A 115,343-nucleotide genomic window follows, 5' to 3' on the forward strand; every position below is an offset into this window, starting at 1 on the left:
GGCTTTGGATTTGGTATTACGTAAATTTTGTAAGTCCTGAGTCGCCATTTGCAACGCACGGCGCTGCTCTTCCAGAGTTTCCAACGTTTTAACGTCCAACTGAAAACCACGGTCCGCCAAACGTTGAGCGGTTTGAGCCAATTCGGCCCGTAAAAATTTTGCATCTAACATAGTGATTACTTCATTGAGCCCAGTTTTAAACCCAACCAGGCGAGTGTTAAACAAATCAGCACGTTCAGTACAACATTCAGGCCGGCTTTCACCAATTCGCCTTGTTGCAGCAATAAAACAGTGTCGAGTGAAAACGTCGAAAAGGTAGTAAAGGCACCTAAAAAACCTACGCCGATCAAAGTCTTCCACGGGTTGACCGTCAGATGTTCGGCTAAAAACAGGCCATACAGCAGGCCTAATACAAAAGACCCGAGAATATTAACCAGCAACGTAGCAAAAGGGAATGATTTACCACAAAGATGCAGGATTAATTCGCCTAAACCGAAACGACAACAAGCTCCTATAGCACCACCTATAGCCACTGCCAGATAAGCCTGCATTAATCCTGTCCTTTTGCTTGTTGGTCCAGCATGGCTAAATAGGCCATTTTATCCTGCAGTTGTTTCTCTAAACCGCGATCGGATGGCTGATAAAACCTCAATCCTGCCATTTGTGCAGGTAAATAGGTCTCACCCGCCGCATAAGCACCGGGTTCATTGTGAGCGTAACGATAGGCCTGGCCAAAACCCTGTTGTTTGGCCAAAGCCGTTGGCGCATTACGCAAATGATCCGGCACTTCATAGGACGGATTTTGCTGCACATACTGGCGCATTGAATTAAAAGCGCTATACACCGCATTGGATTTTGGCGCTAAGGCCATATACACCGCTGCCTGAGCTATAGCGCGTTCTCCTTCGGCAGGCCCTACCCGGGCAAAGGTATCCCAGGCATCCAAACCTATAGTTAAGGCCCGTGGATCGGCATTGCCTATATCTTCACTGGCAATCGCCAGTAGCCTGCGCGCCACATACAAAGGATCACCACCGCCTTCTAAAATGCGGCAATACCAATACAAAGCGGCATCCGGGTTGGAACCCCGCACCGATTTATGAAAAGCAGAAATTAAATCGTAAAAAATATCACCCTGCTGATCAAAACCCGGTAATTGCCGTGGGACCAACTGCCGGAATAAATCAGCGGTTAATAAAATCACTGCAGCGCCCTGCTGCGCCGTTTCGACCGCTTGCTCAAACAGGTTGAGTAAACGTCTGGCATCACCATCAGCCAGTTGCAGCAATAAAGCCCGGGCTTCAGCGGCAATTTGTATCTGCTGGCCCTGCTGCTGATAATGCACCACAGCACGCTCTATCACTAAATTCAGATCATCTGTCGTCAGTTTTTTTAAAATGCAGACCCGGGCGCGGGATAACATAGCGTTATTCAGCGCAAAGGCTGGGTTTTCAGTGGTAGCGCCAATAAAAATAATGGTGCCATCTTCAATATGGGGTAAAAAGGCATCCTGCTGCGCTTTGTTAAAGCGGTGCACTTCATCGACAAACAACAAAGTACGCTGATTTTGCACTAAACGTTGTTTCGCCGCCTGAATTTCTTCGCGTATTTCTTTGACACCAGCAGTGACAGCAGATAAACGGGCTATGGCCGCTTTGGCATAAATGGCGATTAACTCCGCCAAGGTAGTTTTGCCAGTGCCTGGCGGGCCCCATAAAATCAACGAGGAAATGCGCCCTGCTTCTATTGCTTTACGCAGCGGTGTGCCTGGCCCCAGCAGGTGCTGCTGTCCAACATAGTCCGATAACTGTGTTGGCCTCAGCAGCGCTGCCAGAGGCCTGATATCGTCGTGAAATTCAAAGCCGAGGTTGTTCACTTGACGCGTTGATCATCCACTTCCGCTGTGGCCGGAATAGTAAATTGAAATAGTTCTGAAGCAAGAGGCGTATTGTATTGCACCAGATTAAAATCAAAAGTGCTGTTCTGACCGTTACTGTCGATGACAATCATTTTTGATAAAGCTAAACCCGAGAATTTCAGACTGAGCTTTTTTACCGCGTTGCTTGGATCTTTGGGTGTGATATCAAACTGATCATCAGCACCAGTTACACTGTACTGAGCCCAGAGTTTGGGGTCGTGTGAGGTCAACAGCACAAAAGGCGTCTTCTGCACTTGTTCTTTAGCATCATAAATACTGACCTGATCCAACAATTCAGCATAAAACCACAAGGTTTTGCCATCGCCAATAAACAGGTTGGGCTCAGGCGTCTGGGTTTCAAAACGGAATAAAGACGGCTGTTTCAGCGACAACATGCCTTCGCCCTGCTGAATAAGCTTATTGCTGGCATCCACCACGGTTTGATCAAAACTGGCCTGAAAGCTGGTTAAACGCGCTAACTTTTTCTGCAAGGCCTCAGCCTGATCAGCCACAGCCATAAAGGCAGGCACCACCAGAGACAACACCAGAGCCACAGCTTTTTTTCCGAAGTTTTTCTTCATATACACCTTAGTTAAAATACTTTAGGAGGAGGAGGCGCCAAGACTTCACGATTGCCGTTATGGCCAGCACCACTGACGATACCGCTCATTTCCATTTGTTCGACTAAACGGGCGGCGCGATTATAGCCAATACGGAAGCGTCTTTGTACACCTGAAACCGACGCTTTGCGGCTTTCTGTGACAAAAGCCACGGCTTGATCAAACAGTGGATCGGACTCCCCGTCATCACCTTCCATCGTCTCGCCGGGTAACAGACTATCCTCTGAAGGCTCACCGTTTAGGATCTCAGCGATATAATTCGGTTTACCGCGCCGTTTCCAGTCCGATACCACAGCATGCACTTCGTGGTCATCGACAAAAGCACCATGCACCCGGGTAGGCACACCTGAACCCGGCGGTAAATACAACATATCGCCCTGACCTAATAAGCTTTCAGCGCCCTGCTGATCCAAAATGGTTCTGGAGTCGATTTTTGACGACACCTGAAAGGCCATCCGGGTTGGGATATTGGCTTTAATCAAGCCGGTGATCACATCCACTGACGGACGCTGAGTGGCTAAGATCAGATGAATACCGGCTGCACGGGCTTTTTGGGCGATACGGGCAATCAGCTCTTCAACTTTTTTACCCACTATCATCATCATGTCAGCGAATTCGTCGATCACTACGACAATAGAAGGCAACTTCTCAAGCTCTGGTGGCATCGTCATCATGTTGTCACTAGGCTTCCAGATCGGATCACGAATAGGAGTGCCTGCTGCAATAGCTTCCTGAATTTTCTGGTTATAACCTTTTAAGTTACGCACCCCAAGGGCCGACATCAGCTTATAACGACGTTCCATTTCACCCACACACCAGCGCAGGCCATTGGCTGCTTCTTTCATGTCTGTGACGACTTCGGTTAACAAATGTGGAATGCCTTCATACACAGATAATTCCAGCATCTTCGGGTCAATCATTAAAAAGCGCACATCTTCAGGCGTAGATTTATACAACAAACTACAAATCATCACGTTGACGCCCACTGACTTACCTGAACCCGTAGTACCGGCCACCAGTAAATGTGGCATACGGCCTAAATCTGCCACTACGGATTTACCGGCGATGTCTTTGCCCAGCACCATAGTTAAAGGTGACTTCGACTGCATAAAGACTTCATCACCTATCACTTCAGATAAACGCACTATTTCCCTGAACTGATTAGGCAATTCCAGACCAATGTAAGATTTACCCGGTATCACTTCCACCACCCGCACGCTGATGGCAGATAAAGAACGGGCTAAGTCTTTCGACAAGCCGGTAATTTTGCTGACCTTCACACCTGGGGCTAAATCCAGCTCAAAACGGGTTACGACAGGGCCTGGCAATACAGCAACCACTTTGGCTTCGACACCAAAATCCAGCAACTTAGTTTCCACTAACCGTGACACCCGCTCTAAATCGGCCGGGTCTATAGGATTCGTAGCTTTGTCTGGTCGGTCTAATAACGCAAGCGAAGGTAAATCGTCCGGGCTGAACGATGCAGACACCGGCGAATCATCTTCGTCTTCTTCCTCAATCACCACAGGCGCGACCACAGCCTGACGTTCAACTTCGGCAAAACTTTGTTCCAGATGCTGTAGCTGCTCAGGAGAATAGCCATCATCCACCGCCGAGAAACTTAAATCATCGTCGGCCAGTGTATCAACACTGACAAAAGCCACAGCTTCGGTTTTTTCATCCAAAGGCGCAAAAGGTAGAGGCTCCACCCGCTCATTGGCTGCAAAGTACGAGCGACTTGGTTGAGTTTGAACCTCTTCAATCTCGGGTAACGGAATTTGTTCTTCTTCAGGCGCAATAAAGGCAGACTGTACAGCATCATCGCGACCAGGGGTTAACCGGATCACTTCCGGTGCAACCGCAGGCTCTGCCGCAGCCATCTTTGTCATAGCCCCAGTTGTATCTACTGCAATTTCTGGTTCACGGCGTAACACAGGCGCTGTGGATTCAGTCTGGAAAGATAAGGGAGAGCTGACTTTAGTCTCTGAGCGTTCTGCCAGGTATTGGCCTAATCGGGTTGGCGCCTGATACAGCGCAATCAATACCCGCACAGTGAACGCTCCCAGCTCGTCCGCAACAGTGACCCAGGAAATGCCTGTGGCCAGCGTCAGCCCCGTCGATAACCCGCACAGCAACAATAAAATAGTACCGATAAAATTAAAATTCGGCATCAGCATAGCGGCCACGACATCGCCCACTACACCGCCTGATGAAAAATAGAAAATGTCATTAAAATTAATGCTGCTAATAGCACTGGCGCAAAGGATGGTTAAGACTAAACCAATCAGACGCAACCCAAGAATAAGGTAATCCATCTCCAGCAGTGTTTTGGCACGCCGCGTTAACAAATAACCACCAAAAGCCACCAGCGGCGGCACCAGATAGGCAATCCAGCCAAAGCTGAATAACAAGATATCAGCAATCCAGGCGCCTTTTGGCCCGGCATAGTTATGAACTGTGGTTTGGTAACCAGCCTGAGACCAACTCGGATCCGCCGGGTCGAATGACATCAAAGCCAATAACATAAAGGCAGCACAACCAAAGCTAAGGATTAATCCCACTTCAGATAAACGCTGCATTCCGTTTAACGAAAACAATAGTTTGGCTCGCAACCTTCTGGCTTCACTCAACACAACAAGTCCCATTTATTCTAAGAATTCTACCTACTTAAGATATCAGAGAGACAACTCTGATGCACCCCTTTATGGCCGCTTCTGCTAAAGCCTGCGTCTTCATGCGCATAAACTCAGCGACAAAAGCTTATATAAACTTCAACGTCTGAACACTGGCTGTACAAAACCCCGTCGTCTTTAATGCTATCACTCTGTTGAATACAGCTACATCAATTGACCGCCACAAAGGTAGTTTGTTTCACCTCTTCCATCACCACATAAGTCCGGCTTTCCCTTACGCTGGGTAAACGCAATAAAGTTTCGCCTAACAGTTCGCGATAAGCCGCCATATTGGCCACCCGGGTTTTTAATAAAAAGTCGAAACTGCCGGAGACCAAATGACATTCCTGGATTTCATGTAGCTTCTGCACTGCTTTACTGAATTCATCAAAATCTTCAGGTGAGGTTTTGCTTAAGGTAATTTCAACAAAAACCAGTAACGCGGAACCTACCTTATTCGGGTCAACCTGAGCTGTGTAGCCTAAGATATAGCCCTCAGCTTCCAGTTTACGCACCCGCTCCAGACAGGGGGTAGCACTCAACCCTACCCTTTTGGCCAATTCGACATTGGCAATACGGCCGTCATGCTGCAATTCAGTCAGAATTTTACGGTCAATCCGGTCGAGTTTTTTGACACTTTTACTGGTTTCGTACATGGCAGATAAAAATTTCACTTTTTAGTTTATAGCAGGATTTATAACTGCAATTCAGCCAAAAAACAACAGGTAAAACTACCAATCCATAACTATACTAGGCAAAAATTTTTCTTAACCCTACACAGGCGGAATATCATGATTATTGGCGTACCTAAAGAGATAAAAAACCACGAATACCGCGTCGGTATGACCCCTGCCAGCGTGCGTGAGCTGACTGCACTTGGTCACACCGTTTATGTTGAACACAATGCAGGTAGCGGCATTGGCTTTGGTGACGATGCCTATCAGGCGGCTGGTGCCACAGTATTAACTACTGCTGCAGAAGTTTTCGCCAAAGCAGAAATGATTGTCAAAGTGAAAGAGCCTCAGGCTGTTGAACGTGCCATGTTGCGTGAAGGCCAAATCCTGTTCACTTACCTGCACTTAGCGCCGGACTTGCCACAAACTGAAGATCTGATCAAATCCAAAGCTATTTGTATCGCTTATGAGACAGTCACAGACAACCGTGGCGGCTTGCCTTTATTAGCCCCTATGTCTGAAGTGGCGGGTCGTATGTCTATTCAGGCTGGTGCCCGTGCTTTAGAGAAATCCTGTGCTGGTCGCGGTATGTTATTAGGTGGCGTACCAGGTGTAGAACCTGCCAAAGTGGTGATTATCGGCGGCGGTATGGTCGGTACCAACGCAGCTCAGATGGCTGTAGGTATGGGTGCTGACGTAGTGGTGCTGGACCGTAGTGTCGACGTATTACGTCGTATTGATGCTCAGTTCAATGGCGCAGTAAAAACTGTGTACTCTACTGTAGATGCGTTGGAAAAACATGTGTTAGCGGCTGATTTAGTCATAGGTGGCGTGTTAATTCCGGGTGCAGCAGCACCTAAGCTGGTGACAGCCGATCACATCAAACGGATGAAGCCAGGTTCTGCCATTGTCGACGTCGCTATCGACCAGGGCGGTTGTGTAGAAACCTCAAGAGCCACGACTCATGCTGAACCTACTTACATTGTAGACGACGTGGTGCACTACTGTGTGGCTAATATGCCAGGCGCAGTGCCACTGACCTCTACTTTTGCACTGAACAACGCCACTCTGCCGTTTATTATCCGTTTAGCCAATAAAGGCTACAAACAGGCATTGCTGGACGATGCCCATCTGTTAAACGGCTTAAACGTGATCAATGGTCATGTGGTGAACAAACACGTCGCAGACGCGTTAAACCTGCCGTTTGTTGAACCTAAACAGGCGTTAGCTCCACTCTAATTACAGAATACGCCTTCAGAGGGCGGCCTTAGGGTCGCCCTTTTTTTTTCCGGCAATCTCCGTTAGTCTTTAGCCCTTGGGTCTAAAAGGTGTCTTGCCATGAACTATTTGGTAACTGCTTTATTTGCGTTGAGTTGTTCTGTTGCTGCCGTTGAAGATATCCGCTTCGACAAAGAATGGATCAAAGTGGGCCATCTTGATTTAGAAGTGGAACTTGCACTCACCACAGAGCAACGCGCCCGTGGCCTGATGTATCGCGACAACGTAGAAAATGGCATGTTGTTTGTGTACGACCAAGCCCGTGTGTTGTCGTTCTGGATGCGTAACACCAAGGTGCCGCTGGACATCGCCTATATCAAAGCCGACTGGACTATAGAACCAGTTCAGTTCCTCTATCCCTATGACGAGAAAGGTAAAAAATCTCAAGGCCCAGCCATAGGTGCTTTGGAAATGCCCCAGGGCTGGTTTAAAGCCCAAGGGTTGGCTGCGGGCACGAAGATTATTCGCTGTGGCAGTAAGAAGTGTGGTTAATCCACTGAACAAGTGCAATAGCATGCGCTATTGCACTCTGAAGCAGTACAGCTTAAAGATTAAAAGGTTCCTGATCATCCCGCAGTAGCAGAATTTCGCTAAAGCCCATCTGGACAAAAGCATTTTTGCGATAGTCTTTCAGTGCGCCTTTGCCCTTGGCGGTCATCGCTACTTGCTGCTCCATTTTACGAAAGGCCGTTAAGTCTATGCCCTCAGCGGCAGCGACAGCTTCGAAGCTGTCGGCGTATTTATCGTAGCTAAATGGGATCTTTTTCCACTGCCCTTTGTATTTATAGCTGATGTGCCGTGCCATCTTCCGGCTCCTTCTGTGAAGTCGCCAGCAGTTCTTGCTGGGCTATAGTCTGCTGTTGTTTCAGTGCCGGTGCTGCGTACATTTGCTGCACATAAGGTTTAAGCTTTGCTGGCAAAGACGCCATTTTGGTTTGGTACCATACACTTTCTTCGCCGGGGTCCAGCTCGACATCCATTTCTGCCGCTAAATAGTTCACCGGATATAACCGATACCCTGACCAGATTTGTCGATCGATTTCTGCCGCCAAAGCAGCCGGATCCTGACAGCAGTCCGTAATGGCCTGACCAAAATGCACATGCACCCGGCCTTTTTGGCCCACTATACCTTGTACTATGCTTTGAATATCTTCCATCTCCGACTTCTTGTATTCGCCGGTGCTGGCCAATTGATACAGCTCATTGGCTTTGGCTTGATCCAGCGGGTCAAATTCGTAAGACAAACACACGGGCACTATATGCAACGACTGCATATAAGTCGCAAAATCCAGACCGCGTTTTTTACCTTCGATATAAAACATTTTGAGGATAGCTTCGTCAGTTTGATCCAGACCATCTTTGGCCCGCCCCTCTTTTTGTGCTATCCAAATGGAGTGACCGGTTTCCAGTGAATCTTTGATATAAGCCGATAAATGCCCCAATGCTTTGAGCATCTCGCGTGGCGCTTTGATCGAACGTTTGACGATAAAACTTTTATTTAGCTTCATCAGCTCGGTAGCACAAGGCATTTTCAACAAATTATCGCCGATAGCGATCCGTACTGTGTCCATGCCTTTTTGATGTAAACACCAATTCACCAGCGCCGGATCCATGGCGATATCTCTGTGGTTTGACACAAATAAATAGGATTGTCGCGGATCCAGATGCTCAAGACCACTAACGCTGACACCGGCAGAGCTGTTATGCAGACTTTGTTGTAAAAAACCAGCCACCATCTGCTGCACATCAGACACAGTGCGCAAGCCTTTGGCTTTGCGTGCCAGTAACCAGCGCAGTACAGGTGTAAACAAATAGCGGATAGTTTTAGGCCAACTGGCCAACCGATAATTTAAAATGGCATGCAAAAAATCAGCATCGTCCAATAAACGACGGATCGCGTCCGGTACTTCATGGTCAAAATATGGGCGAATATCCTGAAAAGGATCCGTTTGATTTGGCACAGCTTTTACACCCCAGCTTGAAAATGTGCCCTATTCTACCTGTTGCGTCCCGGATCACCAGACTAATCTGGACCGATCTCTTGGCGGTTGTTTATTTATTAAACGTTTTCATAGTGCTCAGGCGGTCAGGGCATAAAGCGGAGCAAATTGCAGCGGCATCAGGCGATTTTGTTGCACCCGTACCAATTGTCCTGCCGATAAGTGCTTGCCGTTCAGAAGCTCCATTGGCTCCAGCAGCAAACAATCGACCATAGGGTCAGCTTTGGCCACCAGCACCACTTTAGCGCGGCTTAAGCCTTCAAGTTTGGCGATACTCATCAGATCGGCGCGGCATTCTATGCTGGAAAAGTTGAACAGATGGCTTTTTTGCACCGGAGCTTTAACAAAACACAAAGCCGCCACAGCCCAGGCTGCAACTGTTAATAAATCACTGTCAGGCACTTTACCTTCCAAAGCTTCGGCAAAGTCCATCAGCAGTTGAGCCTGCTCCATACATAAGCTGTGTTGCTCAGGTTTGGTGGTCAGCTCTTTTGCAGTAAAAGCGGTTTGAATATGATGGCTGGCGGACAACTGTAACAGCAAAAGGTCTTGCTGTTCGCAGTACTGCCAGCACCAGTCAGGGCATAAAGACAACATACTCAATCCTTGTGAATTCAAGATGTTGCCTTTCTACACCTGTTTTTATACGCTGTTAAAGATTATTTTGGACTAATAAGTGAAGATCCAAAATTGATCGGCATATGGCTTATTTCAGGCTCTCGACGATCTGTTTGATCAAGGCTGGGCCTTGATAAATAAAGTTGGAATAAAGCTGTACCAAATTAGCACCGGCATCCATTTTATCCTGTGCCGCTTTTGCTGAATCTATGCCACCGACGCCAATAATAGGCATTTTTGGCCCTAAAGCTGCACGGAACTGCCGGATTATTTCAGTGCTTTTTTGTTGCACTGGCAAACCGCTTAACCCACCCATTTCATTGCCATATTTGAGGTGTTGCACCGCACTTTTATCCAGCGTGGTGTTGGTGGCAATCACACCATCCATTTTGCTGCGAAGCAAGGTCTCAGCCACTTGCTGCACGGCCACTTCATCCATATCAGGCGCAATTTTGACAAAAACCGGCACATATTTGTCTTGCTGCGCTTGCAGATCCAACTGCTCGTTTTTCACCGCCTGCAGCAAATCAAATAACGCGTCGCCAAACTGCAGATCGCGCAAACCCGGCGTATTGGGTGAGGAAATATTTACGGTAATGTAACTGGCGTGCGCATACACCTTACGCATACATTCGATGTAGTCGTCTTTGCCCTGCTCGTTCGGTGTATCTTTATTTTTACCAATATTAATACCAAGCACACCTTTATAGCTGGACTTTTTGACGTTCTCCACCAGGTAATCCACACCTTTATTATTAAACCCCATGCGATTAATAATAGCGTTCGCTGCAGGTAGGCGGAACAAACGGGGTTTATCATTGCCCGCCTGAGGCCGGGGCGTGACAGTTCCTACTTCGATAAAACCAAAACCCATCTGACCAAAAGCGTCAATGCAGTCCGCATTTTTGTCTAAACCTGCCGCCAAGCCCACAGGATTATCAAAATGAATACCCGCTACTGTCACTGGTTTCTTCGGTAAATCCTGACGCCATAACAAGGATGCAGGGGTATTTTTTAGATGCTTTAAGCTGCCAAGAGCCAGGTGATGTGAAAACTCAGCATCGGTACAAAACATCAAAGAACGCGCCAGTGAATAAAACATAACAACCTGCTTTTAATAATTAATAGTTAGAAACTCTCTGCCAAAAATCATCTGGAACGATTTTTAACAGCTTTAGCTGGCCCGAAGGGGGCTCTGCAGGATAGCAGAGCATAAAAAGCACCGGCTCTGAAAAGAGCCGGTGTATTCTAGCTGGACGCTGAATTATTTCACAGGGTCACAGTGATGACTGAGTAACATCAGCTCACGTAATGCCACTGAGAACTTGGCAAATTCATGGCTCTTGGTAGTTTTGAACTCAGCCAGCATTTGACGCCAGCGTGCCAGCACCGGCTCATGCTCGGTGATCCAGCTACCGATCACAGCTTCTGCATCACAAGCACCGGCACAACCCCGAACAACCACAGCCGACAAGGCACGTTGTTGCCAATCCAACTCTTCGCGGTACGACGCCCGGGCCAGCGCCTGCCAGTGGTTCGCTACAGGTTGCTGCGTAATTTGCTCCAGGAACCAGTGCAGATCCAAACGATCGCCCAGCTTGAAGTAAATTTCCGCTGTTAACAACAGTGAGTTTTTCTCCGCATCGGCCACCTGAGCAATATCCATCACAGAGAAACAGGTACTGAGCTGCGCTAAATAACGGGCCACATCTGCAGGTACGCCTTGTTCAATGAAGGCTTGCTCGTTGGCGGCCAGTTGTTCAGCTTCGGCCGGCGCCAATAATTTCTGCAGATTATTGCTGATTTCAACAAAAGCGGGTTTGAAGAAATCAATAGTCTGCTGAATGTCCAGTGCCTTATTACGATGACGCAAGAACCAGCGGGTGGTACGGCGCATAGTGCGGCGCAACTGGTGGAACAACTTAATTTGCAGTGCAGCAGGGATCTGGTTATCCAGCTCTTCCAGTTTGTTCCAGACTGTTTCTACGTCAAATAAGTCCCGGGCTATGGTGTAACAAACAGCAACTTCAGCAATAGAAGAACCGGTTTCTTCCATCATCCGCTGAGCAAAGTTAGCACCCATATCGTTGACAATCAGGTTCGCCAGTTTAGTGGCGATAATCTCTGCTTTTAACGGGTGAGTTTCCATCTCTTTGGCATAACTTTGTTGCAGCACTTTCGGGAAAGCGGTAAACAGATGACGTTTAAAGTAACTGTTCTCATAAATTTCCGGCAGCACCAGCCACTCTTTCATCACCATCTTGCCGTACGCGGTTAGGATCGCCAGCTCAGGACGGGTTAAACCCTGCCCTTTGACAGTGCGTTCAGCCAGTGCATCATCTGAAGGTAAAAACTCCAGCTCGCGGTTTAATTTGCCGTCTTTTTCCAGCGCGTGAATAAAGCGGGTGTATTCTTTCATCTGCTCAGCACCCAGTACTGAAGAGACGGAGATACTCTGAGTCTGACGGTAACAGTCGTTGATGACGATGTCTGCTACATCATTGGTCATAGCCGCTAACAGCTCATTGCGCTGTTTTAGTGTCATATCGCCACTGGCCACCAAAGCATTGAGCAGGATCTTAATGTTCACTTCATTGTCTGAACAATCCACACCGCCGACGTTGTCGATAAAGTCGGTGTTGATACGGCCACCATGAGTTGCGTATTCGATACGGCCACGCTGGGTTGTCCCTAAGTTACCGCCCTCGCCTATGATTTTGGCTTTGACATCTTTACCGTTCACACGCACCGCTTCAGAACCCCGGTCACCGACTTCGGCATGACTCTCGTCTGTCGCCTTGACATAAGTGCCGATACCACCGTTCCAAATCAGATCGACTTCCATCATCAGCGCTGCACGGATAAATTCCGTTGGCGTCAGGCTGGTTGCAGTGGTGCCTAACATCTGTTGCATCTGAGGCGTCAGTTTGATCGACTTAGCGCTACGCAGGAAAATACCGCCGCCTTCTGAGATCAGTGACTTATCAAAGTCTTCCCAGGTTGAGGTAGGTAAATTAAACAGACGTTCACGTTCGATGAAAGTCTTGGCTGCATCCGGATTCGGGTCAACAAAAATATGCATATGGTTAAATGCAACCTGCAGACGAATATGTTTGGACAACAGCATACCGTTACCAAACACGTCACCGGCCATATCACCTATACCCACACAGGTAAAATCTGTGGTCTGACAGTCAATGCCAATCTCACGGAAGTGACGTTTGACAGACTCCCAGCCGCCACGGGCGGTGATCCCCATCCCTTTATGGTCATAGCCGTTTGAACCACCTGAAGCAAAGGCATCGCCTAACCAGTGGTTGTATTCCAATGAAATGCTGTTGGCGATATCAGAGAAAGTTGCTGTGCCTTTGTCGGCAGCAACCACCAGATACGGATCATCTTCATCCAGACGTACCACTTGTTTTGGTGGCACAATCTGACCTTGCAGAATGTTATCGGTGACATCCAGTAAACCGCGGATAAAAGTACGGTAGCAGGCTTTACCTTCGTTTAACCAGGCTTCGCGTCCACCGGTTTCAGGCAGTTTCTTACAGACAAAACCACCTTTGGCGCCCACAGGCACAATCACAGTGTTTTTCACTTGCTGTGCTTTTACCAGACCCAGAACTTCAGTGCGGAAGTCTTCACGACGATCCGACCAACGCAGGCCACCCCGTGCGACTTTACCGAAACGTAAATGCACCCCTTCCACTTTAGGTGAGTACACAAAGATTTCGAAGAATGGTAACGGCAGTGGCATATCCGGGATCATCGCCGGACGTACTTTAAAGGAAATATAAGGCTTGTCGCTGCCATCTTCCGCCTGCTGGAAGTAGTTGGTACGCACAATAGCCTGAATAATAGCCAGGAAACGACGGATAATGCGGTCATCATCCAGGTTCGCCACGTTTTCCAGTTGCGCCAGGATCTCAGCCTGTAATTTCTCCGCCTCTGCCTGATCATGGCTGTCTAATGCAAATTTAGCATTAAAGAGTTTCACCAGCAGATTGGCCAATAGCGGATAACGACCAAACGTCGATTCAACATAGGCCTGACTAAAGGTACCGCCTATTTGACGTTTATATTTAGCAAAAGCACGTAATAACGAGGCTTCCCGGCCTGTTAAACCAGCGCCCAGAATTAAACGGTTAAAGCCGTCATCTTCCAACTCTCCTTTCCACACTTTGGCAAAAGAGTCCTGGAACGACTGCTGAGCTTGCTCAAAATCAGCCGGCATAGTGCCGTTGACTTCCATCGCAAAGTTTAAGATCCAACTGACCGAACCATCAGGGCAACGCACTGCATAAGGAGTTTCACCTATCACACGTAAACCAAAGTTTTCCAGGATAGGCAACACATCAGATAAATAAATTGGATGATCTTTATGGAACAGGTTTAGGCGCACTGCTTTGCTGTCGTTACGGTCTTCCTGCGGACGATAAAACAGCATATCAAGCCGGTGCTCGTCGTTCAGTGACTCAATTTTTTCAATGTCGACCAGCGCATCGTTAGGTAACATTTCATCTTTGTACGATGAAGGGAAAGCCGTTAAATACTTACGGGCCAGCTCACGGCCACGGGCTTCACCATAATGGCCAACCAGCGCAGCTTCCAGCTTGTCTTCCCAGGTACGGGCCGCTTCTACTAAATTACGTTCAATTTCTTTCACATTAAACTCGATATTGTTATCGTTGATCCGAACGAAATAATGGGTACGCGCCAGCACAGACTCAGAGAAGTAGGTGGTAAATTCCACAGCTTCGGTGCTGCCCAACGACTGGGCTAAAATCTGTTGCGTGTCTTTGCGTAGCTGAGTGTTGTAACGCTCACGTGGTACATAGACCATAGCGGAGACAAAACGGCCAAACGCGTCTTTACGCACAAAAAGGCGCGTCATATCGCGTTCCTGCATCTGCAACACGCCAGTTGACACATCCAACAGTTCATCGGAAGTAGCCTGGATCAACTCATCCCGTGGGTAAGTTTCAAGAATGTTTAACAGTGCTTTGTAAGCATGTGTCCCCGGAGCAAAACCAGACTTGGCCATCACTTTGGCCAGCTTGTTTTTCAACAATGGAATATCTGCTGCACTGTTGTTGTACAACGAAGAGGAGTACAAACCAATAAAACGGTCTTCGCCAATGACATGGCCTTTGTCGTCAAAACGTTTAATACCGACATAATCGATATAAGCCGGGCGATGGACTCGGGACTTATTATTGGTTTTGGTCAGGATTAATAAGGACGAACTTAATGCCTGCTTACGGGCCTGCTCAGGCAAATCAGATAACATTAAATCGCGCGAGGTTGAACGGCGCATTAAGCCTAAAGCGCTGTCGTTCACGCCTTCGATTTTATGGTCGCCTTCGACCGCTTTGATACGGTATTCACGATAACCTAACAAAGTGAAGTTATCTTTGGCCATCCAGTTTAAAAACTCAGTCGCCTGCTCTAACTCGGTTGGATTGATAGAGCCTGCCTGCTTTGGTAGATCCGCAATAACCTGCAGCAGTTTGGCTTTTGTCGGCTTCCAATCCTGAACCGCTAACGACACATCTTCCATCACAGACTGCAGCTCAGAGGTTAACGCCTCTATGGCAACTTTGTCTGTCATGCGATCAATTTCGATATGGAATACTGTCTGTTCCGTGCTGGCTTGCTCCACAGTCCCCAGTTTAAAAAAGTCCGTGATGTCGTTTTTATCGTTACGGAGCGTTTGTAATGGGTAATGCAATAACAAGTGAGCCGTAATAGATTGACGGCTTAATGCCATCCGGACTGAGTCGACTAAAAACGGACTGTCTTTGACCACGATTTCAACAATAGTGTGTTTAGACTCCCAGCCGTGTTTGGCGATTTCCGGGTTAAAAACGCGGATTAATGCCTTGGCATCCGTATGGCCATTAAAGCTTTGCCATAAGCTCAGGGCAGCGCCATATAAGTCGCTGTCGTTGCGGCCAAACAAATCTTCATGCGACATATTGCCGTACAGAGTGTAGGCAAATTTTTCGACCAGTCCGACCTGATCTTTGACTTTAGAACGAATAAGCTTACTTACATTTTGTAGTAGTACAGAAGGTTGACCGTCTATCAGTGCCATTTTTGTATCCTTTTTTGAAACCTCAGTCTACAAAGACCGGGTTTGCTTACATACAGAGCGTGTCAGGTGCGAAGTTTATTGAGTATTGACGGGCTTTTCGAGCTTTATTTATGTCTTTGTGACTGGTTGTACCAGAGCAAAAATCGCTGATTTGACAAGTTATTCACCCGCCGTAAATAGAAAATGGCCTAACGGCCATTTTCTTGTTTAAACATGCAGTTTTCAGACAAACAAAAACTAGTTATTTTTTCGCCAGAAAAAAGCCGCCAGTGCAGGTAACACCAGAACAGCACCAAGCATATTCACTAAAAACATAAAGGTCAGCAGTATGCCCATATCAACCTGGAATTTCAGTGCTGAAAAGACCCAGGTGCTGACACCAATAGCCAACGTGATGCCGGTAAATAACACGGCACTGCCTGTCTCTTTTAATGCGGTGAAATAGGCTTGACGCAGCGGCGTGCCATCGCGCAGCAACTGGGTCATATTCGACAGAATGTAAATACCGTAATCGACCCCAATACCTACACCCAGGGCTATTACAGGTAAGGTAGAGACGGTCAAGCCAATTTCCAGCTTCGTCATCAGTGCAGTCGCCAAAACGGACACTACGTACAGCGGTACTATCACGGCCACAGTGGCTTTTACCGAACGGAAGCTGATTAAACACAACAGGATCACGGCCCCGTAGACGTACCACATCATCGGGGTTTGGGCTGCATCCACAGCTTCATTAGTCGCCGCCATAACACCGACAGGACCTGAAGCTAATTTAAACTTCACTTCATCCGTGCTGAGTTCTGCACCCGCCTTTTTCGCAGCAGCCACCACGGTTTCAATTGTCTCAGCTTTATGGTCGTTTAAGAACAGGATCACCGGCATCACAGAGCAGTCACTGTTGAGTAAACCTGTACTGGTTTCTACTCTGCTTGACGCTTGCACCAAACTCTCTGTGGTACGTGGCAACACTTTCCACTTCATGTTGCCTTCGTTAAAGGCGGCATTAATAGATTTAGACACAGAGGCCAGCGATACCGCAGACTGCACGCCGGGTACGTTTTCCATTTGCCACTGGAACTGGTCAATCCGATTCATCACATCATGGAAGGTACAGCCGTTGGCCGGGGTTTCCACCATCACATTGATGTAATCGACAGAAATGGCATAGCGGTCTGTGATCAGGAAAGTATCCTGGTTATAAACCGAATCTTCATGCAAAGCCGGCGCGCCTGGGTGTAAATCGCCGATTTTCAGATAAGCGCTTTGTTGCCAGCCCAGCGCAAACAACAGCGCTGTGGCAGCTAAAATGACTACCGCATACTTAGGTGTCGCGAAGGCGGACAAGCTATACCAGAACTTCTCAATACGCGGATGCGGCGTCTGGACTTTCTGCTTGTACTTGTCACTGAACTTAACGTAGGACATCAGCACAGGTAATAAAACCAGGTTGGTCAGGATAATAATACCTACACCTAAACTGGCGGTAATAGCCAGCTCACGAATCACACCGATCTCGATAATCAATAAGGTAATAAAACCCACAGTGTCGGATAAAAGTGCAATACCACCAGGGATCAACAGCTTACGGAAGCTGGCCTGGGCCGCAGTTTTAGCATCCATGCCCAAAGCGACGTTTTTACCTGTCGCATTGATCATTTGAACACCATGACTGACGCCTATGGCGAATACCAGAAATGGCACCAGAATAGACATAGGGTCGATACCAAAACCCAATACGGTCAGCATGCCCATTTGCCAGATCACCGCGACTAAAGAGCAAAGGATCGGCAACAAGGTCAGCATCACGGAACCACTGAACAGATACACCATGATGGCGGTGATAACGATAGCCACAGCAAAAAACGCCAATACGCCTTTCGCACCGTCGGCCACATCACCGACCATCTTGGCAAAACCAATAATATGGACGGTCAGGTTTTCGTTCTGATACTGGCCTCGAACCTGTTGTTCTAACTCAGCAGCAAATTTAATGGTATCAAGCTTTTGCTGAGTATCAGGGTCAACCTCTAACAGTTGAGCTGTCACCATGGCACAACTAAAATCGTCCGCCACCATACGACCCACAATACCGGCTTTTTCGACGTTGGCCTTCACCACGGCCAAACCTTCAGCAGTAGGCGCAAAGTCAGCCGGGATCACCGGACCACCGGCAAAACCATCTTCCACCACTTCAACAAAACGGGTGCTGGGGCTATACAGCGATTTCACCAGACTACGGTCTACCCCCGGCAGGTAATAAATCTGATCATGAATTTTTTTGAAAGACGCAAAAAAATCTGGATTAAAAATATCGCCTTTGGCATCACAAACCGACACCAGAATATTATTGGCCCCACCAAAATCTTTGGCGTGTTTCATATAGGTCTGCATGTATTCATGCTGCAACGGGATATTTTTAGTAAAAGCCGCGTCCAGTTTAATTTGGCTGGCTTTGAACAATAAAAACAAAGTAGCGAGTACAAAAAGTACGATGACAGCGATACGGTGACGGAACAATACCGTCTCACAACTGGTGACTATTCGGTTCAGACTCATGTTATTCCGGCTTCTTGATTGCTAAGGTTCGAATTCCAGCTTCGGTCACTAATACCAGCTGATCCTTGACTGCGACGGCATTCAAAATGGCTTTACTGTCTTGTGTTGGCACAGAGGTGAAACTGACACCATCATCCTGACTGACCAGCAAAGTGCCAGCGTTGCCGGTTAAATACAGATTGCCGGCAGCATCCGTCAGCACACTGTTCAGCGTCGCGGTTTGATTCAGTTTGATCTCCTGCCAGCTTTGCCCCAGGTCGGTGCTTCGAAACACATGTCCACGTAACCCCACCGCAATCAGACTATTTTTTGCTGTCATGGTCAGGCCAAACAATGAACCATTATAAAATTCAGGATGACGGGTCCAGCTTTTGCCAAAATCTGCACTGGTGGCAAAAAAACCTGCTTCACCAATCAGATACAGCACGTTGTTGTGCTGATAAATACGGTTAAAATGGGGAAGAACTGAGGCGCGCTCTTCCAGATAAGCCTCTGGATCTGACTCTTGCAGCTCTTTTAAATACGCCTGATCCTCGCTGCCCACCAACTCCAGATGGAACTCGTCCAGCCAGGTTTTACCACCGTCTGTGGTGCGGTAAAACATACCATAGGCACCCAAGGCTATACCGTTGTTGGCATCAGCAAACAAAATATCAAACAGCGGCTTATCGGTTTCAGGTTTAAATTGCTGCAACTGCCAGCTTTGTCCGCCGTCTTGGGTGGCAATAATAGTGGCGTCATGTCCGACAGCCCAGCCATGTGTTTCATCAGAAAAATACACTGAAGTAAACAGGCTTTGTACCGGGGTTTGCACCTGAGTCCAGTTTGTGCTGTCTTTGCTTACTAACACATGGCCCCGATCCCCCACTGCCACATAGAGCTGATCGTTCACCCGGATTAAATCAGTCAGTACAGCTTTATCGGCCAAAGGCATCAGATACGATGGGGTTGGCGTAACTGCAGACTGTGCTTGAATGTGAGTTGTCAGCAGCAGCGCTGCGACAGAGGATAAAAGTTTAACCATCATTAGAGTTTTCACTCAGCATCAATTTAAAAACAAAAACGGTTGGCATCGAGCCAACCGTTTATTCGACATTTACAGCTTAACGGGTACCTTCACGGCGCAGAGCCGCTGGAGTGAAGTCGTTATCTGTTAACTGCACAGAGAAGTCATACATCTTGTCTTCGTTGTCCAGACCAATCGCAATGTAGCGACGAGTGTTCAGATCGTGGAACACTTCCAGCGTACTCCAGTGTGTTGGCACCTCGTAGTAGTTCAGACCATGAGCGACAGCAACACGGTATAACTCGCCTCTGTTGTCATACAGATCTGCGACATGAATTTGCCAGCTATCCTCGTCAATAAAGAACACCCGTTTGCCATAGACATGGCTGGTACCGCTTTTCAGGTTGGCTTCCACCACCCAAACACGGTGTTTTTCCCAGCGCACATAGTCAGGGTTGATATGACCTGGTTTGATCAGATCCGCATATTTCACGTCTTTACTATGCAGTTTGTAACTGTTGTAAGGAATAAACAGCTCTTGTTTACCCACTAACTTCCAGTCGTAACGGTTAGGAGAACCGTTAAACATATCAAAGTCATCGGTAGTACGCAGGCCATCAGAAGCCGTACCCGGAGCATCATAGGCTACGTTAGGCGCGCGACGTACACGGCGTTGACCTGTGTTGTAAGTCCAGGCCTGACGTGGAGTTTTTACCTGATCCATCGTCTCATGCACTAAAAGCGCAGTACCTGCCAAGCGAGCCGGAGTGGTAACAGCCTGCTTGAAACGGAACAGAATATTTTCTTTTTGTAACGCATCGACCGTGGCGTCCGGCGCTGAATATTTGAACATGATTTGCTCATCAAAGCCGATAGTCACGTAATCCCCTGCGGCTGTAGGCGCAACCTGACCGCCGTTACGACTGGCCGCTACACCACGGAAGCGTAAGGTGTGGTTCCAAATCGCTTCCAAACCATTGGCTGGGATCGGGAACGGAATACCAATGGCAGCATTGACAATACCATTACCGCCTTCGACCAACTCGGCAGTGCCTGCAATTTTCTTAGTTGCATCATAGACATACTGTGGGTAAGACGCAGTACGACGAGTTTGATACACATTCATTTTGTAGCTGTCAGGATAAGCTTCAAACAGCTTGATCTGACCCGGACTCAACAAACTTTTGTATTGAGCCAGGTTCGACTTGTCGATAGTAAACAGTACTTTATCGCCAGCAAACGGATCCGGGTGGTGATCACCTGGTTTATAACCAGCCGGAGCGGATTGAATACCACCTTCCCAGGCCGGAATACTGCCGTCGGCATTACCGGCTTTTTCAGCGCCTAACGGCGTCAGATCAGCACCCAAACGGGCCACTTGATCCGGAGTTAACTTCGCAATAGCTCCACAGCTCACAACAAGCGCAATAGTGGATGCAATCAGGGTGAGTTTTTTCATAATGGTTCTCGCCTCGTCCCTTAAATAGAGTATTTAATGTTAAAAGATACAAAATCACGGTCAGCTGTATTGTTGGTTGTGCCTACACCACCCCAGAAGGCATTGTAAGATAACTCAGAAGACCAGCGGTTCAGATAGTCAAAGGCCACAGTGTAACCCACAGATTTTTTGTCTTTGGAGAACATAAACAGCGGATCTGGTGTTATGCCATTGACGTCGTGTGAAAACACCACACGGTGCGACATGTTGACGCCCGCAAACACGTCATTAAAGTCGGCTTTCGCTAATAACCGGTAACCCCAGGCTGAAGCCGTTGGGAATGGGTTCGTTTCAGCACCGTTAGACAAGGCTGTATGCACACCGTCCTTATTCACCAGAGGACCACCATTGATGGTACCCAACAAAGGACCACCGCTACGGTCTGTATTTGGACCATTTAAACGTAACACCGATGGATCTGGCATATCGTTGATTTTGATACCGCCCACTTCAGCTAACATAGAGAAGTTATCAGCGATCCACATAGGACCAAACAGGTGAGTGACTGTAACTTGTGCTTGCGTGGTATCAGATAAAATATAACCCTGAGCAAATTCGCCCGGCCCTATTTTCAGACCATCGTAACGACCAATCTGACTGATGCCTTCCAATTCAGGACGTAACCCTGCATTCGCTAACTGTTCTGGCATACCGGCATACAGAATTTCTACGTCATCAATTTGCAGAGGTTCATCCTGACGGTAGGCTAATTCACCGGCGACTGAGGTGCCATCAACCGTGGTATTAAAACTGAAGCCATAGAGCTTAATATCTTCCGGATACTGAATTAAACCTTTAGAGAATACATCCAGCTCATTGATATTGTCTTTTGTGATATTGCCCTGATTCGCCGCCAGATAGGCCAAAGACTGGATCACACCCAAAGGCTGACCAGTGGCATCAGCACCGACACGGAAATCGGACGCAATACCCGAAATCAGCGGCGTGCGGCTATGGTAATTCATATGGTAGAACGCAAATTCAGTGTCGTTCAGCTCCGGAGCGAAATACTCCAGCTTAATACCATATTGACCACCATCTTCAGGTTCAATTTCACCTGCAGCACCCGCTGGTCTTAAGGTTACTTTGGTCGAATACGCCAGCATGGCATTCACAGCCGCTGCACGTTGTGCCGCTGTTGCGCCTGGTGTTGTCAACGCCGCTAGCAGCGCAGGCGCATTTTGTGAGATCAAATTCATTTCAGAAACTAAGAAATCCAGATCGATATCCGGGTTACCGGCAAAACCTAACTGAATATTCTGCGCATAACCGCCTTTACCGGCGAAGTCGTTGGTGGAGAAATAAGAACCCGGTACTGGCAGATAGCTGTTTTCCCACTCGTACTGATAAAACACCTCTGCAGTTAAATTCTCAGTCAGGCCTAATGAAGCCCAGGCCATACCCACAGGAATATAAGCTTCTTTTAACTCAGCGCCAGGACTACGGGCGACCCCAACGTCAATCGGCGTAATATTGATACCGTGCTGAATAAAGGTGCTTTCACCCCAGCTCAACACCTGCTGACCAACCCGAATGGACAATGGATTGGCACCGTCATTTAACGCAAAATTGCCATAGACGTAGGCGTCCAGCAAACGAATGTCACGACAGGCCAGATCTCTGGCTTCATCGTCCGCACAAGGGTCTACTTTATTACCAGACAGCGGATTGGTATAAGCGCCTTCATCGTCCATTAAGGCTGAATCATAGAAGTAGGTGAAGCGGCCAAAAAAGCCGATGTCGTCCTTGGCAATAGACAATTCGTGTGTGCCACGGAACACTTCGGAGAACATATCGCCGCGGTCATAATTCAGGTTGCCTGCATCACCATTGCTGGAGTAGGCGCCCGGCTGAGACCAGATTTGTGAGCTGGTGTAAATTGGATTGGTAAAAGCGCTATAACCTGTCCAGTCAAAACGCGGGTGGTTGACCTTACTGATAGTGTCCCAGTCACGGTCTTCTGCACGCCAACTGGCGCCGTAGGAGAACGTAGAGTCAAATACCACTTCTACATCATCAAAGTTAAACGTAGCGGCCTGCGCACTGGCGGCCGACAAGGCCAATAGTGCAGAAGCAACACCCAGAGCTAAAGTACTTCTGACGAAGGCACCCGGCTTAGTATTCATTCGTTATCTCCCCCCCTGTCCCTGCAGGTATTTTGTTATTTTTTATTTTGAGCTAACCAACTGCTCGGAGGTCAGCTTGTATCGAAGAAATCATTACATCATTTTGATCGGGGCGCAAGGCTTGCGATCAGTCAAATCTGTTGATTTTTATTCAGTTTTTTCCCTTTCCCCCTGCCAAACCCTGCTACTTCTGTCTGATCCGGTTTGACCAGTTGCAGGAAGATCATCTAACTAAATGAAAATAATAGCTAAAGTCGCAGATTTTGCCTGTTTTGTTTTAAGTTGGCGTTTTAAGTATTAACTCTAATTTATTTTCTCTAAAGTCTGGAACTTGCCCTGATCGGTCAAGGTTAATACAAAGCGGGCATTGACCCCGGAATGACTGATATAGGGTCTGAAATGGCGCAGAGGCAGTTGGACTGTCTGGCCATTATCTGCCTGCACCACCACATCGGTATACAAGCCCTGATAAAAGGCCAGACATTGCTCGACGTCAAGGATCAGTCTGAATTTATACTGACGCATCTGAGCTTAGACTCTTACTCACTTTTTCATACAAATCGTTACTCAAGTCTTTACTCAGCATAGTCTGCAAAACAGCTTTTAATTGCTGCTGACGTGCAGGTTGATAACGTTTCCATGAGAGCAAAGGGGTCACTAAACGCGACGCGACCTGCGGATTAATGGCATCCATTTTCAGTACCACATCAGCCAGTACCTGATAGCCTCTGCCGTCTTCTGCATGAAACATAGCTGGATTTTGCTGATAAAAGGCACCAAACACCGCCCTGACCCGGTTCGGATTTTGCCAACTGAATTGCGGATGTGCAGTCAATTGCTGCAAGGTACTAAACACAGTAGGATGCGGATAAGAGGCCGATAAGTTAAACCATTTATCCAGTACCAACACATCATGCTGCCAACGCTGTTCAAAATCACTCATCAGGCTGGCAAATAACGGATGTGCTGAGTTACGACAGGCTCTTAGCACAGCGAGCTGATCAGTCATATTATCGCTGCTCTGATACTGCTGTTGTAATAACAGCCCTTGGTCCTTTACAAAACAAAGGTACTGCAAACACACTGAACGCAAAGCCCGCTGGGCAACCTGCTGCTGTTCATACTGGTAAGCTTCAGAGCGCAACGACTGATAACAAAACAGCCACTGCTCTGCCAGCTTCTCTGCCAGTTGTTGCCTAAAACCCTGCAGTGCCTGCACTATTTCCTGTACGGGGATCTGCTCAAACTGCTCGGCCACCATGTCATAACAAGGCACAGTGAGTAATTCAGCAGTAAAAGCCAAATCATCCAAAGGCTGGAGTAGTAACTGTCGGTAGAACTCGAGTAAGGCTGCCGGTAGCTGATAGTCTGTCCCTGAGTGTTGTGCTGCAATGGCGGCCTTCACCTGAAGTTGCCACAGTTGCTGTATCGCATCCCAACGTGCTACTCCATCTTTTGCCTCACGGGCTATTTGTAACAGTTCAGCCAGACTGTAGTGATACTGTAGTTTTACTGGCGCCGAAAAGTCGGCCAGAAGCACTGGCACAGGTTGTTGACTGACGGCAAAACTAAATTCCTGCGAAGCTTCGGTCATTTCCAGCAGATAAGACTGACTACGCCCTTCTGACAATAGCTCAATTCGCACAGGCAGCAGCAAAGGCTGTTTTTCGGCCTGGTCTGCGGTCGCTGGCGTATGCTGTTGCATCAGTAATTTAAATTCGCGTTTTTTTGCATCAAATTGGCTATACACCTTCAACTCTGGTGTACCGGACTGCTGATACCAACGTCTGAACAAGCTCAGATCCCGGCCATTGGCATCCTGCATAGCATTGACAAAGTCATCACAGGTCACCGCCTGACCGTCGTGGCGTTTAAAGTACAAATCCATGCCTTTGCGAAAACCATCCTGTCCTAATAAGGTATGCAGCATACGAATCACTTCTGCACCCTTGTCATAGACAGTGACCGTATAAAAGTTATTCATCTCCAGCACTTGCTGCGGCCGGATCGGATGCGCCATAGGGCCAGCATCCTCAGCAAATTGCGCGGTACGGATAGTTTTCACCGCATCAATACGGTTGAGTGTCCTCGAGCCCATATCCGCGCTGAATTGCTGGTCGCGAAATACCGTTAACCCTTCTTTTAAACTTAACTGGAACCAGTCGCGGCAAGTGACTCTGTTGCCTGTCCAGTTGTGGAAGTACTCGTGGCCAACAATAGATTCGATATTAAAAAAGTCGGTGTCCGTGGCAGAGGCCTGATCGGCCAGTACATATTTACTGTTAAAGACATTTAAGCCTTTGTTTTCCATCGCCCCCATATTAAAAAAGTCAACCGCAACCACCATATAGATATCCAGGTCGTACTCCAGACCAAAAGTTTGCTCGTCCCACAACATGGCTCGTTTTAGCGATTCCAATGCAAATTGAGCCCGGTGTTTGTTGCCTTTATCGACGTAAAACTCCAGCGCGACTTCGCGGCCAGATCCCGTGGTGTAGCTGCCTTTTAAGCAATCAAAGTCGCCGGCCACTAACGCAAATAAGTAACTGGGTTTAGGAAAGGGGTCGACCCAGGTCACATGGCGACGGCCATCAGCCAACAGGCTTGAATGAACCAGATTGCCGTTACTCAATAGCGCCGGATAAGCCTTGGCATCGGCAATAATATGAGTGGTAAAACGGGCTAATACATCCGGTCTGTCAAGGTAATAAGCTATGCGGCGAAAGCCCTCCGCTTCACATTGCGTACAATAAGCGCCATTGGATAAGTACAAGCCCTCCAGTGCGGTATTGGCTTTTGGGTTCAGCTCAATCTTCAGTTCAAGCTGTGCCTTGGCTGGCAGACCGGGCAGGATCAATTGCTCCGACGTCACCTGATAGGCGTCAGCGCTCAGTCGTTGCCCATCGACAGACACAGACAATAACTTCAGCTCCTGCCCATCCAGAGTCAGGGTACCGGCACAGCCACTGGCAGAGTGCAATTGATAGGTAGCTGTCAGTAGCGTTGCCTCCGGGTTTAACTCAAAACTCAGCTCCACGTCGCTGATGGTAAATTCCGGGGCTTTGTAGTCACTTAGCTTTTTTGCCTGACGGTTCGATATCTGACTCATCACAAAATTCTCTTTTACGATCGGAAAACAACAAGGCCAGTTATCAACTGGCCTTTTTAATTATTTACCCTGAACGGCCGCTGTGATTGGCGTATCCGGTGGTGTTAGCTTTAACACCTTAATGCCCATATACGCATAGATCACCGCAAGCACCGGGTTTATCAGGTTAAAAAAGGCGTACATGGCGTAATCCAGTGGATTCACATTCAGCACACCATGCATATAAGCACCACAGGTATTCCATGGGATCAACGGACTGGTGATAGTGCCACCATCCTCTAAAGTACGGGATAAATTCACCGGCGCTAAACCACGGCGCTCATACTCTTCTTTAAACATCCGACCTGGCATGACAATCGACATATACTGATCGGCCGTTAAAATGTTAGTCGCAATACAAGTGGCTATTGTGCTGGTAATTAACGAACCTGTGCTATGGGCTTTATGCAAAATAGCTTCGACAAACTTACGCAACAAGCCTATATGCTCCAGCACAGCACCAAACATCATGGCAGAGAAAATCAGCCAGCAAGTATTCAGCATCTTCACCATACCGCCGCCGTTTAATAGTTTATCCAGCTCTGCATTTTGAGTTTCAATCACAAAGCCACCATGCAAGGTAGTCCAGACGACTTTTAATGTCGCAAGCATGCCATTTAGTTCCGGATCGGCCATTTTTGCCACCAACTGGGGCTGGAACAGCACTGCCCAGACCCCACCCAACAGCGCACCGATAAATACCGTAGGAAAAGCCGGTACTTTTTTAACAGCCATCGCCATCAATACCAGTAACGGCACTAACATCAACGGACTAATGGCAAAATGCTGTTGTAAAGCTTCACTGATCGCACGAATTTGCGAGTCATCAGCCACCGCATTGGCATTAAATCCCAGTACAGAAAAAATAATCAGCGCCAGAATCAGACTCGGAATAGTAGTCCAGGTCATATGACGGATATGGTCAAACAAATTTGAGCCAGCTACCGCTGGCGCAAGGTTGGTGGTTTCACTGACAGGTGAAATTTTATCGCCAAAATAAGCACCAGAAACAATAGCACCGGCAGTAATAGCTGGCGACATCCCCAAGCCGGCGGCCACACCAATTAACGCTACCCCTATAGTGGCGGCTGTAGTCCAGCTACTCCCTATGCTTAGGGCGACCACAGCACAAAGTAAGCAACTAGCGGCGTAAAACCAGGACGGGTCCAACAACTGTAAACCATAATAAATCAGCGAAGGTACGGTACCGGCCAGTAACCAGGTACCGATCAAAGCTCCGACAGAGAATAAAATTAACAACGCGCCCAAAGATAATGAAATACCTTTGACCATCGCCTGTTCTATCTCATTCCAGCCGTAACCATTTTTTAAACCAATAATTACAGCTACACCTGAAGCGACAAATAATGCGATCTGGTTAGCACCGTAAGAGGAATCACTGCCGTACAAGTAAACCGCTAAAGCGAGTAATACAATCAGAACCAGTAAAGGAATGCTGGCATCTAAAAAACTCGGGGTTTTGTGTGGGCGTGGTGTAGTCTGTAGTTCCATGGAGTTGTTCTCATCACGATTGGTTATCACCAATTCTGTTGTTATAGAAAGGGGTCAGAGTCAATGAACTCTATGCCAGCTCATTGACTCTGACCCCTTAGCTTGCTTTAATCCGCCCGTTTTGCCAGATGACCCAGGCTTAACAGGTCAGCCGTGATCTGTGCTGTTTCCTCCAGCAGAGGATCCAGTTTTTCCAGCACTTCAGGTAAATCGTCTAAATTTTTTACGGCTGGCAGTTTTAATCGTGCTAAACGCTCGTTGACGCGTTTTAAGTCACGCGCTGTGTTTTCTTCTTTTTTCTTCAAACGTTCCTGCTCGTTCAATGAGATCGTCTTTTCGTCTTTCTCTTTGTTGTACAGAGCAATGTCTTCCATCAGATAAGTATATTCAACTTCTTTACTGAAACGCTCCTGATGTTTTTTCTGTAGAACTGGCAATGCCTTTTTAATTTCATCAGACGCAGTGTACTGTGCTGGCGGAATACTATCCCAAGGCAAGGCGTTTTCTTCTTTACTTTCGCCCCACTCCCCAGGTTCTATCGGCGATGGAAACAAAATATCCGGGATCACGCCTTTATGCTGAGTACTGCCACCATCGATGCGGTAAAACTTGGCGATAGTAAACTGCACTGAACCTAAAGATTCTTCAAACATGTCGTATACCCGGCCCAGCCCGCGGTGTTGCTGCACTGTGCCTTTACCAAAGGTATGTTCGCCTACGATCAGAGCGCGACCATAATCCTGCATGGCGGCAGCAAAAATCTCAGAAGCCGAAGCACTGTAACGGTCTACCATCACAGTCAGCGGCCCCTCATAAAATACGCTGCCGTCCTGATCCTGACTAATGCCAATCCGGTTACCGGCTTCACGAATTTGCACTACCGGGCCTTTGTCGATAAACAAACCTGTTAACGCGACCGCTTCCGGCAATGAACCCCCGCCGTTGCCACGTAAGTCAACGATAATACCGTCCACCTTTTGCTGCTTTAAGCTGGCGATCTCTTTTTTCACATCTTCCGTCAGGTTGTTGTAAAAACTTGGGATATTGATCACGCCAATTTTTTTACCCAAGGGACTCAGTTTAGGCTCCAGCACCTCGGCTTTGGCGGCTCTGTCCTCCAGACGGATTTTATCACGCACTATCGATATCTGAGTCGGTACACCTTTGGAAGCATCGCCCCCCACTAACACCTGCAAACGTACCGTAGAGCCTTTTGGACCTTTGATCAGGTCAACGACATCATCCAGACGCCAACCCACTACATCAACAAATTCCTCATCCCCTTGTGCCACACCAATGATCTTGTCTTTGGGTTTGATCTTTTTGGTCATGTCGGCCGGACCACCGGGGACCAAACTCATAATAACGGTGAAGTCATCATCACTTTGCAGCACGGCACCAATGCCTTCCAGAGACAAATTCATTTCCTGCTGGAAACGTTCGGCATTGCGCGGCGACAAATATGATGTATGAGCTTCAATGCTACGGGCATAGGAGTTCATCACGATCTGGAAAACATCTTCGCTTTCTGTCTGTAACAAGCGTTTCTTCGCATTTTCATAACGCTTTTTCAACAGCTTAGTGGTCTCCTCCGCTGTTTTACCTGCCAGTTTCAGATTCAGTGCATCGAACTTTACTTTTTGCCGCCACAGCTCATTGAGCTGTGCTACATCCGTTGCCCATGGCGCATCTTCACGCTCAAACTCATAGCTATCTTTTTGAGTAAAATCAAAGGGTTTATCTAGTAAACTGATAGCGTAATCATAACGTTCCAAACGGCGCGTCATACTCAGATTAAACATCTGATAGGCAAAATCGAACTGGCCTTTCGCCAAACCGTTATCAAACTCGTTACGGTATTGTTCAAAACTGTCGACGTCCGATTTCAATAACACGTTACGGAAAAAATCCAGACTTTTTAAATAGCGGTCAAAAACTTTTGACGACAACTCGTCGTCAATACGCAAGCCTAAGTAATGCTCCCGGGTAAAGTAATTGGTAATGCGTTTACTGGCCGTTGCATGTTGTGGTTCCTGCGCCAGATTGGGCACAGGAGAAATCAGCGGAGCAGCAACTACACCACTGCCGACAACCAGAAAAAACGCCGCTAAGCTGGAAATTTTTTTCATTGAACACTCGTCTCTGTTAAGCCTGGAACAGCTTATCCCCTTGGGTTTTAATCACCATACCTGAGGCAAGCTGCACCACAACATCATTTTTAACTACTTCAAGTACAGTGGCAGGCACAGGTTTTAAGCCTACTTTTAACTGCACTGCACTGCCTACTTTTAATGTGGCTGTATTTAATGCAATAAGTTCAACCGCTTGCTCTTGGACCACTTTTTCTGTGATCTGAGGCTTAGAGTTCAGTCTGGCTGCTTTTGCAGCGACTGCAGACTTGTTGGGCTGCGATTTTTTGTAAGCAGGTTTGTCAGAAGGTGCAGTTTTGGACTGCTCTTTTGGCTGCTCTTTATGTTTGGCTCGTTCTGCCGCAGCTTTGGCTTTGCGCAGCTCTGCAGCCTTGGCTTTGCTTTGCTCCAAGGTTTGTGCAGCGTGGGCAGCTTGCTGCTCATCAATCAGCTCGCCAGCCTGACCATCTAAATCAACGCGGGCCACTCCCACTTTGACACCGGCCAGATAGCGCCAGCTCGAAGTGTACAGACGCAATGCGTGACGAATTTGGGTTTTGCTGATGCCATCCTCGTCAGACAAGCGCTGGGCTAAGTCCTGAAAAATTCCAATTTTCAGAGGTTTAGCTTCTCCACTTTGGCTAAAACATAAAGGAAACTTCTCGCTAAGTTCGGCGAGGATTTGTTTCACATCTTTGCCTGCAGGTTGAGCTTGAATTTGTTCAGTTGGGGTTGTCATGCAAAATTACTCTTCTTCATCCGCGGCATCGTCTAAGGTAATGCCTTCTTCTAATTGATTATTAACGTAACAGATAGCCCAGTCGACCAGTTCATCTTCATCGGCTTCCAACAGCACTAAACTACCTCGTAGCTCGTTCCAGATGGCAATAAGCAGATGATCTATCTCATCGACTGAGATATCCTCGGGCAGACGCTGCCAGACTGCGTGATAAATGGCATTGATGCGATCGGCGACTATCTCTTCTTCACCTTCCCAGTCACCCACATCGGCCACCTGGAATAAATAGTCCTGAATATTGACTAAGTCTTTCATAACGTCCGTGCCAGATGCCGCTCGAATAGCTGAACTAATTCCGCCAGGCCTTGTTGATCATCCAGATCAAAACGGGCCAAACTTGGGCTATCAATATCCAGCACCGCAATAATTTTGCCGTTATGACGCACAGGCAATACGATTTCTGAGTTACTGGCGGCATCGCAGGCGATATGGCCTGGGAACTCATGGACGTCTTTGACCAACTGAATTTCGCCAGTAGCCACTGCGGTACCACAGACGCCCTTGCCGACCGGAATACGCACACAAGCCACTTTGCCCTGGAACGGTCCCAATACTAAAACGTCATCTCTTAAAATATAAAAGCCTGACCAGTTCAGATCAGGCATTTCGTGAAAGAGCAACGCACTCAGGTTTGCCATGTTGGCAATCAGGTCTGTTTCGTCTTCGATCAGAGACTGAGCTTGCTGTTGCAGCAGCTGATAAAATTCTGATTTTTGCTCACGCATGAAATATAGGTTCTACCATAACTACGAAGGTCCCTACATTACTTGTTTTGTTACGAAATTTAAACCTCTGCCAGAAAAAGATTTAACCACTTTTGTCTAATAAACAATCAATGACTGTTCATTTCAAACTCAACTGACACTTCGGCTCTGATATCGGTCTGACCAAAGCTGACTTCAGCGCCATCTGCCATGGCTCTGGCCATCTTCATCACCGGAGCTGGCGCATAGCCTTGTTCATTGATTTTTTGTGCTGAGCCCAGGGTTAAACCGTTGGCTTTTGCCAGCAATTCCGCCTTGGTTTTGGCATGAGCAAAGGCCTGTTGCAGCGCCTTTTGGTACAACTGGTCGGACTGGCTGACTAAAAATTCAGCCTGATTCATCTGAGTCACACCCAAATCGGCGGCTTGTTGCAATACAGTGCCGTACAGAGATAAATCATTTAATGACACAGTGATATCGCGACTGACCAGATAACGCTGTGGTAATTTACGTTCCGGATCATGCTGATAGTCTGGTTGAATACGCAAAGGCGCATTGTTCAGTTGGTCGTCTTTCACTCCGAGCTTCCTTAAGGCTTGACTGAAAGCCGCCACCTGCTCATCGACTTTTTGTTTCGCATCACTGACCTTTTCAGAGGTCTGCTGAATTTGCATAGTCAGCCGTACTGCATCCGGTTTAGCCTGCATTACAGCGCTACCAGAGACGGTAACGGTTTTCAGCGCTGGCGTATCGGCTAAAGCGACAAAACTCAGGCTACAGACCAACAAGGTAACTAATTTTGCGTTCATTTTTTAATCCTGTTAAACACTAGGGTTCAGGCACAGACTACTTTGTCTGGCTGAACCTTGACTTAAAAATTAAAGCTTCAGTAGTTTATCAACAGCCGACTGAGTCAAAGGGTGATAACCAGCCCGTGCTCGCTGATACACGGCTTTCGCCCACTCTAAATGTTGTGGGTTTTGACTGAGTTGTTGATACAAAGGCACCACAAACTTACGCCGTCCTACTCTGATTAAAAACTGCTCCAATGCAGGCAGCGCTTGACTGTAGTTTTTTGCCAGCGCCACTTTAAACCAGGCTGTTGCCACTTCCGCATTTTGACTCTGGCTTAAACCAAAGCCCTGGTCCAACTGTTGTAGCTGGGCAGTGTCGACAGTAGCAGCCAATTGGCCGATAAAATGTAACCAATGGTGAATACTCCAGCTATTTGTCTGTAAATCCGTCAAAGTGCCGCTTTGTTGCCACAAAACACGCTGTTGATCGACCTGTTTAAAGGCGTCTGACTGTGGCGCAACAAAAGTACTGGCCAGCCCCGGCTGATACAGCCATTCCAATATTTCCCCCATGGAGACAATATCCGGGTCAGTCAGCAAGGTTTTACGCAGGTAACGCAAGAATTTTTCGGTATCCATACTTTGAAACGCAAAGGTCTGGAAATAGTTTTTTAAGAATGGGTCAAACACAGCACGCCCCACTCGTTGCTCTAAAAACTGCAGGAATAACATGCCTTTGACATAAGGTACCTGAGTAAAGGCCTCATCCGGATCCCGTCCTGTGTAATCGGTCACCAGTAACGTATCTTTTGCATCGAGCTGGTCCAAATCGTTTTCTAAGTCTTGTACTGACAACTGGCGCTCCAGCAATGCGCGCTCAGGCCCGAATACCTGCTCCATAATGCGGTTTTCCACATAGTTGGTGAACCCTTCGTTCAACCACAACTCGTGCCAGCTACCGTTGGTGACTAAATTGCCAGACCAGGAATGCGCCAGCTCGTGCGCTATTAAGCTGACCAGACTTTTGTCTCCGGCTATCACAGTAGGTGTAATAAAAGATAACCTTGGGTTTTCCATACCACCAAAAGGGAAACTGGCCGGTAAAATCAGTAGATCATAGCGGCCCCATGGGTAATCGCCATACATAGCACTTGCCACTTGCATCATCTGCTCTGTATCAGAGAACTCAGCCACAGCTTTATCCAGCCAGACTTTTTCGGCGTATACACCAGTACGCTCTGACATAGCCTTAAATTCCAAATCCCCTATTGCCAGCGCTATCAGATAGGATGGAATAGCCTGTGGCATCCGGAAGAAATAATCACCGTCTTTATCCACATTGGCACTGTTATCCGCGCCCATCACAGCCAGTAACTGTTTGGGAGTCTGAATACGGGCCTGAAAATTCAACCGCACCGCAGGTGTGTCTTGCAGCGGGATCCAACTGCGGGCATGAATAGACTGTGATTGGCTATACATAAAGGGGTGTTGTTTTTCGCTGGTCTGTTCTTTGGTCAGCCACTGCAAGCCGGACGCTTGTGGGCTGGTGTGGTAATACACCCGCACTTTAGGCAACTGAGATGGAAATTCAATGCGTAGCGCCTGACCATGAGTGGGCGACTTTTCGCCGAAACTGTAACTAAGCTGCAGCCATTTGCCAGCAGCAGACTGACCCATGACTTTTTTAATACTCAGATCGCGGCTATCCAGAATCAGCTCACGCACATCCGGATGATGCCAGTCCAGCTCTAACTCAACAAAACCATGGAGTTGCTGCTTATCAAAATCAGCGGTTAAATCCAGCGCCAGTGTCGGGTGACTGACCAGAGCAAAGTTGCTGAAACTATGGGGATCGGCCGCCTGCACTTTGGCAGCAAGGATAAGCAGCACCAGCAAAACAACACGCATTTTTTTCTCCGAAATCAGGACTTCATAAAATTCATAGGATTGGCAGGATAATAACAAAGTTCCTGCTGGCTCTGATGGCTAAAATGCCGGGTGTCTTTGTGTGGCAATTTCATAAAACCACCGACCCCTTCCCCGCTGATTAATGGCACTTTGGCCAGAATACTTTGCAGCAACGCAGCAAACTGCGCTTCAGCAGCAGGGTCAAGTAAACGGTAATAGTTATGTATTTTCATATACAAAGGTGTGACTTCAAAAATAATACAGCCGGTGTGACGAATTAAATTCAACGCGGCCAAATCGTCCATAATGCCGTCCGGTAAAACCAGTTGCTCGTCCGGATCTTTGCCATCTTCAAAGTAACTGTGCTGCGCACTGCGATCGTCCAGTTGGCTCTGGCCTAATTCGTATTTAAGCACAGTACCCGGCGGCACCACAAAAGGCTCAGCTATACTGTCCCGCGCTATGTGGATGGTCTGACGGGCATCAAATAAACAGGCTTTAAAAATACCGACTTTGGCGATAGAGCGAGCCAGTTGCACCACATTATTGACAGCCACAGCAAAAGCTTTTTGTAAGCTTGCGTCAAACAAATTCAGACTGGAGTCGATATAAACCCCAGTGCTTTGCCAGTGGATCGCTATCCCCCCCACCACAGGGTAACGGCCTAAACGACTCACCGCAGCCACAAAAGCTTTTTCCGTTTCGCCCATGCCTTCCAGGTAGTTTTTGTAATAACGCTCGAGCTGCACGTCGTCGATGTACTGAATACCTTCTTCATCACTGTGTTCACGCAAAAAGGATTTACGCGATGAATACACTACGGTGTCCAACTCCTGAGTTTTATCACTAAGCCAGACAGGTAAGACAGCATCAGTGCTGAGCAGCGGTAAATCAGGTGTCACCAGATGCTGTAATCGTGGCATGGCTTTTAAGAAATAATCACCAGCTTGCTGACGTAGCAGTAAATCGTCAGACAGCATACTGTCGAGCATAGTAGCAAATTCCATCGGCAAGCCCAGACTGCGTGCTGGTATCGCCTTGCGACCAAAACGACAGGACTGGCCGGACGCTAAGGCATACAAGGTACTGGCCACCCCCTGCTCATCAAAACGTGGGCTGGATAAAGCACCGGAGCGCTGCTCAGGGCCAATAAAATACACATCCCCTAAACGGGCATTGGAGGTCTGTAAATCCGACGACATCAGCTGCATCACATTGCTACCTATGTAATGGCCTTCGCTGTCGAGTTGAGCAAACACCGATGATCCCCAATCCACCAGACTGATTTGATTGGTGTTTTCGTCATAGACAATATTCGACGGTTTAATATCACCATGCACTATAGGCGCGCTTTCGCCATCTTTTTTATGCTGCCGAAGTGCCAGCAGTAAACTGGCTAACTGAGTAGCAATATCCAGCAGTAAGCGTACCGACAATCGGCCATGTGTCAGGCTGTACTGTTCCAGATCGACGCCTTTGGCGCGGCCCATCATTAAAATGCCCTGTTTTTTCACCAACTGATACGTAAAAAACGGCGGTACATTCGGATGCGCGGCCTGTGACAACATATAGCCTTCGTCGGCTAATCGTTCCTGAATATGCGGCGGTAAATTAATGCGGGAGAATTTAAACACCACGTCCTGCTGCTTTTGATCCAGGCCAGCAAAAACAAAACCATAAGCGCCTTTTCCCACCAGCTCAATCTGGCGATAGCCCAGTTTCTCCAGCTCAGAGATACAAAGCGCGACCCAGTCTTTGAGCTTTTTCGCATCATTGGCGTTAAGCAGGTACACCGACTGCTCTTCGGGGATATAGAAGTTACGAAGCTGATGTTTATCCATGCACTACCCGTCGTAATGGCCTTAAAACGAAAAACCCGGATGAGTTTCGATCATCCGGGTTTTGTAGCAAAGAACTAAGCCAATGACCAGCTATTTATCAATGGGTTAGACCATAGACAGCAGCATAGAAGATGGCTGTTCCAGATAGCTTTTCCACAAGTTAGTGAAACGGGCAATAGTGCCACCGTCTATCACACGGTGATCACCTGACCAACTGATTTGCATCAAAGAGCGGGCTTCCACTTCACCTTTGGCGTTAAAACGTGGCAACAATTGGGTTTTGCCCAAAGCGACGATCGCCACTTCCGGCTTATTGATAATAGGAGTGGCCACAGTGCCACCAATAGCGCCAATGTTAGAAATAGTGATAGTGCCACCTTTGAGTTCAGCCGGGCTGACACGACCTTCACGGGCGGCGTCAGTCAGTCTGGTCAGCTCCTGAGCAATTTGCACAATGGACTTGTTCTGACAACCTTTGATATTTGGCACCAGCAAACCTACTTTCGAGTCGACCGCTATACCAATATTGTGGTCATCAAAATAGGTCAGCTCGGTGCAGTCGCTGTTGACCTGACTATTCATAATAGGGAACTGCTTAATGGCCAGTGACATGGCTTTCATAAAAAACGGCATCAAGGTGAGTTTAATACCCTGTTTGGCGTATTGATCTTTCAACTGGCCGCGAAGTGCAATCAGCTCTGTTAAATCAATTTCTTCACAGTAAGTAAAATGCGGAATAGTCGAGACTGAATCTTGCATTTGACGCGCCATCGCCGCTTTAATGCCTTTAATCGGCTCCACCCGGCTACCGCCTGAGCTACTCACTACAGGAGCAACAACTGCATTGACTGGTGCTTTGGCTGGGGCTGTTACAGCTTTAGCATCACCATGGGCATACGCTTTGACATCCTCTTTATAGACCCGGCCTTTGTCGCCAGAACCCGGCACTAAGGACAAATCGACATTCAGCTCACGCGCCAAACGACGCACGGCCGGGCTGGCTAAGGCTTTGCCATTGCCAGCAGAAGCTGAAGTCGCGGCTCTCTGAGCACAAACCGGAGCTGCAACCTGTGTTGCAACTGCAGTCGGAGCAGTCGCTGTACTCCCCGCAATTTCCTGCTGAAACAGTGGGCTATGCACTTTAGCAATTTCACCTTTGGCGTAATGCAGCTTCACCACTTTACCTGCGTATTTAGCCGGTATTTGCACTAAAGCTTTGTCGGTCATTACATCACAAACCGGCTGGTCTTCGGCCAATACATCACCTTCTTTGATCAGCCATTCGACAATTTCACATTCAACAATACCTTCGCCTATATCAGGCAGGATAAAGTCTTCCAGTTGCTTGCCAGAGGTTACAGCGGCTTGAGTTTGAGCCGGAGCAGATGGAGTTGCAACAACAGGCGCAGCGCCCTCTGTGTCCATTTCAAACAAAGGCGCATGCACTTTGGCGATATCGCCTTTGGCGTAATACAGCTTAGTCACCACACCATCGTAGACAGCGGGAATTTGCACTAAAGCTTTGTCGGTCATCACATCACAAACCGGCTGGTCTTCAGTGATCCGATCACCTTCTTTCACCAGCCATTCGACAATTTCACACTCGACTATGCCTTCGCCAATATCCGGCAGAATAAAATCTTTTTTCATCTGGCTTTCCTTAGAAGTTCACCGAGCGTTTTATCGCTTCGTAAGTTTTCAGATGATCGGGCACATATTCTTTTTCCAGTGCCAGTGGGTACGGAATATCTAAACCACAAACCCGTTCAATTGGGCTTTCCAGATGCAGGAAGCATTTTTTCTGAATAGTGGATGCAATTTCAGCGGCAAAACCACCTGTTAATGGTGCTTCATGGTTAATCACCAAACGGCCGGTTTTCATCACCGACTCTGCCACAGTGTCGACATCCCAAGGCTGAATGCTGCGAAGGTCAATCACCTCACAGGAAATGCCATCTGCAGCGGCCATCTCAGCCGCCTTCTGGATAATTTCCATCTGCGCGCCCCAGGCTAACACAGTCACGTCTTTGCCCTGCTGCAACACTTCGGCTTTGCCCAGTGGAATTTCGTAATAGTCTTCTGACACTTCACCGACTGAGGCGCGGTATAACTTCTTCGGTTCAAAGAAAATCACCGGATCCGGGCAATTAATGGACGCCAATAACAACCCTTTAGCCTGAGCCGGGTCGCGTGGCACCACAATTTTTAAACCTGGGGTATGAGCAAAATAAGCTTCAGGTGACTGGCTGTGGTAATGACCACCGGCAATACCGCCACCATAAGGCGTGCGGAACACTAAACCACCGACGTTAAACTCATTGCCTGAACGGTAACGGAACTTGGCCGTTTCATTCACAATCTGGTCAAAGGCTGGGAAGATATAATCGGCAAACTGAATTTCAGCCACAGGTTTCATGCCCTGAGCCGCCATACCGTTGGCAAAACCAGCGATGCCTTGCTCCGTTAAAGGGGTGTTGAAACAACGAGATTTACCGTATTTTTCCTGCAGCTTGCTGGTGGCGCGGAATACACCACCAAAGTGGCCAACGTCTTCACCAAAACACACCACACCGTCATCTTTGGCCATGGCTAAATCTAAGGCGTTGTTGATCGCCTGTAACATATTCATCTTAGCCATTATTCAAATCTCCCCGCCGTCACCGGATAGGCATCCGGGTATTTTCTAATATGTGCTTTGAGTTCTTCTAATTGTTCGTTCAACAGTGGAATCGGTGTTTCGTATACATCACTCATCAGATGTTCGATACCAGGCTTGGCGACTTTTTCCGCCACTTTTAACGCATCCAGAATTTCCTGACGCAGCGCGTCCAATTTGACTTTATCCGCTTCTTCGTCCAGCCAGCCTTGTTTGACCAGCCATAAACGGAAACGGGAAATCGGATCGTTTTTACGCCATAACTCTTCTTCTTCTTTCGAGCGATAGCCTGTTGGGTCGTCTGATGAGGAGTGCGCACCTAAACGATAGGCAATAGATTCAATCAGAATTGGCTCTTCATGTTCCAGCGCATACTCACGCGCCATTTGGGTGGCTTTGTATACCGCCAGAATATCAGCCCCATCAACACGAATGGCTTTGATACCATAGCCGACACCACGACAGGCAATACCGTCGCCTTTAAACTGCTCATTGGCTGGTGTTGAAATGGCATAACCGTTATTGCGGCAGAAGAAGATCACCGGCGCTTTATGCACAGCGGCCATATTTAAACCGGCGTGGAAGTCACCTTCGGACGCTGCACCTTCACCAAAATAACAAATGGTAGTGTTTTTCAGTCCGCGTAACTTTTGCGCATACGCATAACCACTGGCCTGAGGAATTTGTGTACCCAGCGGTGATGAAATCGTCATGTAGTAAATGTCTTTGCTGCCGTAATGCACCGGCATCTGGCGACCTTTACCTAAGTCTTTTTCGTTGGAGAACAGCTGATTCATAAACTGTTCCAGACTAAAACCACGATAACGCAAAGCGCCTTGTTCACGGTACTGCGCCATAATCATGTCTTTATCGTCCAGTGCAGCAGCACTGCCGACAGTGGCCGCTTCTTCGCCTAAACACTGCATATAAAAACTGATCCGGCCCTGACGCTGAGCGGCCAGCATACGTTCGTCCAGGATGCGGATAAACTGCATGCTGTCGTACATCTTCAGGGCTGTGGTTTTATCAAGTTGAGGCGCTTCGGCACCTGGGTACAAAGAGCCGTCATCCTGCAGGATACGCAGCGTAGGAATTTGTAACGCGTGACCGCTGGTAAACTCAGCTGTGTGCACTGTAGAGATAGTTGCGTTATTGGGGTTAGTCATAGGTGTCTCTTTTGGTTGTATCCGTCAGACTGTGGCAACGATATGAACGCTTGGTGGCTTGCTGACCACTCTTTATTCGTAACTTGCGTTTCCCCGTTTGCCCTGACCATTATTTTTGTTTTACGTGCTTTATAAGTTTAGCTGTTTTCTTATTATTTTCGGCCGCAACTTTACCTTTACGTAAACTGCATTGCAACCTGATGCATAAATAAAAACAGCTGGTCTATCTTGTGAACAGAGACCAGCTGTCAGAGTTTTTGTACTGTGGAAACGAAAAAAGCAGTGGCTTAACTCACTTTGCCGGCCACAGAAACAGGTTTTACCATCAGCATAGCGCGTTGCCCTATGGCTACTTTAGGATTAGGGAAAATAATAGCTTCACCTTCCACTTCAACTTTGTACTCCACGCCTTCATCGCTGGCCAGCACAGTGCCGACCTCAAAGGTGGTAAAGTTTTCAATGTTATCAGCAAAATGCAGTTTAAAACTTTCGGTGTTTTTGTTGATAGAGCGGCGTACTTCATAAAGGTTAAAATCTGCTTCGTTAAATTCGGTTGTCTGAAGCTCGCCGCCAGAAATTAAGGCTCTGAGTGCAGATGCAGCTTCAGCAAAACGGCTCATATCGTTTTGGCCAAAAGGCCGCGCTTTACCCAGTTCAATAGTAAATCCATGCGCCTTACAGCTTTGAGCCGCAAAATAACTAAAGGTACTGGCCGGGGTTTGCATTAACAGCACTGTATTGGCACCACAGGCTTTTAAAAACTCAAACTGCTGTTTACTCCAGTCTGCGCCATGTAAAAACGGATAGACCACAAACTTCTCAAAACGTGAACCCCGAATGGCTGTATGCAAGTCATATAGTTTACGCTCACGTAAACCTTCCGGCGCCGCCTGAAAAAACTGCAGCACATAAGCTTCTAACTTTTTTGCCCGTTCCCGCTCTGCGCTGGTTACACCAGGTTCTTTGCTGTGATAGCCGGAAAACAGGCGGTTTAAGTTATCCTGAATTTCCCGCACACCAGCATTGATGGCTGGCGGATTACCAAATAAAAACAGCACCCGCTCAGTCAGCAGCAAGGTGCCGGTCAATACGTCGTTTAACAGCTCTGAACACAACTCAACTGGAGCTGTTTCGTTACCATGGACCCCGCTGCTCAGCACTATATCCTGCTCGCCACACTGCTGAGGTTGGCAATAAATCACTCCTGTATCCCAGATTTCGATCTCTGTGCCGTTTGGAAGTGAGTAGCTGGCGAAAGGTAAAAAATCGGGGTTGGCTAAGCTGAGTTTTAAAAAATCAGGGGTCTGCTGCAATTGCTGCAACAACTCTTCAGGCTTCATAGATGCTCCATAGCTAGCGCTTTAACGCTTTTTTAAGTTGGCCCATTCTAGCTCGCCCTCGGACACACACCAAGCTGCTTTTGCTCGCAAATGCAGCTTGGTGCTGCTCTACCCGTTACAACCCGTTACAGACCACAACTGGCGCCATAAATCGACTGGGCCCACTGTGGGTTATCAATAAAGGGATTGCGGTTTTGTTGCCATTCATAAATGCGATTATTGCGACGACTTTCAAAACTATCCACCGGGTCCTGGATATGCCATTGCAGCAGCACACAAAGTTTACCCATTTCAGGCGCTGTGCTGCCGGTCGGCGCAACATTGCGTAAAATCAGGTTCGGCGTGCCGGTTTCATCGCCACCTTCGTAGCGTACATCCATATAAAACATCATCCGGGCCACGTCACCTTTGACCGCATTACGAGGCTCAAAGCTGTCGCTGTCGGTTTTATTTTCAGGCGCTTCAGCCAGCGGCGTGCCACCTAAATCAAAGTCTTTATTGCCCCGGCTGGAGTTAATCGACACATCAGCCGGCCGCAGATGATGAATATCTGTATAAGCATATTGGCTTTCACTGGGAAAGCCATGGCTTTTCGCCCAGACGTGCTCACGGTTCCAGGCATCCAGCGAATTGGTTTGGCCTGCACGAAAGGTCTTGGCTTCGGAGCGGCCTGCATACAGCAAAATCACGTTGTTGCTATTCGCTGGGTCTTCATCAGTGTATGACAGGGCATCCCACACCTGACTGTAAGTTAAACGCACATGGCCGCGTAAAATACTGTTCAGTGCGGATTTAAGCTCGCTACCGGATTTCCCTACTGCAGCAGCGTAATAAGTGGGCAGATTCACAACTGGGGTAGTACCACCGCCAGTATCGCCACCACCGCTGCAGCTTGCAGTAAAGACACCAGTACCCGGATTGCCAGAATTGCCAGACACCACCCAGTCAGACACCAGATTGCTGTCGGTGGTTTTGTTGCGGCTAATGGATTTATCGACAGCATTGATGGACCAACCCGACAAGCCATTTTCCCAACCGACAGCATCGACTTCTGTGCTGCCGTTTTTCAGTTTAACGTAATCGCCACTGTTGCCAAACGCCAGAGTTAAACCAGCAAGTTGTGCGGTTTTGCCATACAAACTTTGCAGAGCTGCGCTGTTTTTTGCCACCAGAAAATAACTGCGTGGCGCTACAGTACCAGACAAATTAAAACTGCCGCCGTTGTCCTGCAGGCTATAGCCTTGCAGATTAACAGCAGTACAGCCGTTGTTGTACAGTTCAACGAACTCTTCGGTGTTGTCATTGTTTGGTGCATCGTACAGCACTTCGGTGATCAGCAAATCAGCAAAAACTGAACTACTGCATAATGCGGCCGCGAAGAGCGATATAGTTGTGATGTGTTTCATTATAAATCCTGTAAGTTCTTGTTATGGTATAAGGATTTGCGTCCTGCGCCCCCATTGAACCCCTGGTTCTCCACCAGAGAAAAACAAGACTAGCTCAGATTTATGACAAACCGCTTAAACAATAAACATTTTATTTACTTTTATTGGACTCACGCTATGCCCACATCACCAGTACCGCTGCAACAGCAATTAAAGTCAGCCCCAATAAATCCTGACGTTTGAGTTTCTCTTTGAGTACCAGCACGGAGATCAGTAAGGTAAATAACACTTCCACCTGCCCCAGCGTTTTGACATAGGCCACAGCCTGCAAGCTCATTGCAGTAAACCAACCTAAAGATCCGAGGCAACTGGTCAAACTGGTGGCGAAGGTCAACTGTGGCCTTTGCCATAAAGCCACTAAGGTTGTTTTATCCTTCAGCGCCAGATAAACCAGTAAAACAACAGTTTGAGTCGTAATCACAAAAAACAATACCCAGGCAGCCGCTGGTAAAAATGGCAAGCCTAAAGTAAGACTAGCCTCACGCACCCACAAAGATGTCAACGCAAAAGCCAAACCACTGCCCAAACCTAACGCCAGAGTTTTAGCCGACAAAGACTGAACACTGGTTGCTCCTGTTAATAAAAATACAGCGACAGCTCCGATAAAAACCCCAATCCAGCCTAAGGGGCTGATATAAGTACCAAAAAATAACACTCCGACAACCGCCGCCAGAATAGCCTCACTTTTGGCAAGCCCTACCCCTATCGCATAGTTTTTAAGCCTGAACAGCAGCACCATCAATGCAGTGGCCAGAATTTGCATGGCTGATGCGGCAAGCACATAACAGATAAACCAGAAACTGAACTCTGGTATTGCATAGTCGTGCCACTGATACAGCGCCAGTAAATACAACAGAGCAAGAGGTCCGGCATAGATAAATCGCGCCAGCGTAACCCCCATCACCGGGACATCTGTACTTAATTTTTTTTGTAATGCATTACGAATAGCCTGCATAGATGCAGCCAACAAGGTAAAAGGGATCCATAAAGACATGCAGACATCCATCAATAATCAGAAGATTGCATCATGCAGCGGCGTGTAAAACCACGCAATCAGAAAATGCATTTTCACCGCTTGCTTAATCAAAGGTATCAGCGCCACTGCAGACCCTGTGTTACAAACCCGGCCTGTCGCTCATTCGGTTAGTTTTGGTCGAAGGTTACCATAGAAACTGTAACCAACTCAGGCAGCGATTCAGTCGGATTGTTAATCCACAGAGGGAAAAAACTGCAGCGGAAGCTGCTGTATGTCGTCAACCACCCACTGTGCCTCGATACAATCTGTCAAGTGCTCAGCGATAAACTGGATCAGTCGCCGGGCCGGAGCACTTAACCTTTTATCTTTACGCGCGACCAGATACCAGTGGCTGGTTAAAGGAAATCCTTTGACTTTCAACACACTAAATTGCTCAGACTGTTGATCTAAAGTGTAGGTTGACAACACCGCCAAGCCTAGCCCACTGGCCACGCTCAAACGAATAGCTTCATTGCTTTCGATTTGCATCGTCTTTGACAGTTCGACGCCCTGACTGCTCAGCCAGGATTCGAACTGCATCCGTGTAGCAGAGCCTGGCTCGCGCATTAAAAAACGCTCATTTTTTAAGGCAGCAAAATCAAGCTCGCCCCCCTCTGCACAATAGCGGGAGGCCCAGTGCCCGGCTGGCGCTATCAGTTGTAACGGGTTTCTGATAATGCGACAAGCCTGCACCAGTTCACCGCTCGGTGGCTGACTAAACAGATACAAATCATCATCCTGATGGCCGAAGCGGTTCAGAATATGAGCTCTGTTGCCGACATTTAAGGTCACGGCAATTTTTGGATTCGCTTTGTCAAAGGCTCCAAGAATGGTTGGCATCACATACTTGGCAGTGGTCACTATACCTAAACTCAAGGTACCACTGCGTCCGCCTTTGGCCTCTTCTAACAACACAGAAAAGTCATCAAACCGACTGAGCACATCAGACGCCGCCTGAAACAATGCATCGCCTATATAGGTGGTATGCACTTTCCCCTCACGGTATTCAAGCAAAGGTTGCCCTACCTCATCGGCTAATTTTTTTAACTGCAAAGACACTGTAGGTTGGGTTAAATGCAGCAGCCTCGCCGCCGCAGAGACGGAAGCCAGCCGCACCACCTGTACGTATACCTGTAATAATCTGAAACTTAAATGCCGAACATCCATAGATAATCATCAATATCAAATTGGCAAACAATTAATTATCCAATATACCCAAAGACAGGCACAATCGCCAGCCAATAACAGCTACGGAGTGAAGTGATGCCTGATATTGTGATTGCGTTTTTTGCCTTTGGCCTGCTGGCAGGTTTATTGAAGTCAGATCTGAAGGTTCCTCAGTCTATCTATGAAACCTTGTCTATCCTACTGATGCTGGTATTGGGCCTCAAAGGTGGATTGGCTTTGCATGGTCAGGCTCACAGCGGTATGGTGCCGGATCTTTTGGCTGTAGCCGCTTTAGGTTTGATCATTCCGCTGCTGGCTTATCCTGCGCTGCGTTACCTGGTGAAACTAACCAACTCCGATTCCGTCAGTATCGCCGCTCATTATGGCTCAGTCAGTGCCGGTACTTTTGCGGTCGTGTTGGCTTATGCAGAAAAATCAGGCCTGCCCCTGCTGCCGGAAACCACCCTCTATCTGGTGATGCTGGAACTGCCCGCCATCGTCATTATGCTGGGGTTGTACGGTGCGCTTAAAGGTCAGGGCAACCAGGCACATATCTGGCGGGAGGCATTAACCAGCCGGGGCGTACTGTTGCTGGGTGGTGGTGTTCTGATCGGTTATCTCTATGGACCTGAAGGGCTGGAACCATTGGCTCCCGCTCTGATTGGTGGTTTTAAAACCATGCTGGCACTGTTTTTGTTAGAAATGGGGCTATGTACAGCGAAAGTTTGTAACCCGCTGCCCTTGCAACACTGGCGTTTAATGCTGTTTGCCGCCTTAGCTCCTTTTGCTTTGGGTGCGTTAGGTTTAGCTTTTGGACTAATGCTGGATTTACCGCAGGGTTCATTACTGGTCCTGACCACCTTAGCCGCCAGTGCGTCTTATATCGCAGCCCCAGCGGCAGTGAGGGCCAGTATTCCGGATGCTAATATAGGTCTGGCCATGTTGGCCTCTTTAGGTATCACTTTCCCGGTGAACGTCCTGTTGGCTATTCCCGTCTATCAACATTGGGTAGAGCTTACGCTTGGAAACTAAGCAGAAAACAGGCAAAGCGAACAAAAAAAACGCAGTCAAACCCAGAAGCATTGCATTTATAACGCAAAGCAGTAGTATAAGGCCCAACGTCGGTACGTAGCGCAGCTTGGTAGCGCACTGTCATGGGGTGTCAGGGGTCGGAGGTTCAAATCCTCTCGTACCGACCATTTAAAAACCTGTTTTATAACAGGTTTTTTTATTTCTAAAACTGCACAAATTTTTTGCGCCCCAAATCCGCCCCAATTGCGCCCCAATATACAGTTATCCAAGATCAACTCTGATCCTGCTCGTTATAGTAACAATACTGATTTTGCACCGGGCTCCATTCATACGTCATACCAGCTTCAGCTATCCGCTTAGGTATATCCTTTTCGTAGTAGGTAAACGGCAAAGGTCTTAAACTATCGTGACTTGTTGCCGACCAGGCTAAAAAGCACATGCGTGGGTTAGATCTTGATCGCTGAAATACCACACACTGAACTTCCCTGTTATCTTTGATCAGTACTAGCTTTCGGGTTTGAACTGAAATATACCAAGGCATAAATTAACACCACTGTATTTAAATACAGTTATTATTGGATTAAGTTAGGGTTTTGACAAGCTGGGTAGGTGTACAAGTGTGTGGAAGATTGAACGTCATTGATTGTCCAGAGGTGATCGACCTATGTGGCCAGCTTGGTATTAATCTGCAGGACCAGGCAATGCCACTCCGCACCAGTCGTTTTATCCGGGCAACAAACAAAATCAGTATCGTAATTGAGCAAAAAGGAGAGCGGCGTTTACAGGATGCGATCTGGTGGCTGCTACTTGAACAAGCTGAACACGGATTCAAACCCAGCCAGTACACTTCATTTAACACCAGGTACGACAAGCTCAATGTGAAAGGCAGCGCTGGTTATGCGGCATATCGGACTCAGCGCTGCATTATTCCAGTGGCTGGTTTTGGTGAAACTGAAGTTGTTGATGGCAAGAACCAATACACAGATTTTGTTGGTCAGCAAGCTTTAGGCCTCGGGGGCCTCTACCGGACCTGGTTAAACAAAGAGACAGGAGAACTGACCTACTCTTGCTCTGTGATCACACTTCCGCCCCACCCTAAACTTATAACTTACCACAGTAAGGCGAGTCCCTTGATCTTAGAACCTGCAGTGTTCAATTCATGGCTATCTGACGATCAAAATGTAAGTCAGTTTGAGTGTTTGATGCGACCTAACATACCAGTGAACTTAAAAGCAATTGCTATTGATAAACCGAGCAGTTTTAATGTTTTGAGCGATATTAAACAAATAATTGCTGATTAAGGCGCTGGATGCTCAGGCCATACAACTTGTTCAGGAAATCCAGCTTGCTCCGGAATATCCGCTAAAGCCGTAGCGTACTGATCAATTTGTTCTATCGATAATGTGTGTGGCAACCCGAGCCTGGTTTCACGCTCATAACGTTGGTACCAGTTCACAACATCAAGCATTTTACGGTCACGCTCAGTCCGGCATTGAGCACATAAGCTATCTAATCGCTCTTGCTCTTTTTGTTCAGCAGTTTTCAGCGCATGCCACTTAATTCCCATCTTCTGAAACCTCCGGAACTGACTTAAAAACTATAGGGTTTGGACAATTGCCCTGGGCGACAATAAAGGTGTAGTCCTCAATATTCTGTGATTGCGCTGGTTCAGCCAAAATTGAGTTGTATTTGAACTCTATGCTGACCTCGACCTGATTGTTTTCACGTTTAATTGAACCGACAAATGGCGATTCTGCCTCAACTTCAGCACCTTCAGGCAGTTGACTTAAATCGTAAGTTTGTCCTCTGTAATTCAAAATGTCGCCATCTACTGTTGGCGGTGTGTCAGCTTGTTCGTTTGGTAAAGCTGCAATTGGGTTTAGTATAATTTTCATGATAATTCCTTAATACCAGCGGCCAATAGCGATTGCTGTCCAAAAAGCGTCCGTTGTTACTGCATTTGCTGACCAAATTAGTGGATAAAAAGACGACGGGCTAATCACATTTGAAGCCATCATTAAATGGTTTGTCGTAAGGCTGGTAATATGCACCGTTGGAGCTGAAACAAATGAGGATGGATATGTCCATGTGCCCGCTGTATTGCCACTATTCCTGAAACCACCAGCCGAGCTCACGTTTAGAACAACTCCTGTTCTAGTGACTGAACCAATCCAACATATTTGTGTACCATCAGCAAACCTTACAAATTCCCCGTTAGCGTTGCTACCACGTTCTACAATGGCACCTGTTGGAACGCCAGCAGACTGCGACACTGCACCTAAGATAGTGGCTTGAGTGAATACTAAGCGCCAAGGTTGCGCTGCACCATTAAAGATAAAACGCTGGTGAACAACGCCTGATCCTCGAGCAGTATAAACTTGTCTCGCATACCCTGAATTCTCGGAAATTACCTCCAAATAACCGTTTTCTGCTGCCGGGCGATTTGTACAGTTAACACAATAATAAAAGCCATTAGCGACTATTGTATTTAAATCAACGCTATTTAAAGCAACAGACTTACCTAAACCAAAATCACCAACCTGCAAAAGTCTGCCAGCTGTTGTGTCAGTTCGACTCTCTGTTACATTTTTCGACGCCGCATTCCCCAGTCCTTCATAGAAGGACCTCCACTGACTTAAATACTGGTCATAGTAGATAAGCTCTCCAACTGCATAAGCTCTACTCTCTATGGTCCCTGCGACACTAATTCGATAGATATGACTCCCTAACCCGCTACCTGGTGCCTCCGGGAAATTGCCTGTTGCTGCGCTGTGGTCTCCCATATAGCTGATATTTCCGCTAAGTGCTGCTTCACTTGCCTGCACCACTTCACGCGCCCGCCGAATAGCTTCTGCCAACCCTTCAATCGTATTAAAGGCTATTAATTTGGCTGTAGTTGTAGGATCGGCCCAATTGTCACGTAGGGTAATAGTACTGTTGCCGCTGCCATCCGGCTTAGTGCCGCTGACAGCCTCTACTACCTGCCTGGTACCTAACGCAATCGCGGTGCCGCTGTAAATGTAGGAGCAATCAATATTGCCAGTTACGGTTATGGTTTTTGATCCATTGGTCGCGGTAGCGCTTGGGCTGACCAAGAACTTAATTGGCTGAATGGCCATGGATTACCTCAGTTAACTTGGAAGTTTGTTTTCGAATGTTTTGATGGATGCGTAACGAGTGAATAAGGTGAATGGCGATGCCGTGCCTACCATGCTCACTTCAACTGAATAGTTTCTGGTGCCAGCTGTGGCCAGTGTGTCGATGAAGGTTGCACCTGCATTGCCGCTCCAATAAGTCTCTGCGTCGAGCGACTCATAGGAGCCTGATAATGTAGTGTCAAAAGTTGCTATTGCAGTGCCGTTACGCTTTAACACCAACCTGACGATAAATGACTTATTTGTCAGGTTTCCTGACGCTTTAGCAGAGACGTAGGCGTTTGCTGAAATCTCTACAGGGAAACCATCAGAACTATGAGCACCAGCAAAAACAGTGAGTATTGCCCCAGAAGTACTGGATCCTGAACCACTCTTAGATTCTATGATTTTCCCAGCAAAGAACTCACTTTTTATAAAACCGGTACCATTAGCCTTTATAAAAAATAATGCGTTTACATCCGTTTTTGCTCCAGATCCAGCCCAAATCAAATAGGTACCATCATTCCAAACCTCTATCCTTGTCCCTGTACCTTCACTTGTCACTAACTTGCCTTGTATAGAGACATTTCTGATAGTTACATTACCTAACGAATCGACTGCAAAAAGTGCATTGGCTAAATTTTTAGTACCGGTGCCATACCAAAAAGGAAAAGCACCATTTCCCATTTCAGCACGGTAACCACTTGTGGCCGTTTGAAAGTTATTACCTACCAAATCACCAACAAATACCCACTTTTGGCGACCGCTATCCCAGTAAAGCTGTACAGCACCTGCAGAATTCGATAACCGGAATGTGTTGGCTCTAAATTCCAACGTATTAGTGGCGCCGTCCACGACTAAGCCGGTGACTGTTGATACACCGCCTACCGTGGTTGTAACACCTAAGTATGCCCTGCCGCTGATATTACCCAGCTCGTCTATGGTGGCCTGCAGACTTAATGACGCAAGAGCCAGCTCGCCATCTAAATTATTTACTTGAGCAGATAACTGGGTAGTAGCTGATACCGCACCATCAGCCGTGGTTTTGGCCTGCTGTGCCAGCTGGTTCGTTGCACTGAGCCCGGTTGTTGAGTTGTTAACTGTGGCCGTCAAGCTGTTTATAGCGCTTGTCGCACCATCAGCCGTTGTTTTAGCTTGCTGGGCCAGCTGGTTCGTAGCGCTGAGACCACTTGTTGGGTTGTTAACTGTTGCCGTCAAGCTGTTTATAGAGCTTGTCGCACCATCAGCAGTTGTTTTAGCTTGCTGCGCCAACTGGTTCGTAGCGCTGAGACCACTTGTTGGGTTGTTAACTGTTGCCGTCAAGCTGTTTATAGAGCTTGTCGCACCATCAGCAGTTGTTTTAGCTTGCTGCGCCAACTGGTTCGTAGCACTGAGGCCGGTTGTTGGGTTTGTAACTGTTGCCGACAGGCTATTTAAAGCTGTCGTTGCACCATCAGCCGTTGTTTTGGCTTGCTGGGCAAGTGTAAAAGTTGCGCTCAGCCCTGTTGTAGCGTTATCTACTTTCCCTTGCACTATGCTTAGAGTTTCTGCTGTACCATCTGCTTGAGATTCAACCTGGTCCAACCGGACGAGCTGTGCATTAGCACCAGCCTGTAACTGCAGCACCTGCGATGCTCTGGTAATCGTTTCTGTTTGAAGAAGAATGCTGACTTGTTTGATCTCAGCACGGCGGTCACCATCATCAAAAATACTGTTTATCTGTTCAATAATGGATACCCGGGCGTCCTCCCCTTCGGCTTGCTCTACTATGGCCAGCGCATCATCAATTATTTGCTGCACTTCAGCCACAGTTGGAACTTCACCCACTGCAGCATCTATTTGCTCTTGCAAACCCGCCTGAACCTGAGCCAGTACATCATCAAATATCGAAGCACCAACATCTTCACCAATCAGGTCTACGATATTTGAGGCGTTTGCCGTCGTGGTAGCAATTCGACTTACCCAGGCCGAGCTGCCTGTATAGTTTACTGTTCTGGCAAAAATGGTGTATTCAGTACCGTATTGAAGGCCAGCGAACACCATTGATATGCCGCGGCCCCGGACCACATCTGTCGTATCTATTGCAAATTCAAATTCGGTACCCAGGCCAGCGCCAGAGAGAACCGGCCTGGCCTCAATTTCAAAGTTCCCCACAGTGAACTGAATATCAGTGGGCGCCAATGGCACTGTTACATTGAACGAGATATTTGCAGGTGGTGACCAGGTACCGAGTGTGCCGACTGCATAAACCTTAATTGTGTAGGACCCAACCGCTAAACGCGGCAAGTCTATGTTTCTAACAAAACTTTCTCGCTCGAAAATAGTATTCCCAGACTGCTCTATTTTTACGACATAACGGCGTATAAAGGCGTTACTCTCAGAGGACCACAAAAGCCGGCCACCAGAGTTGAACGTAGGGTCAACGACAATATTAAGCGCTGTCGGTGCCGGGATGTTGGTCGGATCACCCAGGTTAGTACCACCTACACGGTCAGAGTAGGCCACACCAGACCATGGATAGATCGCGTTCTGGTGCTCAATAAACTCGAAGTCGACGTCACCATCTTCACGTAGTTTGCACTGCTCTACCCTGAATGGCTTTTCATCCCAGCCGCGGGTATCGTCGCTAATACCAACGATGTCGCCTGGCTCTACTACGATGGCAGGTGGTGATGCGGTAAAGCTAACTTCCATCCGGTTGCGGCTGCGCTTCGCCACAATCTCAGCCATTTGATAGGCTTCTGCTTTATTGGTGATAGTGTCGAACTCAAAGCTCTGCTCTAACAATACGCCGTTATCTTCGGCTAACCATTCTGCAAACAGCGGGTCGTTGGCATCCGGATAATGTACTTCGTCACGCTCGTAGTTCGTCAGCTTGTTAGGAAAGCGAATAATAACCCGGTTGTAACGATCGTTTTTACGGCCGGCTTTGCTCTTTATTGGGCCTGTGATTAGGGCGTAGTTTTGTCTTACGCTGTGTCCATGACCAAAAAAGAAAACTGGATCCCCTTCCTTTTCACACACCAGGCGCAACTGGCCACTGCCAATAGGCATCATGCCGCGCATACCAGAAAGCATTTGCTTTACATTACTGAATACTGACTTACCAGTATCAATGACCAGGTTGCCGGTGATCCGGGCATGTGTAACGGCTGATGTTACCCCATTGATAGTTACATCACTGGTGATCTGTTCGTCAGCCCAGTGTGCGGACTCGATAAATGACTGCTGAAGTAGCCTGCTTAAACTCAGGCCTTTGCCGTAAGTGGTATTTGTAAGATAGTCCAGCAACTGCAGCGGTAGGTTTTCACTGTAGGCAGTCTGGCCATTGCGCGGGTCGTAAATTTTTCGGCCGGCTATCCGGGCTGTGACCTCAGGTTCTCCCCTCCAAACGCTTTGGCTTTCGTCCATCTGCAGACGTAAGTGTATATAGGCTAAACCTTGTAGCCGATGATCAGCAGTCCAGTTCGGAATGCCTGTAGTCAAGGGGGCTTGGTCATAAGCACCATTGCAGCGTTGTACCGTAAACCATTTGCCACCGCCCTGCTTATTCCAGCGCGGATCCACTTCTGACACGCCATCAAAGTAAAGTTCTGAAATAGCCTCAATTGGCCCCTCACAGAACACGATGATCAAATGTAAGAACTCGTTTTTAGCACCACCATCGGCATCAGTTACATACTTGTGAACTTTAATGCCGCCGATCCGCCTGGTTCCGTATACAACCGGTATTGGATGATCACTCCCCTGCTTCTCTACGGTAACGGCCTGAGCAGCCGGCATATCTGGAGTTGGCACCAGCCAGGAGAGTATTTTTTTAAATGGCTTGGTTACAGCTTTCCAAATACCGCTAAAAAAACCCATTATTCACCGCCCCATTTCAGATCTTTTTTCACTTGGGCAGCGAACTCGAGGCCTTTATCATTTGGGTAAAACCTGCGCTGGCTTGCATCGGTAGAACGTCTACCTCGGGGGGCTTCAAAGTCGGCCCACTCGCTGGTTAAAGGCGTGGTGATTTGAGACTCTCCTTTGGAATCTGAAACGTCAGGGGCATTTAGTAACCAGGTATGTAACAAAACAGGATTAGGTATTACTTCGCCCTGGTCAGTCAGGTAGGCGCGGAAAATGTAGGCGTAACGGTTGATCTGATTAACACCCAACATCAGTGCAACCATGCTTTGGTCGGCCGCTGTAAATGCCAGGCCAATTTCGCCTATGCGTAGCTCAGCGTTGAAGGTTGGAGCATCCATCCCCAACAAAAGGCCATTAGCTTCAAAGATTTCGCCCTGCCAGTTCACCGGATAACCACAGTCGGTCATCCGTAACGTAACGTTGTTGGCCAGCTCCAACCGGATCAAATGGCAATAGTCGTGCTCGCCGGCAATAGCTGCAGCGACCTGTGGTGTTACTTGAAGCATGAGTTTATAAAACCTCGATTACATCCAGTTCGAAGGTTGAGAAGCCAGCACCTGAGACGGCTGACTCGAATTCTTGTGCGTCACGTACCAAACGAACAGTAAATGGAACGTCTTTTACAATTGCTGCGGTACCGATTGGCAGATCCGCACACAGTTGAGGGAATATTTGTATTGTCAGCTGCCCTGATACATTGCTATTTGCATCAGCGGTAACCTGGTACACCTTTGTGTGGTTGGAGAAACGAATAAAATCACCTGTTAACAGCTGCCCGGTAACAGGGCCGGAGAATCCTTGCATTTGCACTTGGGTCGAACCCGCTGTTGCTAATGAGCGCACAGTTGGGCTTCCACTCGATACTCCACGTGGTTTGCTGTACACAGGCAGTGTTGTATCAAACACCCCATAACGACCGTTTTGACTAAACACCCAGGCCATTAACTGCCGTATCTCAGCTTTATTAAGCGGCACTGTTGTTAAAGTGAACTCCCAGCGCTGAGCTGGTATTTTGCGAACATGCTGGATCAAGGCCTTACTTTCGGTTGCAGTCGTTGGGCTATTGGAAACTAACCTTGATTTATTGAACCTCACAAATGCCGGTAAGTTTGCCATTAGTATATTTTCACTCCCTGATCTTCCAGAGATTGCACAAGCATCCCGGATATTGCACCGCGATTGCTCATAAGAAGATCAATCAGGCCCTCGTTGTTCAATGCCGACAGATTGAAATGCACATCTAACTTTTTAGCGCCAGGCTCTATTGTTGGGCGATTACTGGCCTGTGGGGTGCCACGCAGGAAATTGGTTAAATCTTGGTTTTGCCGAGGGCTTAAAACACGCTCGCCTTTATCCAACAACCAAGTACCCTCTTTTGGTATGTAATCAAGGCCGCTGTGAGCCATACCTGCTATTGTTGAACCTGCAGCTGCTATTGCGCCCGCAGCTAATGGACTTGTTGCTGCGGTTGCCGCCGCCATCGCTGCTGGCGCTAGTCCGGGGCCAACAATAGGAATTGCGGCAGTAGAAGCAAAGGCATTGATACCGGCTAACATGACACCCGCCGTCGATTGCCCTGTTACTTGGGCTATATAGCCAGCGGCTGCAGCAGTACCCATTGTTTTTTCGAGGGCAAAGTTGATAAGCTTCTGAGCGCCGACCCTGATCAGCATCCGAATAGTTTCTTCTGCCATATTTCTCAGCATGTCAGACAGGCTAAAATTACCGGTGGTTACGAAGTCGTAAAGAGCATCTTCAAGGCCACCAAATGCAGAGGTAAACATATCCTCCATCTGGCCAGCAATATCACTGACCTGATCGCTCCAGTTCGCCCAAGCTTCGTCCCAGCCGTTGGTCCAATCGCCACGCATTTCGTCTTCACGGGCGTAATAATCTTCCATCATTTGCAGCCGGGTACTTAACTGCTCGTCCAGCATTTCTATTTGGCTGTCGTACTCTTCTTTAGAAATAGAACCGGTGGCAAAGTCGGAGGTAGAGCGGTCGCGGCTGCGCTGAACATCACGCTCAATTGAATTGCGTTCGCCCTGGCGTTCACGCGCACGATCGCCCATACCAAAGTTGGCCAGAGCATCGCCGTATTGCTGTTGCTGGGCCTGAATTTCACTCTGAAGGTTTTGCTGATAGGCGGTTAAGCGGTTGATCTGCTCACGGCTCTTAATCTCCCGTTCCAGCTCGACATTACGCTGTAACTGAGTGCGGATAGCGCTTTCTTCGGCCAACAGGCTTTTTTGCTGAGCGGTAAGGGTTTTCTTTTCTTTGATATCAGCGAGCTGCTGCTCGAACTTGATCAACTGCTTTTGTGCTTCACCCAGCTTTTGGTTTGAGTCCAACTGCTCACGAAGTGTTGCTTCCTGTTGGGCCAACTGCATCATGTACACTTTGGCTGAGTCGTCAGAGACTTTTTTAGTAGTTTCTTTAAACTTTTCTTCGATAGCCGCTAAGCCTTTGGCAACCGAAGCTGGCGATAAAAGCGCACTGTTTGGATCGGCCGCTCTTATTTTGTCGAGGTTGGCGTTGTACTCTTTTATGGCCGCGGCTTTTTGTTCTTCTTTGGATTTACCTTCATCCAACAGCTTGTTTATTTTCTGCTGTGCAGCAATGGATTCTTTATCTAATTGTGCTTGAAGCCTTTCACCGTCAGCCTGCATTTCAGACATCCACAACTGAGTTTCCAGCAGTCTGACAACTTCTTTTTGCTGCTCAATTCTTGAATTATCAGCCCGGACAAATTGCTGATTTGGCGTTGTCATTCCCGCTGTTGGGCTAGTCTCCAGCTCAGTTAGTTTCTTTCTGGCTTCTTCCAGCTGGCTTTGCAGTGTGTCTGAACGTCCGAGATTTAATATGGAGTCCCAAGCCTCTGTACTGCCATTTTTGATCGCTTTCCACGCTTGTTCGATATAACCAAGGTTATCAACAATAACCTGAGTGCGTTGTTCAGTCGCCTCAGCGTATGCATTCATGGCTAACGTGGCAGCGTCCTGGGTCTTACCTTGCTTTTCAAGCGCAACGATCTGCTCATAAATATCAGCAGTGAGGAAGTTATACTTTTCGTTTAGCTCAGCAACTGATTTAGCCGGGTCCTTGGCCAGTGATTCGAATTCTTTTACTGTGTCGGAAACGGCCTTACCAACAGTGTTTTCCATGAGAACTGCTGAACGGCTGACCATTTCTAGCTGTTCAGAGGTGAACTTGCCAGTAGTAGCAGCTTCAGCAATAGCTGCTGATGCCTGGCGCTGGGTGCCGGAAATATCGTCGATACGCTTTGCCATTTCAGCCAGACTATCGGTTGTTACGCCTGTACTGTTGCCAGTGAAGACAATGGCCTGACGGAATTTATCGGCCTCAATGCTTCCCTGGTAATAAGCCAAAGCCATTACACCTAATCCAGCAGCCGCAACTGTGAGGGGGTTGATAAGCCCTAGGATGTATCCAGTTAACGCCCGGGCGGCTGGGCCTGCTCCACCGAACATATCTTTAAGTTGTCCACCTTGCTGCAGAAAAACCAAGAGCGGATCTTGCCCGCCCGCCAGTGACGTAAAAATATCCGTGAACTGCGCTGGTACATTTCGTAAAGCTGCGTTCATTGCCCGGCCAGACATCGCATTTTTGCCCATCTGAACATCAATGCCACTGAGCGCTGCCCTGGATTGATTAATGGTGTTATTTAACCGGTTGAATTCCGCCTCATCTATGAGGCCAGAGCTAAATCCCTGCTGTAATTGCTCTTGCATCTTGTCCAGCTCTGCCATTTTTCCAATGGTTGGATCAATCTGCCGAACCAGTTTAGAGAATTCCCGCTGCTGTGCGCTAAACGCGCTGTTGGTTTCCATTACCTCGCGGCGCATATCGCCGATTGCAGCGGAATAACGGGTGTAAGCTGCTTCATCTATCAAGCCAACACTTTTATGTTTTTCTAACTGCTGCTGCATTTTTTCCAGTCGGTTAAACTCGGCTACAACCGGGTCTATTTGCCCGATAAGGCTCTGCAATTCGTCTTTTTGGCGCTTCACAGCTTTATTCATTTTGTCTAACGCACGTTCAGTTCTGGTTGCTCCTTCTTCAAAACTGCCGGTATTGGCAATGACGTTTAACGTCAGGTTACCTATGCTGCGTGTTGACATATTTTTCCCATAAAAAAACCCGCCGAAGCGGGTTGTTGTTTATAAATTCAACTAACTCTTAAGAGTAATGGTTACTTCTACATCTTGGCCGTACAGTTTCTTAATGTTCTCTTGCATAGACTTTAAATCAGTTGTCGGACTGAGTTCAGGAAAATCAACTACATCGAATACATTAGGGTCGTAATTTTGATTAAAAGTACATGCCCCAGAAATACCATTACTAATTTGAGGATTAATAACTAAATCTTTAACAACCCCACCTGAAACTTTATGTTTGTAATATTTGGAAAAATGAACAAGCACTTTTAAATCGTCAGTCTTTGGCTCTATTTCGAAGAACTTGACCTCAAAAGCCCCTTGAAAAGAACTCGCCGATAATATTACATGAGTTACATTCATAAGGTCTGAAAAGCTACTTAGGTTTAAAACGAATTTTCTCTTTTTCCAAATATCAGCTGCATCAAAACCAGAATCATGAACAAATAACAGACAATCTTTTTGAACCATAGAAGTACTCCTAAATTAAGAATACCCATTATGGTTACATACTATTATAAAATCTAGCCCCAGTCCTTCATTGCATTCTCAAGAGTTAATTCTTCCTCAACTTTCGGTGTTGCAACCATGAAATGTTCAAGCGGCTTTTCACTGCCGCCAGCACTGTGGTGTACTAGAGCCATGTGATGTGCTGCTATTAACTCCATGCGGTGCTGCATAGCTAAGCAGCCGTACTTTTCCTTATACGATGCCCAGATAATGGTTTCTTCGTAACTCAGGTTGTTCTGAGCTTCTTCTATTGTTTTGCCGCCGACTCCTGCGAGGACGAGTTCGCACCAGAATTCGTCTTCTTCAGTGAGCGCTTTGGGTCAGGCTTTTTAGATAGGCCATTTACCTCCCAAATTGCAGCCAACAAAGCCATCCCCAGGCTTTCGCATATTGGGCCGTGCTCTACTTCATCATCTGCCAGTTCTCGACCAGAATTACCCATCAGGTCTTCCGGGGTGAACAGTGGCTGTCCTTGCTCATTCACAATGCTGGCACAAATGCGCGCCACCATTACACCGTCATTTGCCTGAAACTTTGCTTCTGTATTCACGGTGGCAAATGATTTTTTACGGACATAAACGGTGGCTGAAAGCTCAGTTTCATTGCCTTCGTCGTCTGTCACATACCATTTAATTTCACGCTGAACAGGCGCAGCAGCTGTGAAGCTGCGGCTACTGGCCAGTAAATCTTTAGTTAAAAGCGACATACATTGATTACCTTATTAAGCTGGAGTGTATTCGTCTGCAGGTCGGCCTTTCCTTTTCCATTGGCCCTTACCGGAGCGCTGGATAGATAAAGCAGTTTGAACAACTGCATTGATCGCAAAATCAAACGGGAAGTCGGCCACGTAGCCTTCAAATATGTACCAGGTACGGGTGTTCGGTAATTTCAGGGCACCAGATGTAACGACAGGTGCGATGTTTTTACCATCGGCCCAGCCAACAATAAACTGAATATTCCTTTCGGTTTCCTCATCAGCCAGCTCAGCCAAACGGATATGAGCATCTATAGAGGGATCAGCCTTAACAGAGCCAGACGCTTGACCAGGTGTCGGCATGCCTTTTTTGTAGCGCATAGCTTCATCTTCTAAATCAGTATCGTCAACCTGGCCCGCAGGGGAACCACCCGGGTTAAACTGAGTAAGGCCTGGTATTTTTACAACTTCTTGACCGACTTCTGCATCAGGATCAATGAAATAGACCTGAGTGCCCTTGGTTAATTGAGACATGGTGGTAACTCCTTTATTGCTTTAACGCTTTATCAAGTTCTTTATTGAGCTCAATGCTGAAACGGTTAATTACTTGGTTAGTATTTGCGCTGAAAACTGGGCGCATGTATGGCTGTTCACGAACGAACTTTGTCCCGAACTCAATGAAGTGCCAATGAGGGGTGTTCCCCTTTGGCCCAGTGTCCGGGTTCCCTGATGGAATATTTTTAAAGTTCGTCGCAACGCCGATCCGATATAGGTGCTTGCCTGTTTGGCGATAAACTTTGGTACCAAATTGAAGGCGAATATTGTCTGCTATTCTGCGACCAGTTTTTGGGTCATCTAGAGCTAACGCCTTTTGCTTTGCGGCACGCACCAGAATGCCAGACGCTCTGCGCAAGGCAGATCTGGTGGCTTTACCTCTTACCTCAGCTTTTACCAGGGCGAGCTTTCGCCTTACTTCATTAAAACCAATGAGCGAGAATGTAATTTTGTTAGCCATGATCAACTCATGTACTTAAAGGTAATTTCGCTAACCAGGTCTGACGAAACCCACAACTGTTCCGGGTCCCCTTCCTGATCAACCTCCTCCACGTCGATATTAATGAAGGCGTAATGGTCGTTAGCATCGGTGCAATCCTCGAGCGCTGTGGTGACTTCTTTTACCAGTAGCTTTAACTGAACAAAGTTTTCAGCAACCAGTTTGAATGTCATAACAAAGTCACCAATGTCCGACTTTTCACCGTCTAAATCGCGCTGCCGCTTTGGCTTGCTCGCCTGGTAAATGATGTATGGAAATTCGGCATCTTCATCCGGATAGACAGGTGTAATCCGGTCGACCACCAGAGCCTGTATTTCTGGCTGCGCCAGTAGGTAATCCCGTATTGTGAACTCAATAGGCGCTGCATCAGACACGAGGAAGCTCCAGTACGATAATCAGCTCACGGTTTAAATTTTTCGTGTTATCTACCTTGGTTATTTTGTACATCAGCCCCTGATAGCTGGCTGATAAGTTAGCCTTAATTTGCGGGTAGTAACGGGTTCTCAGCATAATTTGCCCGGCAACAGCTATCCCAGCAGCTATTTTCTTTGCTGATTCAGTTGCCGATAGTGGCTCGCACTTTAATTCACCAATTTTCGTGGCCACTTTCGTTTTCTGGCCGCTGGCGTCACGGGCGCCAGCTTCGCTGAAAATTTCGAGCTTGTGTCGTAAACCGCCGCCACGCATTAGCCGATCCTTGGTATGTAGTAATGGTTTAACAGCATGAAGACCCCCATTGGCAACTCACCAACATTAACGGCTGTGCTCGCCTCTCTGTTTTCATACAAATGACCGATAATCAATAAAGCTGCGCTACGGACAGTAGCCGGCAATATGTCGAAGCCAACTTCAGCGGTTATAGTTACAGATTCAGGCTCCGCAATAGTTCGCGGCCAGCTCTGACCAAAAGGCGGCAGTAATACTGGGTAAACTCTTTTCCGTGCGTCTAACCTGAGTGTTGCAACGTCCAGTTCCTGGCTGATGCCCTGTGCATCGGTATACTCAACTAAGGTTATGTTTTGAACTGGCGTCCACTCCAGCTCAATTAGAGTTGAGCCTGCTGGAAAACCGTCAAGGACTAATGTTTCTTCCCGTGCAATAAAACAAGTCCCCGTTATTTGCTCTGCAAGTTTAAGAGCTGCTTCGGCCAGACTCAGTAAAAAATCATCTTCACTGCCATCATCAAAGCTCGAATCAAGACGCAGGTGTTTTTTAATCAGCGCCAGATCAATCATTGGTAGTTCCTAATGTCAGTGAGCATGTTTTTCAAATAAAAAGCCGGAGCGTTTGCCCCGGCTTAGGTTTGTACTTTTTCTATGTTATTCAGAGGCTTCTTTTAACTCAGTGCCTGAGACGGCGACCTTAATTCCCTCTACAAGCTTAGTTGCCTGTTTCTGCGGGAAACCAGCCACATCGCCACGGCTGTAACGTCCCCAAGGCTTAGTAAAAGTGACAGTTACGTTTTTGTTTTCAGCTTTTTCAGCTGGTTTATCTTCATTTTTTGTAGCGGCCATGATGACTACCTATATTTTTGTGAATGAAAAAGGCGGCCTCTAAGCCGCCCATTCGATATTGATTACCAGGTAACAGCGGTACCCAGGGCTAAGCCTTCTACATGGCGGAAGCCCACGTCATGCTCTGCTACTACACGTACCAATGACTGGTTGCGAGCAAACGCTGATACCAGGTTGCCGCTGCCATCTTTGTAAGTTGCTTCCTTACTAAAATCGATGGTCATATTGTCCATTTCGCCGATGATCACATCGTTCCAGTCGGCAAAGTAGATTTCAGACTCATTGCTGCCCGTGCCCAGGTTCACCGGAATGGTTGTGCTGTGGACGATTGGATACCCCTTCAGCATGCCCTGAGCCATCTCAGGATAAGCCTTATTGCCATTGCCATCACGCAAACCCTGCAGCTTGATAAAGCTACGTGGAGAAAGTGACCAGCCAGGGCGTATCAGCAGGCTGTCAGACTGCAATAACATAAGGATCAGTTGGTCAAGCCAGGCATCAATAGTGGTCAGGTCGGCGGTACCAGCCCAAGCCAGCGTGCGGCTGGCATCGGTCGCTGTTTTCTTAAAGCCTTTGGGTGTATTGGATGTACCATCATCACGCAGGAAAGCTTTATCTTCACGTACTGACATGGCGCCTAAAATGTCATTCAATACCAAGTTTTCGACCTGAAACCCGGCGCGGCCGATCAACTGGTTGCTAATTGGTACCAGAGTAATCATGGTTTTAGCGTTCAGTTTGACATCGTCGAAATCAGATTCAGTACCGTTCACATCCGTTCCTTCGCCTACATAGCCCGAAGTAGCGCCGGACGCCAGGCGCGGTAAAGACATATTACCGTTTGGCAGCGGCACCGTTTGCGCACCAAGGCGGCGGACCACGGTACGGGCACGCAACAGCTCAATCACTTCGTCATGGATGTTCTGTGGCACCAGCGCTCCGCCACTACCGGCTGAGGTTTCAATAGCCATAGCCACGTCATTATCGCCAATTTCATCCCGGGCAAATTTAGCGGCATCCGGCAGATCTCCTTTTGACGCGGCAATAGACATCACCATGCGAGACACTTTTGCCCCCAGGTACTGCTTAGGCTCTTGCTTCACATGAGCTGCAGGGGCTTTATTGCCAAATGCCGCGACAGGTGCCGCTGTGGCTGCAGCCATCTGCTCTGCCTGCTCCAAACGGCCTAACTGATCACCCAGTTGTTTAAACTCGGCTGACAGCTGATCAAACTCTGCTAGTTGTTCGGCATTTAACTGGCCGTCAGCTTGTTCAATGGCCGCAATAGCCTGAATTTTTGCGTTGATTTCAGCGCGCTTGCGGCGGAGTTCTAATACTTTAGACATGGTATTTCACCTTTTTTAGTTACAAAAAAAGCGCCGTTAGGCGCTTGGTTATGCTGCTCCGCCGCGTGGCTAGAGCGTCAAACTTGAGTTAATAGCAGAAGCCTGGGCACGAATACTGCGGCCACCATTTTTTGGTAAATAGGCCATTGCTATGGCATTAATTGCATCCTGTGCAGGCGCAATTTCATCAATAAGTTTCAGCTGTAACGCTTCTTCAGCACTGAATAGTCGGGCCTCAGTAGCAATTACATCGTCTGCTTTCAGGTTCCGGTGTTTGGCCACTGAATTTACAAAAAGGCTGTAGGCTTGATCTAACCGCTTTTCGATTTCTAACACGGCCTGATCTGTAATTTCTTCATGGGGAGAAAAGTCGTTTTTGTGGCTACCACGATAGAAGGTATTGTATTTGATACCCACTTCCGCTTCCCACTTACTGACTTCATAGGTTTCGATGATTACACCGATTGAACCAACGCCAGCAGTAGGACTGGCAATGATTTTGCTGCAGGCCGCGGCCAACATATAACCGGCGCTGTAAGCTGCAAAGTTAACCAGCGCCGTAATTGGCTTTATTTTAGTGCAGGCTCGGATAAAATCGGCAAGCTCTGCGCAACCAATAGCCTGACCGCCACCAGTGTGAAAGTCCAAAACAACTTCTTTGACCAGCTCATGGTTTACCGAGGCGGCAATTTGCTCTCTTAAACGCTCATACGACAGCAGTTCTTCACAGGTAGCGGTAATAGAGCCCCGGCGAGCAACTAAAATACCGTGCACCGGGATAACGGCAATATTTCCAGCAATGGTCACCCCTTGCAACTGACGTTCTTCGTCCCGGCCCATCGCAATGCCGACAATTTCTTCGGCCAGTTCTACATCAGTCGTAGTTCGGCCCAATAAGCGCGGTTCTAAAACTGCTTTTACAGCGTTAACCAGTTCTGAGGTTGCGTACAGTGGCGCACCAAAAACCATGGCCGCTATATGCGGAAAGTTGATCATACGCGACATAATATTCCCTCGATTTCTTTCATTTGCTCAGGCGTAGCGTTCATTGAATTTTGAAGATTTGCTGAATCCACCATATTGAGCGGAGTTAAGTAACGATCACCACCAGGTATTGGTGGCATATTTTCCAGGCGGCGAATGTCGTTTACTGACAACCAGCCCCAGTTCCGGCCGATGGCGTAAGCTTCATAGCGTGATTTCTGATCACCACGCAGCAATCCGGAAATGTTGAATTCGATGTAATAGTTGTTGCGTTCGTCGGGCAACAGTAGGTCGCGCATCATTGCCGCTTCATGGCGCTTTACCCATGGCAGCAGAGTGTAGATAACGTACTGCAACCCTTGATGCTCAATATTGTTGAAAGAGGCTTTTTCCAGATGCTGCACCATGTGCGGAGGGATCTTGTACAACCGGCACACTTCAATTACACCAAAGTTTCGGCTTTCTATGAGCTGGGCTTTTTCGTTGTCCATTGCCAACTGTTTGTACTGCATGCCCTCTTGCAATAATGCAACACTAAATGCGTTGCGCAGGCCACCGCCATGGCGCTCTGTAAACTTGTTTAGTAGGGCGTCTACCTTTGTTTGATCGCTAATTGCTGCAGACGTAGCTGGCCGTTCAATAACGCCAGACATCGTGGCGCCCCGCTGAAAGACTGCTGCTGCGTGTTGTTCTGTAGCTATGGTCAAGCCAATTGTGTCTGTGTTGGTTTGCAGCGGTGATAAACCAACATAACCATCCAAACTGAAGTACTTGATGTGGTGGATCATATGCATAGGCACAGTTTCATTTAGATCCAGCAGCCGGTAATACGGCATACCATCAGAACCTTTAAGTACCTTCACTTTGTTGTAGTTAATCGGGATCAGCTCTTTTGGATAGCCGTAACTATCGCGGTCGATTAACGCAACATGATTGCCTTCAATACCCAGCGAACCCTGTGCCTGCTCGTAATACTCAAAGCTGGTGTCTTTGCGGTTAGGGCTACTGTGGATCAGGTTATAAACTGGATGATCTGTTGCGCGTTCCCGGCCACCGTCAGCAGTTCGGCGGTATAGCTCACAAGGCAGTTGGGCAATACTTTCAGCAAGAAGAGTCACACACGCTCGAAAAGCTGCTACCCCCATTGCAGATTCAGTGTTAACCATGACGCCAGCACTACTTTGGCGACTTCCCATAGAGCTGATCCAGCTTGTGAAGTTCTGCCGGGCTGTAACACCCTTATCTGTGCCGAACAAGTTAGGTAAAAACATTATTCCGCCTTAGGTTGCGACTTCTTATTTTGCTGGTAGGCCCACTGCCTGGTGTACAGGTAACTGGCAATCATGCAAAAAATACCAATACAGATGTAGCCGGCCGGATTGTTAAGCAACCAAACGCCAAAGCTAATTAAGCCGGCGCCCACAAGGCCCAGCACAAACAAAAAAATGGGTATCAGCATGTTACGTCCGAGGTGTCGTAAATTGATTCTTTTGGCATTTCGACAGCTCTGGTCAGGATCCGCCCTATAGCCATCAATGTGGCCACAATGCCGTCTATTTTGTACTCGTTCCGCTCTTTACGCGGGTATATGTTTTCTTTGGCATCAGCTTTCGCTGTCACGTTACTGGCCATCCATGTAAGCAGTGGATCTGCATCATGGACGAACCGTTTACCAGTAATGGCTGCTTCCATTTCCCGCATTGGTGGACTCATGGTTTGTACTGTGTTGCGGTACTCAACAATCTCAGCGCCGTCTTTCATCAACTGATGCGCCAGTTGGGTAGCACGCCATGGGTCGTAGGCAACTTCCGTGATATCAAAAATTTCGCTGAGGTCTTTTATTTCTTCCCTGATCAGGTCGAAATCAATTTCTTCACCGTCAGTTAGTGTCAACCTGCCCTCATTTACCCACTTCTCGTATGCCGAGCGATTATTACCAGCTCGCTCCAACGCACCTTCAGGCAGGTAGTTGCGGGTAAACGTGGTGTATTTGATTCGGCCAGACTCAAGCACTTCATCAAACACCAGGGACAAACTTGCTATATCGGTTTTACTGGCCAAGTCGACCCCCAAGGTGCAGCGCTTGCCTGCAAAATCCTGCAGAGTGAGGCTGGTGTCACCACAAGCATGCCAATCCGCCATGTTTAACCAGGCCGAACGGGCTGAAACCCAAATATTCAGGTGCTTGGTTAAAAAGCTATTGGTTCTGCTTGGGTAGCGAATAGCGTCCCGCAGTTGCTTGATCAGGTAGTCCTGGCTGACTGATATCCCAATGTTTGGATTTGCTTTTCGCAGATTAGCCGGGTCTTTCCAGTCATCACCAGCATCAAGCGTCCAGATAATCCCAAACAGTTCATCGTTTGGCATAACACCGTCAAGCATTTGCTGAACTTGACGACGCTTTTCATAACAAGGTCCAGCCAGATTAAAGCCGGCTGTTGTGATGATGAATGCAAGGGCCTGTTCTCTTGAGCCCATGCCAGTGATCATCGTTTCGTAGAGCTCGGGACCGTCATGCTCATGAAATTCATCAATTAGTGCGCAGCTTGGAGAACTACCGTCACCCGGGTTGCCGATCAGTGGTTCAAATCGTGAACCATCGCCAGGAATGCTGATGTTTTTCGCCCAGATCTCTATACCTAACAAGCCGGTAAGTTGTGGAGATTTCTCCAGCATGATTTTCGCTGGCCGGAAAACCTCCCATGCTTGCTTTTCAGTAGCTGCACCACAGTAAACTTCGGCGCCATACTCACCGTCTGCACATAGCATGTAATTGCCAACGCCAGCAGCAATAACAGACTTACCATTTTTACGCGGTATCTCACAGTACGCTTCAGAGAATCGTCGTAAGCCGTCTTTCTTTTTCAGCCACCCAAAGACAGCGCAGAATATGAACTTCTGCCACGGCTCCAGCTTAATGAGTTGCCGTTCTCTGGCCCACTTACCTTTTGTGTGTGGTAGCAGTTGGACGAAATCGCAGACATGTTCTGCTGCGTCTCTGTCAAATTTATAAGGGAAAGCCCGCTTCTCAGAGGCTTTTAGATCATCAATATGCCTTTGACAGGCCTGTCGAACCTCTTTGCACGCAGAGATCTTCCCCGTTATCACATCCCGGGCATACTTGTTCGCCGCATTGACGTTTGGATAACTGGCCATTCATTCTCTACTTAGCGCCTCTTTTTTTAAGCAGTGCTGCAAACGGATTATCTTCAGGCTGCTTAGAACCGGCACCGAAGCGGCCCCTACTGGCCGGATCTAACCCTAATGCGGCGCCATAAGTTGCCATCTGCTTGAGACATTCGTTAATAACTGTGGCTGAAGGGTTTTTAATGGGGCCGCCAGTTGCGCCTGGTACCACAGGGCCGTGCTTAGCGTAATGTTCTTCGGCTTCACGCCACCTTTTGTACGCACTGCAGAAAGCCTCAAGGTTGTGAATATCCGTCCCCGTCAGGATCTTGGATTTCACCAACCATTCGGCCAAGGCATTCCACATATCAACAGCAATACCTGATAGCCATATCGGACATTCCGGCACCGATGCTAAAGGTTCCCCCTCAGGTGCATCTGTGTTCAGTGGCCGCTTACCTGCATTACCCTGAATAACTTTCAGGCTAACGGGTTTTGGCTTTCGGCCGCTGCGGCCGGGTACTCCCGCCATGCTCAGCGCCCTCCAGTTTTAATTTCATTTTTCGCGAAAATAAAAATCTGATGGCGGGATCGGTGTCCGGACGAAAAAGCCCCAGAGATTTGATCCCCCCTACCCATCCCACGCAACGCTGGGGCTGGCACTGAGTTAGCGCTGCCGCCCACGCTCAGCCTCCTGCCTGGTCTTAGCGTCATGGCATGGCTTGCAGATCGCCTGCAGGTTTGCGTCGGTGTCGGTGCCACCATCAGACAACGGCTGGATGTGGTCGACCTGAGTTGCAGGCGTTAACCGATCGGCTAAAAGACATGGTTGGCACAGGCCATTGTCACGTCTTAGAATTCTTTCCCGGGTTGCTTGCCACTTGCGGCCCCGGGTGCGCTTTTCACTGTGGCGGTTGTTCTGCCAGTGAACAGCCTTATCTTTGTGCTGTTCGCAGTAACCGTGCGCTTCAACCGTCTTGTTTGGGCAAAATGGCTGGCGGCATGGTCTTGGCGGCTTAGCTGGCATAAATTTAAGTCTTGTTCTTCTCAAGCTGGGCCATGCGGGCCTGATGCTCGCGCTCTGCCATCCTCAGGTTGCGTGTTTGAACCCAGTAGTTCAGACCGAAGGTGGCAAGTGTCGCGAAAATACCAATCACTATTGCCCACTCAGACAAACTCATGAAGCCAAGGCCTGCAGTCGTACCGGCTGTAGCATATGAACTTACGGCTGTTGCTTTGTCTGACATAACTTTGAATCCTGGTTGCATACTTGAGCCTCCCGCCACTTGCGGTATCGCTGCACATCCGTATCGCATAACTTGATATCGGTGATCAGTTGCAGCGTGTACTGCAGGTGATCGTGATTGGTTGTACCGTTAAAGGGCCGCAGTGCGCAGCCCGATTGTAGAAAGTTTGCTGGTGGTAGTACCGTCACTGTTTTTGTTACTGTGATAGTGCGAACTTCCACTGGCTTGCTGGAGCAACTGACCAGCAGCATCAGGCAAAGCAGTATTAGCCCACGCTCGAGTAGGATCATGTTCAGATACCTTCAGTTCGTTACTGTTAATCATCACAGCTAAGTGCTGTTCGTTGATCTGGGTTTCTGATTGCTGGTGCTCTGTATTTAATTGAGCAACCAACAACTGTTCATCTACTAACGCTTGAGCCTGCTCGTTCAGGTTTTTAACTTCAGCGGCCAAGGCGTCTACTTCCAGTTGTTTGTTAACTAACTGTCCAGCCTGTTTAGTCACCAAACTGGTTTGAGTAGTAAGCTCTGAATTGAGCGACCAGACTGTCAGACCTAAGCCAGCCATAGCTATGCCGGCAACAATCAATAACGCCCCCGTTAAACTAATTTTCATTGCTGTAAATCCTTGAGGCACATCTTTCGCTCAGCAGCACGGCGTGTGCGTAATCCGTTGGATTCTTTGCCTTTGATGTAGATCCAGCGCATGAGCTGGTTACATGCAGATACACGAAACCCCTCGTTGAGGTTCGCAAGTAGCGTCGATTTGCGGAACTGTCCTATGCCAACGTTGTAGACAAACGACAGATATGCAGCGTGTTCGCCTTCAGATAGCGGCACTTTGACGACTGATAATAGCTGCTTGTTGTGCTCTACCAAGTCGCTGGCTAATTGCTGGAGACACTGGTCATCACTGAACTTCATGCCTGGCTTTAATTCTTTACCTGTGTGTCCGTAACAACTGGTCAGGATATTAGCCGGGTCCAAATAGACCTCGTTTACCTTCCCTTCGTATGGAGCGATAAGCACAGCACCTGACAGAGCAACAGCACCACTGATACCAGCGGCTAACAATGCAGCTTTCAGGTTCTTCATAAACCACCAATAAAAAAGCCCCAAACAATAAGTATGGGGCGAATGGGACAGGCTACGTATGGGCAACAAAAAACCCGCCTTGTGAGCGGGTTCCTGCTGATTCATTTCCGACCAGCTTAGATAAAATTACACGATTTTAACGGGCAAAAACAGGTAAAAAATTACTGGTATTAGATTATTTTGCTAATAGCTTCAGATCTTCAATTAACTGCTTCCTCTCTGCACCTGACTCAACAGATGCAACAATACCTGCGGCTTCAGCATAAGATATCTTTTCATCCTCTAAAGCGATAGCTAATCGTCCCGAAAGTTCAGGATTAGTCTTTACCACTTCAAGAAGTCGCTCCAACTGTACGTTTGTTGCAGGAAATTCCAACTTATTCGCCTCATTGTAAATGTTAACAAGAAAAGAAATTGAGCCGGACACTACTACTGTGACTATCAGATTCTGAAAAATATCTTTCATATTTCACCTACAATATACCTAATAAAGCTGATTCAGGTTTTGCTAACAGCAAAAAGCCTGACCTGTTAATTTGTTTATTTTTTATAAACATAGCATTTATAACAGCTTTTTGGTTTGGATTTAAAGAGGAAACAGATCTTTTATAACACTTAAATACCGCTGTCTGGCTATTGAGACCAAAAAAAACCACAATATAACCAACAGGAAATAGCCGTGAGTAACGAAGTTATAAATACACTTGGAAATTGGTTCAATAGCTTAAGCATTACCCAATTAAAAACCCGCCTTATGAGCGGGTTCCTGCTAAATAATGTCTGACCAGTTTAGATAAAATCACACGATTTTAGTGGGGAAAAACAGGGAACAAAATTACTTGTCCTTATTTTCATGTAAACTTTGTAAGTTTAACGACAATAACAATAAGGCCGGATGTGATTGCAAGATGCAGTGGAAATTCAATGTTTGAATATGCAGGCTCTCTAAAAATGTAATGTAGACTGCTTCTCACTACATAGTTAGCTTTTGCTTTCCAACCAATAATCGGTATTTCTGAGTAGTTTCCTATAGCGTCGACCATTGTGTATTTGTTAGCTTTATAGGCACCTTTCGCCGTGTCAAGGATTATGCCCCTCCTATCACTCTTGTATATTTGGTGGTACCTAATTAGGCAATAAGAGTAAAAAACAACCAAAGAAAACTCTATAACCCATGGGTTCTCTATAGAGACCTTATTACCTAAGAGAGAAAGCTCTGTTACCTTAAGTCCTACTAGTTCAAAAAATAATATGGTTAAACTCAAAAATATAATATTTCTTCTCAATCTCAGAAAACCAACGTCATCAGTATCATCAATACTCATTCAACAATCATCCCTAACAGTGCTATCTCAGCATAGCTCAATGTTCTCAACAAGACTCCTTTCGCAGCAAAGCCTCGAACGTATACAGAGTTTATAACGGATATATAATTTGGTGGCAATTTGTCAATTTTAGAACTCAGTGAATTAATCCACTCTGGCGGCAATATACTGTCACTCTGGTGGCTGAATAAGTGCTTATCTGAACTGATCCAGACGCCCGTTCGCATCACTTCGCAGCAACGTTCAGTAACTGATGTGCTGGCATAGCCCTGCAGTTCTTCTTTAGATGCCCAGTAGCGACCCCAGGCTCTTAGTTCGGCTCTTAGCTGCTTAATGTTCATGCTGCCTCCTGCTTTTGTTTTTCTAATTCGTCGAAGGCCATGGTAATGGCGTCAATTAATTCAACTTTAAGTATGTCTTCACAGATAGCCTGCACGTGGCCGAAGTGCGGATCGTTTCGTTCCCGCTCCCAGTTGCTTAGCGTCTTTTCGCTGATACCGTATAAAAAGCAAACCTCTTGCTGGCTCATGGCCCGGTACTTCCGCACAGTGCGAATGATAAACCCACCATGCAAGTTGGCCCGTTCCTTAACCATAGCGCTTGCCCCTCGCCTGGTACCAACGATAAAACAGGATGCTGGAAACAATACCTAATGAACCACCCCAACCGCTGACGAACATCGCCAGATCAGCGTCTACTGTAGTTGCTGATATCCGGGCGAACGAGAACTGGCACCAGGTAATCCCCCAGCTCACGGTAAAGGCCAGTGCAATTTTCTGGTCACGCACAATCTGGCTGCTAAACCCCAGAAGGAACACATTGCCAAATGTAGCTATAAATAGCAGGGCCAACTGCTGAAAATCATTTGCCAGTAAAAATGCCACTGATCCCCCCTTTCGGCTGTCCATACAGCGCTATCATGGCGGCATCCCGATTGTCAGCATTGCTCTTACCATTCCAACCAGTTAGCCGGTTAAACGCATCTGACTTATAACGCTTGCCGCTTCTGGCACCTTGTAATGGCAATACCATTTCGACAGAGAAACCTGCCGATGCAAGCTCATGCACTAAAAGTTCGGCTGCATATTTCACAGCGCCGATGTTCTGTGCAATCTTCATCATCTGATTCCGGCTCTGGCCCGAGCGATGGATCACAGGTTTAAACGCATTGATGTCCTCCATCTTGATCCGTAGCTGGTGCTGACGAGCTAGATCAGTCAGAAGTTCGATCAGCGACTTGTTGCCCAACGTGTAAAGCTGCTGAATGATGCCGTCCTTTACTACAGCAACACCGTGCTTTTTGGTGTCCGGATCAATCCCCACAATCAGCATTATTTTTCCCCCGTAGCCGCTATAAACGCTTTTTCTACGTCCAGATACCATTCGCCAACCAGAACAGAATTACCGGAGTCCAGATGAATTTCAGTCCCGTAGTTGCCGTTGGATTCATACTTTTTCCAATGAGTAATACGCTCTGCAATGACGGTGACCGGACTACCTCTAACACCGTAACCTTTGAATGATAAAGGCGTCATACTTACCTCCTTTGCAATTTAATAATGTTCAGACGGTTTAATTCCAGACTGCCTTTAAGCCCTTGCCAGCTTCGCAATACAGCACTTTATTCGTTACTTCAATGCCTGCACTGTGCCTACGTAAACAACATCTTTTATCAATTGGACGTTTCCACGGCTGAAAAATCTGAATTCTCTGAAACGCCTGCCAGTAAAGGCCGCTAAGCATTCACTGCTTTTTTTAATGCCTGCACTGTGCACACAGTTAAACCCTGCTTTATCAACCAATCGTGGTACACGTTCACGGCTTTTAACCGCTCTGATAACGCTTCAGTTTTGATGTATACAGCATCCAATCCCTTAGGCTTGTGGTTCAGTAAGCGCTCGGCCATCCAGTAATCAATACCCAACTCTGCCCAGGCTGAACGGGCCATTTTGCGTAAATCGTGGGCCGACCATTTGCCCTTACTCACTAACTGAATATGCTTCTGTGCTGCCTGGCTACTGATCGCCTCGGTACCGGCTGGAAATAGAAAATCAGAATAAATACCGAATGACTCCCTAACGCTCCTGAACTTATCCAGAAACTCTTTGGCAAGCGCAGTAACAGGTAGTACATGAGTTACATCGGTTTTTGTGATCTGCGCCGGAATAGCCACCATGCCTGCAGTAAAATCGATGTACGACCAACGAAGCTGCCGTGTCTCACCAATGCGAGTGCCAAACAAGAGCATCAGCCATACCAGCGCCCAACCATCCACAGCGGCACGTTGCAGTTGCTCCCACACCAGTGGCAGGCTGGTTACACGCAATCGGCTTTCCTTCGGCTTGATCCGCTTGGTTACATGGTCGACAAACTTCATACCTGCCATGTAGTCAGCCGCCAGTAACTCCAGCTTTGCAGCCAGTTTTACGGCTGTCTTTAAGGTTCCCCAGTACTTGCGCATAGTCGATGGTTTTAAATCAGAATTAACCAAAGGCAGGATCAACTGAGTATCAAGCACCGCTTTAGTCAGTTGGCCAACAGGCAAGGTACCAAGCAGTGGTAACAAGTGAGCATCAATGGCACTTTCAACAGCCCTGCGCCACTCAGGCGATTTCGTCACTTCTTTGGCCGTTCTGCCGCGGTACCATTCCAGCAGTTGGCCTACAGTTTCAAAGGTGCCTGTTTTTACGGTATGGCCAGCACTGAGCCGACCCAGAACGTCCGGCACTATTGCCACCACATCTTTGGTTTTCAGTGTTGGCCAGTAGCCCAAGCGGTGGCGTTTCTTTGTCCGGTTTTGGTAGTGTACTAAATACCAGGTGGCCTTTTGACGGCCAGAACGGTACCGAAGCAGTAACGGGTGACGCTGATCACGCAGTTCGCCAACATCAGCATCAGCTGCATGCCGGGTGATAGCTGCATCAGATATAACGACAGATAACGACTGCATTACGCCCCCTGCTTAAATAGCTTTTTATTACGGTTTAACGCTTCAATCATGCGGCCGCGCTCTGGTTCCGGCATTGCTGCTAACTTTCGATCTATATCCGGCTTGGCCATGAGATTGTTCCGCCAGCTATGAAGCCAAAGGCAAGCCACCTTGTTTACCGCTTCAACTTCAGCCAAAGCCGGATCCGCTGCCAAACTCACAAAGGTCAAATGGCGCTCCGCATACTGCCCCAGTTAAACGCGACCACTTTGCCGCCATCCTGGCGTAAGCGGTCAAAAGCTCTATCGCCAATCGCTTCACGTATGCCAGTTTTATCCAGGTTGCTGATAAGTACTGTTGGCAGCATGTTTTTATAGCGGCCATCGATAATGTCGAACACGAACAGAATTTCTGTTTCGGTACCGCGCTGCTGACCAACCTCATCGATGATCAGTAAATCAAGTTCGCTCAGATGTTTTAGAAGCATGGTTTCGGACATTGAAGCGCCTTTGCCCCAGCTGTCCTTAAGCTCACGCACCAGGCTACTTAAAGAAGCCAACCGACACCTCTTATGCGGCATTAGCTCATTTATCATGGCGCTGGCCAGCATGGTTTTACCGGTACCAACCCGACCACTAAAGATCAGGTTGCCATTACCACCGCTTCTAATGTGTCTGGTAAAATCCATGGCTTCCTGTAGCGCCACAGCATGATCCTGAGATTCAACTCGGTAATCAGAAAAAGTCACCTGTGCATACCGTGGCGAAACACCGGCTTCAATGCGGCTTCGCTCTAGCCGAGCCTTGGCAGCTTTGGCGGCATTTTGCTCGTCAATTTTCAACTGGTTAGCGGAGCTCTCTGCAGCACACAAACTGCAAGCGGTGAGCACGACAAACCTGTCACCCATGGCTTGGTATCTGAAATCGAAGGCGCCGTGTTTTTGGCAGTTGCCCTGCTCCGGCTTTTCAGGAATAGAATTCACAAAGCTCAATAGATTCACAGCGCACCCCCTTCGTAATTTTGACCATGGAACTCATGCGGGAACCGGCTCTGCACTGATGAGCCTGGTCTTCTCAACCATGCATACTCAAACCCAGTCCAACCACGGCTAACGCATTCGGCCAGCACATCGTCCACTGTCATGCCGTTGGCAAAAGCCAGCTCGATCTGCTTGGCCAGCCGATTAATCACGGTTTGAGTGACAGGTGCTTTTTTTGCGGTACGCATGGTTTTCCAGTCTCTGAAAACAGACTCGCTTGGTTCGCTTGGCCAACAAGAAAAATCAAGGTCCGGTTTTACTGCCGAAACGCTACTATCTTTTTGTCTTTTGTTAGTTGTCTTTAGTAAGTTGTTTTTAGTGTTGTCTTTAGTGCTGGAACTACAGTTCCGTTCTAATGGAACCGTTTTACCATCTTCAAGGAACCGTTGTTCCGACTCTTCGGAACCGTTGTACCGTCTTTCGCCGGAACCGTTGTACCGTGCTTGCGGAACCGTTGTACCATCTCCAGCGCTGCAAATACTGCGGCTTTGCTTGCCTTTTTCTGCTTGTTTTTCACTTTTACCCGTGGTCACAACCCAGTCGCTAATCACCTTATTTATGCCCACAAGTTTCATTAGTCCCGATTTTTCAAGCAGAATAATGTTGCGACGTTGAAGCTCAGCCAACGCTAAACGAACAGCCTTTTCAGACAGGCCTGTTAGCTCAGCCACATAGGTATTCGTGATCCGGTTGGTTTTCTGGTTATAGCCGTAGGTGATGCGGATAATGACGTTTAGAACCTGAAACTGAGCCCCTGTTAAATCAAGCTGGCAGAGCCTATCCTGTATCTCGTTGGCTGTTCGCGTGTAGCCATTGTCAGTATCTGCAATCACAGCACCCTCCGGCTTGCGCCTTTCACTAAATTCAATTACATTTGTAGCTAAGGACATGGTTACCTCGTCGTAGTGGTTAATGTTCTTGAGAGCCCTGTTACAGCAGGGCTTTCGCTTTTCTGGCAGTCGTACCTGCCGCCGTTCTGCAGGTTGCCCCCAAATGCACACTGGAGGCGCACATGGACCGCAAACCCTATTACCGTGACCTTTACCGCAAAGTGTTGGAAGAAGCCCGTATAGGCTATACGCTGGCGATTTTTGGCGACCACTTGGCAACACAGCAGCAATATGAAAATCACACTGGGCTTGATGCTGTTCACTACTTCCTGATGCAAAAGCACCACTGGACCCGCGGCCAAATTCAAGCAATGACTCAGGCCGATATTCTCTTTGCTATGTCTGAAGAGTTTGAATTGTGGACTATGCCTGATGATGCCAGGCAGGTTCTGGCTGATATGGCTGAGCATCACTTCTCACCCTCGAGTAATTGAAGGTTTTGCTCCAGCAGGTATGCCCAAACCGCCGTAACGACTAAAAGGGCAACTGTAGCGGCTATGAACAGCCAGGCTAGCAGTGTCGACTCTGGTGGGAACATGGGCATAAAGCCGAACAGAAACACCAGATACGAACACCAGGTAGAGAACATGGTGCACTTGCGGCTAAACAGGCGCTGCATAGCTCTACGTGTTTGCATGAGCGGCTCCAATACGTGCCTGACCTGTTGGGCCTTGATCAGGAGACTTGGCCTCTAGAACAGCAATACTTTCTCGCTGCAAAGCTTCAGCGTTAAATAGCTGACGCAGAATTGATAAGTTGTTGCACTGTACTTTCATGCTCTCAGTGCTTTCGTCACCTGTGATCTTTTCTGTTTTAACCAGCAGTTCCTTGCGAACCTGAGCCAGTAATTCTTCGAGCTTCCAGCCTGTTGGATTATCAGCAGACATTAAAATGGGTGTGGTGTTACTCATATCAGCTCCTGTTGTTTTGCCGGTTACTGCCATCCGGTGGCTAGCCCTGTACACAGGCCAGTCAGCTAAGCGCCCAATTACTTGGGTTTGGCTTTGCGAAATTGCCGAGGATCAGCGCACACTTTTACTTCTCGCCTCGGTTGAATCCTTGAATGAGCTGGCCTTTGCTCAGCACCGCACTTAAAGCTGTGGCCTACGCTTCTCACTGTTTAACCCGGCGTGTCCGTAGAAAGACCTTCCGGTTACCAGCTCATTGGTTTGGCATCTGCGCAAGCGTCCAATTAGCCCCAACATTGCGCAGCCTAGGCCCGGCAGAGATACCAAACCAATAAACTGAAACTAACCAGCACTCCGCTACTCTGGGGCAACGCTTATCTGGCTTATCGGCTTTCGCCGAAGTGTTTGTTGTTCACTACCCTGGGTGCCTCCCAGTGACTGGTTACATCATTATCAGCCGGGTTGTCGGCCATCTAATGACCCCCGTGCGCTTAGCCGGATTAGCGGCGAACAACGGTGCTGTCTTTCCAGCAGTCAACACTAAATCAACACCCACTGTTACCTGGGTTAATACAAAGCGATGCAGCACCGAAGGTTTGATTAGCAGAGGCATCTGTTATCAGCCCCCAGCACCAGCATCGGTAAGCACTCTGACAAAAGCACTTAACGATGCTGGCAATCAAAAACCACCGTTCAGACGAACCTGCTGCGTGTTCTCATTCCTGCAGATCTCGCTGCAAAACAAAGTAGATTCCGGCACAGGCTTACCACACCAGTGGCAAGTACACTGCTGAATGACGTCCGGCGTGAAGCTTTGTAACGGTAGGGTCAATTCACTTGGCAGTGGTTTAACTGAAACGACTTGCTGTCTCATGCCGCCTCCTCTTGATTATCCGGTGTTTTCTGAATTTCTGAGATCAGCTTCGAAGCAATATCCAGGTCTATTTTCTTCACAGCCTCTGTCGTGAATTTCCAAACATTTTTGTAGTCCACGTTGGCTTTTCTACACAGCGCTTTTAACTGTCCCCTGCCTCTGTGAATTACAACCAGTTTTTTCCTTAGTTCATCGGTGCTCAAGTCGATATCTCACTTTTGATACATTGCACGGTAATACTAAGATTATTATCTCACTTTTGCAACATCTGATAATTTTCCTGAGGCATGTTTTGCGCATGCAAAATAGGTACACACTTGAGTAATTATCCAATAGGGGTAAAGTAATTTACTGCGGCACTTGGATTTTGCTGCTGACTACAAGAGAGAAAGGAGAATGTAATGAGAAAATTGCTATTAGTTTTAGCTGCGACCTTAGTAGTTTATGGCTGTTCCAGCGTTGGAAACGAAAAAATTAGCGAAGAAAATCAGGCTTCGATAGAGAGTAAACTTGTCAAAGGCGTTACGACCAAAGATCAAGTAAGAGCGACTTTTGGTGACCCACTTGACGCTACATTCCATGATAGTGGTAACGAGATGTGGAAGTACGTATTTACTGAACAGAGCTGCAATGCGTCCTGTTACTTTATCTACACCGCCTGGGCGTACAGTTCTTCATCAGGGATACAGAAAACTCTCACAGTACTATTTGATGAAAATGGAACAGTAAAAAACTATATCCTCTCAGAATCACCTGTTGAGTCGAAGCACGGGCTTTTTTCAGGCTAATTAGTTTCAGTCTTTGATGAAGTCCTGCAGGTCAGGACTTTTTCTCTAATTAATTACCAGTAAATTAAATTCCGGTTTAATAAATCTCATTTTAGAGATAATATCGTGTATATTTGTATACACGTTGCAAAAGTGATCGTTTTGACTATCAGGTATTTAACCGGGCCATTTGAATGAATACTCAGGATATCGTTGCTAGAAACTTAGCTAGTATTTTAAAGAAGTTAGACATATCGCCTAACGCTTTTAGCAGTATGTGTAAACAAAATGGAATTCAGATAGACAAGTCGATGCTTTCCAGATTCAACAAAGGCTCGTCCATAAAGCTTGAAAAATTGGATGAATTAGTGCGAGGCCTGAGGTTATTGAAAGGCTTTGAGGAACTTCGAGCTGTAGATTTGTTAGCTGAGGACGTTTTGAATAAAGGAGAAGAAAATCACACTGTAGTGCTAAGACATGAACAGCTAGAAAAGATGTTTTCTAAGCTTTTTGTCGACTTAGCTCAGTTGAGTTGGGCTAAGTTGAATACTGATGTATCTATGCAGACTCTGGTTGATTTCTCTGTATACAGCATGAAAAACGCCGGCTTCGAAGTGGTAAAAAGCGAGCCTGAAAATGATGCAAAGACACTTTGATTAATTAAACTTAGCTATCCTAACTACCTTCCGCTGCTCTTCTGACATCTCCTGCTTTAGTAGTTCTTCCATCTCTATTTTAAAGCTACTGCCATAATCAGAGAGCATTTTGTTACAGCGTTCTAATTCTGCCACTTTTCGCATATCGTTTTTCATCTCGTACACTCGAAGAAATTCAATCACTATATGATGTGCTCTGGCGCTCAGCTTATCAATCGCCAAATCCTCTATGGATCTCGAAGCCTTTTTTCTTAAAGTGAGGAACTTAAAACCAAAAAACACGCTAAGTGCGAATATTAAAACTACTAAACTGGCTACCACTAACTTATCCAATTTTTAACTCTCCTTGTTCGCGTTTCCAAATAGACCAAATGTGTTGAAAAATTGCAATAGCAACCCATATTTTCAGAGCTGGTATCCCGTATTTGTATAACTCAGTCGTTAAATCAAAGTTGAATATAACTCGATCGAAGAACCTCACAAAATTCATAAATAACAGGAGAAAAATTACCCAGAATAATTGTTTAGACTCCCCCTCTGGCTCCAAATTGAACTTCTGATGGAGCACATACATGAAGTAAATTGATATCAAGCTCATAAGCATGAATGATGGGTACCAGATAAGCCTGGTCATTTCTCTACTCAACTCGCTCAGTGAATACATTGCGGGTGTAACGACAACCTTGACCAGATCTGAAATCAGCCATACAGACACAGAAATCCGGTATGAGACATTAGCTACCACTGTATAAGTGATCACGGCTGCAACCAGATAACTAACCCAAGTTACGCTGCTAATGCTCATCAGTATATTTTGTACGTCACCCCACATTTTCTTGCACCTTAGTTTTGTTTCGGCGGCTCGATACCTGTATCTCTGGCCGACATCTTTGGCGGTTCAATACCGGTATCAAGCGTAGTCATTTTAGGAGGCTCGATACCTGTATCATCTGTTTTAGCGCTGTCTAGTAGGCGTCTTGCTTCATCACTTATTGTCACCGTGTCAGACGTTGCCATGGGTTGTTTTGTAACAACTCCTGTTGTTTGAGCAGTTGGAGCAGATGCAACCGAAGCAGCAGCTTCAGACGTCACGATAGGTGGTTTAACTCCTGTTGCGTTTACGGAACTCACTATAGCTACCTCCAGCTTTTTGAAATAAATGCCTCTCATTTTTTCAGTATTGGAACAAGAATACCAGCATAAGTGCTTCATAAACTTCTGATATTTCTTTAACTTCCGTTAACTTATTGATTGAAATGGCTCTTTTTCTGAGCTGCAGCGTCTCACTTCTGCCCCTCCACATATCTTAGATACCAATAATATCTCACAAATAAGACAATTAGTAGCTCTTTATCTCATTTGTGAGATTTTAATGTTGCACTTTTGAGATATTTGCGTATATTTAGCCAAATCACGCAAAAACATCTCAAAAAAGAGAGAATATGTCAGTCTTAACAAAAACCACCCACCGCCGCAAACACGCCATGGAAGAGCTGCTGTTGTTAAGCCTGCGCTTCCGCTGCTTTATGAGTACTGCTGAGGATTTGAATACGGACCCAGCCGTTTTGGCATCAGCTCACAGGCTGTTGCGCCGCATCAAAGCTTATTTACCTTCAATAGAGTTTCAGCGCACCTACATGGACCAAATGAACACTATTGGCTCTGATGGCCGGTTTGCTCTGCATATTGATCACAACATGAACGGCGTCACTGTAGTGCGTACCAGCACGCTGGCTAATGTTCACCAGTTCTTAAGAGGTGGTGCATGAGCGCGGTTCAAACATCACAACTGTGCCCTACTTCAGTTTTTGCTGTGCAGACACACAGCGAACTGACACTGCAACAACGCACAGCCATTTACCTGATAGACCAGAACTGCATTAACGCTGAAACCGTGATTGGTATCGGTGCCATTAAACGCTTGGGAATTTTCCACAGTCACGCTCAGGCCGTTTACCAAATTAACGAACTGGCCGAAAACGGCTGGCTATTAGTACACGAGGGCTGTTTTAAGCCTTCACCAAAAGCAATCAACTGGCTGATAGCTCAAGGCGCAAGAGCTGGCTTATCTGCCGTTACACAGGAGCAGAACCATGTGGTTTAAAAACGCCAGGCTGTACGCCATTACCGAACCTTTAGATAATGACCACGGACAAATTGAACAGGCCTTAGCTGCGTTCAAGTTTACCCCCTGCACTTCACAGGAAGCGTTAAAGCTAGGTTTTTGCTTTGCTATGCACCCGGGCACTAAAGAGTATTGCCACCAGGTGAACGATTTAATGGTGTTCAGCATTCGTAAGCAGGAAAAGCTGTTGCCATCTTCTGTAGTAAATGAGGAACTGGCGCCGAAAGTCGAAGCCATGGAGCAGGAAAAAGGCCGTCCGCTTAGTCGCAAGGAAAAGCAGGCCTTGAAAGAAGAGTTGATCCAGACCCTGCTGCCACGTGCTTTCAGTAAATCGACTGTGACCACTGCGTACTACGACCGCAGCACCAGTATGCTGATAGTCGACACGGCCAGCGCCTCAACGGCCGAAGAGTTTCTGGCACTGCTGCGCAAGGCCTTTGGCTCACTGCCGGCCATGCCGCTGCTGGACAACCACCAGTTAAACCAACAAATGCACTTCTGGCTACAAGGTAAAGATTTGCCGGCTGGTATTACGCTGGGTAGTTCTGCAGTGCTGAAGGCGCCAGATGAAGAAGGAGCTCAGGCCAAGTTTATCAACCACCTGTTATCTGCCGATGAAGTGCAAAGCCACTTGCAAGACAAGCTGGTTACTCGCCTGCAGTTAGAGCAGGACGAGAAAATCAGCTTTACCGTGCGCGATGACGGCAGCTTAACCGGCATTAAATTCCACGACCTACTTTGCAACGACAACGAAGAACTGGGCTGGGACGACACTATAGGTCGCCTGGATGCCGATTTCATTCTGATGTCCGGTCAGTTCAAACAAACCCTTACCAGCCTGCTGGCCAGCCTGAAATCGGTGGATACACCAACAACGGCAGAGAAGCCAAGAACACAGCTTTCTGATGCCGACCCGCTGTTCAGTGAAGCCAAGGCCTTTGTTATCGAATGCCAGAAGGCATCAGTAAGCGGCATACAGCGCAAGTTCCGCATTGGTTACAACAGAGCGGCGCATTTGATGGAAGAGCTTCAGTTCTGCGGCGTTGTCTCTGCCCCAGTCCATAACGGTAACCGCGAAGTTCTGATGAAAGGAGCCTAACCATGCCAGTGAATTTAACCAACAACACGCCAAAGCGTCCAAATATTACCAAGGAGCAAATAGCTCAAGCGGTGGAGAAATATGTTGTAGGCATGCAGTTTTCGGCCACTGAATTTGCCAGTGAATATCGCTACGGTTTGGATAGTTATGAATTAGCTAAGGCATTAGAAGAAAACTGCCGGTGCGATTTTCAACGTTCAGATTTGGACGAAATTGAGGACCTTATAGGCCACGTTGAAAACGCTCAAAGAGAGCTGGTTAAAGAGTGGTTTGCCTCTAATAACATTCAGCCTCCATATCCAATAGGGTCGATTTTAACCAAGGGCGAGATAACTGGCATTTATAAGTATGAGCCTGCTTATTTCGAAGTAAAAGAACCCGGTCAATTGGATCAATCCAGAAGGCTTTTGGTCCGTTTCGAAGATGCTGTGTTGCCAGAATTAAGTTCAGTGGTGTCAGCATGAAAGAACGTCCGATTTTATTTAAAACCGCCATGGTGCAAGCCATTTTGGCGGGCCGTAAAACTCAGACTCGCAGAATTGCCAAAGACGTTACTTTTAACGAAAAAACAGGTTTTTGCTGCAAAGGTTGGGCTCACGGTATTGGTAGCAGTTACAAAGAAACCATGAACCACATTTTGACTTCAAAATACGGCCCTTGCTTAGCAGTTGGCGATCGCCTTTGGGTGCGTGAGACATTCGGAGATTGCGGGACAAGGCTGACTTACAAAGCTGATGTTGATGACGGCGCTCACTGCATGGTGAAGCGTTGGATACCTTCAATCCACATGCCACGTGCTGCCTGCCGAATCGTCCTTGAAATAACCGGTGTCCGTGTAGAGCGCGTAATTGCAATCAGTGATTCTGACGCTAAAGCCGAGGGCGTTGAGCCGTCATTAGTAGGCGCTGATTTAAATCACATTGCTCACGTAGTGGCTTTTCAGGACCTGTGGCAATCCATTTATGGAAATTGGGATTCTCACCCATGGGTTTGGGTTATCGAATTCAAAGTGCTGACCACTAACGGCGTTGTACCGGAGGTGGCAGCATGAAAAACAGATTTTATCTGGCATGCCTTCGGGACAACGTAGGCAGCAATGTCTCGTTTCACCGGAAAAATGGGTGTGGCTATCACACCGACATTGATCAGGCTGAGGTTTATACGAAAGAAGAAGCACAGCGGGCCTGGAACCGTGGCAGAGATTTCGATTTACCCGTTTGCGCTGACCAGGTCGATGCACTGGCTGTATGGCACGTTGATTGTCAGCTGCTGCCGAGTGAAACAACCATAGAGCCTGGCTGCACCGAATATGTGGGTTTTGTCAAAGGTCGCTGGAACGGCAACGACGTTTACTGGTTAACCAGAACCTCGGCTAAGACCGATTTTAGCCAGGCTGTATCGTTTGAAGCGCCTGAGCAGGATCCTGATGTGGTCTACCTGCCTCGCCATATGGCTGAGAAGGTGAAGCGCCGCACTATCCAGATGCAGAACGTGAACCGCCGCAAGATGGTGACTGCTGCAGGTTTGGTAATGCCTGACCATATCAAAAAGGCAAAGCGCCGAAAGGATTCAGGGCTTAATCGCATGAATTGCCCCTGCTGTGGCCGCATCAACTGGCAGATGAATCCATACGATTTTAATGGCTGCAGAAACAGAAACTGTGAACTGTTTAGTGCCTACAGCTATGAAAGTGAGGTGGCAGCATGATCAACGGCATCACCCTAACCGCTCAAGAAGCACTGCAGCAGTTCAGCCTGCCCCAGCTTATCGGCCGCAAATGCGTTGTTGTAGCTCAGGCCTACGGCAATGGCTCTGTCGATATGGTCTTTGGCGAAATTGCGGATCCTGCAGCATGTGAAATTGACGAAGAAAAGACAGCAGCTTTGTTCGTTGAGTACCAGGCCAATGATGATTGGCACATTGTCGACTTAGAAGCTGACGCCCCACTGGTTTTACTTGAGGAGACTGCATAATGGATATGCGTTTTGAATTCCCTGTCGCCGAGGGTGTGCAAGGTGGCCGAAAGTTTTATACCGCCTGTGTACCTTTCAACGCCCTGGCTCGCTTACTGGCCATTGATACCGGTAACGTGTTGGATCGCAGCCAACGTGCTGTTGACCCTAAACGGGCAAAAGCTATTAGTAAGTATATTTGCGACAACTCTGGCAGCTTCGTACTTCCAGCGCTGACTGGCGTTGTTGAGGACCCAAGCCTTGAATTTAAGCCAACGTCTAAAGGTAGCGCTGTTGGTATGCTCAGCCTGTCTATGGACGCAGCCATTAAGTTGTTCGACGGCCAGCACCGGGCAACCGGTATTCTGGATGCCATCACCATTAAAAAGGAGCAGTTGAAGAATCAACAGGTCACCATCCAGCTATTTATCAACATGACACTGCAGGACCGTCAGCAAGCATTCAGCGACATAAACAGCAATGCAAAAGCCGTAAGTACCAGCCTTAACCTGGCGTACAACAAACGTAACCAGCAAGCACAGCAGTTCAACGAACTGATTGATATGGTCGACAGTTGGCAAGGTGCTATCGATTACGAAAACAACATAGTGAAGCAAGGTAGCACGATGCTGTTTAGTTTCCGCCATGTGGTGGATGCAAACCAACTGTTACTCGGCCTGAAAAAAGGCGAACAACCGGACGAGCTGCAATTAGTGAAGGCATCCAACTGGTGGAATAACATAGCCGAATTTGCTGGCTGGACACTGGACGCTGACAAACGGGCACAAAGCCGGACTTCGTTAATCACTCTAAACGCAGTGGGCCTGATGGTGTTAGCCAGAATAGGTGCTGCCGTGCTGGCCAGCACAACATCAGCAAATGCAGTTGCAGCCGCTTTAAGCAAAATAGACTGGAGCCGCAGCGGTGATTTTTGGCAAGGCAATGTTGTAAGTGCTGACGGTAACCTGGTAACGAAGTCCAGTGCCCAGGCAGAAGCCGCGAACAATATTGTGCAATGCATGGAGCTGAAGCCGGCAGAGCCACCAAAGGTTAATGTGAAAGGTATGGACGCAGGCCATGCAGAGGATTTTTACTCCTTGGTGGGCATGCCCGAAGAACTGACTATAACCCCGTTTAGCAAGGCTTCTTTCAAAGGCTGGCGATGCGGAAGTTCACAGTTGTTTATCTACGGTAAAAGTGACAATAACACCGCTTTTATAACCTTCAAGAAGGTAAGGGACGGTTCGCCTCTTTGTTATCCAGTACTTCACGCTTTCTACGTTAAGCGCCTGAGCGACCCAACTATTGATATCGGCGAATTCAAAACGTGGGCTGAAGCTGAACAAGCCGCTGCTGAGTTTTTGGCAGCTAAGGTGGCAGCATGAAACGCCCCGAGTTTTTATTAGCCCTCGGTATTGCCGGTTTCGTTCTGGTCATGGTGATTGCCGTCTACCCTCGCCCAGCGTCTACCCGGGCTGAATATTGCGCCGAAGAACTGGTAAGCCGCAAAGTAACGAATGATCGCCTGGTTGAATCACGCAGCTGCAAAAGCTGGGTCGGCTGGCCTATTGAAGTAAAGGATGTTCAGCAATGACAAACTCATACGCCCAGGCGCTGGCGACTCTTCAGCAGCAGCCAGACCACGAATTAAAACAAATTGGCGACCAGTGGGAAACTCCACCAGAAATAGCGTGGGGCCTGTTCTATACCTTCGCGCCAAAGATTGGCCCTATCGTGCTGGACATCTTTGCAGATGACTGCAATGCGCTGGTAGCTAACTACTACACCGCAGCAGACAACGCCTTGCTGCAGGACTTAGCCGGCGACCTTCGCCAGTTGGGTGGTGCTGCCTTTGGTAACCCTCCTTATTCCATCCCAAAGGTGGACAGCGAAAACAACCCAATCACGGGCATGGAGAACATTCTGGATTGGTGTCGTGTTCAGCGTGACCAGGGCGCAAAGATCATGCTGTTGATCAAAGCTGCAACCTCTGAGGGCTGGTGGCCTGATGATGCCGACTTTATTCAGTTCGTTGCCGGCCGCATCGGTTTTAAAGCTCCTAACTGGTACAAGCCACGCGATCCGAAGAAAGACAAACCAGCCTCCAGCGGTTTTGCCAGTGCAGTGATGATTTGGGACAAAGAATGGAAGTGGGACCGCCGTCCGGTTGAGCGATTAAGCCGCGATCAACTGTTCACTACTGGCCGCATGCTGCTGGACATGATCAACACCCGGGCTGAGCAGATTGCTGATGCACGTTTACCAGCACCAGCCGAAACAGAAACCCCAGTTTGTGCAACAGAACAGCCAGAAACTGCAACAGAACCGGCTTTACCTGTAGTAAACGACACCTGGCCTATTGAAGTGACCGAATTGGTTGAGTCAGCACTGGACCAGTGCCCCTGTGAACCGAATGACGTTTTCTATGCGGAGCTGTGCGCTCAGGCTAATGCGCTGCGTCTTTCCGGTAAAACCAACAACGAAGTCATTCAGGCCATTGTTCAAACATTAAAGGCAGTCGCTGCCGAGTACTTAGAAGGTAATGCAGCATGAGAGGCTTAATAGTTGATAACTTTGCGGGTGGCGGCGGTGCGTCGACCGGAATTGAAATGGCGATTGGTCGCTCTGTGGATATCGCAATAAACCATGACCCTGATGCCATTGCTATGCACACGGCAAACCATCCGAACACCCTTCATTATTGTGAGAGCGTATTTGATGTGGATCCTGTTCAGGCAACTGCTGGCCGTCCTGTTGATCTTGCATGGTTCAGCCCGGACTGCACTCATTTCAGCAAAGCTAAAGGCAGCAAACCTGTGAGCAAGGAGATCCGCGGTTTAGGTTGGATTGCTGTGCGCTGGATTTTGAAAACAAAGCTAAAAGTTCTTTTTTTAGAAAATGTCGAAGAGTACCAGGATTGGGGTCCAGTCATTGAGGATGCTGAAGGTAAATGTTTCCCTTGCCCTGATCGCAAAGGCGAAACCTTTAAGGCCTTTGTTGCTATTCTGACCACCGGTATCAATGCAGATCATCCGGCACTCAAAGAATGCTGCGAAATGCTTGGAATTAATGATCCATCACCACTGATAAAAGGCCTTGGCTACAAAGTGGAGTGGCGTGAACTACGAGCCTGTGACTATGGCGCTCCGACAATACGAAAACGCTTGTTTCTGGTAGCACGTTGTGACGGTCGACCAATAGTTTGGCCTACGCCGACACACGGTAAACCAGACAGCAAAGAAGTAAAAGCCGGTTTATTGAAGCCATACCGCACTGCTGCTGAGTGCATTGACTTTTCATTGCCGTGCCGGAGTATCTTCGGCCGGAAACGTCCTTTAGCTGAAGCGACAATGAAACGCATAGCAAAAGGCTTGGTTCGCTATGTAATCGAAGCACAGGAGCCCTTCATAGTCACCTGCAATCACAGTGGTGATTACTTCCGCGGCCAAGGCCTGACAGAGCCGTTCAAAACTATTGTCGCCAGCAGAGACGCTCATGGCTTGGTGGTGCCGGAGTTAGTGCCATTTATCACTGAGCATGCAAACGCCAGTAGTCAGAGAAACATGCCTGCAGATGAACCATTACGTACACAGTGCGCTCAGGTAAAAGGCGGCCACTTCGCCTTAGTTGCCCCGGCGTTAGCCCCATTTATTGTTACAAACACAACTGGCCACGCACCTACATCAGTTAATGGCCAATTACCAACACAGACAACAGGCAATCATCATTACCTTTGTGCACCGGTTATTGCCCGGCAGTTCGGCAAATCTATCGGCCATGGCGTTAATGAGCCATCAGGAACCATCACCGCTGGCGGTGGCGGCAAGTCTCAACTGGTAGCTGCGTTTCTGGCCAAGCACTATGGCGGCAACTATACGGGTCCCGGTGCAAGCCTTCAGGTACCAACTCCAACCGTTACAACGGTCGACCATAACGCATTGGTAACTAGCCATTTGGTGAAGCTGCGCGGCACGTGCAAAGACGGCCAGCCCGTAACAGAGCCAATGCCAACTATTACAGCTGGCGGCAACCATGTAGGTGAAGTTCGCGCCTTCTTGTTGAAGTATTACGGCAATGAGGTCGACGGCGCTGACATTGTTGGCCCTATCGGTACCATCACAACGCGGGACCGCTTTGGCCTGGTCACTGTGAACGGCATCGACCATGTGATCGTCGACATTGGTATGCGCATGTTGCAGCCACATGAGCTTTTCAAAGCCCAGGGTTTTCCAGACGACTACATCATTGACCGCGACAGTTCCGGCAAACCAATGACCAAAACGGCACAAGTTGCCCGTTGTGGTAACTCTGTACCACCAGCTTTTGCCGAAGCCCTAACCCGGGCGAACTTACCAGAACTCTGCACCAGCAAACAGGAGCAAGCAGCATGACGCACGATCACCTTGTAACACGGGCTGAACGCTTCCTGAAAAATATGGGCTGTGGCGTTGTGTTCAGCGACCGATTTAAGGCTGCTACTCACAACGGCGAGCAGCCGGATGCTATAGGCTGGCGGGACAGTGTTTCACTGCTTATCGAATGCAAAGCCAGCCGTGCTGACTTTCTTGCAGACAAGAAAAAGCGTTTCCGCATTGATGCAGAAAAAGGCATGGGTGAATGGCGCTTTTACATGTGTCCACCTGGTTTGATTAAACCTGAAGAACTGCCGTTCGGTTGGGGCCTGTTGTATTGCCACCCGAAGAAAGTTGAACGAGTCCATGGCATCCCGACAAACACTCAGATTTGGAGTGGACGGCCTTTTGAAGTGGCAAACAAACGCTGCGAGCTGCAGCTAATGTATTCAGCCCTTCGCCGTATGGAAATCAGGGGCCATCTGAAAGAAATCTATGACGGTATACCAGTTAAGGAGTCAGCATAATGGCCAAAAACAACCAAATCACACGAGACGAAGCCAACAAAGCCATTGAATTTGTGCGGTCTAGCGTGATCGCTGCGACATGGATGGTCGCTGCAAACCTTGGCATTCAAACTCGCCGTGCTTTGCAAGTTATGAAAGTGCTGGAGGCTCAGGGTGTGGTTATTCGCTCGACTAATGGAACATCAAACAACTACTGCTGGAAGCTATCACCGACGAAGGAGCAAGCAGCATAATGGCCTACGCAAAAGACACACAAGTTAGCCAAACCGCCAGCCTATTGGAAATTGAGAAGGTGCTGGCCAGATACGGCGCAGATCAGTTTATGTATGGCAAAACAGGTCAATACGCTGTCATCGGTTTTGTCATGGTTGGCCGTCAGGTGCGGATCACTGTGCCGTTGCCGGATAAAGCCGACCGACAGTTTTGGTTTACCGACACAGGCCGCGACCGCTCAGAGTCAGTTGCACTTAAAGAGTGGGAACAGGCCTGTAAGCAAAAGTACCGTGCTCTGTCTCTGGTTGTGAAAGCAAAGCTGGAAGCAGTTGAAGCCGGGATCACCACATTTGAAGAAGAGTTTATGGCTCACCTGGTGCTGCCAGGTGGTCAGACAGTAGGCCAGCGCCTACTGCCAGAAATTGACGAAGCTCAGCGCACAGGCAAGATGCCGCCGCTGTTGCCACATATCGGAGGTTAATATGGGAGTTAGAAAATTAAAGCCCCAAGAATACATAGAAGAGTTTTACCCAGGCTCAAGTATTACGCCTCAGACAGTGCGCAACTGGGCAAGCAAAGGTAAGCTTAAATGTGAACGCACTCCAACAAACAGGCTGCTGATCCTTGTGGATGATGCAGCAAACGAAAGTACGGTACAGAAGTTAGTAAGCTTTTTGGAGAGTTAATCGATGGCGCCGCGGCAAAGAACGGATGCAAACAAGGATTTCCCTGTAGGCCTTTATACAAAGAGAGTGCGTGGCAAACTGCGTTATTACTTTGTAAGAGAAGACGGGACCGAAAAATGGTTTCCTATTGGTGTTGCACGTGGTGACGCCATTGCTGCCGCTCATGCATATAACGCCAAGTACCGTGTACAACAGCTGGCAATATCAGAGCGTGGAGACAAGTACAACAAGCCCCTGTCTCACTGGGTACCAGTTGTTCTGCAGCGTGTGAAAAAGGAGGAAAAGCTGGGAGCCAATGCTATCAGTACTTTTGAAGCTGACTGCAAACGCCTGGTAGAACAGTTCGGTACCGTCATGTCGAAAGCTGTAAACCTTGAGACTGTGAATGCCTATTTAGAGCTCAACTGCTCTGGTAAGTCGAATAACGTCTACAACCGCAAAATATCATTCCTCCGCAAGGTGTTTGATTACCTTTGTGATATGTCAGCTATGGCAGCTAACCCGGCAGAGCTGAAAAAAGTTAAACCTAAGGATGAGAAAAAGCGCCAGCGTATGGATCTGAATGCGTTCAAACAGATAGAGGCCGCCGCTCCCCTTTGGCTGAAAACTGCCATGAACCTGGCTCTGCAAACCACGCATGCAGTCTTAGAAGTCTCGCGTATTAAATACCGTGACTGTGAATACTTCCCTGTCCCAGTTATTCAAAACGGCTTAGAGGTATTCGGTGTTATGCGGATCCATCGCCAGAAAGTGCAAAAGAAGGAAGCTTCACGTGTGGCTATACCTATTACTGCAGCTTTGAAACAAATCATCGACGCATCCAGACAGGACCACATACTGAGCCCGTATATCGTTCACAAGCGCAAAACCGACAGTAACCCGGTAAGCAAAGAAGTGTCGCACGAAACACAGCTGGTAAGTACATTGATCAGCCGGACATTCTCAGAGCTACGCGACGAGTTGGGCATTTATGAACACTTAGACAAAGATAGCCGGCCAACTTTCCACGAAATACGGGCCTTGTCCATCCACCTTTTCACACAGATGGGCATAGACCCGCAGGCCAGAGCCGCCCACACGGATTCGAAGTCGACCAAGATTTATCAGCGTGGGCATGTTGAGTGGGTGGAAGTGCCGGCGGCAGAACTGGCTATTTAAGTTCGGGTAAACCAGCTCGTGTAAAACGTCTTGGTTTACTACGCAAGCATTGTTCAAGACAAAAGTTCTTGCGATCAAAGTACAACGTACACATACTGAAAGACTCAAAAAAGATACTATTAACCAACTGCTTACGTCTACTTAGTTTACTTGTGGACCGTGATTTCGTGTTCTGATTGAAAGATAAGGAAGTTTATAAATGAATCGTTGGCAAGACACTTTTAAAAACCATGAGTTTCAAACTATTTGGGCGCAAATAGTTACAAAATCAGAATCTTTGACTGTCGATGACGTATCAGTTCTCTCAAATGTTGAAGAGGTCGCTCGATTAAAAAAAGTAGTTTCCTTTATATCTAGCTTATTGGACTCAATTGATCCAGACCTTGTACCTCTGAGCACATGGGCAAACTTCACCAATCAATGTCACCCTTGCCACTATGAGATATCTTCATACATCTCAAATAGAAATATTGGACATATTGTCAACGCGAATAAAAATAACTTAGACAATCTACTCACGTACGTTCGACCGTACGCTGTAAACTCCGATGCTGCAGCTAAAGCAGCAGCGAAAGCGTCTCGTGAGTATACAAAGACCATGTACGAAACCCTAGACGAATTTAAACGTCAGACCGTAGACTATTCAGATGAGTTTAAAGCTAAATCTGCTGAAATAAGTGTACTAAAAGATAACATCGTCACGCAATTTAACGATCTCAAAGAGATACACAAGCAAATAGAGCAGTTGAGAGTTAGCTATTTTGAAGGCTCTGATACAAATGAACCCGTTGCATCAACTGTAGATAACTTAGTCAATTCGATTAATAACTTTCATCAAAACATCAATTCATTTCATACAGAGTTACTTGGTAGTGGTAGTGACTCAATAGCAAACAAAATCAAGTTAGCTAACGATACAGCAAAATTATCTACGGAACAGATTACTAATTTACTAGCAGAAACCGAGAAGCAGCTAAAGGATTTAAGGCATTTTTATGTTCGAGTCGTAGGCAAAGAGGATGACTCAGGTAAATTTGTGGGTGGATTACAGGACGAACTCAATGCCCGACAGGCTGCTTTGGATGACTTTAAACAGGATCAAGAATTGCGGTACACAGCTCTCAATAAACAAATAGAAAGCTTGTTACCTGGCGCAACAAGTGCAGGTTTAGCAACAGCCTATAGAGCAATGCGGAAATCATTCAGAGACCCAATTAAAGAATATTCTAAGTTGTTTTATATTTCTGTCGCGACTCTTTCTTCTGTGGCGTTTATATCTACTATTGATAGTCTATTTACAGACGGTCATTTTATACAATTTGTTGATATATCCAATATTGGAAATCTGCTCAGCAATTTAGCTTACAAATTGCCGATAATGTTGCCTATTTTATGGCTAGCTCTTTTCGCCTCTAAACGAAGAAATGAGTCTCAAAGACTACAGCAAGAATATGCCCATAAAGAAGCTTTAGCAAAATCCTACCAGAGCTTTAAAAAACAAATTGACAACCTTCAAGATGGGAATAAAGAACAATTACTTGAAAAATTACTAGCAGCAGCAATAGACGCTGTAGCTGCAAACGCCTCACATTCCTTAGATGGAAAACATGACGAAAAAACCCCGATACATATAGGGGTAGATAAAACCTTCGAACAACTTGAAAAGATAAAAAGCTTAATACAATTTAAATAATACGTTCTTAAACCATAGATTTGATCCCATATATAGCTTTAAGCAAGTGCCAGCTGCAAGGCTGGCTATGTAGCTACATATACTTCCAAACAAGAAACATAGACAAGCCAATGTTGCAATAGACAGGTAAGTAGTAGTCCAAACACACTATATCGCGTGCTGCAGCCCTCAATGAAAATAAACAACAAGCGGCCCTAAGTATTAATTTAATTCGAGTTCTTTTTATTACGCAATATTCAGAGTGGTGATAGAGGTCGTCGCCTTCAAATACTGTAGGATCAAAGTTTAAATCCCAATATTTTGAAAACCCTAACTCGCAGGGAGACATATCTTCAGCGACCCAAAGTTGATACTCCCACTGACCATCATCATTGATACTTAGATAAAAATAACCATAATTCTCTCGTTGATCATACTCTCCATCAGAACAAATGAAGGTTAACTCCTCTTTCTTCTTTTTCGAGTTATATGAAACTCCTTTAATGTTGGTTTTATTAAAAATAAAATTCTTAATAAATAGAAATCCAAGCAGCTGGCTGTTGAAGAAGAAACTAGCTGAATGGAGACGGCAGTACCGCTGAGTTTCAGTGTTGGATAACCTAAATCGGTAAACCGAAAAAAGCAGTAAAGCTGCATAAATGAGTACAAACCTGTCTTTGTGCTCAATGGTAACTTCCATAAGCCAGGGGATAGAAATGTTTATCTTCGTAACATCAACGCCAAGAATCAGAGGAATAACCCCAACAGCGAAGAGGATCATTAGTGCCTTTGACGAAACCTTGTTGTCTTTATCATTAGCATCAATGAAAAACTGATACAACATGCTCACTCCATCGAGTTTCATAATAGCGGCATAACTTGGAATACTTTAAAAACCTAGTTAACCTGCGTTTGTCTGAACCTTATCAACCAGTAATGATATTAGCTCGTAGAATTAAGCTCTTTTTCTAGGTAAGTGTTCATCAGGTATAATCAGTTCATCGGGGAAAAACATAACTTCATCACCGTGATAACGTTTTTGAGCTGTGTAATTTAAGCTATAAGCTAACGATCTAGTACCTTCATAAATTGCACAAATTTCCGGGGTGTTGTCATATGAAACCACCCAAGGGAGCTTGAAATTTTCAGCACGAATTGTGTTTGCAATCGCAACATGGTCTTCATGTCTGTAGAAATTTCGGTATAACCCTTTGCCTTTTACGTAATAAGGAGGATCAAGGTAAACTAACGTATTGGAAGGTAATCTAGTAGATACTTGATTCAGCAGACCAAAAGCGTCCTCATTGTAAACAGATATAGACTCAGCTCTCTCTGCAATGACACGAACTCTCTTGGACATAGCATCTTTGTCAAACCGCGCATCCATTTTGTAAGCACCCGTTTGCCCTTTGCCACCAATAACTCCAGCCTTTAAAATTCCGGACCTATTTGTTCTATTGATGAACAGAGTCGCAAAACCTTTTTCTGCTATTGTCCCTTCACAATTACCCAACATGATCTCTCGCCACCGGTACCACTGGTCCATGTTTATCGGAGTATCAACAAGCAACCTCAGGATATCCTCTGGCTGTTCAGTAACCGCTTTCCAAAAAAAATATATTGCAGGGTCGGCATCATTAATGTGGATATGAGATGCATAACCATGAATGAGGAGCTCTAAAGCAACGCCTGCGCCACCGGCAAAAGGCTCTAGATAGTGACCACCAGCAAGATCATTTGCTGTCATAATAGACGCAATAAACGGCGCAAAACGGCCCTTGCCGCCAGGGTATCTTAAAGGTGTGTAGAGCTTGTTTGAAAACATCGTGATTTCCCGTTTCAGAGCAATAATGCTACCACAAGTGGCACTAGTTACCTACTTATTGAGTTTGTTTGCAGCCACTGCCGCGGCAAGGAAATCGCTATTAAACTTTTCAACCTTCTGGGGATTTTCTTTCAACCACAATTCTATTAAGTTCCATTTAGTTATGTGCTTAAGACGCTGATTCATCCATTTTTTTGATGAGTCTCTATCAGTTATATTGTAATCACCATTTAGTAGGTGCTCTGTAAGCTGGTCTGCAGTGATATTTTTCCGCAAAAGTGCCGAATAAGTTTCTTGATGCGCACCGGGGTTATCAACAATATCTTTGATAAAGCTAAAAATGGTCTGCTCTGGGTTCAAACCTTTACCAGAACTAGCACTCGCTCCAGGCAACTTCACAATGTTCTGAGGAACCTTACCACCTTGTTGCTTTATCGAAGAGTCAGCATCAACGACAATTATTACCGTCTTGAAATGTGGGTCATATTTCTGTAAACCTTGCAAGTTGTCACACCCAACTCTTATTGGTATGTGCTGTAAGAGTCTCCCGGTGGCTTCTTTTACTTTTTTCCTTAATGCAGGGGTAAGGAGCTTTTTAAAGAATAGATCTGCCTCTGGGTCTTCCAAATAGACCTTTAACTTGCTTTTCGGCGTATTTACAGGTTCTTCAGGGGCAGTAAGGTTCATGTCATCCCTAATCCCTTGAAGAGAAATTTCAGCAACTTTTGGATTCCTTGAATCCCAAATATAAATCACTTTATCTGGCGACACGCCATTCCCACCTACTGGATTGTTTTCAGGATGTATATCCTCTATCAGCGATAATGAGTGTGTAGTAGCTACAACTTGAAGCTTCAAAGATCTTGCGCATGAAGCAATTTTTCTAATTAATTTTTTTTGTGCATGAGGGTGGAAACCAGCATCTATCTCATCTATCACCAGTAATCCACCAGGGTAATCACTCCATTCACGTTGTAATTTTTTAAAAGACGCTAAAGCAGTGGCTATCGAACTCAGACTATCCTGCCCTAGGGATATTGATTTTGCACTATGGGCATAAACAGGATGCTTTGATTTTTTAGAGGTTCCCCGGATACCTTGTGTTGTAATTCCAGTAGGGCCACTCTGCTTACTAACACCAATCACAGCGTTGACAAAATCATTTATGAACTTTGCATCGTCTTGATTGATAGCTGTATCAATATCACTCTCAATCATGTCCTGATTGCTTTCTCCAATTGGTAACATCCTAGTCATTCCCAAATAAAGAGTAGGAATTGGTACTTTTGATGAATCGCCGATAGTTACGCCAGTAGCAGGGATTGTATAAGGTTCTCCACTAACGTTTCTGGGTACTACACGTACTTCATGTCTTTCAACGGGTCTACTTTTTGTTGATGGTATGGTTCGTTTAGTGAGTGCACATCTTTTCTCAAACTGTTCACCCTCCAAATCGTAAAGTAACACTGGCCTTGGCGGATTTTCGACATTTGCTAACTCAGTTTCGTAGTCGATATAGATAATTTCGTTCAGATTTCCCTGATATGTTTTGCCCGTATAACTTGTGTAAGTTCTCTCAGTAAGACCTGAACCATTTGCGACCAATCCAAGTATAGTGGACTTACCAATCCCATTGTGGCCGGCAATCAGAGTGATTCTTTCCGCGAAGTTTATTTCTAATTCACTTAGTTTACGAAAAGGTGGAGGGGTGATTTTTAGAGAAACAAGCTTATATGCAGCCACTTAGAATTCCTTTTAGTATCGTGGTTAGGTTTTGTTATTTAAACAGTGGACATAATGGAAAAATGATTCCCATTAAAAAGGAACAAATTTTTGTGCAAACATGTATAACAACGGCAATTTGCAAAATCAACAGATTCCTACTGAAAAAGCGATATCTCCCGCTTAGAATAACGAGCTATTCCCAGTAAACTCCTAAACCAATATACAGTGGTTCAGGATCTGTAAGTTGTTGATTTGCATAGTTTGCTTTTTGACGAGAAATTGCTTTTTCACCGCATACCAAAATCGCAAAAATGCAACTTAAGGCACTGTTTTTATTATGAATTGATGATTTTCCGAGTGGTAACATGGGGTGTCAGGGGTCGGAGGTTCAAATCCTCTCGTACCGACCATTAAATTAACCTGCTTTTACAGCAGGTTTTTTTATGCCTGAAATTCAGCTTCGAAAAGCGTCTTTCCTTACACAATTCACCTGCTTGTAAAATTTATTGGATTTTTTATAAACAATTCGTGTAAAGTAATTTTCTGATTTAGTGACAAAGGTAAGGAATAGCTATGCAAATCAACGCCAACACACCCAGCTTAACGGCTGCACCATCAGCGCAAACTGTTACATCCAAAGCTCAGGCGAACGCCACTCCGGCCAATGTTTCGCCACCAGTATCTGACACTGTCACATTATCGGCGGAAGCAAAAGCTAAGCTGGCAATAGAGCAGCAAGCATCGTTAGCCACAGGCTCGACAGTGACGCCATTAGGTGGTGGTTGGGGCAATGAGCCACCGAAATAAGAGGTAAGCTGTGGGGATATTCATTACAACTCTTGCAGAGTACCTTTGGGTATTATGTATAGGTTCTTTGGTGCTATCTCTCGTCTGGCCAGCAACTGCATCTGTGCGTGTGACCCTATTGATAGTAACCTTATCGGGATTAAATGGGAAGGACACAGGCTTTGCCTTATCTTAGATACCTCCCCACTGCTTTTCATAAGCATAAAATGCAGGTTTGGCCAGACTTAGGGTGGGCTGATGCTGCTTCTTTAGTAGATGCTGGATAGCCTGTTGAACCTCAAGCACAGCTTGCAGCAATTCGGTCAAATCAAACTCTTCAGTATGAAATACAAAGATTTTAGTGGCCGGTTCCAGCCAACAAAACATCGCTTCGTTGTCCATCCAGGTGATCACCTGATTGAAACTGGTCAGGTGATGCGCATTGTAACGACGCATTGAATGGTTGTCCCTGACGGAGTGGTCCAGGTCGTCGGCATGGCGCCACAGCGCCTCATTTCGCAGAGGATGACGCAGATCCGGCAGATTGATTTCGCTCCGCAGCGCTATAGCTCTGTGGCATAGCTCCAACCCCAATTCACCACAACATTTGGCAGGCCAGAAGATCCGCGATAATTGATGGGCATGGATCAGGATTAAATGCACCGCATCATACATATCCTCACAGGCGCGACGCTGACAATCCCAATCTTCAGACCAGTCATTCAGTTGTTTAATGGCTCTGTCCAGTTGCTGACCAGCTTCGGCTATTAACTCGGCTTGCAACTCCGCTTGCTTCATAAAAACCAATAATTCTTTGGCGTCCATTTCAACACTCCTGTAAGACGAGATAACACCCTGATTCGGGTACTCTTTCAGTTCAGTGTAGAAAGCATCAGGACCTTTGCAAGCTGGCTAAACACAAGCTAAGTTATAGATTTTCCGGTATTTACCCAATACAGAACCGGATTAAAATCTAAGCTGCTGAGTTAGCGTACTATGATCTGTTTTGGTTTTTTCATATTTTTTTGTATTTATTTTCAGCAATTTTGCATTGAGCCCGGCCCAGAGATGCAGCAAGTGCAGCAGACTGTGCATTACAATGATCGCTACAAAACTGGCGTTCATCAAATAGTTACATCTGTTGTTTAAACTTTGACGTACAATAAGCGCCTTTTGGTTGCCTCCGAGGAATTTTATGCTGGGCTTTTTTGAACGTTTAACCAACCCCTTCCCTGACAGAGAGCCAACACAACCTCCAACGGGCCTGTTCGCATTTTGTTTGCACTACAGCAAGGGCATGGTACTGCCACTGATCCTGATGTCTGTTGCAACCGCTCTGCTGGCGGCTTTGGAAGTCTCTTTATTCGGTTATATGGGGCAACTCGTCGACTGGCTGGTCACTAAAAATCCGCAAACCTTCTGGCAGGAGGAGCAAGACACCTTAATCACTATGGCCGTGGTGATGCTGGTGGTGCTGCCGGCCTTGGTATTTTTCCATTCGGCGCTGATTCATCAGACCATATTGGGCAACTACCCTATGTCGATCCGTTGGCTGGCGCACCGTTACTTGTTAAAGCAAAGCCTGGGGTTTTACCAGAACGAATTCGCTGGCCGTATTGCAACTAAAGTGATGCAAACAGCATTGGCGGTGCGGGAAACGGCTACCAAACTGCTGGACGTGATGGTGTATGTGGTGGTCTATTTTGGCTCGATGTTATACCTGATCGCCGATGCGGATTGGCGTTTAGTGCTGCCTATGGTCGCCTGGCTGGTGATTTACACCGGTCTGCAATTCTATTTTGTGCCCCGGCTGAAACAGGTTGCAACTGAACAAGCCGACGCCCGCTCTGAGATGACCGGACGTATTGTCGACAGTTACACCAATATCAGTACGATCAAACTTTTCTCTCACACCGCCCGGGAATCAGAATATGCCCGTGACAGTATGCAGCTATTTTTGGTGCCGGTGTACAGGCAAATGCGGCTGGCCACCTGGCTGAATATTTGTGTGCAGGGGCTGAACTATCTGTTGGTCTTTTCTATTGCCACGCTGGCCATATGGTTATGGTCGGTCAACGCGGTCAGTGTTGGCTCTATTGCGATAGCTGTCAGTCTGGCGCTGCGCCTGAACGGTATGTCACAGTGGATCATGTGGGAAGTCAGTGCGTTGTTTGAAAACATAGGTACTGTGGCCGACGGCATTGCCACCCTGGCTCAGCCGCAGCATATCGTCGACAAAGCCGATGCTAAGCCGATTGAAGTGACACAAGGCCGGATCGAATTTAAACAACTGAACTTTAACTACGGTAAAGATGCCGGTGACCAGGGCCCTGTGATTGATGGCCTGGAGTTGTCAATCAAACCCGGTGAAAAAGTAGGCTTAGTTGGCCGCTCCGGTGCAGGCAAATCGACACTGGTGAACCTGCTACTGCGTTTTTATGATGTTCATTCCGGCCAGATTTTGATAGACGGTCAGGACATTAAAACCGTATCACAGGAAAGTCTGCGCGCTCATATCGCTATGGTGACTCAGGACACCTCATTGCTGCACCGCACAGTGCGGGAAAATATTCTGTATGGTCGTCCCGGTGCTAGCGAAGCTGAAATGATTGAAGCGGCACGTTTGGCTGAAGCCGACGCTTTTATTCAGGATCTGACCGATCCAAAAGGCAACAGAGGTTATGACGCACAGGTCGGAGAGCGGGGTGTAAAACTATCGGGGGGTCAACGCCAGCGTATTGCCATCGCCAGGGTTTTACTGAAAAACGCCCCTATCCTTATTCTGGATGAAGCCACCTCAGCACTGGACTCCGAGGTAGAAGCCGCTATTCAGCAGAGCCTGACTCAATTGATGGTAGGCAAAACAGTAATAGCCATAGCTCACCGTTTATCCACTATAGCGGCTATGGACAGGCTGATAGTGCTGGACCAGGGCCGTATTGTTGAGCAAGGCAGTCATCAGGAACTGATTGACAAAGGCGGCATCTACGCACAGTTATGGTCGCATCAAACCGGTGGCTTTATCGGAGTGGAATAACGGCATGGTCAGAGCCCTGGCTCTGACCTTAGCTTTAACTCAAACGCGGGTCGGTTTCCGCCACCATAGGCTGCGTTAAATGCTCATTTCTGAACTGCAGTAGTACAGGAAAAGGTTTTAAATCAACTAAATCGCGGAACAGTACCCAGTCGATTAAAGTAAACAGACTGATACTTGGATAATCCCACTGTCCGAAATGGCCGGCCCTGATTTGTTGCTCCAGCGCCTCCAAGGTCGCCTGAATTCGCTCATGCTGCAGATTAAAAAATAATTTATCTTCTGTCACATCAAAACCAGAGCGCTGACACAGCAGTAATTCAACCAACGAATCTGTACAAGCGTTAACAGTGGTCAAACTGTTTTCCTGATCCCAACTTAAGGCGGGTAAGTTTAGTTTTTGCGCCAGATAACGATAAATAACACCAGAATCAAAAATAACCTGTTGGCCATCCACTAACACCGGTACTTTGCGTGCCGGGTTATGTTTTACCAGCACTGAACGGCCTTCAGACTCAAAAATATTAAGTGCAACAAATTGATACGCTTGTCCTGCCAACACTAAACGTAACCGGCGAACAAAAGGGGAAGCCACTGAACCTAATAACTGCATAACCTACTCCATTTTCAGATCCTGACTGTAGTGTACAACCATAATCAGCGGCTACGATAGTCTTGATTGTCTATTGGGCAGGGCTGACAGCAGAAAGTTTCTTCAGTTCAAACTGATAAGCCAGTTCAGCCACCTGCGCAATAATGGCTTCATTAGTCCGTGTTGATTCAGTGGAGTCTTTCACAAACACGGCAACCAGCAATGGCCGTCCATCAGGTAACACAATGACACCTATATCATTAGTCGCGGCAGTTTTCCCGGCTTTGATACCCGAATAACCTGTTTTATGCGCGACCACTGTGCCCGCCGGTAACAAGCCTTTTAATCGCTCTGGCCCTGTTGTCGTTTCAACCAGCCACTTCCATAACAACGCCTGAGAGGTTTCAGACAATAGTGTTTTTTGCTCAAACTTTTTCAAGATCTGAGCCGCAGCTTTCATCGACGTCCAATTTTGATACTGCACCTGATCATCGGCATGCATTTGCGCTTCATTGGCGACCACAGCCGTCTCTTTGATGCCAATAGAATGGAGATAGTCGTGCAAGGCCGCTGGCCCGCCCACCAGTTCAAATAACAAATCGCAGGCCACGTTGTCGCTGTGTGAGACGGAGTACTGCAACAATTGTTGCAACGGGACGCTGAACTCATCACCCTGATAGTCTTTCATCAGTGGAGCCCAGGTATTTTGTAAAACCCTCGCCCTATTGACGGTCACCGACTGATTTAAATCCAACTTTCCCTGGTCGACCTGATGCAGTACCAGCATAGCTAAATGCAATTTAAATACACTTTGCATTGGAAATTTTTCGAACGGATTCACCAGTAAAGGCTCAAGATCATCAGGCCCCCACACCGCAACTCCCACCGTAGCTTTTTTTCCTGAGACGACAGATTCAATTTGCTCTTTTAACAACGGCGATTGCGCCAGCGCTTTGAATGTACTAAAGGTCAGCATCATCAGCGCCGTCGCTATACATATACTTTTAATCACACCAGGCATCGGACTGTCCTTGCTGTAAGTTGCTCTGAATGATACAAAAGGCAGCCCAAGCTGCCTTTTTAAAATACGAGAAAAACTGTTATTCGATTTGTCGACGACCTTCATTGCCGCGCATCTCTCTGGTTGGGGCTCTCGGCTGTTCCATCCGGGGTTGCTGTACTCTGGGTTGCTCGAAGCTGCGTTCAACCCTTGGCGACTCCAGACGTGGTTGTTGATAACTGCGTTCAATCCTCGGCTGTTCAACCCGTGGTGCCTGATAACTGCGCTCTACCCTGGGTTGTTCAAATCTGGGCTGTTCACTACGGGGAGCCTGGTTACTCCGCTCAGGTCGCACCGCTTCCACTCTGGGTTGTTGCACAGGACGTTCAAATTTCATTTGTTCTGCCCTTTGGGTCTGATAACTGCGCTCCGGACGCAACCTATCTGATCCCGGTTGCCTTACAGCACGGTCTAACGCATTCTGCTGACGTTCGGTGTTTTTCAACTCCTGACGAACCCACTGTTGCCTGTCTTTAAACTCACGGGACTGAGTAGGTTCAACCTGAGCACGTGGGCCTTGCTCTTTTGCGCGACGCATCAGCTCATCACCTTTTTTGTTGCGCTCAAACTGACGCTCTTTTTCTGCAAAGCGTTGCTCTTTGTCATGATTAAATTTGCGATCCGGTGCATAGCCTTTATTCTCGCGGGTCTGTGCCGCCCACTCTCTTTGCTGCTCTCTGTTCTGGTAACTGCGATACCCACTGAACTCACGGGTGGGCTGATAACCAGCATGGTAGCTCACACCACGTCTGTGATGCGGGTTATGACGCCAATGATGCGACTTTTTGTGGTGAATAATCTGATGACTACGGTAGTAGTAGGGTTCACGCCAATGGTGATGATGATCGATCACCACAATCTGACGACGCGGCCAATGGAAACTGCTGAAATAAAACCCTGGAGCTATCTGAATACCAACACCCCATGAAAATCCGCGATGCACAGCATAGCCAACCGGAACATGCCAGTAGACTGGCTGATAGCTGCGCCACCACCAGGGACCATAGACTACATAAGGGTCATAATACGGAATGTACACTACCTGTGGAGAAGCCGGTTCAATGATGATAGTTTTTTCCTGCCGCACCACTTTGATATGTTCTTGTTTATCCAGATTACCCGTTGCATATGCCTTATTACGCAAGGTCTGAATACTGGCCATCACTTGTGCTTCCTGCGCTAAAAACGCATCGCCCAGACGCTGTGTCCAATCGATATCATCACTCATACGCTCAAGCAACTGCGGGAAAGGCACCAAGGCTTTTACGCTTGGGTCCCAATCTTCATCCTCTACTTCCTCCAACGCTTGTTCAGCGCTGTAATTCGGATGTTCTTCCACCCACCTGTTGGCTTTAATAATTTCCAGCGGGTAAGTCGAAGCGATCAGCAGGTGTGACAACACGGTATCCGGGTACAAAGCGATAGGTGCAAGCATGGCATCCAGCTCAGCCTGACTAAAGGTTTGCACAGTGCTGCCAGCACTGACGGTCTGCTGTGCTGCCGCAGGGGCAACCAACAGCGCTGGGAACAAAGCCACTGAAAGCAAAGGTAAGCATTTCATCAGGGCACGCATTCTAAGCTCCTGCCACTTTTGTGGCTGCTAAAACCCGGATCTGAGAGTAAAAGTGCCGCGAGATCCGACGCGACACTTTAAAAACATATTCGACTGATGGATCTATCACCAGCTTGCATCAGGTTATAGCAAGTATTGTCTGAACAGCTTCTGAACATCCTTCAGGTTCTACGCTTTGACTTTAAAAAGCGCCGAAGGTTTAAATCCTGTCACCAGCGAGGTGCCGGTAATCACCACGGCAACCCCAATCACAGTATGCCAGCCTAAGGCTTCATTTAAAAATACATGCCCCCAGAACACACCAAACACCGGGATCAGGAAAGTAACGGTTAAGGCCGGTGTAGCCCCCTCGTCTTGCACCAGGCGAAAATAGAGTAAATAAGCCACACCAGTACACACAATACCAAGGGCTAACACAGCAGCGGCGACATTCAGACTGAGATCAGCCTGGATCGGAAATAACAGTATGACAGGAGCCAGCATCAAGGCCGAGGTCCACATACTGCCGTGGGCATTGGTATAAGGCGCCACTGTTTTCGCAAGGCGGGTGTAATGAGTGGCTATGCCATAACAAAAAGCCGCTCCGGCTGCACACAATACCGCCACTAACGCACCGGGCTCCAACACCACAGGGTCAAAGCCGACTAAAATAGCAACACCACTGATACCAAGCACCAGGCCCGTCACTATTGGTAAAGTCAATGCTTGCCGGAACACCACTATGCCAATCAAAGCCCCCCAGATAGGAGCTGTGGCGTTAAGAATAGACAGCACTGAAGCTGTTAAAGTTTGTGCAGCATAAGCGAATAACAAAAAGGGTAAAGCCGAGTTAAAAAAACCAAGAATAAAAAAATGCTTCCAGTTATTTTTTAAATCGAGCTGATGTTTTTTCAAAAACCAGCCCATACCCCCTAAAAACAACGCAGCCAACAGCACCCTGCCCGTCATTAACGCTGCAGGACCTAAACTGCCAACAGCAATACGCATAAATAAAAAAGACGCCCCCCAAATAGCGGCCAAACTAAACAAACGAATAAAACTGGCGGCCTGCATTTAAAACTCCTGTAGGCAATACAATACTGGGGAAGCTCGAAAACTATTCGGGCAAATCTATAGTTACATCCTGTTTTTTAACTAAGTATTCAATGAATGCGACAGAAATTGTAAAAAAATGAAAAAATCTAAAAAAGCCGGGTTGCGAAGCTATGCAAATATATTGCATAATTACCCCGCTTCATTTTTGCTTTATTGCTTCAGCCCATACCACTTTTGTATGGGCTTTTTCATTTCTGGAACAGTGACTCGTTAATTAGGATCGTCTTGGCTGATACGACTGGCTACCGCACCTGTCTGTTGTTGGTACTTGGCATCCAGTCTTTTGTTATAGGGCCTCGCCGCTTCACCTGTCATGGTTTCAAAATTCAGCGCACCAATTTTCATATTGGGTCGCAGTGCCAGCGGTAAACGGCCGCTGTTGTAAAACTCCAGCACTATATTGCCAGACCAGCCCGGATCGATACGATGTGCCGTGACATGCACCATTAACCCCAGACGGGCTAATGAAGAACGGCCGTCTAACCAACCTACAATGTCAGCAGGCAAGGTAACGGACTCCAGTGTAATAGCCAAAGCCAGTTCACCCGGGTGCAGGAAAAAGGCTTCGTCATCGGACAGCACAATTTCATCACTCATCACTGAATTTAACGCCTGATCCACTTCTTCGCGTGGGCCACTTAAATCAATAAAAGGCGCGGCATAAGCACGAAAAGTGCGGAATTTATGGCCTAAGCGAATATCCACGCTGACACCGCTGATCATGTCTGGTGTTGGCCGTGGCGTAATCTGGATCTTGCCTGCTTCGATATAGGCTTCAATGTCGCGGTCACACAATCTCATGGTTAATCATCCGTAAAAATAATTTCGGGTTGCTGTGCTTGTTGATGTTGGGACTGCCAATATAAAGCAAAGCTCAGTTGTCGTGCTATAGCCCGGTAAAAACCAGTGCCGTTTTCGGCTGGGTTTAGTACCAAAGGCGTTCCGGCATCACAAGACGCTCGTATTTGTTTTTGTAAGGGTAATTGGCCCAGCACAGGCACCTGATAACGCTCTGCTAATTCAAGGCCGCCGTTGGTGCCAAAAATATCGTCGATTTCACCGCAATGGCTGCATTGGTAGAAACTCATATTTTCCACCAGCCCAAGTACAGGAATATTCACGCTGCGAAACATAGCTATGGCTTTTTGTGCATCGGCCAAAGCCACATCCTGGGGTGTTGTGACTATTAAAGCTCCGGTCACCGGCAGTTTTTGTGACATAGTAAGCTGAATATCGCCAGTGCCCGGCGGCATATCGACAATTAAATAATCCAAATCCGGCCACAAAGTTTCGTTTAATAGCTGCAATAAAGCCTGACTGGCCATAGGGCCACGCCAGACCGAGGCCTGCTGCGGGTCAACCAAAAAACCTATGGACTGCAAATAAATGCCAGCGGCTTGTTTAGGCAATAAATGCTTGTCATCCGGTGATTCTGCTTTGGCTTCTTTTAATCCCAGCATGGTTGGGATAGAAGGCCCATAAATATCGGCATCTAACAGCCCGACTTTGGCCCCTTCTAAACCCAAAGCCACCGCCAGATTCACAGCCGTGGTGCTTTTGCCTACCCCACCTTTACCCGATGCCACCAAAATCACTTGTTTGATGTTGCGGTAGGCAGGTTGCGCGGTGTTTTCGCTTTGAAGCTCCAGTGTCAGACCTGGCTGCACCTGCTGCAGCACAGGCAATAACTCGTCCGCTAAAGAGGCCCATGGAAATTTCAGCGTTAAACTCAGGCGATGTTGCCGCCCGTCAAAACTGGCCTGTTGAATGAAGCTATCCAGCGGCAGAGGAAATTCACTGCTTTGAAATTCAGCCAAAGCTTTGGCTAAAGCGTCTGGCATATCATCGGCTGATGACTGCTGTTCTGCTGATTTTTTAAACCATTTAAACCACATCGTCTCACTCAATCTGCTATACAGGGTAAAAACTCTGTTTTTTGCTACCAATCCAGCGCTTTGCTGCTGTTGAACTGGTGCGCTTTAACGCGCGCTATTGTATCATTAAGCTACTTTTTTCAGTGATATATCTATGAGTTATCGATGACACAACGCAAAATTTTGATCACCAGTGCTCTACCTTATGCCAATGGCCCCATTCACTTAGGTCATATGCTGGAATATATTCAGACGGACATCTGGTCCCGTTTCCAAAAAGGGCGTGGTCATCAGTGTTATTACGTCTGTGCTGACGATGCTCATGGCACCCCTATTATGCTCAAAGCTCAGCAGTTGGGTATTACACCCGAGCAAATGATTGCGCAAACCTCGCAAGAGCATCAGGCCGACTTTGCCGAGTTTTTAATAGGTTTTGATAACTATCACAGCACGCACAGTGAAGAAAACAAGCAGTTTGCCAGCGAGATTTACACCAAACTGGATCAGGGCGGTTATATCAAACGCAAAACCATCAGCCAGTTGTATGATCCGGAAAAGCAGATGTTCCTGCCGGACCGTTTTGTTAAAGGCGACTGCCCTAAATGTGGTGCTTTGGATCAAAACGGTGATAGCTGTGACTCCTGTGGCGCAACCTACAGCCCGGTGGAACTGAAAAACCCACGTTCAGTGGTATCAGGTGCCACTCCGGTTTTAAAAGACAGCGAACATTATTTCTTCGACCTGCCGGCCTTTGAGCAAATGCTTAAAGACTGGACCCGCAGTGGTTCATTGCAGGACGAAATGGCGAACAAACTGCAGGAATGGTTTACTGAAGGCTTGCAGCAATGGGATATCAGCCGCGACGCGCCTTATTTTGGGTTTGAAATTCCGGGCGCGCCGGGCAAGTTTTTTTATGTCTGGTTAGACGCCCCTATCGGTTACTTAGCCAGCTTTAAAAACTACTGTGATAAAACCGGCGTCAACTTTGACCAGTTCTGGCAAAAAGACTCCGACGCTGAGGTGTATCACTTTATCGGCAAAGACATTATCTACTTCCACAGCCTGTTCTGGCCAGCTATGTTAGACGGCGCGGGTTACCGTAAACCTACTTCTGTCTATGCGCATGGGTTTGTCACCGTCAACGGCGCCAAAATGTCCAAGTCCCGTGGTACCTTTATCAAAGCCCGTACTTATCTGCAGCATTTAAATCCGGAATATCTGCGGTATTACTTTGCGTCTAAACTGACCAGCAGTATCACAGACTTAGATTTAAATCTGGAAGATTTTGCGCAAAAAGTGAATGCCGATTTGGTCGGTAAAGTGGTCAATATCGCCAGCCGCTGCGCCAGCTTTATCAGTAAAAAATTCGATGGCAAGTTAAGTGCTGAAGTTGCAGAACCTGCTTTATTGGCTGAATTCACCGCCGCAGGCGAAACTATTGCCGAAAGCTTTGAAAGACGTGAGTTCGCCCGTGCTATCCGCGAAATTATGGCGCTGGCTGACAAAGCCAACCAGTATATAGACGCGAAAGCGCCCTGGGTGCTGGCAAAAAATGAAGCGACCTTAGCCGAAGCGCATGTGGTCTGCTCTATGGGCATTAACCTGTTCCGTGTTTTGATGCACTACTTAAAACCTGTGCTGCCGGCTATGGCCAAAGAAGTAGAACTGTTTTTAAACGACGAATTAAGCTGGTCGACTTATCAGACCGCGTTAACCAATCACAGCATTAATGTATTTAAACCATTGATGCAACGTGTAGAAATGACCAAGATAGAAGCTATGGTTGAAGGCTCTAAAGAAAATTTACAGCCTACAGTTGCTGCACCAAAAGCCGCAGAAACAAAAGTAGCACCTGCGGCTGTCTCTGCAGAAAGCGCTATCGAGCCTATCAGCGAAACCATCAGCATTGATGACTTTGCCAAGTTGGATTTACGGGTTGCCCGTATTATCAACGCTGAGCATGTCGAAGGTGCGGACAAGCTGGTGAAACTGCAACTGGACTTAGGCAACGAGCAACGTCAGGTGTTTGCTGGTATTAAATCAGCTTACCAGCCAGAACAGTTAATTGGCCGTCTGACCGTCATGGTGGCGAACTTAGCGCCGCGTAAAATGCGTTTTGGCCTGTCCGAAGGCATGGTGATGGCCGCAGGCCCTGGTGGCAGTGATATTTTCCTGCTAACGCCAGATGATGGCGCAACACCGGGAATGAGAGTCAAATAGTAAAAATACCGGCGGGTCCGATGCAAATCGCCCGCCTTTTTTATAGCCATATGCAGGAAGCCTTATGTCTAACATTCTGCGTTCATTCTCTTCGTTGTATTTTGCCACCTTATTGATGGTACTCGCCTCTGGGGTACTGACCACCTATTTAGGTTTACGCCTGGCCGCCGACTCTGCGGCCCAAATCTGGATAGGCGGCATGATGTCGGCTTATTATCTGGGGTTAGTCGCAGGTTCTAAAATAGGTCACCGTTTAATTGCCCGCGTCGGTCATATCCGCGCTTTTGTCGCCAGTGCAGGTATCACCACAGCCAGCGCCTTAGGCCATGCCTTAATAGACGATTTAGCCATCTGGCTGGTGTTACGCCTGTTGGTCGGTATGGGCATGATGTGTATGTATATGGTGCTGGAAAGCTGGCTGAACGAGCAAGCCGACAGTAAAAACCGCGGTACGGTGTTTGCCAGTTATATGATTGTTTCCTATTTGGGTTTAGTGCTGGGCCAGTTGGCGATTAGCTTAAACCCGGAGCTGACGCTTAAACCTTTGCTGATCGTCGCTATGTGTTTCGCGCTTTGTATTGTGCCTCTGGCCTTAACCCGCCGTATTCACCCTGCACCTTTGCAACCTGCACCACTGAAAATCAAACTGTTCTGGCAAAAAGTGCCACAATCGCTGACCACTATTGCAATGGCGGGTGTGATTGTGGGCTCGTTTTATGGTTTAGCTCCGGCTTATATTGCGCATAGTGGAGCCAGTACTGAACAAGTCGCTGCTTATATGGCCACCACAGTGATTGCAGGTTTGCTGGCACAATGGCCCATGGGGCGGTTGTCTGACAAGATACGGCGTAGTCGTTTGATCCGAACCAACACTGTATTACTTGGCGCTGTGGTGCTTTGCATTGCCATACTGCCGCTAAGTGGTGTGCTGCAACTGCTGTTCACTTTTGCTTTTGGCATACTGGCTTTTACCTTGTACCCGCTGGCTACCGCTATGGCGAATCAAAATGTTGAGCAAGAGCACCGAGTTGCATTGTCTGCCACTATTCTGCTGACCTTTGGGCTAGGCGCTTGTATTGGTCCTTTACTGGCCTCCGCCTTTATGCAATTGGTTGGAAATAGCATGCTGTATGGCTTTATGGCGCTTTGTACTTTGTTGTTATTTTTACGCTTAACTCAGGTCAATTATCAACAAAAACAACAGGATAAAGAGTTACCACAAGATTATGTGATGGCCTCAGGTGATTTGGTGTCCTCACCTTTAGCGGCCGCTTTAGACCCCAGGGTGGATCAACAAATGGTACAGGAGCAAATGGTGCATCCGCATCATCCCGATGCCGATCTGCCTACAGCCGATCAAGAGTTGAGCAGCCAGGATTCGAACGGTATGAGTGCAGCAGAGTCTGTTACGGGCACTGTAACTATTGAAGCTGAGCCAGATAAACCTCAGCAATCCGATCACAACAAACCGGCCTAAACCGGTTTGTTTTTTGTAACGCACACAACTTAAGCAAGCAAAATAAGAGCAATCAAAATAAGGTGAGCACCAGTTTGCCGACCACAGCATTTGACGCCAGCAACTGATGCGCCCGCTCCGCTTCCGACCAGTCGATACTCTGCGCCAGTACAGGCTTAATAGTCCGCTCTGCCAAAGCCTTGCCAAACTGCTGATTAAAATCACTGATCAAGGCTGACTTGTAACTATCAGTTCTGCTACGAAGGGTGGAGCATAAAAGCTGGCCACGTTTTTTTAGCATCAGGCCTAAATCCAGCTCTGGTGTCATACGTCCACCGAGCATAGACAGCACCACGATCTGGCCATCCAGAGCCAGTAGCTGAATATCTTTGACAATATAATCGCCCGCTACAGGGTCGATAATTAAATCAAAGCCTTGAGGGCGAGCTGCTTTTAACTCAGTGACAAAATCCCGAGTTTTGTAATTCACAGCAATGTCAGCCCCTAAGGCCAAACAAGCTTTGGCTTTATCATCTGAGCCTACGGTCACAGCGACAAAACAACCCAAAGCTTTCCCTAACTGAATAGCGGCAGTGCCTACTCCGCTGGCTCCGGCATGCACTAACAACGATCCTTGGTCCGGCACACTACCGACAACACGCATTGCCTGAAACGCTGTTAAAAACACTTCAGCACAAGCAGCCGCTTCGCTCATCCCCAAGGACACAGGCTTTTTGATTAAATGCTCAGCAGGTAAGGCGACGTATTGGGCATAACCACCACCTGGTACTAACGCAAACACAGCCTCGCCAAGCCAATCAGACGATACGCCGTCAGCCACAGCCACCACAGTGCCAGCGACTTCCAAACCTAAAATATCTGACTCGCCTGCTGGCGGCGGATAGAGTCCAGAGCGCTGCATTAAATCTGCTCTGTTGATACCTGCAGCAGCCACTTTCAGCAACACCTGCCCGGCTTTTAATACGGGTACCGGGACTTCCACCTGCTGCAACTGGCTTTGCGTGCCCGGATGAATCACCTTAATAGCGGTCATTTGAGCTGGGATCTGATAGTTTTGCATCTATTTACCTTTAACTTGTTATAGTTTTGCTTTAGCTTTTGCGCGCGCTTCACTAAAATAGCGCCCCTTGCCCATCTACAGAGTTGACCTATGTCTTACAGTATCATTTTACAACCCGAACGCGAAAAATCCTTAAGACGCCGCCACCCCTGGGTATTCTCCAAAGCGGTGTTACAGGTCAAAGGCAAACCAGTGTCGGGCGAAACTGTAGATGTGCTGACCCATGACGGCAAATGGTTATGCCGCGGCGCTTATTCAGCCGACTCACAAATTCGGGTGCGCGCCTGGACTTTTAATGAAAAAGAACAAATTGATCAGGCCTTTTTCACCCGCCGTATTCAGCGCGCCTGGTCTGTGCGCCAGGGTTTATACGATCTGAACCATACCAATGGTTTACGTGTAGTCGCGGCTGAGTCGGATGGTTTACCCGGTATAACGATCGACTTATACGCTAATGTGCTGGTATGCCAGTTGTTATCCGCTGGCGCCGATGCCAGTCGAGAACTGATTGTCGAAGCGTTAAAACAAACCTTCCCGGATTTCAGTATTTACGAGCGTTCAGACGTCGATGTGCGAAAAAAAGAAGGGTTAAAACCTGTGACCGGCTGGTTGCATTTGCCACGCGACAGCGGCGAGGTGGTGATTTTAGAAAACGGCATGAACATTCTGGTGGACGTGGTTAACGGTCACAAAACAGGTTTTTATCTGGATCAACGTGATTCACGTGCCGCTGCAGGTCGCTTAGCCAAAGGCAAGACCGTACTGAACTGCTTTAGCTACACCGGCACTTTTGCGCTGTCCTGCTTAACTGGTGGTGCTGAACATGTCACTAACGTGGATATGTCCGATTTAGCCTTAAAAACCGCAGAACGCAATTTAGCCTTAAATAACATTGAACCGGGCAAATCCAATCACGTCAAACAGGACGTATTTAAATTGCTGCGCGAATACAAAGAGCAAGGCAAGTTATTTGACATGGTGATTTTAGATCCACCGAAATTTGCTGACAGCAAAGCCCAGTTGATGCAAGCCGCCCGCGGTTACAAAGATATCAACCGTGTTGCGATGCAGTTGGTGAAACCCGGTGGTTTGTTACTGACTTTTAGTTGCTCTGGCCTGATGGAAGAGATGCTGTTTCAAAAAATAGTGGCCGACGCTGCACTGGATGCGAACAAGGATTGCTTGTTTATCGAAAAACTTAGTCAGTCCAGCGACCATCCTATTGCCAGCTTCTACCCTGAAGGTCATTATCTGAAAGGTTTAGTCTGTAAGGTATTTTAAGAACTTATTCGAAGCAGAGGCTTTTGCCTCTGCCCATCCTCTGAGGAGTGTTTGATGACGATGAAAAAATTAGCTTTAGTAGTAGCCGCCGCCTTAAGTTTTTCTGCTGCCGCCGACTGGTCTGTCAACAGTGCGCGATCCAGCCTGAATTTTGTTTCTGTGAAAAATGACGTAGTGGCTGAAACTCACAGCTTTAAGGAACTGACTGGCAAGCTGACTGAAGCAGGTGAATTTGCAGTGGCTATTCCGGCGCTGAGCATAGACACGGCCATCCCAATTCGTAACGAACGAATTCTGGAGCATGTATTAGCGGCCAAACAATACGCCACTATTAATGCCAAAGGCAAAGTCGACAGCAAAGTGCTCGCTGGCTTAAAAACTGGTGACAGTGTAGTTGTGGATCAAACGCTGGACCTGACCTTACTGACGAAAACCCAAAGCCTGACGGCCAAAGTCAAAGTAACCAAAGTATCAGACAGCCAATTAGTAGTCACAACCATTGCGCCAATTATGCTGGACGTGGCGAAGTTTGACTTAGGCGCAGGCGTAGAAAAACTACGTGAACTAGCAGGCCTAAAAACCATCAGCCCAATGGTCCCAACCACTTTTAGTCTGGTGCTGGTGAAGTAGGTTTTTGGATTAGTTTGACTTGTGAAACAGCCACCGTTTGGTGGCTTTTTTATGCTCTGATTTAGTTCCCAGATTGAACGTGGTACAAGTTTTCGTAAATTAATATCCGAGCTGATACAGAGATATGCAAAGATCGGATGTTCCTCTATGCCGGTCAGGCGACAGCATATATGTACTCGCCCCAGCACGAGGCGCATATTCGAAAAATTTCTGCTCCTTAAGTATTTCGTAAACCTTTTCACTTTGTGCCGAAACGCTACAGGTGATGACATTGTACTTAAGCGCTAAGGCAAACAAGACAATGTCTGAAGATGATGAAATTATCGTTCTGAATATAAATACCTTTATTGATTCACTAATATCCGCATCATTCAGGTAGATTAATAGCGATTCTATTTGCCATATCTGTCGCTCGGAGATACTGGAAAGAAGAAGATAAAAAAGCCTGTGCTTCAATGCTTTATACCCAGCGTATTGCCGAATTACAGGCGCGCTATGAACTGGTACCTGCCAGTAAAAAACTGCGGCTAAGCTGTGACAGCAATACTGCCAATGAACTCTCTGTGCCTTATTACCCGACCACACCAGCTACCTTGATTGCGGATTATGGTGATCAGGTGTCGTTCATGTATCAACAGCCAGACCAGAGTTATGTCGGAAGAAATGAAAAACTCTCGGAGCAAAACGGCGTTTTTACCGTGCAATGGGGTTATAAAGCGGCTTTATTAAGCTGTGTCGCTAACTAACGGCTGGCTCGTTTGCAGCCTTCACACAGTTGCGGCCTGCGGCTTTGGCCTGGTACAAGGCTTTATCTGCGGCTATCAGCAAACTTTGTGCACTGTCCTCATCATGCTGTAAGACCGCCAAACCTATACTGGCAGTTACACTCAGCACCTGTCCTTGATACTCAAGTCGGGCCTGCTGAATATGAAGACGTAGCTGCTCAGCAACGCTAAAGCCACCCTCTGCATTGGTATAAGGTAATACCACAACAAACTCTTCACCACCAAATCGGGCGACAAAATCGGCGGGCCTGTGCAGAGTCTGCTGCAACTGTTTTGCCACTTCAATCAAACATTGATCGCCCATTACATGACCATAGCGATCGTTAAAGGCTTTAAAGTGGTCAACATCTAACACCAGCAGGCACAAAGGTTCGTTGTATCTTTTGGCATGGTCGATCTGCACAGCCAGTTGAGACTCCAGATAACGCCTGTTAAAGAGACCAGTTAAGGTATCGCGGACACTTTGCTGATAGAGTTGTTCATTTGCTCTTTGTGTACTGATATAAAGCCTGTTGACCTCCCAGAGCAAAGCGCCAAGTAGCACCATAGAAGATACACTGCTGCTAATTCGTGCAGCGTACCAACCCAGACTAAAACGAGCACCAGCAAATAGGGTGAGACTGACATCAATTAAACTAGCCAGCAGTGCAACACTCAACCAGATATAAAGCACATTCTCAAGGCGAGCTCGCATCAACATCACATACAAAGCGAATGCATTCAGTCCCCAGACCAGCAATGCATAAGGGCTATGCAGTAACTGTTGATAACTGTTACTTGCGATCAGTTCAGGCAACAAATGGCTGCCCCAGGTGGCAAATAAAGCTAGACTCAGGCTCAGACATAACGGAGCCAACACGAAACCAAATAACCAGAATTTCAGGTCGGTATAATTCACTTGCTTAGTTTTGATAAAACGCTCCGCGAAACAAGCGAGTAACATTAGAGCTGGAAATAGCCCGTGCCAAAATACCCAAATCCAGACCGCACTTTGTGGGCCTGCATTCAACAAACCTGTTGGCGTAAAAACGCCAGGGAACACCAACAACTGAACTATCACCAGAGGAATTAACGACAGATAAGCGGCTGCGACAAATCCAGGAAATACGTTTCTGCGGGTAGCAAACTGTGACAATAACAAATAGGCCGTAATGCCTTCAAGCAGGATGACTGCAGTACCATAAGCGGGCAAAAAGGGTGCTATTTCTGGCAAGGTAAAGCTGAGGAAAGGATATATACTGACGGCTGTCAGCACTAAAAGTGTCGATACTAAACGGGCTGCACGTCGATGAGCTTGTTGCGATACTAGGGGGGCAATGTCTGACACCACAAGCTACAACCTTAAAAAATATGTTGGCACGCACTATAAAAAAATAAGCTGAGCTTTACCAGAATATTGTCTTTTTAATTCAGCTCAATAATCTGCACACCCAACTGATAGCAATCCTCCTGCTCCTGAGCACAACGCATCACTTTCGCGTGGGCGGACAAAGGCGGAATACTGGGGTTGGCACTTTGCATTTTGATATAAAGCAGAACGCCCATTTCCAGTGGTTCATCGATTTCCAGTGACATACCTGTAGCACTTAAGTCACGGCAAATGGCGTTAATCACCCGGCCCGATTGCGGATCGTTGATCATAAGCTCCACCTGAGCATTGACCATCATACGGTAGTAGTTACGTTTATCACTGTGGCCTAACATAAGCTGTATCGCTTCCTTGATTGGGATCTGCCTCTTTTATAGATCCGCAACAAGCCGCTGTAAAGCCTTATTTGTGTGAATGACTGCAGAGTAAATCATCAACCAGCATCTGAATATGCCTGGCACTGATAGGTTTACTGACAAAAGCGTCGGCGCCGGCATCCAGCGCTGTCACTTCATCGCGTGGCGTATCCAGACCCGACATCATCAGAATAGGAATATGACCGGTTTCAGGGGCGTTTTTCAGCAGACGACAGGTATCCAGCCCATCCAGGCCAGGCATACAAATATCCAACATCACCAGATCAGGTTGCTGTTGCAGTACTAATTGCAGCGCTTCGACACCACTTTTTGCATAGGACAACTGGTAAAAAGGCGACAAAGCCAACTCAAGCAGACGAAACATAAAGTCTTCGTCGTCCACTATCATGACTTTTTTTTGCTTCAGTTCCATTGTCTGCATCCTTGTGATCTCCATACAAACGCATCGATGCGTTTGAGATAAGTGTATGGCTTATTTAGTAATTTGCCAAAAATTCGGCAAATAATTTCAAAAAATTTACCTTATTTTAACTCTGCAACAGCCAACAAAATACGTTTTACTGACACAGGGTAAGGCGTACCCAGAGTTTGAGCATACAAAGAGACCTTAAGTTCCTCCAGCATCCAGCGGATGGCCCGGACAGGCTCAGGCACAGTGCGGCCGGCATATTTACCCAGCAGGTTCTGGTAGGCCTCTTCGGCTTTTTGGTATTCGTGCGACATCAGTCTGTCGCGGTTTGGATCCACAGGCAATTTCTCCTGGCGTTTTTGCAGCGCTTGTAGATAACGCAAAATAGCATCCAAACGTGTCGCACCATGGCTACTAACAAAACCTTTAAACAGCAAAGTGTCGAGATGTTGCTTGATTTCGCCCTGCCCCTGCACATGTTTTA

The 115,343-nt window shown here is 47.3% G+C and carries 119 protein-coding genes and 1 tRNA gene (2 of these 120 cut by a window edge); 31 read left to right on the top strand and 89 right to left on the bottom strand.

The annotated features are described in order from the left end of the window. The 6 genes from serS to lrp form a co-directional block, all read right to left on the bottom strand. Window positions 1-171, bottom strand: the 5' portion of a protein-coding gene (gene serS / locus SD53_RS15460) for a serine--tRNA ligase (RefSeq protein WP_046521089.1). The gene continues 1,122 nt to the left of window position 1, outside the view; the window shows 171 of its 1,293 coding nt (coding positions 1-171); its start codon is at window positions 169-171; its stop codon lies beyond the left edge, outside the window. Between the two features lie 5 nt (window positions 172-176). Continuing rightward, window positions 177-551 (bottom strand): fluoride efflux transporter CrcB, encoded by a 375-nt coding sequence (gene crcB / locus SD53_RS15465; RefSeq protein WP_046521090.1) that lies wholly within the window; start codon window positions 549-551, stop codon window positions 177-179. Beyond that, the gene (locus tag SD53_RS15470) at window positions 551-1,876 is read right to left on the bottom strand and encodes a replication-associated recombination protein A (RefSeq protein WP_046521091.1); all 1,326 of its coding nucleotides are present in this window, start codon (window positions 1,874-1,876) and stop codon (window positions 551-553) included. The genes crcB and SD53_RS15470 overlap by 1 nt, the downstream gene beginning before the upstream one ends. Beyond that, window positions 1,873-2,499, bottom strand: a complete 627-nt coding sequence (lolA, locus tag SD53_RS15475; RefSeq protein ID WP_046521092.1) for an outer membrane lipoprotein periplasmic chaperone LolA — start codon at window positions 2,497-2,499, stop codon at window positions 1,873-1,875. The genes SD53_RS15470 and lolA overlap by 4 nt, the downstream gene beginning before the upstream one ends. A gap of 11 nt (window positions 2,500-2,510) precedes the next feature. Further along, entirely contained in the window at window positions 2,511-5,183 is a 2,673-nt protein-coding gene (locus tag SD53_RS15480; protein ID WP_046521093.1) for a DNA translocase FtsK, read from the bottom strand. A gap of 197 nt (window positions 5,184-5,380) precedes the next feature. Then, complete coding sequence (gene lrp / locus SD53_RS15485; RefSeq protein WP_046521198.1) at window positions 5,381-5,866, bottom strand: leucine-responsive transcriptional regulator Lrp; 486 nt, start codon at window positions 5,864-5,866, stop codon at window positions 5,381-5,383. A 135-nt stretch (window positions 5,867-6,001) separates the two neighbouring features. Between lrp and ald the strand changes: the two genes are divergently transcribed. Continuing rightward, complete coding sequence (gene ald, locus SD53_RS15490; protein WP_046521094.1) at window positions 6,002-7,123, top strand: alanine dehydrogenase; 1,122 nt, start codon at window positions 6,002-6,004, stop codon at window positions 7,121-7,123. A 99-nt stretch (window positions 7,124-7,222) separates the two neighbouring features. Further along, on the top strand, window positions 7,223-7,654 hold the full coding sequence (locus SD53_RS15495) for a DUF192 domain-containing protein (protein ID WP_052749417.1): 432 nt from the start codon (window positions 7,223-7,225) through the stop codon (window positions 7,652-7,654). A 52-nt stretch (window positions 7,655-7,706) separates the two neighbouring features. Here SD53_RS15495 and SD53_RS15500 read toward each other — a convergent pair whose 3' ends face one another. The 26 genes from SD53_RS15500 to SD53_RS15625 form a co-directional block, all read right to left on the bottom strand. Next, a complete protein-coding gene (locus tag SD53_RS15500; RefSeq protein WP_046521095.1) occupies window positions 7,707-7,967 on the bottom strand; it encodes a DUF2960 domain-containing protein in 261 nt (86 codons plus the stop codon). Then, window positions 7,945-9,123 carry a 1-acyl-sn-glycerol-3-phosphate acyltransferase gene (locus SD53_RS15505; protein WP_046521096.1) on the bottom strand — a complete coding sequence of 393 codons (1,179 nt, stop codon included), beginning with the start codon at window positions 9,121-9,123 and terminating at the stop codon, window positions 7,945-7,947. Before SD53_RS15505 ends, SD53_RS15500 begins: the two co-directional genes overlap by 23 nt. Before the next feature lie 117 nt (window positions 9,124-9,240). After that, window positions 9,241-9,759, bottom strand: coding sequence for a cell division protein ZapC domain-containing protein (locus tag SD53_RS15510; RefSeq protein WP_046521097.1), 519 nt, complete (start codon window positions 9,757-9,759; stop codon window positions 9,241-9,243). A 109-nt stretch (window positions 9,760-9,868) separates the two neighbouring features. Continuing rightward, window positions 9,869-10,882, bottom strand: a complete 1,014-nt coding sequence (gene pyrD, locus SD53_RS15515) for a quinone-dependent dihydroorotate dehydrogenase (protein ID WP_046521098.1) — start codon at window positions 10,880-10,882, stop codon at window positions 9,869-9,871. Window positions 10,883-11,044: 162 nt separating this feature from the next. After that, entirely contained in the window at window positions 11,045-15,880 is a 4,836-nt protein-coding gene (locus tag SD53_RS15520) for an NAD-glutamate dehydrogenase (RefSeq protein WP_046521099.1), read from the bottom strand. 237 nt (window positions 15,881-16,117) lie between these two features. Continuing rightward, entirely contained in the window at window positions 16,118-18,436 is a 2,319-nt protein-coding gene (locus SD53_RS15525; protein ID WP_082101894.1) for an efflux RND transporter permease subunit, read from the bottom strand. A gap of 1 nt (window position 18,437) precedes the next feature. Next, entirely contained in the window at window positions 18,438-19,463 is a 1,026-nt protein-coding gene (locus SD53_RS15530; protein ID WP_052749418.1) for a WD40/YVTN/BNR-like repeat-containing protein, read from the bottom strand. Window positions 19,464-19,539: 76 nt separating this feature from the next. Then, a complete protein-coding gene (locus SD53_RS15535) occupies window positions 19,540-20,901 on the bottom strand; it encodes a DUF1329 domain-containing protein (protein ID WP_046521100.1) in 1,362 nt (453 codons plus the stop codon). A 20-nt stretch (window positions 20,902-20,921) separates the two neighbouring features. Further along, window positions 20,922-23,066 carry a DUF1302 domain-containing protein gene (locus SD53_RS15540; RefSeq protein WP_046521101.1) on the bottom strand — a complete coding sequence of 715 codons (2,145 nt, stop codon included), beginning with the start codon at window positions 23,064-23,066 and terminating at the stop codon, window positions 20,922-20,924. A 303-nt stretch (window positions 23,067-23,369) separates the two neighbouring features. Further along, entirely contained in the window at window positions 23,370-23,591 is a 222-nt protein-coding gene (locus tag SD53_RS15545) for a DUF2835 family protein (RefSeq protein ID WP_046521102.1), read from the bottom strand. Further along, complete coding sequence (pepN, locus tag SD53_RS15550; RefSeq protein WP_046521103.1) at window positions 23,578-26,175, bottom strand: aminopeptidase N; 2,598 nt, start codon at window positions 26,173-26,175, stop codon at window positions 23,578-23,580. The genes SD53_RS15545 and pepN overlap by 14 nt, the downstream gene beginning before the upstream one ends. Before the next feature lie 60 nt (window positions 26,176-26,235). Further along, entirely contained in the window at window positions 26,236-27,726 is a 1,491-nt protein-coding gene (gene nhaC, locus SD53_RS15555) for a Na+/H+ antiporter NhaC (protein WP_046521104.1), read from the bottom strand. Between the two features lie 107 nt (window positions 27,727-27,833). After that, a complete protein-coding gene (prc, locus tag SD53_RS15560; protein WP_046521105.1) occupies window positions 27,834-29,855 on the bottom strand; it encodes a carboxy terminal-processing peptidase in 2,022 nt (673 codons plus the stop codon). Window positions 29,856-29,871: 16 nt separating this feature from the next. Further along, window positions 29,872-30,594 (bottom strand): RNA chaperone ProQ, encoded by a 723-nt coding sequence (gene proQ, locus SD53_RS15565; RefSeq protein WP_046521106.1) that lies wholly within the window; start codon window positions 30,592-30,594, stop codon window positions 29,872-29,874. 6 nt (window positions 30,595-30,600) lie between these two features. Beyond that, a complete protein-coding gene (locus tag SD53_RS15570) occupies window positions 30,601-30,909 on the bottom strand; it encodes a hypothetical protein (protein WP_046521107.1) in 309 nt (102 codons plus the stop codon). Then, window positions 30,906-31,379, bottom strand: coding sequence for a GAF domain-containing protein (locus SD53_RS15575; protein WP_046521108.1), 474 nt, complete (start codon window positions 31,377-31,379; stop codon window positions 30,906-30,908). The genes SD53_RS15570 and SD53_RS15575 overlap by 4 nt, the downstream gene beginning before the upstream one ends. 107 nt (window positions 31,380-31,486) lie before the next feature. Next, window positions 31,487-32,167 (bottom strand): SIMPL domain-containing protein, encoded by a 681-nt coding sequence (locus SD53_RS15580; protein WP_046521109.1) that lies wholly within the window; start codon window positions 32,165-32,167, stop codon window positions 31,487-31,489. A 69-nt stretch (window positions 32,168-32,236) separates the two neighbouring features. After that, window positions 32,237-34,060 (bottom strand): M1 family metallopeptidase, encoded by a 1,824-nt coding sequence (locus SD53_RS15585; RefSeq protein WP_046521202.1) that lies wholly within the window; start codon window positions 34,058-34,060, stop codon window positions 32,237-32,239. Window positions 34,061-34,074: 14 nt separating this feature from the next. Then, window positions 34,075-35,901: a protein kinase domain-containing protein gene (locus SD53_RS15590; protein ID WP_046521110.1), complete on the bottom strand. Its 1,827-nt coding sequence runs from the start codon at window positions 35,899-35,901 to the stop codon at window positions 34,075-34,077. Between the two features lie 105 nt (window positions 35,902-36,006). After that, window positions 36,007-37,551: a dihydrolipoyllysine-residue acetyltransferase gene (locus SD53_RS15595; RefSeq protein ID WP_046521111.1), complete on the bottom strand. Its 1,545-nt coding sequence runs from the start codon at window positions 37,549-37,551 to the stop codon at window positions 36,007-36,009. Between the two features lie 10 nt (window positions 37,552-37,561). After that, window positions 37,562-38,539: an alpha-ketoacid dehydrogenase subunit beta gene (locus SD53_RS15600; RefSeq protein ID WP_046521112.1), complete on the bottom strand. Its 978-nt coding sequence runs from the start codon at window positions 38,537-38,539 to the stop codon at window positions 37,562-37,564. Further along, window positions 38,539-39,723, bottom strand: a complete 1,185-nt coding sequence (locus SD53_RS15605; protein WP_046521113.1) for a thiamine pyrophosphate-dependent dehydrogenase E1 component subunit alpha — start codon at window positions 39,721-39,723, stop codon at window positions 38,539-38,541. The genes SD53_RS15600 and SD53_RS15605 overlap by 1 nt, the downstream gene beginning before the upstream one ends. A gap of 287 nt (window positions 39,724-40,010) precedes the next feature. After that, entirely contained in the window at window positions 40,011-41,063 is a 1,053-nt protein-coding gene (gene astE, locus SD53_RS15610) for a succinylglutamate desuccinylase (RefSeq protein WP_046521114.1), read from the bottom strand. Between the two features lie 125 nt (window positions 41,064-41,188). Then, entirely contained in the window at window positions 41,189-42,469 is a 1,281-nt protein-coding gene (locus tag SD53_RS15615) for an endonuclease (protein ID WP_046521115.1), read from the bottom strand. A gap of 154 nt (window positions 42,470-42,623) precedes the next feature. Continuing rightward, window positions 42,624-43,502, bottom strand: a complete 879-nt coding sequence (locus SD53_RS15620; RefSeq protein WP_046521116.1) for an EamA family transporter — start codon at window positions 43,500-43,502, stop codon at window positions 42,624-42,626. 213 nt (window positions 43,503-43,715) lie between these two features. Further along, on the bottom strand, window positions 43,716-44,690 hold the full coding sequence (locus tag SD53_RS15625) for a LysR family transcriptional regulator (protein ID WP_046521117.1): 975 nt from the start codon (window positions 44,688-44,690) through the stop codon (window positions 43,716-43,718). A 96-nt stretch (window positions 44,691-44,786) separates the two neighbouring features. Here SD53_RS15625 and SD53_RS15630 point away from each other — a divergent pair, with 96 nt between their 5' ends. The 3 genes from SD53_RS15630 (at window position 44,787) to SD53_RS15640 (ending at window position 47,023) form a co-directional block, all read left to right on the top strand. Next, entirely contained in the window at window positions 44,787-45,722 is a 936-nt protein-coding gene (locus SD53_RS15630; protein ID WP_046521118.1) for a sodium-dependent bicarbonate transport family permease, read from the top strand. 90 nt (window positions 45,723-45,812) lie between these two features. Next, window positions 45,813-45,889, top strand: a tRNA-Pro gene (locus SD53_RS15635). 462 nt (window positions 45,890-46,351) lie between these two features. Continuing rightward, window positions 46,352-47,023, top strand: a complete 672-nt coding sequence (locus SD53_RS15640; RefSeq protein WP_241481829.1) for an SOS response-associated peptidase family protein — start codon at window positions 46,352-46,354, stop codon at window positions 47,021-47,023. Here the strand turns inward: SD53_RS15640 and SD53_RS15645 are convergent. The 37 genes from SD53_RS15645 to SD53_RS18120 form a co-directional block, all read right to left on the bottom strand. Then, window positions 47,020-47,289 (bottom strand): phage tail assembly chaperone, encoded by a 270-nt coding sequence (locus SD53_RS15645; RefSeq protein WP_046521120.1) that lies wholly within the window; start codon window positions 47,287-47,289, stop codon window positions 47,020-47,022. The genes SD53_RS15640 and SD53_RS15645 overlap by 4 nt on opposite strands. Beyond that, window positions 47,279-47,617 carry a hypothetical protein gene (locus SD53_RS15650; RefSeq protein ID WP_046521121.1) on the bottom strand — a complete coding sequence of 113 codons (339 nt, stop codon included), beginning with the start codon at window positions 47,615-47,617 and terminating at the stop codon, window positions 47,279-47,281. Before SD53_RS15650 ends, SD53_RS15645 begins: the two co-directional genes overlap by 11 nt. Window positions 47,618-47,626: 9 nt before the next feature. Then, window positions 47,627-48,841, bottom strand: a complete 1,215-nt coding sequence (locus SD53_RS18745; RefSeq protein ID WP_052749419.1) for a pyocin knob domain-containing protein — start codon at window positions 48,839-48,841, stop codon at window positions 47,627-47,629. 12 nt (window positions 48,842-48,853) lie between these two features. Beyond that, window positions 48,854-52,720 carry a phage tail tip protein J-related protein gene (locus SD53_RS15660; RefSeq protein WP_046521122.1) on the bottom strand — a complete coding sequence of 1,289 codons (3,867 nt, stop codon included), beginning with the start codon at window positions 52,718-52,720 and terminating at the stop codon, window positions 48,854-48,856. After that, window positions 52,720-53,274 carry a hypothetical protein gene (locus SD53_RS15665; protein ID WP_046521123.1) on the bottom strand — a complete coding sequence of 185 codons (555 nt, stop codon included), beginning with the start codon at window positions 53,272-53,274 and terminating at the stop codon, window positions 52,720-52,722. Before SD53_RS15665 ends, SD53_RS15660 begins: the two co-directional genes overlap by 1 nt. Before the next feature lie 4 nt (window positions 53,275-53,278). Continuing rightward, entirely contained in the window at window positions 53,279-53,884 is a 606-nt protein-coding gene (locus SD53_RS15670) for a hypothetical protein (protein ID WP_046521124.1), read from the bottom strand. Beyond that, window positions 53,884-56,811: a phage tail tape measure protein gene (locus SD53_RS15675; protein WP_162198673.1), complete on the bottom strand. Its 2,928-nt coding sequence runs from the start codon at window positions 56,809-56,811 to the stop codon at window positions 53,884-53,886. Before SD53_RS15675 ends, SD53_RS15670 begins: the two co-directional genes overlap by 1 nt. 150 nt (window positions 56,812-56,961) lie before the next feature. Next, window positions 56,962-57,417 carry a hypothetical protein gene (locus SD53_RS15680; protein WP_046521125.1) on the bottom strand — a complete coding sequence of 152 codons (456 nt, stop codon included), beginning with the start codon at window positions 57,415-57,417 and terminating at the stop codon, window positions 56,962-56,964. Window positions 57,418-57,470: 53 nt separating this feature from the next. Next, on the bottom strand, window positions 57,471-57,614 hold the full coding sequence (locus SD53_RS18685) for a hypothetical protein (protein WP_157850026.1): 144 nt from the start codon (window positions 57,612-57,614) through the stop codon (window positions 57,471-57,473). 89 nt (window positions 57,615-57,703) lie between these two features. Then, window positions 57,704-58,162 carry a phage tail assembly chaperone family protein, TAC gene (locus SD53_RS15685; protein ID WP_068226379.1) on the bottom strand — a complete coding sequence of 153 codons (459 nt, stop codon included), beginning with the start codon at window positions 58,160-58,162 and terminating at the stop codon, window positions 57,704-57,706. 15 nt (window positions 58,163-58,177) lie between these two features. Beyond that, window positions 58,178-58,684, bottom strand: a complete 507-nt coding sequence (locus tag SD53_RS15690) for a phage tail tube protein (RefSeq protein ID WP_046521126.1) — start codon at window positions 58,682-58,684, stop codon at window positions 58,178-58,180. Between the two features lie 13 nt (window positions 58,685-58,697). Beyond that, entirely contained in the window at window positions 58,698-59,165 is a 468-nt protein-coding gene (locus SD53_RS15695; protein ID WP_046521127.1) for an HK97-gp10 family putative phage morphogenesis protein, read from the bottom strand. Window positions 59,166-59,167: 2 nt separating this feature from the next. Further along, window positions 59,168-59,578, bottom strand: coding sequence for a DUF3168 domain-containing protein (locus SD53_RS15700; RefSeq protein ID WP_046521128.1), 411 nt, complete (start codon window positions 59,576-59,578; stop codon window positions 59,168-59,170). Continuing rightward, window positions 59,571-59,891: a phage head completion protein gene (locus tag SD53_RS15705; RefSeq protein ID WP_046521129.1), complete on the bottom strand. Its 321-nt coding sequence runs from the start codon at window positions 59,889-59,891 to the stop codon at window positions 59,571-59,573. Before SD53_RS15705 ends, SD53_RS15700 begins: the two co-directional genes overlap by 8 nt. Next, the gene (locus tag SD53_RS15710; RefSeq protein ID WP_046521130.1) at window positions 59,891-60,439 is read right to left on the bottom strand and encodes a head-tail connector protein; all 549 of its coding nucleotides are present in this window, start codon (window positions 60,437-60,439) and stop codon (window positions 59,891-59,893) included. Before SD53_RS15710 ends, SD53_RS15705 begins: the two co-directional genes overlap by 1 nt. Window positions 60,440-60,523: 84 nt before the next feature. Beyond that, a complete protein-coding gene (locus tag SD53_RS15715; RefSeq protein WP_046521131.1) occupies window positions 60,524-60,718 on the bottom strand; it encodes a hypothetical protein in 195 nt (64 codons plus the stop codon). 62 nt (window positions 60,719-60,780) lie between these two features. Further along, the gene (locus tag SD53_RS15720; RefSeq protein WP_046521132.1) at window positions 60,781-62,064 is read right to left on the bottom strand and encodes a phage major capsid protein; all 1,284 of its coding nucleotides are present in this window, start codon (window positions 62,062-62,064) and stop codon (window positions 60,781-60,783) included. Between the two features lie 69 nt (window positions 62,065-62,133). Next, window positions 62,134-63,033, bottom strand: coding sequence for a S49 family peptidase (locus tag SD53_RS15725; protein WP_206539957.1), 900 nt, complete (start codon window positions 63,031-63,033; stop codon window positions 62,134-62,136). 23 nt (window positions 63,034-63,056) lie between these two features. Then, the gene (locus SD53_RS15730; RefSeq protein WP_046521134.1) at window positions 63,057-64,319 is read right to left on the bottom strand and encodes a phage portal protein; all 1,263 of its coding nucleotides are present in this window, start codon (window positions 64,317-64,319) and stop codon (window positions 63,057-63,059) included. Window positions 64,320-64,500: 181 nt separating this feature from the next. Next, complete coding sequence (locus SD53_RS15740; protein ID WP_046521136.1) at window positions 64,501-66,204, bottom strand: terminase large subunit; 1,704 nt, start codon at window positions 66,202-66,204, stop codon at window positions 64,501-64,503. A gap of 7 nt (window positions 66,205-66,211) precedes the next feature. Next, window positions 66,212-66,706 carry a phage terminase small subunit P27 family gene (locus tag SD53_RS15745; RefSeq protein WP_046521137.1) on the bottom strand — a complete coding sequence of 165 codons (495 nt, stop codon included), beginning with the start codon at window positions 66,704-66,706 and terminating at the stop codon, window positions 66,212-66,214. A 135-nt stretch (window positions 66,707-66,841) separates the two neighbouring features. Continuing rightward, on the bottom strand, window positions 66,842-67,201 hold the full coding sequence (locus tag SD53_RS19025) for an HNH endonuclease (RefSeq protein ID WP_046521138.1): 360 nt from the start codon (window positions 67,199-67,201) through the stop codon (window positions 66,842-66,844). 4 nt (window positions 67,202-67,205) lie between these two features. Further along, window positions 67,206-67,421, bottom strand: coding sequence for an HP1 family phage holin (locus tag SD53_RS15755; RefSeq protein ID WP_046521139.1), 216 nt, complete (start codon window positions 67,419-67,421; stop codon window positions 67,206-67,208). Continuing rightward, on the bottom strand, window positions 67,397-67,642 hold the full coding sequence (gene lysC / locus SD53_RS19090; RefSeq protein ID WP_436197680.1) for an Rz1-like lysis system protein LysC: 246 nt from the start codon (window positions 67,640-67,642) through the stop codon (window positions 67,397-67,399). Before lysC ends, SD53_RS15755 begins: the two co-directional genes overlap by 25 nt. Further along, complete coding sequence (locus SD53_RS15760) at window positions 67,551-68,036, bottom strand: hypothetical protein (RefSeq protein ID WP_046521140.1); 486 nt, start codon at window positions 68,034-68,036, stop codon at window positions 67,551-67,553. The genes lysC and SD53_RS15760 overlap by 92 nt, the downstream gene beginning before the upstream one ends. Then, window positions 68,033-68,620 carry a lysozyme gene (locus SD53_RS15765; protein ID WP_206539958.1) on the bottom strand — a complete coding sequence of 196 codons (588 nt, stop codon included), beginning with the start codon at window positions 68,618-68,620 and terminating at the stop codon, window positions 68,033-68,035. The genes SD53_RS15760 and SD53_RS15765 overlap by 4 nt, the downstream gene beginning before the upstream one ends. 70 nt (window positions 68,621-68,690) lie before the next feature. Further along, a complete protein-coding gene (locus tag SD53_RS15770) occupies window positions 68,691-68,981 on the bottom strand; it encodes a hypothetical protein (protein ID WP_046521141.1) in 291 nt (96 codons plus the stop codon). A 385-nt stretch (window positions 68,982-69,366) separates the two neighbouring features. Beyond that, the gene (locus tag SD53_RS15775; RefSeq protein WP_046521142.1) at window positions 69,367-69,840 is read right to left on the bottom strand and encodes a hypothetical protein; all 474 of its coding nucleotides are present in this window, start codon (window positions 69,838-69,840) and stop codon (window positions 69,367-69,369) included. Beyond that, window positions 69,837-70,181 carry a hypothetical protein gene (locus SD53_RS15780; RefSeq protein ID WP_052749421.1) on the bottom strand — a complete coding sequence of 115 codons (345 nt, stop codon included), beginning with the start codon at window positions 70,179-70,181 and terminating at the stop codon, window positions 69,837-69,839. Before SD53_RS15780 ends, SD53_RS15775 begins: the two co-directional genes overlap by 4 nt. Then, entirely contained in the window at window positions 70,178-70,435 is a 258-nt protein-coding gene (locus SD53_RS15785; RefSeq protein WP_046521143.1) for a helix-turn-helix domain-containing protein, read from the bottom strand. The genes SD53_RS15780 and SD53_RS15785 overlap by 4 nt, the downstream gene beginning before the upstream one ends. After that, a complete protein-coding gene (locus tag SD53_RS15790; protein ID WP_052749422.1) occupies window positions 70,428-70,724 on the bottom strand; it encodes a hypothetical protein in 297 nt (98 codons plus the stop codon). The genes SD53_RS15785 and SD53_RS15790 overlap by 8 nt, the downstream gene beginning before the upstream one ends. Continuing rightward, the gene (locus SD53_RS18690; protein WP_052749423.1) at window positions 70,702-71,172 is read right to left on the bottom strand and encodes a hypothetical protein; all 471 of its coding nucleotides are present in this window, start codon (window positions 71,170-71,172) and stop codon (window positions 70,702-70,704) included. The genes SD53_RS15790 and SD53_RS18690 overlap by 23 nt, the downstream gene beginning before the upstream one ends. Continuing rightward, window positions 71,172-71,375, bottom strand: a complete 204-nt coding sequence (locus SD53_RS15800; protein ID WP_046521145.1) for a hypothetical protein — start codon at window positions 71,373-71,375, stop codon at window positions 71,172-71,174. Before SD53_RS15800 ends, SD53_RS18690 begins: the two co-directional genes overlap by 1 nt. Window positions 71,376-71,575: 200 nt before the next feature. Beyond that, window positions 71,576-72,790 carry a tyrosine-type recombinase/integrase gene (locus tag SD53_RS15805; RefSeq protein WP_046521146.1) on the bottom strand — a complete coding sequence of 405 codons (1,215 nt, stop codon included), beginning with the start codon at window positions 72,788-72,790 and terminating at the stop codon, window positions 71,576-71,578. After that, window positions 72,790-72,966, bottom strand: a complete 177-nt coding sequence (locus SD53_RS18695) for a hypothetical protein (RefSeq protein WP_157850027.1) — start codon at window positions 72,964-72,966, stop codon at window positions 72,790-72,792. The genes SD53_RS15805 and SD53_RS18695 overlap by 1 nt, the downstream gene beginning before the upstream one ends. Window positions 72,967-72,995: 29 nt before the next feature. Further along, window positions 72,996-73,769 (bottom strand): ATP-binding protein, encoded by a 774-nt coding sequence (locus SD53_RS15815; RefSeq protein WP_052749424.1) that lies wholly within the window; start codon window positions 73,767-73,769, stop codon window positions 72,996-72,998. Further along, window positions 73,766-74,698 (bottom strand): replication protein, encoded by a 933-nt coding sequence (locus tag SD53_RS18120; RefSeq protein ID WP_052749425.1) that lies wholly within the window; start codon window positions 74,696-74,698, stop codon window positions 73,766-73,768. Before SD53_RS18120 ends, SD53_RS15815 begins: the two co-directional genes overlap by 4 nt. Before the next feature lie 122 nt (window positions 74,699-74,820). Between SD53_RS18120 and SD53_RS15825 the strand changes: the two genes are divergently transcribed. Beyond that, complete coding sequence (locus tag SD53_RS15825; protein WP_052749426.1) at window positions 74,821-75,132, top strand: hypothetical protein; 312 nt, start codon at window positions 74,821-74,823, stop codon at window positions 75,130-75,132. Window positions 75,133-75,321: 189 nt separating this feature from the next. Here the strand turns inward: SD53_RS15825 and SD53_RS15835 are convergent, their stop codons facing one another. Both SD53_RS15835 and SD53_RS15840 read right to left on the bottom strand, forming a co-directional pair. Continuing rightward, a complete protein-coding gene (locus SD53_RS15835) occupies window positions 75,322-75,642 on the bottom strand; it encodes a hypothetical protein (RefSeq protein WP_125060811.1) in 321 nt (106 codons plus the stop codon). Window positions 75,643-76,476: 834 nt separating this feature from the next. Beyond that, window positions 76,477-76,683: a hypothetical protein gene (locus SD53_RS15840; RefSeq protein ID WP_046521149.1), complete on the bottom strand. Its 207-nt coding sequence runs from the start codon at window positions 76,681-76,683 to the stop codon at window positions 76,477-76,479. Between the two features lie 198 nt (window positions 76,684-76,881). On the opposite strand from SD53_RS15840, the gene bamE reads away from it, so the two are divergent. Further along, window positions 76,882-77,268 carry an outer membrane protein assembly factor BamE domain-containing protein gene (bamE, locus tag SD53_RS15845; protein WP_046521150.1) on the top strand — a complete coding sequence of 129 codons (387 nt, stop codon included), beginning with the start codon at window positions 76,882-76,884 and terminating at the stop codon, window positions 77,266-77,268. 173 nt (window positions 77,269-77,441) lie between these two features. Then, a complete protein-coding gene (locus tag SD53_RS15850) occupies window positions 77,442-77,903 on the top strand; it encodes a hypothetical protein (protein WP_046521151.1) in 462 nt (153 codons plus the stop codon). Here the strand turns inward: SD53_RS15850 and SD53_RS15855 are convergent, their stop codons facing one another. Genes SD53_RS15855 through SD53_RS15865 form a run of 3 tightly spaced genes read right to left on the bottom strand, consistent with a single transcriptional unit; the run spans window position 77,904 to window position 79,115 of the window. Further along, window positions 77,904-78,236 carry a hypothetical protein gene (locus SD53_RS15855; RefSeq protein WP_046521152.1) on the bottom strand — a complete coding sequence of 111 codons (333 nt, stop codon included), beginning with the start codon at window positions 78,234-78,236 and terminating at the stop codon, window positions 77,904-77,906. After that, the gene (locus SD53_RS15860) at window positions 78,229-78,735 is read right to left on the bottom strand and encodes a hypothetical protein (RefSeq protein ID WP_046521153.1); all 507 of its coding nucleotides are present in this window, start codon (window positions 78,733-78,735) and stop codon (window positions 78,229-78,231) included. The genes SD53_RS15855 and SD53_RS15860 overlap by 8 nt, the downstream gene beginning before the upstream one ends. A gap of 11 nt (window positions 78,736-78,746) precedes the next feature. Then, on the bottom strand, window positions 78,747-79,115 hold the full coding sequence (locus SD53_RS15865; RefSeq protein WP_125060810.1) for a hypothetical protein: 369 nt from the start codon (window positions 79,113-79,115) through the stop codon (window positions 78,747-78,749). 230 nt (window positions 79,116-79,345) lie between these two features. Between SD53_RS15865 and SD53_RS15870 the strand changes: the two genes are divergently transcribed. From SD53_RS15870 to SD53_RS15950, 16 genes are all read left to right on the top strand, one after another. Next, the gene (locus SD53_RS15870; protein ID WP_046521155.1) at window positions 79,346-79,672 is read left to right on the top strand and encodes a hypothetical protein; all 327 of its coding nucleotides are present in this window, start codon (window positions 79,346-79,348) and stop codon (window positions 79,670-79,672) included. Next, window positions 79,669-80,007, top strand: coding sequence for a hypothetical protein (locus tag SD53_RS15875; RefSeq protein WP_046521156.1), 339 nt, complete (start codon window positions 79,669-79,671; stop codon window positions 80,005-80,007). Before SD53_RS15870 ends, SD53_RS15875 begins: the two co-directional genes overlap by 4 nt. Then, the gene (gene rdgC, locus SD53_RS15880; protein ID WP_125060809.1) at window positions 79,997-81,127 is read left to right on the top strand and encodes a recombination-associated protein RdgC; all 1,131 of its coding nucleotides are present in this window, start codon (window positions 79,997-79,999) and stop codon (window positions 81,125-81,127) included. Before SD53_RS15875 ends, rdgC begins: the two co-directional genes overlap by 11 nt. A gap of 2 nt (window positions 81,128-81,129) precedes the next feature. Beyond that, window positions 81,130-81,591 carry a hypothetical protein gene (locus SD53_RS15885; RefSeq protein WP_046521157.1) on the top strand — a complete coding sequence of 154 codons (462 nt, stop codon included), beginning with the start codon at window positions 81,130-81,132 and terminating at the stop codon, window positions 81,589-81,591. Next, complete coding sequence (locus tag SD53_RS15890; protein ID WP_046521158.1) at window positions 81,588-82,178, top strand: ASCH domain-containing protein; 591 nt, start codon at window positions 81,588-81,590, stop codon at window positions 82,176-82,178. The genes SD53_RS15885 and SD53_RS15890 overlap by 4 nt, the downstream gene beginning before the upstream one ends. Further along, complete coding sequence (locus SD53_RS15895; RefSeq protein ID WP_046521159.1) at window positions 82,175-82,834, top strand: hypothetical protein; 660 nt, start codon at window positions 82,175-82,177, stop codon at window positions 82,832-82,834. The genes SD53_RS15890 and SD53_RS15895 overlap by 4 nt, the downstream gene beginning before the upstream one ends. Next, entirely contained in the window at window positions 82,831-83,100 is a 270-nt protein-coding gene (locus SD53_RS15900; RefSeq protein WP_046521160.1) for a hypothetical protein, read from the top strand. Before SD53_RS15895 ends, SD53_RS15900 begins: the two co-directional genes overlap by 4 nt. Beyond that, window positions 83,100-84,464 carry a DNA sulfur modification protein DndB gene (locus SD53_RS15905; protein WP_046521161.1) on the top strand — a complete coding sequence of 455 codons (1,365 nt, stop codon included), beginning with the start codon at window positions 83,100-83,102 and terminating at the stop codon, window positions 84,462-84,464. Before SD53_RS15900 ends, SD53_RS15905 begins: the two co-directional genes overlap by 1 nt. Next, window positions 84,461-84,673, top strand: coding sequence for a hypothetical protein (locus SD53_RS15910; RefSeq protein ID WP_046521162.1), 213 nt, complete (start codon window positions 84,461-84,463; stop codon window positions 84,671-84,673). The genes SD53_RS15905 and SD53_RS15910 overlap by 4 nt, the downstream gene beginning before the upstream one ends. After that, the gene (locus SD53_RS15915) at window positions 84,670-85,632 is read left to right on the top strand and encodes a phage N-6-adenine-methyltransferase (RefSeq protein WP_082101896.1); all 963 of its coding nucleotides are present in this window, start codon (window positions 84,670-84,672) and stop codon (window positions 85,630-85,632) included. The genes SD53_RS15910 and SD53_RS15915 overlap by 4 nt, the downstream gene beginning before the upstream one ends. Continuing rightward, window positions 85,629-87,470: a DNA cytosine methyltransferase gene (locus SD53_RS15920; RefSeq protein ID WP_046521163.1), complete on the top strand. Its 1,842-nt coding sequence runs from the start codon at window positions 85,629-85,631 to the stop codon at window positions 87,468-87,470. The genes SD53_RS15915 and SD53_RS15920 overlap by 4 nt, the downstream gene beginning before the upstream one ends. Then, window positions 87,467-87,958, top strand: a complete 492-nt coding sequence (locus SD53_RS15925) for a hypothetical protein (RefSeq protein WP_173425704.1) — start codon at window positions 87,467-87,469, stop codon at window positions 87,956-87,958. Before SD53_RS15920 ends, SD53_RS15925 begins: the two co-directional genes overlap by 4 nt. Continuing rightward, window positions 87,958-88,191: a hypothetical protein gene (locus SD53_RS15930; RefSeq protein WP_046521165.1), complete on the top strand. Its 234-nt coding sequence runs from the start codon at window positions 87,958-87,960 to the stop codon at window positions 88,189-88,191. The genes SD53_RS15925 and SD53_RS15930 overlap by 1 nt, the downstream gene beginning before the upstream one ends. Then, window positions 88,191-88,652, top strand: a complete 462-nt coding sequence (locus SD53_RS15935) for a hypothetical protein (protein ID WP_046521166.1) — start codon at window positions 88,191-88,193, stop codon at window positions 88,650-88,652. Before SD53_RS15930 ends, SD53_RS15935 begins: the two co-directional genes overlap by 1 nt. Before the next feature lie 208 nt (window positions 88,653-88,860). After that, a complete protein-coding gene (locus SD53_RS15945; RefSeq protein ID WP_046521168.1) occupies window positions 88,861-90,015 on the top strand; it encodes a phage integrase Arm DNA-binding domain-containing protein in 1,155 nt (384 codons plus the stop codon). A gap of 199 nt (window positions 90,016-90,214) precedes the next feature. Beyond that, on the top strand, window positions 90,215-91,708 hold the full coding sequence (locus SD53_RS15950) for a hypothetical protein (protein ID WP_046521169.1): 1,494 nt from the start codon (window positions 90,215-90,217) through the stop codon (window positions 91,706-91,708). A 73-nt stretch (window positions 91,709-91,781) separates the two neighbouring features. On the opposite strand, the gene SD53_RS15955 is transcribed toward SD53_RS15950, so the two are convergent. The 3 genes from SD53_RS15955 to SD53_RS15965 all read right to left on the bottom strand — a co-directional run bounded on the left by SD53_RS15955 (window position 91,782) and on the right by SD53_RS15965 (window position 95,255). Further along, window positions 91,782-92,531, bottom strand: a complete 750-nt coding sequence (locus SD53_RS15955; RefSeq protein ID WP_046521170.1) for a hypothetical protein — start codon at window positions 92,529-92,531, stop codon at window positions 91,782-91,784. A 111-nt stretch (window positions 92,532-92,642) separates the two neighbouring features. After that, on the bottom strand, window positions 92,643-93,512 hold the full coding sequence (locus SD53_RS15960; protein ID WP_046521171.1) for a DNA adenine methylase: 870 nt from the start codon (window positions 93,510-93,512) through the stop codon (window positions 92,643-92,645). 51 nt (window positions 93,513-93,563) lie between these two features. Beyond that, window positions 93,564-95,255: an AAA family ATPase gene (locus SD53_RS15965; protein ID WP_046521172.1), complete on the bottom strand. Its 1,692-nt coding sequence runs from the start codon at window positions 95,253-95,255 to the stop codon at window positions 93,564-93,566. Between the two features lie 555 nt (window positions 95,256-95,810). On the opposite strand from SD53_RS15965, the gene SD53_RS15970 reads away from it, so the two are divergent. Continuing rightward, window positions 95,811-96,044 carry a hypothetical protein gene (locus tag SD53_RS15970; protein ID WP_046521173.1) on the top strand — a complete coding sequence of 78 codons (234 nt, stop codon included), beginning with the start codon at window positions 95,811-95,813 and terminating at the stop codon, window positions 96,042-96,044. 171 nt (window positions 96,045-96,215) lie between these two features. Here the strand turns inward: SD53_RS15970 and SD53_RS15975 are convergent, their stop codons facing one another. Then, complete coding sequence (locus SD53_RS15975; RefSeq protein ID WP_046521174.1) at window positions 96,216-96,848, bottom strand: hypothetical protein; 633 nt, start codon at window positions 96,846-96,848, stop codon at window positions 96,216-96,218. A 370-nt stretch (window positions 96,849-97,218) separates the two neighbouring features. Here SD53_RS15975 and SD53_RS15980 point away from each other — a divergent pair, with 370 nt between their 5' ends. After that, window positions 97,219-99,060 carry an ABC transporter ATP-binding protein gene (locus SD53_RS15980; protein ID WP_046521175.1) on the top strand — a complete coding sequence of 614 codons (1,842 nt, stop codon included), beginning with the start codon at window positions 97,219-97,221 and terminating at the stop codon, window positions 99,058-99,060. Window positions 99,061-99,094: 34 nt separating this feature from the next. Here SD53_RS15980 and SD53_RS15985 read toward each other — a convergent pair whose 3' ends face one another. The 6 genes from SD53_RS15985 to apbC all read right to left on the bottom strand — a co-directional run bounded on the left by SD53_RS15985 (window position 99,095) and on the right by apbC (window position 105,272). Continuing rightward, window positions 99,095-99,670 carry a glutathione S-transferase family protein gene (locus SD53_RS15985; RefSeq protein ID WP_046521176.1) on the bottom strand — a complete coding sequence of 192 codons (576 nt, stop codon included), beginning with the start codon at window positions 99,668-99,670 and terminating at the stop codon, window positions 99,095-99,097. A 70-nt stretch (window positions 99,671-99,740) separates the two neighbouring features. Next, on the bottom strand, window positions 99,741-100,670 hold the full coding sequence (gene bla, locus SD53_RS15990; protein ID WP_046521177.1) for a class A beta-lactamase, subclass A2: 930 nt from the start codon (window positions 100,668-100,670) through the stop codon (window positions 99,741-99,743). Window positions 100,671-100,749: 79 nt separating this feature from the next. Further along, complete coding sequence (locus SD53_RS15995) at window positions 100,750-102,282, bottom strand: DUF3300 domain-containing protein (protein WP_052749429.1); 1,533 nt, start codon at window positions 102,280-102,282, stop codon at window positions 100,750-100,752. A gap of 168 nt (window positions 102,283-102,450) precedes the next feature. Continuing rightward, complete coding sequence (locus tag SD53_RS16000; RefSeq protein WP_046521178.1) at window positions 102,451-103,335, bottom strand: DMT family transporter; 885 nt, start codon at window positions 103,333-103,335, stop codon at window positions 102,451-102,453. Window positions 103,336-103,587: 252 nt separating this feature from the next. Then, window positions 103,588-104,178, bottom strand: coding sequence for a dCTP deaminase (gene dcd, locus SD53_RS16005; protein ID WP_046521179.1), 591 nt, complete (start codon window positions 104,176-104,178; stop codon window positions 103,588-103,590). 2 nt (window positions 104,179-104,180) lie between these two features. Beyond that, complete coding sequence (apbC, locus tag SD53_RS16010) at window positions 104,181-105,272, bottom strand: iron-sulfur cluster carrier protein ApbC (RefSeq protein WP_106693164.1); 1,092 nt, start codon at window positions 105,270-105,272, stop codon at window positions 104,181-104,183. 144 nt (window positions 105,273-105,416) lie between these two features. Between apbC and metG the strand changes: the two genes are divergently transcribed. Continuing rightward, complete coding sequence (metG, locus tag SD53_RS16015) at window positions 105,417-107,471, top strand: methionine--tRNA ligase (RefSeq protein ID WP_046521180.1); 2,055 nt, start codon at window positions 105,417-105,419, stop codon at window positions 107,469-107,471. 64 nt (window positions 107,472-107,535) lie between these two features. Further along, complete coding sequence (locus SD53_RS16020) at window positions 107,536-108,948, top strand: MFS transporter (protein WP_046521181.1); 1,413 nt, start codon at window positions 107,536-107,538, stop codon at window positions 108,946-108,948. A gap of 52 nt (window positions 108,949-109,000) precedes the next feature. Here SD53_RS16020 and SD53_RS16025 read toward each other — a convergent pair whose 3' ends face one another. Continuing rightward, window positions 109,001-110,008, bottom strand: coding sequence for an NAD(P)H-quinone oxidoreductase (locus SD53_RS16025; RefSeq protein ID WP_052749430.1), 1,008 nt, complete (start codon window positions 110,006-110,008; stop codon window positions 109,001-109,003). A gap of 90 nt (window positions 110,009-110,098) precedes the next feature. Here SD53_RS16025 and SD53_RS16030 point away from each other — a divergent pair, with 90 nt between their 5' ends. From SD53_RS16030 to SD53_RS16045, 3 genes are all read left to right on the top strand, one after another. Beyond that, a complete protein-coding gene (locus tag SD53_RS16030) occupies window positions 110,099-111,289 on the top strand; it encodes a class I SAM-dependent rRNA methyltransferase (RefSeq protein WP_046521182.1) in 1,191 nt (396 codons plus the stop codon). Between the two features lie 54 nt (window positions 111,290-111,343). Continuing rightward, window positions 111,344-111,919 carry a YceI family protein gene (locus SD53_RS16035; protein WP_082101897.1) on the top strand — a complete coding sequence of 192 codons (576 nt, stop codon included), beginning with the start codon at window positions 111,344-111,346 and terminating at the stop codon, window positions 111,917-111,919. A 455-nt stretch (window positions 111,920-112,374) separates the two neighbouring features. Next, the gene (locus SD53_RS16045; protein WP_185714227.1) at window positions 112,375-112,665 is read left to right on the top strand and encodes a hypothetical protein; all 291 of its coding nucleotides are present in this window, start codon (window positions 112,375-112,377) and stop codon (window positions 112,663-112,665) included. Here SD53_RS16045 and SD53_RS16050 read toward each other — a convergent pair. The 4 genes from SD53_RS16050 to hrpA all read right to left on the bottom strand — a co-directional run. Continuing rightward, a complete protein-coding gene (locus SD53_RS16050) occupies window positions 112,658-114,031 on the bottom strand; it encodes a sensor domain-containing diguanylate cyclase (RefSeq protein ID WP_046521220.1) in 1,374 nt (457 codons plus the stop codon). The genes SD53_RS16045 and SD53_RS16050 overlap by 8 nt on opposite strands. 77 nt (window positions 114,032-114,108) lie before the next feature. Next, entirely contained in the window at window positions 114,109-114,408 is a 300-nt protein-coding gene (locus SD53_RS16055) for a PilZ domain-containing protein (RefSeq protein ID WP_046521184.1), read from the bottom strand. Window positions 114,409-114,475: 67 nt separating this feature from the next. Further along, complete coding sequence (locus SD53_RS16060; RefSeq protein ID WP_241481837.1) at window positions 114,476-114,862, bottom strand: response regulator; 387 nt, start codon at window positions 114,860-114,862, stop codon at window positions 114,476-114,478. Window positions 114,863-114,972: 110 nt separating this feature from the next. After that, a protein-coding gene (gene hrpA, locus SD53_RS16065) for an ATP-dependent RNA helicase HrpA (RefSeq protein ID WP_241481840.1) crosses the window boundary here: on the bottom strand, window positions 114,973-115,343 show its 3' end. It continues 3,562 nt past the right edge of the window; 371 of the gene's 3,933 nt are visible here — the last part of the coding sequence; the start codon falls outside the window, past its right edge; it ends in the stop codon at window positions 114,973-114,975.

Origin of the sequence: Rheinheimera mesophila, from assembly GCF_000986865.1 — a bacterium.
Lineage (GTDB): Bacteria > Pseudomonadota > Gammaproteobacteria > Enterobacterales > Alteromonadaceae > Pararheinheimera > Pararheinheimera mesophila.

Bases quoted from the DNA above. Each gene is read 5' to 3' on its own strand.
- astE (WP_046521114.1), bottom strand. From the start codon at position 41,063: ATGAAGCCTGAAGAGTTGTTGCAGCAATTGCAGCAGACCCCTGATTTT.
- SD53_RS15925 (WP_173425704.1), top strand. From the start codon at position 87,467: ATGACGCACGATCACCTTGTAACACGGGCTGAACGCTTCCTGAAAAAT.
- SD53_RS15660 (WP_046521122.1), bottom strand. From the start codon at position 52,720: ATGGGTTTTTTTAGCGGTATTTGGAAAGCTGTAACCAAGCCATTTAAA.
- crcB (WP_046521090.1), bottom strand. From the start codon at position 551: ATGCAGGCTTATCTGGCAGTGGCTATAGGTGGTGCTATAGGAGCTTGT.
- SD53_RS15530 (WP_052749418.1), bottom strand. From the start codon at position 19,463: ATGATGGTTAAACTTTTATCCTCTGTCGCAGCGCTGCTGCTGACAACT.
- SD53_RS15495 (WP_052749417.1), top strand. From the start codon at position 7,223: ATGAACTATTTGGTAACTGCTTTATTTGCGTTGAGTTGTTCTGTTGCT.
- bamE (WP_046521150.1), top strand. From the start codon at position 76,882: ATGAGAAAATTGCTATTAGTTTTAGCTGCGACCTTAGTAGTTTATGGC.
- proQ (WP_046521106.1), bottom strand. From the start codon at position 30,594: ATGACAACCCCAACTGAACAAATTCAAGCTCAACCTGCAGGCAAAGAT.
- SD53_RS15625 (WP_046521117.1), bottom strand. From the start codon at position 44,690: ATGGATGTTCGGCATTTAAGTTTCAGATTATTACAGGTATACGTACAG.
- SD53_RS16020 (WP_046521181.1), top strand. From the start codon at position 107,536: ATGTCTAACATTCTGCGTTCATTCTCTTCGTTGTATTTTGCCACCTTA.
- apbC (WP_106693164.1), bottom strand. From the start codon at position 105,272: ATGTGGTTTAAATGGTTTAAAAAATCAGCAGAACAGCAGTCATCAGCC.
- SD53_RS15770 (WP_046521141.1), bottom strand. From the start codon at position 68,981: ATGAAAGATATTTTTCAGAATCTGATAGTCACAGTAGTAGTGTCCGGC.
- SD53_RS15955 (WP_046521170.1), bottom strand. From the start codon at position 92,531: ATGTTGTATCAGTTTTTCATTGATGCTAATGATAAAGACAACAAGGTT.
- SD53_RS15650 (WP_046521121.1), bottom strand. From the start codon at position 47,617: ATGAAAATTATACTAAACCCAATTGCAGCTTTACCAAACGAACAAGCT.
- SD53_RS15665 (WP_046521123.1), bottom strand. From the start codon at position 53,274: ATGCTTCAAGTAACACCACAGGTCGCTGCAGCTATTGCCGGCGAGCAC.
- SD53_RS15885 (WP_046521157.1), top strand. From the start codon at position 81,130: ATGCCAGTGAATTTAACCAACAACACGCCAAAGCGTCCAAATATTACC.
- metG (WP_046521180.1), top strand. From the start codon at position 105,417: ATGACACAACGCAAAATTTTGATCACCAGTGCTCTACCTTATGCCAAT.
- lolA (WP_046521092.1), bottom strand. From the start codon at position 2,499: ATGAAGAAAAACTTCGGAAAAAAAGCTGTGGCTCTGGTGTTGTCTCTG.
- SD53_RS15800 (WP_046521145.1), bottom strand. From the start codon at position 71,375: ATGACGCCTTTATCATTCAAAGGTTACGGTGTTAGAGGTAGTCCGGTC.
- SD53_RS15890 (WP_046521158.1), top strand. From the start codon at position 81,588: ATGAAAGAACGTCCGATTTTATTTAAAACCGCCATGGTGCAAGCCATT.
- SD53_RS15690 (WP_046521126.1), bottom strand. From the start codon at position 58,684: ATGTCTCAATTAACCAAGGGCACTCAGGTCTATTTCATTGATCCTGAT.
- SD53_RS15525 (WP_082101894.1), bottom strand. From the start codon at position 18,436: ATGAGTCTGAACCGAATAGTCACCAGTTGTGAGACGGTATTGTTCCGT.
- SD53_RS15950 (WP_046521169.1), top strand. From the start codon at position 90,215: ATGAATCGTTGGCAAGACACTTTTAAAAACCATGAGTTTCAAACTATT.
- SD53_RS15645 (WP_046521120.1), bottom strand. From the start codon at position 47,289: ATGGGAATTAAGTGGCATGCGCTGAAAACTGCTGAACAAAAAGAGCAA.
- SD53_RS15500 (WP_046521095.1), bottom strand. From the start codon at position 7,967: ATGGCACGGCACATCAGCTATAAATACAAAGGGCAGTGGAAAAAGATC.
- SD53_RS15685 (WP_068226379.1), bottom strand. From the start codon at position 58,162: ATGTCGCTTTTAACTAAAGATTTACTGGCCAGTAGCCGCAGCTTCACA.
- SD53_RS15975 (WP_046521174.1), bottom strand. From the start codon at position 96,848: ATGGACGCCAAAGAATTATTGGTTTTTATGAAGCAAGCGGAGTTGCAA.
- SD53_RS15510 (WP_046521097.1), bottom strand. From the start codon at position 9,759: ATGTTGTCTTTATGCCCTGACTGGTGCTGGCAGTACTGCGAACAGCAA.
- SD53_RS15670 (WP_046521124.1), bottom strand. From the start codon at position 53,884: ATGGCAAACTTACCGGCATTTGTGAGGTTCAATAAATCAAGGTTAGTT.
- SD53_RS16060 (WP_241481837.1), bottom strand. From the start codon at position 114,862: ATGGAACTGAAGCAAAAAAAAGTCATGATAGTGGACGACGAAGACTTT.
- SD53_RS15980 (WP_046521175.1), top strand. From the start codon at position 97,219: ATGCTGGGCTTTTTTGAACGTTTAACCAACCCCTTCCCTGACAGAGAG.
- SD53_RS15900 (WP_046521160.1), top strand. From the start codon at position 82,831: ATGATCAACGGCATCACCCTAACCGCTCAAGAAGCACTGCAGCAGTTC.
- SD53_RS15630 (WP_046521118.1), top strand. From the start codon at position 44,787: ATGCCTGATATTGTGATTGCGTTTTTTGCCTTTGGCCTGCTGGCAGGT.
- SD53_RS15710 (WP_046521130.1), bottom strand. From the start codon at position 60,439: ATGATTGATCTGGCGCTGATTAAAAAACACCTGCGTCTTGATTCGAGC.
- nhaC (WP_046521104.1), bottom strand. From the start codon at position 27,726: ATGGAACTACAGACTACACCACGCCCACACAAAACCCCGAGTTTTTTA.
- SD53_RS18685 (WP_157850026.1), bottom strand. From the start codon at position 57,614: ATGGAGTTAATAGCAGCACATCACATGGCTCTAGTACACCACAGTGCT.
- SD53_RS15910 (WP_046521162.1), top strand. From the start codon at position 84,461: ATGAAACGCCCCGAGTTTTTATTAGCCCTCGGTATTGCCGGTTTCGTT.
- SD53_RS16030 (WP_046521182.1), top strand. From the start codon at position 110,099: ATGTCTTACAGTATCATTTTACAACCCGAACGCGAAAAATCCTTAAGA.
- ald (WP_046521094.1), top strand. From the start codon at position 6,002: ATGATTATTGGCGTACCTAAAGAGATAAAAAACCACGAATACCGCGTC.
- SD53_RS15780 (WP_052749421.1), bottom strand. From the start codon at position 70,181: ATGAACATTAAGCAGCTAAGAGCCGAACTAAGAGCCTGGGGTCGCTAC.
- SD53_RS15745 (WP_046521137.1), bottom strand. From the start codon at position 66,706: ATGGCGGGAGTACCCGGCCGCAGCGGCCGAAAGCCAAAACCCGTTAGC.
- SD53_RS16025 (WP_052749430.1), bottom strand. From the start codon at position 110,008: ATGCAAAACTATCAGATCCCAGCTCAAATGACCGCTATTAAGGTGATT.
- SD53_RS15915 (WP_082101896.1), top strand. From the start codon at position 84,670: ATGACAAACTCATACGCCCAGGCGCTGGCGACTCTTCAGCAGCAGCCA.
- prc (WP_046521105.1), bottom strand. From the start codon at position 29,855: ATGAAAAAAATTTCCAGCTTAGCGGCGTTTTTTCTGGTTGTCGGCAGT.
- SD53_RS15930 (WP_046521165.1), top strand. From the start codon at position 87,958: ATGGCCAAAAACAACCAAATCACACGAGACGAAGCCAACAAAGCCATT.
- SD53_RS15870 (WP_046521155.1), top strand. From the start codon at position 79,346: ATGTCAGTCTTAACAAAAACCACCCACCGCCGCAAACACGCCATGGAA.
- SD53_RS15520 (WP_046521099.1), bottom strand. From the start codon at position 15,880: ATGGCACTGATAGACGGTCAACCTTCTGTACTACTACAAAATGTAAGT.
- dcd (WP_046521179.1), bottom strand. From the start codon at position 104,178: ATGAGATTGTGTGACCGCGACATTGAAGCCTATATCGAAGCAGGCAAG.
- SD53_RS15595 (WP_046521111.1), bottom strand. From the start codon at position 37,551: ATGAAAAAAGATTTTATTCTGCCGGATATTGGCGAAGGCATAGTCGAG.
- SD53_RS15480 (WP_046521093.1), bottom strand. From the start codon at position 5,183: ATGGGACTTGTTGTGTTGAGTGAAGCCAGAAGGTTGCGAGCCAAACTA.
- SD53_RS15920 (WP_046521163.1), top strand. From the start codon at position 85,629: ATGAGAGGCTTAATAGTTGATAACTTTGCGGGTGGCGGCGGTGCGTCG.
- SD53_RS15970 (WP_046521173.1), top strand. From the start codon at position 95,811: ATGCAAATCAACGCCAACACACCCAGCTTAACGGCTGCACCATCAGCG.
- SD53_RS16055 (WP_046521184.1), bottom strand. From the start codon at position 114,408: ATGTTAGGCCACAGTGATAAACGTAACTACTACCGTATGATGGTCAAT.
- SD53_RS15575 (WP_046521108.1), bottom strand. From the start codon at position 31,379: ATGCGTGAGCAAAAATCAGAATTTTATCAGCTGCTGCAACAGCAAGCT.
- SD53_RS16000 (WP_046521178.1), bottom strand. From the start codon at position 103,335: ATGCAGGCCGCCAGTTTTATTCGTTTGTTTAGTTTGGCCGCTATTTGG.
- SD53_RS15835 (WP_125060811.1), bottom strand. From the start codon at position 75,642: ATGGCAGTAACCGGCAAAACAACAGGAGCTGATATGAGTAACACCACA.
- SD53_RS15675 (WP_162198673.1), bottom strand. From the start codon at position 56,811: ATGAATAAAGCTGTGAAGCGCCAAAAAGACGAATTGCAGAGCCTTATC.
- SD53_RS15580 (WP_046521109.1), bottom strand. From the start codon at position 32,167: ATGAACGCAAAATTAGTTACCTTGTTGGTCTGTAGCCTGAGTTTTGTC.
- SD53_RS15805 (WP_046521146.1), bottom strand. From the start codon at position 72,790: ATGCAGTCGTTATCTGTCGTTATATCTGATGCAGCTATCACCCGGCAT.
- SD53_RS19025 (WP_046521138.1), bottom strand. From the start codon at position 67,201: ATGCCAGCTAAGCCGCCAAGACCATGCCGCCAGCCATTTTGCCCAAAC.
- SD53_RS16045 (WP_185714227.1), top strand. From the start codon at position 112,375: ATGCTTTATACCCAGCGTATTGCCGAATTACAGGCGCGCTATGAACTG.
- SD53_RS15695 (WP_046521127.1), bottom strand. From the start codon at position 59,165: ATGGCTAACAAAATTACATTCTCGCTCATTGGTTTTAATGAAGTAAGG.
- SD53_RS15535 (WP_046521100.1), bottom strand. From the start codon at position 20,901: ATGAAAAAACTCACCCTGATTGCATCCACTATTGCGCTTGTTGTGAGC.
- SD53_RS15615 (WP_046521115.1), bottom strand. From the start codon at position 42,469: ATGAAACACATCACAACTATATCGCTCTTCGCGGCCGCATTATGCAGT.
- SD53_RS15680 (WP_046521125.1), bottom strand. From the start codon at position 57,417: ATGGTTCAAAAAGATTGTCTGTTATTTGTTCATGATTCTGGTTTTGAT.
- pepN (WP_046521103.1), bottom strand. From the start codon at position 26,175: ATGAGTCAGATATCGAACCGTCAGGCAAAAAAGCTAAGTGACTACAAA.
- SD53_RS15825 (WP_052749426.1), top strand. From the start codon at position 74,821: ATGGACCGCAAACCCTATTACCGTGACCTTTACCGCAAAGTGTTGGAA.
- SD53_RS15755 (WP_046521139.1), bottom strand. From the start codon at position 67,421: ATGTCAGACAAAGCAACAGCCGTAAGTTCATATGCTACAGCCGGTACG.
- SD53_RS15785 (WP_046521143.1), bottom strand. From the start codon at position 70,435: ATGGTTAAGGAACGGGCCAACTTGCATGGTGGGTTTATCATTCGCACT.
- rdgC (WP_125060809.1), top strand. From the start codon at position 79,997: ATGTGGTTTAAAAACGCCAGGCTGTACGCCATTACCGAACCTTTAGAT.
- SD53_RS15605 (WP_046521113.1), bottom strand. From the start codon at position 39,723: ATGACTAACCCCAATAACGCAACTATCTCTACAGTGCACACAGCTGAG.
- SD53_RS15620 (WP_046521116.1), bottom strand. From the start codon at position 43,502: ATGTCTTTATGGATCCCTTTTACCTTGTTGGCTGCATCTATGCAGGCT.
- bla (WP_046521177.1), bottom strand. From the start codon at position 100,670: ATGCCTGGTGTGATTAAAAGTATATGTATAGCGACGGCGCTGATGATG.
- pyrD (WP_046521098.1), bottom strand. From the start codon at position 10,882: ATGTTTTATTCACTGGCGCGTTCTTTGATGTTTTGTACCGATGCTGAG.
- SD53_RS15905 (WP_046521161.1), top strand. From the start codon at position 83,100: ATGGATATGCGTTTTGAATTCCCTGTCGCCGAGGGTGTGCAAGGTGGC.
- SD53_RS15740 (WP_046521136.1), bottom strand. From the start codon at position 66,204: ATGGCCAGTTATCCAAACGTCAATGCGGCGAACAAGTATGCCCGGGAT.
- SD53_RS15570 (WP_046521107.1), bottom strand. From the start codon at position 30,909: ATGAAAGACTTAGTCAATATTCAGGACTATTTATTCCAGGTGGCCGAT.
- lrp (WP_046521198.1), bottom strand. From the start codon at position 5,866: ATGTACGAAACCAGTAAAAGTGTCAAAAAACTCGACCGGATTGACCGT.
- SD53_RS15935 (WP_046521166.1), top strand. From the start codon at position 88,191: ATGGCCTACGCAAAAGACACACAAGTTAGCCAAACCGCCAGCCTATTG.
- SD53_RS15945 (WP_046521168.1), top strand. From the start codon at position 88,861: ATGGCGCCGCGGCAAAGAACGGATGCAAACAAGGATTTCCCTGTAGGC.
- SD53_RS15705 (WP_046521129.1), bottom strand. From the start codon at position 59,891: ATGCGTGGCGGCGGTTTACGACACAAGCTCGAAATTTTCAGCGAAGCT.
- SD53_RS15775 (WP_046521142.1), bottom strand. From the start codon at position 69,840: ATGAGTATTGATGATACTGATGACGTTGGTTTTCTGAGATTGAGAAGA.
- SD53_RS15960 (WP_046521171.1), bottom strand. From the start codon at position 93,512: ATGTTTTCAAACAAGCTCTACACACCTTTAAGATACCCTGGCGGCAAG.
- SD53_RS15540 (WP_046521101.1), bottom strand. From the start codon at position 23,066: ATGAATACTAAGCCGGGTGCCTTCGTCAGAAGTACTTTAGCTCTGGGT.
- SD53_RS15765 (WP_206539958.1), bottom strand. From the start codon at position 68,620: ATGAATCAGCAGGAACCCGCTCACAAGGCGGGTTTTTTGTTGCCCATA.
- SD53_RS18745 (WP_052749419.1), bottom strand. From the start codon at position 48,841: ATGGCCATTCAGCCAATTAAGTTCTTGGTCAGCCCAAGCGCTACCGCG.
- SD53_RS15875 (WP_046521156.1), top strand. From the start codon at position 79,669: ATGAGCGCGGTTCAAACATCACAACTGTGCCCTACTTCAGTTTTTGCT.
- SD53_RS15600 (WP_046521112.1), bottom strand. From the start codon at position 38,539: ATGGCTAAGATGAATATGTTACAGGCGATCAACAACGCCTTAGATTTA.
- SD53_RS15590 (WP_046521110.1), bottom strand. From the start codon at position 35,901: ATGGATAAACATCAGCTTCGTAACTTCTATATCCCCGAAGAGCAGTCG.
- SD53_RS15720 (WP_046521132.1), bottom strand. From the start codon at position 62,064: ATGTCTAAAGTATTAGAACTCCGCCGCAAGCGCGCTGAAATCAACGCA.
- SD53_RS16035 (WP_082101897.1), top strand. From the start codon at position 111,344: ATGACGATGAAAAAATTAGCTTTAGTAGTAGCCGCCGCCTTAAGTTTT.
- SD53_RS15865 (WP_125060810.1), bottom strand. From the start codon at position 79,115: ATGAAGCACTTATGCTGGTATTCTTGTTCCAATACTGAAAAAATGAGA.
- SD53_RS18690 (WP_052749423.1), bottom strand. From the start codon at position 71,172: ATGCTGATTGTGGGGATTGATCCGGACACCAAAAAGCACGGTGTTGCT.
- SD53_RS18120 (WP_052749425.1), bottom strand. From the start codon at position 74,698: ATGTCCTTAGCTACAAATGTAATTGAATTTAGTGAAAGGCGCAAGCCG.
- SD53_RS15760 (WP_046521140.1), bottom strand. From the start codon at position 68,036: ATGAAAATTAGTTTAACGGGGGCGTTATTGATTGTTGCCGGCATAGCT.
- SD53_RS15895 (WP_046521159.1), top strand. From the start codon at position 82,175: ATGAAAAACAGATTTTATCTGGCATGCCTTCGGGACAACGTAGGCAGC.
- SD53_RS15725 (WP_206539957.1), bottom strand. From the start codon at position 63,033: ATGGTTTTTGGTGCGCCACTGTACGCAACCTCAGAACTGGTTAACGCT.
- SD53_RS15995 (WP_052749429.1), bottom strand. From the start codon at position 102,282: ATGCGTGCCCTGATGAAATGCTTACCTTTGCTTTCAGTGGCTTTGTTC.
- SD53_RS15985 (WP_046521176.1), bottom strand. From the start codon at position 99,670: ATGCAGTTATTAGGTTCAGTGGCTTCCCCTTTTGTTCGCCGGTTACGT.
- SD53_RS15860 (WP_046521153.1), bottom strand. From the start codon at position 78,735: ATGTGGGGTGACGTACAAAATATACTGATGAGCATTAGCAGCGTAACT.
- SD53_RS15730 (WP_046521134.1), bottom strand. From the start codon at position 64,319: ATGTTTTTACCTAACTTGTTCGGCACAGATAAGGGTGTTACAGCCCGG.
- SD53_RS15715 (WP_046521131.1), bottom strand. From the start codon at position 60,718: ATGGCCGCTACAAAAAATGAAGATAAACCAGCTGAAAAAGCTGAAAAC.
- SD53_RS15850 (WP_046521151.1), top strand. From the start codon at position 77,442: ATGAATACTCAGGATATCGTTGCTAGAAACTTAGCTAGTATTTTAAAG.
- SD53_RS15545 (WP_046521102.1), bottom strand. From the start codon at position 23,591: ATGCGTCAGTATAAATTCAGACTGATCCTTGACGTCGAGCAATGTCTG.
- SD53_RS15585 (WP_046521202.1), bottom strand. From the start codon at position 34,060: ATGCGTGTTGTTTTGCTGGTGCTGCTTATCCTTGCTGCCAAAGTGCAG.